The following is a 112,875-nucleotide window of genomic DNA, read 5'->3' as shown; positions in this document are numbered from 1 at the left end:
TCAGATTTGTATAAGAGACATGGATGGGGGGGTGTCTTCAGCCGTCGAGCCTTCCGCCGCCGCCTGCTTGACGTCGGCCATCGTCACCGTGCCGTCGGGACCGCTGGCGCGGATGCGGGACAGGTCCAGACCGAGCTTGCGCGCCATCGCGCGCACGGCGGGCATCGCGCGTGCGCCGCCGGCGCTGACCAGACGTTCGCTGCGGACCGTGTCGGAGACCTGCATGCTGCCGACCACGGTGCCGGCGTCCTGGGTTGCGGTGGCGGGTGAAGCAGGCCCGGCCGCGGTCGAAGCGGCGGCACCGTGGCGATGGCCGCTGTCGTGGCCTTCGCCGCGCTGCGGCAGGGCCGGGTCCGGCGCGAACACGGCCAGCATGCTGCCGGTGGCAACGATGTCGCCGGCGTTGCCGCCCAGCTTCAGCACCGTGCCGGAAACCGGCGACGGCACCTCGACCACGGCCTTGGCGGTTTCCATCGACACCAGCGGCGCATCGAGCAGGATGGTGTCGCCTTCACCGACGAACCACTCCACGATGGTCGCGTCGGGCAGGCCCTCGCCCAGGTCGGGCAGCAGGAAGGTCTTGGTGTCGCTCATCGAAAGCCTGGCCTCTGGTACGGCGGTCCCGCTGTGATGGGACCGCAGATGAATGATGGTGGATCAACTTGCCGCCAGCGTGCGCTTCGCTGCGGCGACGATCTTGTCCACGCTCGGCAGGTATTTCATTTCCAGCCGGAACAGCGGGATGTGGGTATCCGGCCCGGTGACGCGCTCGACCGGCGCCAGCAGGTCGTACATCGAGTGCTCGGCCAGGCGTGCGGCGATCTCGGCGCCGAATCCGGCGGTGCGCGGCGCTTCGTGCACGATCACGCAGCGACCGGTCCTGGCCACCGATTCGGCGATGGTGTCGAAATCCAGCGGCTTCAGCGTGGCCACGTCGATCACTTCGGCCTCGATGCCTTCAGCGGACAGCGCGTCGGCCGCCTCCAGACATTCCTTGACCTGCGCGCCCCAGGTCACCAGGGTCACGTCGTCGCCGTCGCGCAGCACGTAGCACACGTCCAGCGGCAGCGCCTCGCCGTCGTCGGGCACGGTTTCCTTGTACTGCCGGTAGATCCGCTTGGGTTCCATGTAGATCACCGGGTCCGGATCGCGGATGGCGGCCAGCAGCAGGCCGTAGGCGCGTTGCGGCGAAGACGGCATCACCACCCGCAGCCCTGGGATGTTGGTGAAGATCGCTTCGTTGGCTTCGGAATGGTGCTCGGGCGCGCGGATGCCGCCGCCCCACGGCACTCGCAGCACCATCGGGCAATGCAGGCGGCCACGGGTACGGTTGCGCATGCGCACGGCATGGCTGGCGATCTGGTCGAGCATCGGATAGACGAAGCCGTCGAACTGCGCTTCGGCCACCGGTTTCATGCCCTGGGTGGCCAGGCCGACGGCGAGTCCGGCGATGGTGGTCTCGTCCAGCGGTGTGTCCAGCACGCGCTGTTCGCCGAAGCGTTGCTGCAGGCCATTGGTGGCACGGAACACGCCGCCGTTGACGCCGACATCCTCGCCCAGCACCAGCACCGAATCGTCGTGCTGCAGCTCCCAGGCCAGGGCCTGGGTGATCGCCTCGATCAGGGTGATGGGGGGATCGGCGCTCATCGGCCGCGCTCCGAGGCGATGGCGGCCGCGCGCTGGGCCAGCAGATCGGTTGGCGGATCGGCGTACAGGTAATCGAACATCGCCTCGACCGGCTGCGGCGGTGTGGCCAGATAGGCGTCGACCTCGGCGGCGACCTGCGCGTCGCACTCCTGCAGCCAGGCGCGTTCCTCTTCCTCGCTCCACAGGTCCTGCACCTGCAGCCAGCGCCGCAGCCGCAGCAGTGGTTCGTGTTGCCAGGCGGCCTTGACCTCGGCGTCGTCGCGGTAGCGGCGGGCATCGTCGGCGGTGGTGTGGTCGGACAGGCGATAGGTGACGAATTCGATCACGCTGCCGCCTTCGCCGTTGCGCGCGCGTTCGCCGGCGATGCGCATCGCCTCCAGCACCGCCAGCAGGTCATTGCCGTCGGCCTGCAGGCAGTACAGGCCGCCGGCGATGCCTTTCTGCGCCAGCGTTTGCGCACCGGTCTGTGCGCTGCGCGGCAGCGAGATGGCCCAGCCGTTGTTGATCACGCACAGCACCAGCGGCAGCCGGTAGGCGCCGGCGGAATTGATCGCGGCGTAGAAATCGGCCTTCGACGATCCACCGTCGCCGCAGACGCCGACCGCGATCTGCGCTTGCCCGCGCAGCCTGAACGCCAGCGCGGCGCCGGCCGCGTGCAGGCACTGGGTGGCGATCGGCACGCTCCAGGCGTAATCCTGCCGGCAATCGGCGTAATCGTTGCCGCGTTCGTCGCCGCCCCAGTACAGCAGCACGTCGCGCGGGCGCACGCCGCGCATGAACTGCGCACCGTATTCGCGGTAGCTGGGGGCGAACACGTCGTCGGCCTGCATCGAGGCGCCGATGCCGACATGGGTGGCCTCGTGGCCCAGGCTGGAGGCATAGGTACCCAACTTGCCGGTGCGTTGCAGCGCGACCGCCTTGCCGTCGAAGGCGCGCACGAACAGCATGCGCTTGAACAGATCCTTCAGGTGTCGGGTGTCGCGTGCGGCTTCCGGCAGCGCATCGTCCAGCAGTCGGCCATCCGGGTCGAGGTACTGCAGGTACTGGATTTCGAAGCTTGCGGCAAGCGTCATGTCCTGTTCTGCGTGAATGTCATGCGCCGATGATAGCGGTTGCCGCGGGCAATGCCGTTGCGCGTCGCGGCAACGCTGCCGCATCCGGGGCTTGAGTCGACCCGGGCGCGGGTCCGATGCGATATTCTGCGCCGATGGCGATCGACAACAACGAACGTCCGCTCGAGGCGGGCATCCACACCGAACTGGCCGGCAGGACCACCTATGGTGGCTACCTGCAGCTGGACAAGCTGTTGTCGGCGCAGCAGCCGCTTTCGGAACCGCCGCATCACGACGAGATGCTGTTCATCGTCCAGCACCAGGTGTCGGAATTGTGGCTGAAGCTGCTGATTCATGAACTGTCGGCGGCGAACGTCCACATGCATCGCGACGAGGTCTGGCAGTGCCGCAAGGTGATCGCGCGCTGCAAGCAGGTGCTACGCCAGCTGATCGAGCAATGGGCGGTACTGGAGACCCTGACCCCGGCCGAATACATGCAGTTCCGCGATGGACTGGGGCCATCATCCGGCTTCCAGTCGCTGCAGTACCGTCGGGTCGAATTCCTGCTGGGCAACAAGAATGCGGCGATGCTGAAGGTGTTCGAATACGACCCGTCCGGGCAGGCGCTGCTGCGCGAGGCGCTGGAATCGCCCAGCCTGTACGAACAGTTCCTGCACTACCTGGCGCGCTTCGGCCATGCGGTTCCGGCACGGCACCTGCAGCGCGACTGGTCGCAGCCGCACGTGTTCGATCATGAGCTGGTGCCGGTGTTCGAGCGCATCTACGAGGACACCGACCGCTACTGGCGCGAGTATTCCTTGTGCGAGGATCTGGTCGACCTGGAAACCCAGTTCCAGTTGTGGCGCTTCCGCCACATGCGCACGGTGATGCGGATCATCGGCTTCAAGCGCGGCACCGGCGGCTCGTCTGGGGTGGGCTTCCTGAAGCAGGCGCTGGAGTTGACCTTCTTCCCCGAACTGTTCGACGTGCGCACGGCCATCGGCCCAGGCCGCTGACCGCGGGTGGACGCGGTGCCGCCGGCCTTGCAGTACGTCGCCGTGGCGTTGATGGTGGCGACACTGGCGCTGGCCGCACGGACCTTGCCCTGGCACAAGCTGCGCGGCGACGCCGAGGCGCAACGGGTGCTGGGCGTGGCGCTGGTCATGCTGGCGCTGTTGCGGCTGTTCAATACCCGGGCGCTGGACGATGTGAGATTGAACTTCGTCGGCGCGATGGTCGCCACCCTGATGTTCGGGCCGCAATTCGCGCTGTGGGTCCTGGCGGTGGTGTCGCTGCTGGCGGGCGTGTCCGGTGCGGCCTGGCTGGGTCCGGCGCCGGATTTCCTCGCCACCGCCGCGCTGCCGGTGCTGGCCGGGCATGCGTTTTCGCGTTTCGCCGAGCGCCGGCTGCCGCCCAACCTGTTCGTCTACGTGCTGGTGCAGGCCTTCCTCGGCGGCGCCTTGACCATCGCCGTGTGCAATCTGGCCAAGGCGGCGGTGATGGCCTGGCTGGGTTCGCGCGCGGTACCGGCCTACCTGCTGGCCACGCCGCTGATGATGTTCGGCGAGGCGTTCCTGTCCGGCGGCGCGATGGCGCTGGTGGTGGTGTACCGGCCGCAGTGGTGCAGCAGTTTCGACGATGCGCGCTACCTGCGCCCGCGTTGAACGCCCATCCGTGCCGGTTTGACGCCGCTGTCGGGCTGGGCCATTCTGCCGACCAGCCCGCGACCGCGGGCGCTTTCTTGAACGATTTCCGCGAGGTACATCAATGAGCGACGCCAATACGGCGGCAGGCAGTCCGATTCCGGAATTCAGGCAGGTCATGGGCCATCCGCGTCCGTTGTGGATGCTGTTCATGTCCGAATTCTGGGAACGCTTCGCGTTCTACGGCATTCGCTGGGCCATGGTGCTGTACATCGTCGCCCAGTTCCACGGTGGCGACGCGTCCGGCGAGAAGCCGGCCAGCGAGCTGTACGGTGCCTACCTGGCGCTGGTCTACGCCGGCGCGATCTTCGGCGGCTACGTGGCCGACAAGCTGATCGGTTACCAGCGCTCGATTCTGGTCGGTGCAATCTTCATGGCGGCTGGACTGTTCCTGCTGGCCTCGCCGACAGAGCTTGTATTCAAGCTGGGTCTGGCCACGATCATCGTCGGCAACGGCCTGTTCAAGCCGATCATCTCGACCATGGTCGGCAAGCTGTACCTGCACGGGGACGAGCGTCGCGATTCCGGCTTCACCATCTTCTACATGGGCATCAACATCGGTGCGATGATCGCTCCGGTCATTACCGGCTGGCTGGCGCGCAAGGTGTTCGGCACCAACGATGATCCGCATTACCAATGGGTGTTCATCTCCGCCGGCATCGGCATGGTACTGAGCCTGGTCTGGTTCTGGTTCGGCCGTAGCCAGCTGAAGGGCATCGGTTTGCCGGCAGAGGGGAAAGAAGGTCTGGGGCGTGTCGGCCTGGTCGCCCTGCTGGGCCTCGCAGTCGGCATTCCGCTGTTCTATTTCCTGCTGACGATCAACGCGAATGCGTTGCAGACCATCCTGATGGCGCTGTTCATCATTCCTGCGGTGATGCTGATCATCGAAGGCGTGCGCGAGGGTCATGTCGCCCGCGACAAGGTGTTCGCGATGCTGGTGATCTTCGTGTTCAACGTGCTGTTCTGGATGTTCTTCGAGCAGGCCGGCAGTTCGTTCACGTTCCTGGCGGACAAGATTGTCGATCGTGATTTCGGCAGCTGGACCTTCCCGCTGGAATGGTTCCAGTCGGTGAACTCGGTCGCGATCATTACCCTGGCGCCGGTGATGGCGTGGATGTGGGTGAGGATGGGAAAGGTGAATCCGTCAATTCCGCGCAAGTTCGGGCTGGGCCTGATCTTCAACGGACTGGCCTTCCTGCTGCTGATGGTCGCGCTGTCGAAGATGGTGGACGACGCCGGCAAGATCCCGTTCTGGACGCTGTTCATGGTCTACGTGATCCAGTCGGTCGGCGAGTTGTGCCTGTCGCCGATCGGATTGTCGATGACCACCAAGCTGGCGCCGCACAAGCTGAGCGGGCTGGCGATGGGCTGCTGGTTCCTGTCGATCGCCATCGGCAACAACCTGGCCGGCATCTTCGCCGGCAGGGTCAGCGGCGAAGGCGGCATGACTGTCGAGTCGGCGCATGCCGGCTACACCTTCGGCTTCTGGGCACTGGTCGGTTCGGGCGTGCTGCTGTTCGTGATCGCGCCGCTGATCAGCCGGTTGATGCATGGGGTGAAGTGAGTCGCCGGCGAATCCGGCAGCGCATGAAAAAGGCGGCCCGCGGGCCGCCTTTTTCCGTGCGCTGCCGACGCATGCCGCGCTTAGAGGTGCTTGAGCATCTCTTCCATGCCCTGTTTGCCCAGCTTGTCGATCAGCTTGTCGAGCAGCAGGCATTCTTCCTCGCTCAGCGGCGCCAGCAGATTGCGTTCGCAGGCCAGTACCATCGGCGCGACTTCGTCGTAGACCGAGCGCCCGGCTTCGGACAGGGTCAGCACCGAGCGGCGGCGGTCGTCGCCGTGGATTTCCCGCTGCACCAGGCCGCGCTCGAGCAGGCGCGCGACCGCGCGGCTGACCGCGACCTTGTCCATGGCGGTGCGCTCGGTGACCTCGCGCGCCGACAGTCCGGGGTAGCGGCCCAGCACCGCCATCACCCGCCATTCGGTGATGGCCAGGCCGAAGCGGCGGTGGTATTCGCTGGAAATGGCATAGCTGACCCGGTTGGACAGCACGCTGAGCCGGTAGGGCAGCAGCTTTTCCAGATCGAAGATCGTGGGCTGGCCGGAGGCGAAGGGGTTGGAGTCGGACATGATGCACCGCCGCTTGCAATTGGTTTCATTTGAAACTATAAAGGAGCCTACCATGCGCCGGGCTCGTGTCCCGGGCGAGGGGCAATTGTAGGAGATGGCCATGAGCGCAGAAACCGACCGCGGCATCCAGGTCGCCACATTCGACAATCCGATGGGCATCGACGGCTTTGAATTCGTCGAATTCGCCGCGCCCGCCGGGCAGGGGCAGATGCTCCACGACTACTTCCGCAAGCTCGGCTTCGTCCAGGTGGCGCGCCACCGGACGCGGCCGATCAGCACCTACCGGCAGGGCGACTGTACCTTCCTGATCAACGAGGATCCGGATTCGTTCGCCGCCGACTTCGCCGCCAAGCACGGCCCCAGCGCCTGCGGCTTCGCGATCCGGGTCAGCAAGCTGGCCGACTGGGCGCGCACGCAGGCGCTGAAGAACGGCGCCGAGCCGTTCGCGCCGCGCGAGGAGCTGAGCAAGGCGGTGGCCGCGCCGGTGATCCAGGGCATCGGCGGCTGCATGCTGTACATCGTCGACCGTTACGATGATCGCGGCACCATCCACGACCCGGACTACGAATGGCTGCCGGGCGTGGAGAAGATGCCGAAGGGTTTCGGCCTGACCTTCATCGACCACCTGACCCACAACCTGTACCACGGCAACATGGCCAAGTGGGCCGATTACTACGAGCGCCTGTTCAACTTCCGCGAGATCCGCTATTTCGACATCAAGGGCGCCAAGACCGGCCTGCTGTCGAAGGCGATGACCGCGCCGGACGGCATGGTACGCATCCCGCTGAACGAGTCGTCCGACCCGAAGTCGCAGATCAACGAATACCTGGACGCCTACCACGGCGAAGGCATCCAGCATGTGGCCTGCTTCACCGAGGACATCTACGACACGGTCGAAAGGATGCGCGCGGCCGGGGTCGAGTTCCTCGACACCCCTGACACCTATTTCGAGGTGATCGACCAGCGCATCCCCGAGCATGGCGAAGACGTGGCGCGGCTGGCGAAGAACAAGATCCTGATCGACGCCGACCCGGAAACGCACCAGCGCAAGCTGCTGCAGATATTCACCCAGAACGCGGTCGGGCCGATCTTCTTCGAGATCATCCAGCGCAAGGGCAACGAGGGTTTCGGCGAGGGCAACTTCCAGGCCCTGTTCGAAAGCATCGAGCGCGACCAGATGAAGCGCGGCGTGCTGTAGGCTGGGCCGACGCCTGTTTGCGGGAGGCAGCATGCAATCCAACGGTTACATGACCGGTTTCGGCAACGAGTTCGCCAGCGAGGCGCTTGCCGACACGCTTCCGGTCGGGCGCAACTCGCCGCAGCGGGTCGCCCACGGACTGTACGCCGAACAGCTGTCGGGGACCGCGTTCACCGCGCCGCGCGGGCACAACTTCCGCAGCTGGCTGTACCGGATTCGCCCGGCGGCCGTGCACGGAGCATTCACCCCGTTCGCGCAGCCGCGCTTTCACAACGATTTCGACGAAACTCCGGTCACGCCGGAGCAGTTGCGCTGGTCGCCGTTGCCGTTGCCACAGGCGCCGGCGGATTTCGTCGAGGGTATGTTCACGATGGCCGGCAATGGCTCGCCTGCGGCGCAGGTCGGGGTCGGCATTCACCTGTACGCCGCCGACCGCGACATGCGCGGCCGTTATTTCTACGACGCCGACGCCGAGCTGCTGATCGTGCCGCAGCAAGGGCGGCTGCGGATCGCCACCGAACTGGGCGTGCTGGAAGTGGAGCCGCAGCAGATCGCGGTGATTCCGCGTGGCGTGCGTTTTCGCGTCGAACTGCCGGACGGGCCTTCGCGCGGCTATGTCTGCGAGAACTTCGGCGCCTTGCTGCGTCTGCCCGACCTGGGGCCGATCGGCGCCAATGGCCTGGCCAACCCGCGCGATTTCGAGACCCCGTGCGCGGCCTACGAGGACATCGAGGGCGATTTCGAGTTGATCGCCAAGTTCCAGGGGCGGTTGTGGCGTGCCGACATTGGCCACTCGCCGCTGGACGTGGTCGGCTGGCATGGCAACTACGCGCCGTACCGCTACGATCTGCGCCGTTTCAACACGATCGGTTCGATCAGCTACGACCACCCGGATCCGTCGATCTTCCTGGTGTTGACCTCGCCCAGCGACACTCCCGGCGTGGGCAACATGGATTTCGTGATCTTCCCGCCGCGTTGGCTGGTGGCGCAGGACACCTTCCGGCCGCCGTGGTTCCACCGCAACATCGCCAGCGAGTTCATGGGCCTGATCCACGGTGCGTACGACGCCAAGGCCGAGGGCTTCGTGCCGGGCGGCGCTTCGCTGCACAATTGCATGACCGGTCACGGCCCGGATGCGGCGACGTTCGAGAAGGCGTCGTCCGCCGACCTGTCGAAGCCGGACGTGATCGTCGACAGCATGGCCTTCATGTTCGAGACCCGCGCGGTGATCCGGCCGGTCCGGCAGGCGCTGGAGGCGGCGCACCGGCAGCGCGACTACACCGGCTGCTGGGCCGGGCTGGAAAAACGCTTCTCGCCGCCGCGCTGAGCGCGGGATTGGCCGTCGCCGGGCGGCTGCGCATAGAATCGGTGCCTACGGGACGCCACGGGAGCCGCGCAGATGCTGGAAGCTTGGGGATTCTTCGCACTTGGACTGCTGCTGCTGGCATTGGGCGGCGACACCCTGGTCAAGGGCGCCTCGGGGCTGGCGCAGCGGCTGGGCGTATCGCCGTTCGTCGCCGGCCTGCTGCTGCTGGCCTTCGTCACTTCGCTGCCGGAACTGGCGGTCAACGCGCGCGCGGTCTGGGTCGGCGCGCAGGACATGGCGCTGGGCAATGCGATCGGCAGCAACATCGTCAACCTGGGCCTGACCCTGGGCGCGGCCGCGCTGGCTGCGCCGCTGCTGGTGCGGATGCGCCTGCTGGCGCCGATGCTGGTGCTGCTGGCGGTGGCGACACTGGCGCTGATCGGGTTCGGGCTGGACGGGGTGGTCGGCCGGGTCGAAGGCATCGCTCTGTTGCTGGGTTTCGTCGCCCTGCTGGGCTTCCTGCTGGCGCGCGCCTCGCGCGAGGGCGAGGCGGTGCGCGAAGGGGTGGAAGCCTATGCCGCGACCAAGCAGGCGCTGTGGCTGAATTTGCTGCGCTTCGTGCTGGCCTGCGCGCTGCTGTACTACGGCGCCGGCTTCGTCGTCGACAGCGCGCCGAGGATTGGTGCCGGGCTTGGCTGGACGCCGCTGCTGACCGGCCTGCTGCCGGTGGCGATCGGTACCGCGCTGCCGGAAGTGGCGGCCGCGGTGATGGCCGCGCGGCGCGGGCAGGGCGACATGGTGGTCGGCCACGTCATCGGCTCCAGCCTGTTCAACCTGCTGGTCGTGGTCGGCGGCATGGCGGCGTTCCGCCCGGTGCCGTTGCCGGCTTCGTTCGTGCGGCTGGAACTGCCGGCGGCGATTGCGTTCGCGCTGCTGTTGTATCCGCTGCTGAAGGGCGACTTGCGGATCAGCCGCGGCGAAGGCGCGGTCCTGTGCATCGCCTTTCTCGGCTGGGTGGCGCTGGAGCTGTTGCTGGCCGGCACCTGACCGCCGGCCGTCGTCAGCGGCTAGACTAGTCGCTCCCCACGCTTCCCCCGAATGCCGATGAAACCGACCGTTGTGCGTCTGCTGGCCCGTTTCGCAGTGCCGGTGGCCCTGCTGCTGCCAGGTGCGGCAAATGCGTCGGAACTGCAGGCCGGGCTGACCACGCACTGGGTCGGTTTCGCCGCGGTGGCGATCTTCTGTCTGGCCTACGCACTGGTCTTCGTCGAGGAGTTCACCCATCTGCGCAAGTCGCAGCCGGTGATGATGGCTGCCGGTGTGATCTGGGCCCTGCTGGCGGTGGTGGTGGGCCTGCGCGGCGACCACGAGCTGACCGAACGGGCGCTGTCGGGTTACGTACTGGAATACGCGGAACTGTTTCTGTTCCTGCTGTCGGCGATGACCTACGTCAACGCAATGAGCGAACGCAACGTGTTCAATGCGCTGCGCGGCTGGCTGTTGCGCCGCAAGCTGGGCTACCGCGCGCTGTTCTGGATCACCGGCGCGTTGGCGTTCGTACTGTCGCCGCTGATCGACAACCTGACCACGGCACTGGTGATGTGCGCGGTGCTGATGGCGGTCGCCGACGGCAACGCCCGCTTCATCGGGATCGGCTGCATCAACATCGTCGTCGCCGCCAATGCCGGCGGCGCGTTCAGCCCGTTCGGCGACATCACGACCCTGCTGGTCTGGCAGCGCGGGATCGTGCCATTCGCGACCTTCTTCGCGTTGCTGGTGCCGGCACTGATCAACTGGGGCGTTCCGGCGCTGCTGATGAGCTTCGCCCTGCCGTCCGGAAAGCCGGTCGGCAGCGAGGACGATTCGCGGATGAAGCGCGGCGCGTTGCCGATACTGGCGCTGTTCGGGTTCACCGTCAGCCTGGCGGTGTTCTTCCACGGCGTGCTCGACCTACCGCCGTTCCTCGGCATGATCACCGGCTTGTCTCTGCTCAAGCTGTATGGCTGGCACCTGCAGCGCACCGCCGAGCGCTACGAGATCGACGAATTCAACCGTCAGGGCAGCCCCGGCGATGTCGATGCCTTCGACAGCTACGAACAGGTGGCGCGTGCCGAATGGGACACCCTGCTGTTCTTCTTCGGGGTGATCATGTGCGTGGGCGCGCTGGGCTTCTGTGGCTATCTGGCGCTGTCCTCGGAGATGTTCTACGGCCATCTGGGCCCGACTGCGGCCAACGTGCTGGTCGGGCTAATCTCGGCGGTGCTCGACAACATCCCGATGATGGTGGCGGTGCTGCAGATGAATCCGCAGATGGACACCGGGCAGTGGTTACTGGTCACGTTCACCGCCGGCGTCGGCGGCAGCCTGCTGTCGATCGGTTCGGCCGCCGGTGTCGCCCTGATGGGGCAGGCGCATGGCAAGTACACCTTCTTCAGCCACCTGAAGTGGGCATGGGCGATCGCACTTGGCTATGCCGCCAGCATCGCGATGCACATGTGGATCAACGCGCGCTATTTTACCGGCTGACGCTGTGACAAGGGATTGGCGCAACCGCTAGAATCCGGGCATGTCCGACGAGAATACCGTTTCCCGCACCGTCCGCGAGTTGCCGGGACTGACACGCTCGGCGCTGAGCGAATTCTTTCGCCTGGAAGCCGCCGGCGGCATTCTGCTGATCGGCGCGGCGGCGCTGGCGTTGCTGTTCGCCAATTCCGGGCTGGAACCGGTCTACGACAGCTTCCGGCAGTTGCCGGTGGCGGTGGCGTTCGGCGAGTTCAAGATCGCCAAGCCGCTGCTGCTGTGGATCAACGACGGCTTGATGGCGATCTTCTTCCTGCTGGTCGCGCTGGAAATCAAGCGCGAAGCGTCCGGCGGGCAACTGTCCGAGCGCTCGCAACTGGTGCTGCCGCTGGCCTGCGCCTGCGCCGGCGTCGCGGTGCCGTCCGGGATCTTCTGGTGGATCAATCGCGGCGATCCCGGAGCGATTGCCGGCTGGGCGATCCCGGCGGCGACCGACATCGCCTTCGCACTCGGCATCCTGTCGCTGCTGGGCTCGCGGGTGCCGGTGGCGGCCAAGCTGCTGCTGTCGACCATCGCGGTGGTCGACGACCTGGCTGCGATCTCGATCATCGCGGTGTTCTACACTGAGGACCTGTCGGTGACGGCGCTGGTATGGGCAGGCGCGGCGATCACCGGCATGGTGCTGCTGAATCTGCGCGGGATCCGCGCGCTCACCCCGTACCTGCTGCTTGGTGTGCTGGTCTGGGTCTGCGTGCTGAAGTCGGGCGTGCACGCGACTCTGGCCGGGGTGGTGACCGGGCTGTTGATTCCGCACCGTGGCGAGGAAGACGGGCATCATTCGCCGCTGGAACGCCTGGAACACGCGCTGCATCCGTGGGTGGCCTACGCGATCCTGCCGGTGTTCGCCTTCGCCAATGCCGGGCTCGACCTGCGTGGCTTCGGCTTGTCCGACCTGCTGTCGCCGGTGCCGCTGGGCATCATGCTGGGCCTGTTGCTGGGCAAGCCGGTGGGCGTGATCGGCGCGGCGCTGCTGGTGCGGCTGGCCGGCGGCCGCTGGCCGGAAGGGCTGGACGGCCGCAGCATGACCGGGCTGGGCCTATTGTGCGGGATCGGCTTCACCATGAGCCTGTTCATCGCCAGCCTGGCCTATCCGGGCGCCGGCAACGGCCTGGCGCAATCGTCGGTACTCGGGGTGCTGGTTGGTTCGGTGGTGGCCGCGCTGTGCGGCTGGACATGGCTGCGCCTGACCCTGAAGGACGACGCCCCGTAGTGCGCCGGGCGCTGCTGTTCGGCGGCAGCGGGCAGATCGGGCGTTCGCTGCTGGCGCGTCTGCAGGCCGAGCGCTGGCAGGTCTGGGCGGCCAGTCGCCAGGCGCGCGAAGCATTGCCGGGAGTGACCTGGCTGCCGGGCGACCTCGGCGCGCCGGAAGCGATGGCGTACCTGCCGGCGGCGGTCGATGCGATCTTCAGCCTGGGGCCGCTGGACGGCTTCGCGCAGTGGTATGCGCGTGCCGGTGTCACGGCGCCACGGGTGATCGCCTTCGGTTCGACCAGCCTGCAGGTCAAGCAGGATTCGGCCGATGGCCACGAACGCGAACTGGCCGCGCGACTGCGGCAGGGCGAAGCGACCGTTTTCGCCACAGCGGGTTCGCGCGACGCGGCGGCGACGCTGCTGCGTCCGACCCTGGTCTATGGCGCCGGCCGCGACCAGACCCTGAGCCGGATCGCGGCGCTGGCCGCACGCAGCGGCGTATTCGTGCTGCCGCGCGGCGCCACCGGCCTGCGCCAGCCGGTGCATGTCGACGACCTGGCGGCGGCGGCGCTGGCCGTGGTCGATGCGCCGGCCAGCCACGGCCAAGCCTATGCCTTGCCCGGTGGCGAAACCCTGGCCTATCGCGAAATGGTAGCGCGCACGCTGGCCGCGCTGCGGCCGCCGGCGCGGCTGCTGGAGTTGCCGGCGCCGCTGTTCGGCGCGGCCGTGCGCGTTGCGCGCTGGAGCGGCAGGTTGCAGGGCTTGGGCGACGCGGCGGTCGCGCGGATGCGCCAGGATCTGGTGTTCGATGCAGGCCCGGCCTGGCGCGACTTCGGCTACGCGCCGCGCGCGTTCGCGCCTAGCGCGGAGATGCTGGGGCAGTAAGCACGCGTGGCGGTCGCCGGTTCAGTACTTCCACTCCATCTTGCGGAAGAACTTGGCCAGCACCCAGATCGGCCCGATCAGCAGATAGACGATGTCAGTGAAGAAGCTGGGCTTGCGGCCTTCGATCTTGTGGCCGATGAACTGCGCGATCCAGGCCACCACGAACACGCCGACTGCCAGCCACAACAGGTTGCCCAGGCCGATGCTGGCCTCCAGCAGCCGGCAGCTGCAGGCCATGGTGAAGAACACCACCAGCATGGCCAGGCCGATCGGCCGCGACAGCCGGTAATAGAACGCCCACGCGGCGAACATCGCCAGCGCGGCCCAGATGCCGCTGCGGAACCAGGTGCCGAACACAGGGATGCACCACAACAGAGCGACCACCGACCACAGGATGGCCGGCACCGCGACCACGTGGATGCGCTGGTTGATGTCGTTGCGGTGGTCGCCGGAGTAATGGGCGAACCAGCGGTCGATGGGGCGTTCGGCCGTCGCGTTCATTGATCCCTCCCGAGGATGCGCTCGGGTATGGAGGATAGCCTATCCGCGCGCGGCGGGCGGGCGCGTCTCAGCCCGGCGCGGCCGACCGCGAGAACAGCTGGATCACCAGCACGCCGGCCAGGATCAGGCCGATCCCGACCAGGGCCGGTCCGTCCAGCGGCTGCTTCATCACCACCCAGCCGATCAGGGTGACCAGCACGATGCCCGCCCCGCACCAGATGGCGTAGGCCACGCCGAGCGGCACGCTGCGCAGCACCAGCGCCAGCGCGTAGAAGGCGACCGCATAGCCGGCCACCGCGAGCAGCGAGGGACCGAGCCGGGTGAAACCGTCCGAACCTTTCAGCGCCGAGGTGGCGACGACTTCGGCGACGATGGCGATGGCCAGTGACAGGTAGGCGGCGCGCATGGCGGGCGCCTTCAATCGACGACGATGCCGGCCAGACGCTGCAGCGCCTCGGCGTATTTGGCGCGGGTGCGCTCGATCACCTCGGCCGGCAACGACGGCCCGGGGGCGGTCTTGCCCCAGTCCAGCATCTCCAGGTAGTCGCGCACGAACTGCTTGTCGTAGCTGGGCGGGCTGCTGCCGACCTGGTACTGGTCGGCGGGCCAGTAACGCGACGAGTCCGGGGTCAGCATCTCGTCCATCACGTACAGGCGGCCGTCGGCGTCGGTGCCGAATTCGAACTTGGTATCGGCCAGCAGGATGCCGCGTTCGGCGGCGAATTCGGCGGCGAAGCGGTAGATCCGCAGGGTGGCGTCGCGGACCTTCTCGGCCAGCTCGGCGCCGATCTTGCGGACCATGGTGTCGAAATCGATGTTCTCGTCGTGGTCGCCGACCGCGGCCTTGGTCGAGGGGGTGAAGATCGGTTCGGGCAGCTGCTCGGCCTGGCGCAGGCCGTCAGGCAGGCGGATGCCGCTGACGTGGCCGGTACGCTGGTAGTCCTTCCAGCCGCTGCCGATCAGGTAGCCGCGGGCGATCGCTTCCACCGGCACCGGCTTGAGCTTGCGGGTGACCACCGCGCGCCGCGCGTACAGCGCCGGATCGACCCCGTCCGGCAGCACGCTGGCCACGTCGATGCCGGTCAGGTGGTTGGGCATCAGCTGCGCGGTCCGGGCGAACCAGAAATTGGAGATCTGGCACAGCATCTCGCCCTTGCCGGGGATCGGGTCGGGCAGGACCACGTCGAACGCGCTCAGGCGATCAGTGGCGACCATCAGCAGGCAGTCGCCCGGCGCGTCGGCGGGCAGGCGCTCGCGGGGCAGGTCGAAGACGTCGCGCACCTTGCCGCGATGGATCAGCGACAGGCCGGGCAGGTCGGACTCGAGCAGGGTCGTGGGCATGGCGCCTCCTTTGGAACCGCCTAGTGTACGGCGCGCGCCGGCATGGGTGGCTTACACTTGCAGCAATGAAACGCTGGTATGGCAAATTGCTGGGGTTCGTGGCCGGCTGGCTGCTGCTGCGGCACCCGCTGGGCGGGCTGATCGGCCTGATTCTGGGCCATGCCTTCGACGAGGACTGGTTCCGCCTGAGCCGCGACGACCCCTACCGGGTGCTGGGCCTGGACCGCGACGCCAGCGACGCCGAGATCGACCAGGCCTACCGGCGGCTGATTTCGCAATACCACCCGGACAAGATGGCCGGGGCCGCGCCGGAGCTGCGCCGGCAGGCCGAAACCAAGGCCCGCGACATCAACGCCGCCTACGACCGCATCCGCACCCTGCGCAAACGCTGACCGCCATGTCCGATTGCATCATCGCCCCGTCCATCCTTTCCGCCGACTTCGCCCGCCTGGGCGAGGAAGTCGACAACGTGCTGGCCGCCGGTGCGGACTGGGTGCACTTCGACGTGATGGACAACCATTACGTGCCCAACCTGACCATCGGGCCGATGGTCTGCCAGGCCCTGCGCAAGCACGGTGTGACCGCACCGATCGACGTGCACCTGATGGTGTCGCCGGTGGATCGGATTGTCGGCGACTTCGTCGAGGCCGGCGCCAGTTTGATCAGCTTCCACCCCGAGGCCAGTGCGCACGTACACCGCAGCGTGCAACTGATCCGCGCCTCGGGCTGCAAGGCCGGACTGGTGCTGAATCCGGCCACCCCGGTCGATGTGCTGGACTGGGTGCTGCCGGAGCTGGACCTGGTGCTGCTGATGTCGGTCAACCCCGGATTCGGCGGCCAAGCCTTCATCCCTTCGGCGCTGGACAAACTGAGGGTGGTGCGGGAGAAGATCGATGCCAGCGGCAAGCCCATCCGGCTGGAAATCGACGGCGGGGTGAAGACCGACAACATCGGCGCCATTGCCGCCGCCGGGGCCGATACTTTCGTCGCCGGCTCGGCGATCTTCCGCGAACCGCGCACCCGCCAGGCTTATGCCGACACCATTGCCGCGATGCGTGCCGAGGTGGCTGCCGCACGCGGCTGATGGCAGCAGAAGGGCGATGGCCTGCGGCCACCGCCCTGGAAGAATTGGAGGCTGATCCTGCCTCCGCCCGTCGTCCCTGCTATGGCCTTCCATGCTGGGGTCTGATCGTGACGGCGCGATGACAGGCGGGAAATCCGCCGCGCTTCCGGGTAAAGTAGCGGCATGATCGGGCAGACGAACCCGCGTTCCCTTCCTGGCGCACGCCGCGCATGGCGATGGTGGCCCGTTGCCGACGTCCGCCACGCCCCCGATTCCCGGAAGGAACATCGTCTTGATCACGCAGCAGCAGTTCCAGCGCCACGCCGCTGAAGGTTTCACTCGCATCCCCGTCGTCCGCGAAGTGCTGTCCGACCTGGACACGCCGCTCTCGGTCTACCTGAAGCTCGCCGACGGTCCGCATACCTACCTGTTCGAGTCGGTCGAGGGCGGCGAGCGCTTCGGCCGCTATTCGATCATCGGCCTGCCGGCGCGACGGGTGTACAGCTTCCGCGGGCACACGCTGGAGGTCAGCGAGCTGGGCGAAGTGGTCGAAACCCGCGAAGTGGCCGATCCACTGGCCGAGGTCGAGGCGCTGCGCGCGCGGCATTCGGTGCCGCAACTGGAAGGGCTGCCCGGATTCACCGGCGGCCTGGTCGGCTGGTTCGGTTTCGAATGCATCGAATACATCGAGCCGCAGCTGGCGGCCGGCGCCAATCCCGACCAGCTGGGCACGCCGGACATCCTGCTGATGTTGTCCGAGGAACTGGCAGTCTTCGACAACCTGAAAGGGCGGCTGTACCTGATCGTGCACGCCGACCCCGCGCAGCCGCAGGCCTATGCGCGCGCCGTGCGCCGATTGGACGAGCTGAGCCATCGGCTGCGCCAGGGCGGTGCCGGCTATCCGCCAGTGCAGGTCTCCGATGCCATCGACGAGGACGATTTCCAGTCCTCGTTCACCCGCGAGCAGTACCACGACGTGGTGCGCAAGGCGCAGGAATACGTGCGCGCCGGCGACATCTTCCAGGTGGTGCCCAGCCAGCGGCTGCGGGTGCCGTTCCGGGCGCGGCCGATCGACGTGTATCGCGCGCTGCGTGCGCTGAATCCGTCGCCGTACATGTATTTCATCGACGTCGGCGGCACCCAGGTGGTGGGTTCGTCGCCGGAAATCCTGGCCCGGCTGCAGGACGGCGTGGTCACCGTGCGCCCGATCGCCGGCACCCGTCCGCGCGGCGCCACTCCGGAACAGGACCGCGCGCTGGAAGCCGAGCTGCTGGCCGATCCCAAGGAACGTGCCGAGCACGTGATGCTGATCGACCTGGGCCGCAACGACGTCGGCCGGGTGGCCGAGCCGGGCAGCGTGCAGGTCAGCGAGTCCTTCGTCATCGAGCGCTACAGCCACGTCATGCACATCGTCAGCGAGGTCACCGGCCGGCTGAAGCCGGGGCTGAGCTATGCCGACGTGCTGCGCGCGACCTTCCCAGCCGGCACCGTCAGCGGCGCGCCGAAGATCCGCGCGCTGGAGGTCATCCGCGAGCTGGAGCCGGTCAAGCGCAACGTCTATTCCGGCGCGGTCGGTTATATCGGCTGGAACGGCGACGCCGACACCGCCATCGCCATCCGTACCGCGGTCATCCAGGACGGTTACCTGTACGTGCAGGCCGGCGGCGGCGTGGTCTACGACTCCGACCCCGACCTGGAATGGCAGGAAACCATGAACAAGGGCCGCGCCCTGTTCCGCGCCGTGGCCGAGGCGGCGAAGGGGTTGTGATGGAGATGCCGAACGTGTCCAGCCCCCTCTCCCGCTTGCGGGAGTCGATGGCCCTCACCCCGACCCTCTCCTGTCAGCGGGAGAGGGGGAGTAAAGCAGCATGCTATTGATGATCGACAACTACGACAGCTTCACCTATAACCTGGTCCAGTACCTGCAATCGCTGGGGACCGAGGTGCAGGTGGTGCGCAACGATGCGATGACGGTGGACGAGATCGAGAAGCTCGCGCCGCAGCGAATCGTCGTCTCGCCCGGTCCGTGCACGCCCAATGAAGCCGGCGTTTCGCTGGAAGTGATCGAGCGGTTGGGTCGCAACACGCCGATCCTGGGCGTGTGCCTGGGCCACCAGAGCATCGGCCAGGCTTACGGTGGCAAGGTCGTACGCGCCGGGCGGATCATGCACGGCAAGACCTCGCCGATCCGGCACGAAGGCAAGGGCGTGTTCGCCGGCCTGCCGGACGGCTACGAAGCCACCCGCTACCACTCGCTGGTGGTCGAACGCGACGCGCTGCCCGAGGCGCTGGAAGTCACCGCCTGGACCGAGAACGACGACGGCAGCGTCGAGGAGATCATGGGCCTGCGCCATCGCGAGTATCCGGTGGAGGGCGTGCAGTTCCATCCCGAGTCGATCCTGACCCAGCACGGTCATGCGTTGCTGAAGAACTTTCTGGAGCGTTGAAGATGCCGACGACGTCGGACAGGCTGTTCGTGGTCATGCTGGGCGGTACCCACCCGCGGGCGAAGGTCGAGTTGCATGACGTGGCGTTCGCGGTCGGTGACACGCTGGAGTCGGTCTATCCGCAACTGCGCGAGCAATGGTTCGGCGAGCCGCGCGGCATGCATGTCGATTCGTGGATGGAGGTCGACGGCGTCGAGGGCTGGAAGGTGCGGCTGTCGGCCGAGCCGGCCGCCGAAGGCTCGCCGAAGCTGTTCTTCATCAACTTGGGCGGTTACGAGCCGGGCGCGTTCGGTGAGGCGCACAAGTACCTGCTGCTGGTCGCTGCCGATGCGGCCGAGGCCAAACGCAAGGGCAAGGCGCAGGCGGCAGCGGAGTGGATGCTGCCGCACAAGGACGCCTTGTACGAGGTCGACGACTGCATCCCGGTCGAGGCCGCCGGCGGGCGCCACCTGCGCCTGACGCAAGGGCCGCATGCCGGGATTGCGTACCATAGCGACTATCTGGTCGTCCCCTGATCCCCATCGGAAGCCCCATGTCGATTACCCCACAGGAAGCCCTGCAGCGCACCATCGAGCATCGCGAGATCTTCCACGACGAGATGGTCGCGCTGATGCGGCAGATCATGCGCGGCGACGTGTCGCCGACGATGACCGCGGCCATCCTGACCGGCCTGCGGGTCAAGAAAGAGACCGTCGGCGAGATCGCCGGTGCGGCCACGGTGATGCGCGAGTTCTCGCGCAAGGTCGAGGTCGCCGATCGCGCGCATCTGGTCGACATCGTCGGTACCGGCGGCGACGGTTCGCATACCTTCAACATTTCCACCTGCTCGATGTTCGTGGTCGCCGCGGCCGGTGCGCGGGTGGCCAAGCACGGCAACCGCAGCGTGTCGTCGAAGTCGGGCAGCGCCGACGCGCTGGAGGCGCTGGGCGCGGCGATCGAATTGCAGCCGCAGCAGGTGGCGCAATCGATCACCGACACCGGGATCGGTTTCATGTTCGCGCCGATCCACCATCCAGCGATGAAGGCGGTGGCACCGGTACGGCGCGAGATGGGCGTGCGCACCATCTTCAACATCCTCGGCCCGCTGACCAATCCGGCCGACGCACCCGGCATCCTGATGGGCGTGTTCCACCCGGACCTGGTCGGCATCCAGGCGCGCGTGCTGGAGGAACTCGGCGCGCAGCGCGCGCTGGTGGTGTGGGGGCGCGACGGCATGGACGAGATTTCGCTCGGCGCCGGCACCCTGGTCGGCGAGCTGCGCGACGGTCAGGTGCGCGAATACGAAATCCATCCGGAAGACTTCGGCATCGCCATGTCGGCCAGCCGCAACCTGCGCGTGATCGATCCGGCCGAGTCGAAGGCCATGCTGCTGGGGGTGCTGGACAACCGTCCCGGTCCGGCGCGCGACATCGTCGTGCTGAATGCCGGCGCGGCGCTGTACGTGGCCGGCGTGGCCGACGGCATCGGCGAGGGCATCGAGCGCGCGCGCGACGCCATCGCTTCCGGGAAGGCGATGCAGAAGCTGCACGAGTTCGTCGCGGCCACGCAGGCATTGGCGAAGGCGGCATGAGCGACATCCTGCAGAAGATCCTTGCCCGCAAGGCCGAGGAGATCGCCGATCGCCGCACGCGGGTGCCGCAGGCCGAGTTGGCCGCGCGTTCGCTCGACGCGTCGCCGGTCCGCGGCTTTGCCGATGCGTTGAATGCCGCTGTCGCCCGTGGCGAGCCGGCGGTGATCGCCGAGGTGAAGAAGGCCAGTCCGTCCAGGGGCGTGATTCGCCCGGATTTCCGCCCGGCTGAAATCGCGGTCAGCTATGAATTCGGAGGCGCGTCCTGTCTGTCGGTATTGACCGACATCGATTTCTTCCAGGGCAGCGACGCCTACCTGCAGCAGGCGCGCGAAGCCTGCACGCTGCCGGTGCTGCGAAAGGACTTCACCATCGACCCGTACCAGGTCCACGAGGCGCGCGCATTGGGCGCCGACTGCATCCTGCTGATCGTGGCCGCACTGGACGATGCGCAGCTGGTCGACTTGTCCGGCCTGGCGATGGAGCTGGGCATGGACGTGCTGGTGGAAGTGCACGACATTGACGAGCTGGAGCGCGCGCTACAGGTCCCGGTGCCGCTGGTCGGGATCAACAACCGCAACCTGCGTACCTTCGAGGTCTCGCTGCAGACCACGCTGGAAATGAAGGACGCGGTGCCGCGCGACCGCCTGCTGGTGACCGAAAGCGGCATCCTCACGCCGGCTGACGTGGCGACGATGCGCGCCGCCGGCGTGCACGCCTTTCTGGTCGGCGAAACCTTCATGCGTGCCGAGGAGCCGGGCGAGGCGCTGCGGCAGCTGTTCTTCGACGCATGAGCGCGACGCCTTCCGAGTCGCGCGCCGATGTGCCGCTGGTGGTGTTCGACTTCGACCACACCCTGTATGACGGCGACTCCGGCAGCCACCTGTTTGCCTGGCTGCTGAAGCGCAATCCGCTGCGCCTGCTCGCCGCGCTGCTGGCCACGCCGTTGCTGGGACCGATGGTGGCCTGGTTGCCGACCCGCCGTCGCGGCATTTCCGGTTACGTCTGGATCGCCACGCTGGGCTTGCACCGGGCGCGCGAGTTCGACCGCTGGATCGACCGCTACGTCCGCGAGCACGAGGCGCAGATCCGCGAACGCCTGTTGCCGCAGGCGCTGCAGGTGTTCGCCGGCCATCGCGTTGCTGGCGACCGGGTCGTCGTCGCCACCGGTGCGCCGCCGGAGCTGGCGCGGGCGATCCTGGCCTTCGTCGCCCATCAGGACGTGCCGGTGCTCGGCAGCCAGGTCGGGCCGCGTTTCGGCGCGATGATGGCCGTGCGCCACTGCCACAGCGAAGAGAAGATGCGCATGCTGCGCGAACAGGGCTATGGCGATATCGACATCGCGTATTCGGACTCCAGCGCCGACCTGCCGCTGCTGCAGGCGGCGCGCTCGCCGGTGGTGGTGAACCCGAAAGCCAAGAGCGTTGAAAAATTCCGCCGCGTATTGCCGCCCGGAACGCCGATCCTCAACTGGGGTTGCGAGGACCGCGCCGGTGAGCGCGTGCCGGCGTAGGGCGGAACCCGTTCAATCCCGTTCTGGTGCCTTCCAGGACTTGATCCAGTCCGCCAGGTCGTGTTCGGCGTAGTCGCGGAATTCGCCGGCGTCGTAGAAACGGCCGTAGCAGTACTTGCAGCTCTCGAACCAGATGTGCGGCTGTTGCGGATCGACCATCCGGATCAGGTCGCGTTCGCCCTCTCGCAGACCGGGCAGTGGATGCGGTCGATGCGGTTGTGGCGTTCGCCGGTGTCCTCGTCGCCGATGTCGACCTCCTCGGCATATTCGGCCAGCAGCACATGCTCGCGCATGTCGAACCACAGGCCGTGACAGCGGGTGCAGCGATCCGCGTGGGCGGCCAGGTGGCGGACTTCCTCCATGGCGCCGCGGCACTTCGGGCATTGCATCGTGCGGTCCTTGCGGGGACGGGTGGGAAAGATCGTAGCCGCAGGCGCTCAGAACAGCCAGGCCCGACCGATCTGGTACAGGCTGATCGCCATCACCAGCACCCCGACCACCTTCAGCACCACCCGTTCGGCCACGTGACGCACGAACCAGGCCGCCAGCGGAGCCGCGATCACGCCGCCGACCAGCAGGCCGAGCACGATTTCGATGTGCTGCAGACCGATGGTCATGAAGAAGGTCGCCGACACCACCAGGGTGACGACGAATTCGGCGGCATTGACCGTGCCGATGGTGGTGCGTGCCGTGCCGCCGCGGGCGAGCAGGGTGGAGGTGGCCAGCGGCCCCCAGCCGCCGCCGCCGGTGGCGTCGAGCAGGCCGGCGAAGAAGCCCAGCACCGGCACCCGTTTCACCTCCTGCTTCGGCACCAGCCGTCCTACCGAGCGCAGCAGGATCAGCACCGCCAGCACCAGCAGGTAGAGATAGATGAAAGGACGGATGGCTTCGCCCGGCAGGCGGGTCAGCACATAGGCGCCGATGGCGCCGCCGACCGCGCCGGAGACGGTCAGCCGCCAGAACAGCCGCGAGTCGATGTTGCGGAAATACGCATGCGAGGCGCCGGAGACGCCGGTGGTCACCACCTCGGCCGCGTGCACGCTGGCGCTGACCGCCGCCGGCGGCAGGCCCATGCTCAGCAGTACCGAGGAACAGATCAGGCCGAAGGCCATGCCCAAGGCGCCGTCGACCAGCTGCGCCGCCAGTCCGATCAGGATGAACCAGTAGAATTCATTGCCGAATTCCATCCGCAATTCCAGGGAGAGGGCTTTTCGTTTTACCGAAGGCGGCGCGGGCAGTTGTTAGCCCGGCGTTAGCGGCGATCCTCAGCGCGTGCCGTACAGGACCACGGTCTTGCCGCGTGCGTGCAGCTGCCCGTCAGCCTGCAGTTTCTTCAGCACACGCCCGGCCATTTCCCGCGAACAGCCGACCAGGCGCGCCAGCTCCTGTCGCGAGACGCGCAGCTGGGTGCCCTGCGGATGACTCATCGCCTCCGGCTCCTGGGCCAGGTCGTACAGGGTCCGCACGATGCGGTCGGTGACGTCCAGGAAAGCCAGCCGGCTGGCCTTGCGGCTGGTGTTGAGCAGACGCTTGGAGAGCTGGGTGCCGATGGCGTACAGCAGCTTCGGCGCGTCGTTGACCAGGACCCCGGTGAACAGCTGCTGGATGCGCTCGTAGCCGATCTCGGCCAGCTCGCACTGGGTGCGCGTGCGCAGGGTGACCTCGCGGCGGTCGGATTCGATGAACAACCCCATCTCGCCGACGAACTCGCCGAAACCGTAGTAGCCCAGCACCAGTTCGCGGTCCTCGTCCTCCTCGGCGATGATGCTGACCGATCCGCTGACCACGTAGTACAGCGTGCCGGCCGGATCGCCGGGACGGAACACGTCGGCCCGGGCCGGGTAGCGGCGGCGATGGCAGTGCGCGAGGAAGCGGTCGATGCAGCCGGCGTCGGGGGTGAGCGGGCTGTCGGCCGGGCGCGGAAGGGTGGGATGGCTTGCGAGCATGAACCGTATCGGGCGAGGGAATGCGGTCGAGCTTAGTCTGAATACGTGCCGAACGGCAAACACCGGCCAGCGGACATACCACTGTCGCGGCAATTGCCCCATAATCGCGCCCCTCGCGACTCACATCGCCACCCCACTCCCACGAGGGAACGACTGCCGTGGTCAAACCACTGCCGCGCCTGCGCCTGCAGGGCTTCAACAATCTCACCAAGGCCCTCAGCTTCAACATCTACGACGTGTGCTACGCCGTGTCCGAGGACGAGCGCCAGCGCTACATCGAGTACATCGACGAGGAATACAACGCCGACCGCCTGACCCAGATCCTGACCGACGTGGCGGAGATCATCGGCGCCAACATCCTCAACATCGCGCGCCAGGACTACGACCCGCAAGGCGCCTCGGTGACGATCCTGATTTCCGAGGAGCCGGTGATCGACAAGCGCCAGGCCGGCAAGGAGATCATCTCCGACGCCGTGGTCGCGCACATGGACAAGTCGCACATCACCGTGCACACCTATCCGGAAACCCATCCGGACAACGGCATCGCGACCTTCCGCGCCGACATCGACGTGGCCACCTGCGGGGTGATCTCGCCGCTGAAGGCATTGAACTACCTGATCGAGAGCCTGGAGTCCGACATCGTCATCATGGACTACCGGGTGCGCGGCTTCACCCGCGACATCAAGGGCAAGAAGCACTACATCGACCACAAGATCAATTCGATCCAGGATTTCCTGCACAAGAACATCAAGGCGCGCTACGAGATGCTCGACGTCAACGTGTACCAGGAGAACCTGTTCCACACCAAGATGCACATGAAGGACTTCGACCTGGACAACTACCTGTTCGAGGAGAAGGCGCGCAACCTGTCGTTCAAGGAACGGATGAAGATCGAAGCGCGGCTGAAGCGCGAGATCGAGGAGCTGTACCACGGCCGCAACCTGATGGATTGAGGCGGGGGGCGAGGAACGAGAAACGAGTGAAGAGAAGTGAGGAGTGAGTGGCAGCGGATCGTCGCGAGAGTATTCAGTCCCGCTCACTCCTCACTTCTCGCTCCTCTCCACTCGTTTCTCGTTCCTCTCCACTCGTTCCTACATCCGGTAGGCGACCGCCTTCATCAGCTTCGACGCGGTGGCCATCAGGGCCGGGATCGGCGGCGGCAGCACGCGCGCGCCGGCCTGTTCGGCATTGTCGGCGTGGCGGGCCTCGTCGTCCTTCATCACCCGCAGGATCTCGCGGCTGCGCAGGTCGGCTTCGGGCAGGGTCTGCAGGTGCTCGTCGAGATGGGCTTCGACCTGGCGCTCGGTCTCGACCACGAAGCCCAGGTTCCAGCCGTCGCCGCGCAGGCCGGCCAGCGCGCCGAGGGCGTAGCTGCCGGCGTACCACAGCGGGTTGAACAGGCTGGGGCGGCTGTCCAGCTCGCGCAGGCGGTCGGCGCACCAGGCCAGGTGGTCTGTTTCCTCCTGCGCGGCTTCCAGCAGGTGCTGCTTGGTTTCCGGCTCGCGGGCGACGGCGGCCTGGCCGAAATACAGGCCCTGGGCGCAGATCTCGCCGACGTGGTTGATCCGCATCAGGCCGGCGGCGTGGCGGCGGGCGGGGGCGTCCAGTTCCACGTCCGGGGTCTGCGCGGCCGGGTTGGGGCGTTGTGCGGGCGGGTTGCCGAACACGGTTTCCAGCGCCCGCTGGGCTTCGATCAACAGGACATCGGCGGGCTGCAGGCGGCGGGCGGTGGTCATGGTCGGACGGATGCGGGGGAGGACAGGGCTTATGGTCGCGCTTCCGGCGCCGTGCCGCCAGCGGCGGGGTGCAGGCTTGCCTGCGCTGGCTGCGACCCGTATAATCCCGTCTCTTTTTCGTTCCACAACGCGTGGCAAAGTTCCGCCGGGGCAAGCCCGCCGGAATCCGCCCGACCATGTATCCCTAGAGAACCCGAGTTCGCCATGTCCACTTTTACCGCCAAGAACGAGACCGTCCAGCGCGACTGGTATCTCGTCGACGCCGCCGGCAAGACGCTGGGTCGTCTGAGCACCGAGCTGGCCCGCCGCCTGCGCGGCAAGCACAAGCCCGTCTACACCCCGCACGTCGATACCGGCGACTACCTCGTGGTGGTCAACGCCGAGAAGATCGCCGTGACCGGCAACAAGCTGGCCGACAAGAAGTACCACCGCTTCACCGGCTACATCGGCAACCTGAAGACCGAGACCCTGGCCCAGGCGCTGGAGCGCCACCCGGAGCGCGTGATCGAGATCGCGGTCAAGGGCATGCTGCCGAAGGGCCCGCTGGGACGGCAGATGTACCGCAAGCTCAAGGTGTACAAGGGTTCCGAACATCCGCACGCTGCCCAGCAGCCGCAGCCGCTGGAGATCTGAGGCAATCATGGCTATCACGCAAAACTACGGCACCGGCCGTCGCAAGTCGTCCACCGCCCGCGTGTTCCTGCGCAAGGGCAGCGGCAACATCACCGTCAACGGCCGTCCGCTGGACGAGTTCTTCGGTCGCGAGACCGCGCGCATGATCGTGCGCCAGCCGCTCGAGCTGACCAAGAACACCGACACCTTCGACGTCGTCGCGACCACCATCGGTGGCGGCACCACCGGCCAGGCCGGCGCCATCCGCCTGGGCATCGCCCGCGCGCTGGTCGAATACGACGAGACGCTGAAGATCGAACTGCGCAAGGCCGGCTTCATGACCCGCGACGCCCGCGAGGTCGAGCGCAAGAAGGTCGGTCTGCACAAGGCCCGTCGCGCCACGCAGTTCTCCAAGCGCTGATTTCGCATTGGATTCCGGGTGGCGGTACAATCGCCATCCGGCTGTTGCAAGCGTTGTTCCACAGCCCCGTCGCCAAGCGGTAAGGCACCTGACTCTGACTCAGGCATTCGGAGGTTCGAATCCTTCCGGGGCTGCCAATTCGAGGACAAGGTCCGAACCTTGTCCGGCTCGACCCGCAAAAGCCCGCCACGCGCGGGTTTTTGCTTTTCCGGCCCGGTGCCGGCCACCTGCGGAGGCCCCATGGTCGCCAGTTTCGTTCCCCCCGCCAGTTCGCCGGCCGGTCTGGCCGGCGCCATGCGCGATCGCGGTTATGCGGTATTGCCGGCCGCGGGGCTGGCCGCGCTGGCCGGGGTGGAGGTGGCCGATTTCGAAGCCTGGCGCCCGTACTGGGACGAGTTGCTGCCCGACCCCTACCTGAAGGACGGCGGCCGCTACCGGCAGCGGCGGCACTCCTGCTTCGTGGTCGACGGCGATGTGGTCGCGCTGGCGCCGCACCGGGCGCACTGGCAGTCGCTGGACTACAACGCCCTGCACGGCGGCATGCAGCGCTGGTTCGAGCCGATCCGGCCGGCGCTGGTGGCGCAACCGGCCTGGACCGGGCTGCTAACGGCCCTGGGCGGAGTGTGCTCGGCGATCAAGGGCGCCCGGTCCTGGTACGTGGAAGCGCACCAGTTCCGGATCGACACCACCGACGGCATTGGCCGCCCGACGCCGGAAGGCGCGCACCGCGACGGGGTCGATTTCGTCGCGGTGATCCTGGTGGGCCGGCACGACATCAAGGGCGGGGAAACCCGGGTGTTCCAGGCCGACGGCCCGGACGGGCAGCGTTTCACCCTGCGGGAGCCGTGGTCGCTGATGCTGCTGGACGACGTCCGCATGATCCACGAATCGACCCCGATCCAGCCGCTGGGCGAGTACGGCTACCGCGATACCCTGGTGTTGACCTATCGCGGCGGCGGCTTCCAGGGCGACGAACCACAACGTCCGGATATTTAGTTACAATTGAAACAATAATCCGCAGCCGACAACCGGAGCCCTCGATGAAACTCGGATCCCTGAAACAAGGCGGCCGCGACGGCACCCTAGTGGTGGTGTCGCGCGACCTGTCCCGTGCGGTACGTGCCGACGGCATCGCGCCGACCCTGCAGCGCGCGCTGGAGGATTGGGATCAGGCCGCGCCACGGCTGCAGGCGCTGTCCGATGCGCTGAATGCCGGCACCGCCGAAGGCGCCTTCGCTGCGGATTTCGGCGCCTTCGCCGCGCCGCTGCCGCGTGCCTACGAATTCGTCGACGGCAGCGCCTACCTGCCGCATGTCGAACGCGTGCGCCGTGCGCGCGGTGCCGAGGTGCCGGAAAGCTTCTACACCGACCCGTTGATGTACCAGGCCACCAGCGCCAGCTTCTACGGCCCGCGTGATCCGGTGCGCGTGCCCAGCGAGGACTACGGCATCGATCTGGAAGCGGAGATCGTGGTGGTGACCGACGACGTGCCGATGGCGGCCGATGCGCAGGCGGCGGCCGGGCATATCCGTCTGGTCGGCCTGGTCAACGACGTCTCGCTGCGCAACCTGATCCCGGCCGAACTGGCCAAGGGCTTCGGTTTCCTGCAATCCAAGCCGCGCTCGGCGCTGTCGCCGGTGTTCGTGACCCCGGACGAGCTGGGCGCGGACTGGCGCGGCAACAAGCTGCACCTGCCGCTGGTCACCCACATCAACGGCGAGTGGTTCGGCGCGCCGGAGGCTGGCGAGGACATGCAGTTCGACTTCGCCCAGCTGGTCGCGCATGCGGCCAAGACCCGGCCGCTTTCGGCCGGAACCCTCGTTGGTTCGGGGACCATCGCCAATCAGGACACCGGTCGGGGCGCATCCTGCTTCGCCGAGAAGCGCACCGTGGAAGCGCTGGAGCACGGCACCCCGCGGACCCCGTTCATGAAGTATGGCGACGTGGTGAGGATCGAGATGCGGGACCGCGACGGCACCGACATCTTCGGCGCGATCGAGCAGCGGATCGCACCGCCGGTCGACTGACGCGCGGCGGGGGCGGTTCGGGACCGACGCTGCCGTCGCCGGCAGTCAAGGTCGGATGTCGAAAGTGGCGGCGGCGCGGCGACACGAGGAGACACGATGAACGAACCGCTCACCCTGCATTCCTACTGGCGTTCCAGCGCCGCCTATCGCGTGCGGATCGGCCTGAACCTGAAGGGCCTGGACTACGGCATTGCGCCCGTGCACCTGCTGCAGGACGGCGGCCGCCAGCACGATCCCGACTACGCGGCGATGAATCCGCAGCAGTTGGTACCCACCCTGCAGCACGGGCATCGCACCCTGCTGCAGTCGCTGGCGATCCTGGAATACCTCGACGAAGTGTTCCCGGCGCCGCCGCTGCTGCCGGCGACCGCGCGCGAGCGGGTGCGGGTGCGCGCGCTGGCGCAGCTGGTCGCCTGCGACATCCATCCGCTGAACAACCTGCGGGTGCTGCAGTACCTGCAGCGCGAGATCGGAATCGACGACACGGCCCGCGACGGCTGGGCCCGGCACTGGATGCAGAGCGGGCTGGCGGCGATGGAAGCGCTGCTGGTCGAGGATCCGGGGACCGGCGATTTCTGCCACGGACAGACGCCGGGCATGGCCGATTGCTGCCTGGTGCCGCAGCTGTACAACGCGCGCCGCTTCGGCATGGACCTGGTGTCGTGGCCGACCCTGGTGCGGATCGAGCAGGCTTGCCTGGCGTTGCCGGCCTTCGAGGCGGCGCGACCGGAAAACCAGCCCGACGCGCCGCCCGCCTGAGCCGGCGGCTCAGCCGAAACCGTGGGTGATGCCCGGCGCCGGGTTGGGTGAATACACGTCGGCGTAGGGGTCGTGGGCGCCCTGCGAGCCTTCGGACAGGCGGAACTTCAGCGCCAGGCCGTCGCGCGAGTCGGCCGCGCGCAGCGCCTCTTCCTGCTCGATCCTGCCTTCCTTGACCATCCGGAACAGGCACTGGTCGAAGGTCTCCATGCCTTCCTCCAGCGATTCCTCCATCGCCTGCTTGATCTCGTGGACCTGACCGCGGCGCAGCAGGTCGCGGATCATCGGCGTGTTGATCAGCACTTCGGCCGCCGGCAGGCGGCGGCCGTCCTTGCCCTTGACCAGTCGTTGCGAAACCACCGCGCGCAGGTTCAGGGCGATGTTCATCAGCACGTTCTTGTGCGCGGTTTCGGGGAAGAAGTTCAGGATGCGCTCGATCGCCTGGTCGGCGTTGTTGGAGTGCAGGGTGGCCAGGCACAGGTGACCGGTTTCGGCGAACGAGATCGCCGCCTCCATCGTGGTGGCGTCGAGGATCTCGCCGATCAGGATCACGTCAGGCGCTTCGCGCATGGCGTTCTTCAGCGCGTTGTGAAAGGCGTGGGTGTCCAGGCCGACCTCGCGCTGGTTGACGATCGACTGCTTGTGCTTGTGCAGGTATTCGATCGGATCCTCGATGGTGAGGATGTGCCCGGTGGTGTTGCTGTTGCGGTAGTCGATCATCGAGGCCAGCGAGGTCGACTTGCCCGAGCCGGTCGAGCCGACCAGCAGCACCAGCCCGCGCGGGGTCATGATGATGTCCTTCAGCACCTGCGGCAGGTTCAGCTCCTCGATGCTGGGGATCACGCTGCGGATCGCGCGCACCACCAGGCCGACTTCGCCGCGCTGCTTGAACACGTTGACCCGGAAGCGGCCGGCATCGGGCAGGGCCACGGCCATGTTCAGCTCCAGTTCGCGCTCGAACTGCGGGATCTGCCATTCCTCCATCAGCGAATAGGCGATCTTCTTGACCATGCCGGCCGGCAATCCGGTGCTGCCCAGCGGGTACAGCCGGCCCTCGATCTTGATGTAGACCGGCGCCCCGGTGGTCAGGAACATGTCCGAGGCGTTCTTTTCCGTCATCAGCTTCAGGAAATAGCCGATGTCCATACACGATACTCCCCACTGCGTTGATGCCCCGCGTTGCATGTCCGGGGCAGGCTTCCGACAATGATGCCGCTTCCCCGACACCATATGGCAATTCGATGCGCTTAAGCTTCTCACACTTCAACAGCATGGAGTACGCATTGGCCGCGCTGCTGGCGTGCCTGGCCGTGCTCGCGGTCACACCCGTGCGGGCGCAGACGGTTCCGGAGCTGCAGCAGGCCGAACAAGCGGTGGAGCGTGCCGGCCAGGCCGATGCCGACCAGTACGCGCCGGAATTGCTGGCCTCGGCGCGCCAGGCCCTGAGCCAGGCGCAGGCCGCCGCCGCCGGCAATCGCAGCCAGCGCCGCGCCGCGCCGATGATCGCCGCCCGCGCCGCCGCCGATGCCGATCTGGCGCACGCGCGCAGCGAAGCCGCCACGGTCGAAGCGCGTCTGGCGCAGCGTCGCGGGGAAATCGCCGAACTGCAGCGCAAGCTGGATTCGGGGGCGACGCCATGATCGTCGCGACCCTGCGCCGTGCCCTGCTGTGGCTGGCGGTCGTGGCCGCCATGCCGGCGATGGCGGCGGAAAACCCCGACGTGACCCGCCTGCAGCAGCGGCTGGCGAGCCTGTCCGCCGATCCGGCGCAGGCACAGCAGGCAGCCTACGAGCGCCTGCATGCACAACAGGCAGTGCAGGCGCTGGCCGAAGCGCGCCGCAGCGACCGCGACAATGCCCTGTACATCGCCGAACGGCGGGTGGAGATTGCCGAGGTCGCCGTCCGTACCGCGGAGATGCAGGCGGAACTGGAGGCATTGGAGCGCCGCCGCAGCGAATTGCTGGTCGAAGCCAGCCGGCGCGAAGCCGCGCGCGCACTGCAGGAGGCCGAGCGGCTGCGCATGCAGGCGCTGATCCAGAACGAGGAGATCGAACGCCTGCGCGCCGAGGCCGAAGCCGAGGGCCGGGCACGCGAGGCGGTCGAGAGCACCCTGACCACGGTGGCCGGGCAGCAGGCGGCCAAGCTCAGCGCCGCGCGCCGCAAGGAGGCCGAACTGGCGCGGCAGGAGGCCGAGCTGGTGTCCGGGCGCAAGCTGCCGGCCTCGAAGTTCGACGGCGGTGGCGAGGTCTTTACCCTGGGCGCCGAGGCCTTCGAGGGTAATGGTGCGCGATTGACCTCCCGGGGCGAGGCCGACGCCGCGGCGCTGGCCGCCTACCTGCAGGCCATGCCCAAGGCCAGGGCGCAGATCCTGGGCTATGGCGGTTCCGACCAGCGGCAGGCGCGCGCCAATGCGGTACGGGATGCGCTGGTGACGGCCGGCGTGGGCAAATCGCGGCTGAAGGCCAGCGGCAAGGGCAGTGCCAGCGGAAGCCGGATGGTGGAAGTGGTCGTCGCGCCCTGATTTATCGTTTGAATTCAATAGGTTGAACGAAGTCTTGTGGCTTTCCGGGGGGCTCCGGCCGCGTTGGGCTGGGCGGAAATTCCGTCGCCAAATCAGCGGCTTGGAAAGGGCCTTGCCGCCCTTCCGGCAAGGGAGTAGGGTCGAAGACCAAGCGCTCAGCCTGATCGCTTGACCCACTGGAGAGTCGGGACGATGACGCCAACGCCAGCAGTCCGGGAGCGTGTCCCCGGCGGCAAGGTCCGCCGCAGGACGCCGGGTGTCGATGTCCAGCCCCCTCCAGCCCACCAACGCCCCGAGCCCGCCAGGCCGGGGCGTTCGCATTTCCGCAACAGGAGGACCGACATGTTCGAAGGCCAACCGCAGTCCGAGATCGACGCACTGATCAAGTCCAACCCCGAATTCAAGCGGCTGTACCAGCGCCACAGCGAGCTGAACAAGAAAGTGACCGACGCCGAACTCGGCGTGCTGCCCATCGACGACACCACCCTGGGACAGATGAAGCGCGAAAAGCTCGCCGCCAAGGAGCGGCTGCTTCAGATCTACGACACCACCCTGCATTGACCTCCCCCCGAGGACTTCCCAAGCGGGAGGTGGCGGCCTTCCTCGTCGGTCGCCGCCTCCCGTCCCTCCCCGAAGCCCGCCCCAAGGCGGGCTTTCGCATTCGGGGTTGGCGGCCGGCAATGCGATAATCGCCGGCATTCGTATTCCTAGGTGATTGTCCCGGCATGAGTGTCCATTCTTCCGTCCTGGAACTGATCGGCCAGACCCCGGTCATCCGCGCCCGGCGCCTGGAGGCCGGACCCTGCGAGCTGTACCTGAAGCTGGAAAGCGCCAACCCCGGCGGCTCGATCAAGGACCGCATCGGGCTGTCGATGATCGAGGCGGCCGAGCGCCGCGGCGACCTGCAGCCGGGCGCCACCCTGGTCGAGGGTACCGCCGGCAATACCGGCATCGGCCTGGCTCTGGTCGCCCAGCAGAAGGGCTACAAGCTGATCCTGGTGGTTCCGGACAAGATGAGTCGGGAGAAGATCTTCAACCTGAAGGCGATGGGTGCCGAGGTGGTGCTGACCCGCTCGGACGTGGCCAAGGGCCATCCCGAGTACTACCAGGATCTGGCCGCGCGGATCGCCGAGGAGACGCCGGGGGCGTATTTCATCAACCAGTTCGGCAACCCGGACAACCCGGCCGCGCACGAGTTCGGCACCGGCCCGGAACTGCTGCGGCAGATGGCCGGTGTCGGCGGCGTGGACGCTATCGTGTTCGGCTGCGGCAGTTCCGGCACCATGACCGGACTGTCGCGCTGTCTGGCCGAGCACTCGCCGCAGACCGAGCTGGTGCTGGCCGATCCGGTCGGCTCGATCCTGGCCGAGTACATCAACGAAGGCACCCTGAGCGAGAAGTCCGGCAGCTGGCTGGTGGAAGGCATCGGCGAGGACTTCCTGCCGTCGATCTCCGACTTCAGCCGGGTCAAGAAGGCCTACGCGATCAGCGACGCCGAAAGCTTCCGCACCGCGCGCGAACTGCTGGCGAAGGAGGGCGTCCTCGGCGGTTCGTCCACCGGTACCCTGCTGGCGGCGGCGCTGAAGTATTGTCGCGAGCAGACTGTGCCGAAGAAGGTGCTGGTGCTGGTCCCCGATACCGGCAACAAGTACCTGTCCAAGATGTACAACGACTACTGGATGCTGGACAACGGCTTCATCGAGCGCCCGCACCATGGCGACCTGCGTGACCTGATCCTGCGCCCCTACACCCAGCGCGACACCGTGGTGGTCGGCCCCAACGACCTGCTGACCACCGCCTACCAGCGGATGAAACTGTACGACGTGTCGCAGCTGCCGGTGATGGAAGGCGAGACCCTGGTCGGGATCGTCGACGAGAGCGACGTGCTGCTGCACGTCTACGGCGACGAGGCGCGTTTCCGCGACCCGGTCTCCACCGCCATGGTCAGCAAGCTGGACCGGCTGGACGTCAAGTCGCCGGTCGAGGCGCTGCTGCCGGTGTTCGACCGCGGTCAGGTCGCCATCGTCATGGACGGTGAGGCCTTCCTCGGCCTGATCACCCGGATCGACCTGCTGAACTACCTGCGGCGGCGGGTGCAGTAAGCCGCGAAAATGCGTTCAGCCGACGCTGATAAAATCGGCCAATTGAATCAGGAAGTTTTCATGTCAGACGACGACGCAAACGGATCCGGTCCGGCCCGCAGGCTGGCCCCGGGCACCCTGGCCATCCATGCCGGGCAGGCGCCCGACCCGGCCACCGGCGCGGTCATGCCGCCGATCTACGCGACCTCGACCTATGCGCAGCGCAGTCCGGGCGTGCACCAGGGCTACGAATACTCGCGCACCCACAACCCGACCCGCTTCGCTTACGAGCGTTGCGTGGCCGCGCTGGAAGGCGGCAGCCGCGGATTCGCCTTCGCCTCCGGCATGGCCGCCACCGCGACCGTGCTGGAGCTGCTGGACTGCGGCAGCCATGTCGTGGCGATGGACGACCTCTACGGTGGTAGCTACCGCCTGTTCGAGCGTGTGCGCCGACGCAGCGCCGGCCTGGATTTCGCTTTCGTCGACCTGACCGACCTGGCCGCTTTCGAGGCCGCAATCACCCCGCAAACGCGCATGGTCTGGGTGGAAACCCCGACCAACCCGATGCTGAAAATCGTCGACATCGAAGCGGTCGCCGCCATCGCCCATCGGCATGGCCTGCTGGTCGTGGTCGACAACACCTTCGCCTCGCCGATGCTGCAGCAGCCGCTGGCGCTGGGCGCCGACATCGTGGTGCATTCGGCAACCAAATACCTCAATGGTCACTCCGACATGGTTGGCGGCATCGCCGTGGTCGGCGACAACGCGGAGCTGGCCGAGCAGATGGCCTTCCTGCAGAACTCGGCCGGCGCCGTGCAGGGACCGTTCGACAGCTTCCTTGCCCTGCGCGGTCTGAAGACCCTGCACCTGCGCATGAAGGCGCACTGCGAAAACGCACTGGCGCTGGCCGAATGGCTGCAGGATCAGCCGACCATCGAGAAAGTGATCTATCCGGGTCTGGAATCGCATCCGCAGCACGCATTGGCCGGCCGGCAGATGCAGGGCTATGGCGGCATCATCTCGATCGTGCTGAAAGGCGGATTCGACGCCGCGCGCACATTCTGCGAGAAACTCGAGATCTTCACCCTGGCCGAATCCCTCGGCGGCGTGGAAAGCCTGGTCAACCACCCCGCCGTCATGACCCACGCCTCCGTCCCCCCCGAACGCCGCCATCGCCTCGGCATTACCGACGGACTGGTGCGGCTGAGCGTGGGGGTGGAGGATGTTGGCGACCTGTGCTCCGACCTGGAGGGCACGCTGTCGTGACGATCGAGCAGAATATGACGATCTCGCATGCTGGTAGCAACAGTAGTTCGGGGATGTTCTGGCACGATCTTTGGCAAAGTCTGCGCAATCCGGAGTTCTGGGCGCTATCTAGCTGGTTGGATATTTTGGTGCGCGCACGCAAGTCGCGTCTGGGGGTGCTTTGGTTGATGACGCCGGCCTTGATCTATGTGTTCGGGCTTGGTTCTTTCTTTGCCAGCCTGTACGGCAGGGCGATCTCCGAATTCGCGGCGCATATCGCGCTTGGCGCGATGATTTTTCGCACCATTATGTCGACGGTGATTGGAAGTGCGAACATCTTCAATGCCAGCAGTTCGTTCATCATGGATGGCCGGGTGCGCATGACCGATTACCTGCTGGAGGCACTAGCGAAGTCGTGTTTCGATTTTTGTGCCTATCTGCCGATCACCACGGTGGCGCTTGTGCTATTCGGTCAGGTGTCATGGCTGGGCTTGGCGCTAGCCCCGGTGGCGGCATTTCTGATCTACGTGAATGCGCTTTGGATAAGTGTGGTGTTCTCGCTGGTGGGCGCGCGCTTCCCAGATTTCGGGCAATTGATCGGACAAGCGTCAATCTTCCTGTTTCTGCTGACGCCAATCATCTGGTACCCGGAATCGATACCGGTGGATAGCATCCGCGGTCATTTAATGCGCTTCAATCCTTTTTTCCACTACGTTTCGCTGTTCCGCAATCCGATCATGGGAGATCCGGTCGAACCGCTAACATTGTGGTTTATCGGGATAAGTACCGTCATAGGTCTCCTGTTGGCTGGTTTCCTCTATCGCCGTTATGCACGTTACGTACCCTTGTGGATATGACGGTATGAGTGTGCATATACGCGTTCGCAACCTGAGTTTGGAAGTTCCGGCCTATTTTCAGCGTGAGCACGAAGTCAAAGGGTGGGGGAGCCTGTTCCGCAACGCTGCGTTCAGTCCGCCGCAGCGCCGGCTGGTGAAGCTTCTGGACAGCGTATCGCTGGATATAGGCGAGGGTGATCGTTTGGCCATTCTCGGCCGCAACGGCGCCGGTAAAAGCACCTTGTTACGTGTTCTCAATGGTGTATATCGGCCCACCAATGGCTCTATCGAAATATTCGGAAGCTGCCAGGCGCTGTTAAACATGGCGCTGGGTTTCAACGGTTACGCTACTGTGCGGGAAAACATCATCCTGCGTGGTGTTGCGATGGGCATGAAATCCGCATTGCTGAAGGCGCAGATGGAAAGCATCCTGGAGTTTGCCGGGTTAGCCCACAAGGCCAATCATCTACTGCGTACGCTCTCGTCTGGGCAGCGTATGCGCCTGGGCTTTGCTATTTCCACTTCCGTACAGCATGACATTATGTTGATGGATGAATGGGTGGGCACCGGTGATGCCAATTTCATGGCCCAAGCCAAGGAGCGCATGCGCAGTCGTGTCGGCGGCAGCAAGGTCGTGGTCTTGGCTAGCCATAGCGTCGGCCTGTTGCGTGACATTTGCAACAAGGGCATTGTGCTGGAAGGTGGCAGGTTGATCCATGCGGGTGACATCGTGTCCTCACTACGTCGCTATCATGAATTACTTGCCGAGTTGCGTGAGAATCCTCATGCCGATGCCATGTTGGCAGAGGGAGGGGGCGGCAGTCAGGCTGAGACTGCCGCGCGCACATACGGGGTAGTCGAATCGGTCATCGCCCAAGGCGATGGTCGATTCCTGGTTAAAGGCTGGATGGTTGACACCGAGGGCGCCCTGCCAAAGGGCCTTGCCCTGCAGGTTGATGGCCAGCGTTATCTGGCCGAGAGCTACGAACGGGTCAGTCGTCCGGATGTGGTCGGCCATCTGGGCCTGAGCCAAGGCGAATGCGGCTTCCGTGCCGAGGTGATGGTGCCCGGAGCTTTGCGGATCTGGGATCTCGGCAAGGACTTCAGGGTGCTTGGCGGAGATCCGGATGGCATTGCCGGCACCAGTTTACGGCTGGCGGCGGGTGTGATGCATGAATTGCCGTAGCAGGTGCGGCAGACGCAATGATCTGCGATGAGGGCTAAGCGGTTTGTATTTAAGATGAGTATGAGAATCTGCCTGGAATATTTCAATACAAAGTGCGCAAGCTGTATTTGTGTATTCCGAGCAGCCTTCCGTAGAGTGGTTGTCAGCGGCATGGAGTCGGATGGTGCGTCAAAGTGGAGTTTCCGCTTGATGTTTTATCCGTCTGAATCGGTCGCGCCAAAGCATCATGCGAGGTAGCCCTGCCGAGCAGAAATACGCCCATTTCCTGGCAACAATGCGCGCCGTTCGGGATGGCGATACATAATCGGAAAACTTTTTTGACGGATATGGGAATCTATTTGCAGGTTTGGAAGGTGATTGGTCGGCTGGGTCTGCAGGAGATCCAGCTTGGACATTGGTTGGGACGAGATTGGCAGGTGCGACGGAGTGCTGTTGGTCAACGACAGCTGCTATCTGCTCAAGCCCTTGGATGAGGTGTTTTTCCAGGGTGGATAGGCGAGCCTGTGATTGGTGGGGGCTGCAGGCGACCAAGAGGATCGTGGCGACGCGGAGCCGACCTGCCAGCCAGTTCACTCGCCCCATCACGGTGCGCATGGACCTGCTAGATGCTTTTGAGCAGGAGTATTATTATGATTTCATGGTGAGTTCGTATTTTCTGTGCTATCGAAAGCCGGTAATCGACGATGCAGACGACGCGTTGCGTGAACACTTGGCTTTCGTGGGGTGCACGCTCGACTTCGTCGGCAATCTAGAGGCCAAGATTGACATTCCGCTCCTGTCCAGGCTCGCCGAGACGTTCCCCGATTGCCGACTGGTGCTTGTTGGCTCGACTCATGCGAACCCGGAAGTGAAATCGTTGCTGCGCTATCCGAACGTCCGCATGCCCGGAGTGGTGCCTTACGATAGGCTTGGTGCCTGGCTGTCGGGTTTCGACGTGGGTCTTATTCCGCACCGGCGAATGGAATTGACCCGTCATATGAACCCACTCAAGGCGTACGTTTACTTGGCCAATGGCGTGCCCGTGGTCGTAACCGCAGTACCCAACATCGAGCCGGTGCCGGGCTTGTTGACCTTGGCGACCGATACGGAGACTTCCATCGCGGCAGTATCGGATTGCCTTGCCGACGGTCGACCGCCACGCGAACGGTTTGAAGCGTTTTCCAAGACTCATGGCTGGGCAACCCGTCTCGGCCCACATCTGGATGCGATCGGGCTTGGCACAGCGGAGAAGGAACAGGCATGAATCCTTCCGCGGACGACATTGCCATGGTCGTGGACAGCGGCCTCTTCGATCTTGACTGGTACCTGCGTAGACACCCGGGCGTGTCGACGATCGAAGATGCTATCGCCCACTACCTGAGCGCTGGCGCCAGCGCTGACCTGGATCCCGGGCCTGAATTCAGCAGTAACCATTATCTGTCGGTCAACCCTGATGTCGCAGCTGCCGACATGAACCCGCTGCTTCACTACCTGCAGTTTGGGCGCGTCGAAGGCAGGCGGCGCTACCGGATCGACGCGCCGCCGCCGCATGCGGTCCCGGCTCCATTTGAAAAAGAGCGAGCCATGATCGCCGATACGGCATTGTTCGATGCCGACTACTACCTCGCGACGTACGACGACGTGCGGTCGGTTGGCATGGAGCCGTTGCAGCACTATCTCGAATACGGTGCTGGCGAAGGGCGCCTGCCGAATCCCTATTTCGATACTCGTTATTACCAGTCTGTGCACATGTCACCGGGCGATGACACCAACCCCCTGGTCCACTACCTGGCTTCACCGTTGAGGAGCGATTTCGACACCTCCGCGCGTTTTGATGGGCACTACTATCGGGCGCGTTACGTGGATGCCGCGGCTTCCCCGCTGGCGCCGCTAGACCATTTCCTGCGTTACGGGCTGATGCTCGGGCGGCGAACGATGCTGCCGTCTCCGGGTGCGCTTGGCGAGGCGTCCGTCACCGATTTGCGCAGGGTCCACTGCACGGTGATCGTCCCGGTACACAATGCCGTAGAAGCCGTTGCCGAATGCCTGGACGCGTTGCTGGAACATACACATTTCGGCGAACAGGACAGCCTGCTGGTGATCGATGATGCCAGCACCGACCCCGGCATTGCGCAATTGTTGCAACGACTGGAAGGATGCTTGGGTATCCGGGTCGAGCGCCACGCGCAGAACCTAGGCTACACGCGAACGGTGAACTGCGGCCTAGTGCTGGCAAGCCGTGACGACGTCGTCCTGCTCAACAGCGACACGGTGGTTGGACCGCACTGGTTGCGCCGGCTCAAGGCAACCGCTACAGCCCACGAGCGTATTGGCACGGTAACGGCAGTGTCCAACGCGGCTGGTGAATTCTCCGTGCCTGCACCCGGCAATCGTCCGCCATCCGGGATGATCGATGGCGATGCGCTGGCTCGCGCCGTTGAGGATACAGCGGCCCAGCCATTCGAGGTTCCGACCGGCAACGGTTTCTGCCTGTATATGCGGCGTGCAATGCTCGATGCCGTCGGTGGTTTCGACGAGATCGCATTCCCGGAGGGCTATGGCGAGGAAAACGATCTGTGCATGCGGGCTGCTGCCGCTGGCTGGACGCATTGGGTGGAGCCGACAGTCTACGTACGGCACCGGCGCTCGGCTTCGTTCAGTGAGCGTCGGGACGCCTTGGCCGGGGTCGGTTTCAGGCGCGTGTGCGAACGCCATCCGCACTACGAAGCGGCGATTCGCGCGATCAGTGTATCACCGGGTTTCATCGAGGCGCGTTACCGGATCGGGCGTCAGTTCCAGCGTCTGGCCTCCGGCGGATACCATCCGAAACCGCGCATCCTGTACGTGATATCGACGCGCATAGGAGGGACGCCGCAGACCAACGCCGACCTGATGCGCGCCGTTGCGGGCCGATTCGACGCCTATGCATTGGCCAGCGACGGCCACAGGCTGGAGCTGCTGCGTGCAGGTGAGAACGGCTATGAACTGATCGAACGCATCACGCTGTCCGAGCCGTTGCGTTTCGCCAGTCACGTGAGCCTAGAGTACGACCAGGCCGTGTGCGCATTGCTGTTGCGGCTTGGGATCGATCTGATGCATGTTCGGCATCTGGTCTGGCACGGGCTTGGCTTGGTTGAAACGGCACGTAGCCTAGGTATCCCTGTCGTAATGTCGTTCCATGATTACTACTGTGTTTGCCCGAGCGTGCATTTGCTGGACAATGATGCGGTTTTCCATGCGTCTGGGGTGCCTGGTCACGCGCCCAACCCGTTGTGGCATCACGACCCGACGCTATTGCCCATGACCCCTGCCGGTTTGGCGCATTGGCAGCGCCGCATGCAGCAGGTGTTGGCCGGAGTGTCGGCGTTCGTCACGACGTCGCCAACCGCGCGCCGGCTGATCTGCGAGGCGCTGCCCGGGGTCGCCGCCCGAGCTGACAACTTTCACATCATTCCTCATGGCCGGGATTTCGAACGGTTCCTGCCGGGGCCGGAGCCGGTACAGGCTCGGCTTGGCAGGCCGCTTCGTGTGCTCTTGCCTGGCAACCTGTCGGTCCACAAGGGCATTGAGTTGGTTCATGGTCTCAAGGCTCTGGATGTGGAGGGGCGTATCGAATTGCATGTGCTGGGAAACAGCCCGTCAGCACTTGAAGATTTGGTAATCGAACATGGGGCCTATGATCGCGGGGAATTTGCTGATCGGGTCGAGGCCATCGCTCCCGACTTGGCCGCGGTTCTTTCTATCTGGCCCGAGACGTACTGTCATACGCTGACCGAGTGCTGGGCCGCTGGCTTGCCGGTGGTCGGTATCGACATCGGTGCGGTCGGGGAGCGGATACGTGAACAGGGTGGGGGGTGGTTGCTGGAATTTCCCACCGACCCGGTGGCGCTATATGGGTTGCTGATCCGCCTGTCCGACGAACCAGGCGATCGTGCCGAGCGCATCGCGGAAGTCGGTCGTTGGCAGGCTGGCCCCGGCCGTAATGGCAGCACCGTGGCGATGGCTGCCCAATATCAGGCGATCTATCGGAACTGCCTGGAAGCCATCGCGCATGCCCAGCCGGCGGGGTCGATCCTGCAGCAGGCGCAGACTTGTTCATATAATCAAGGCCATCAGCGATACGGTGATACCTCCTGAGCGAGCGAACAAAGGCAATCTGTTGAACCAGGTCGAAGCGAAAATCGGCAACACCAAACGGCTACCCATGACTGCGTGGCTGGATGTCCTGCGCGTCGTACTGCCTCCTGAGGGGGTGATGCTCGTTGGCGCGGGCGCGGGCAAAGGTTCCTGGGTGCGATGGCTGCAAAGTCGGGGTGTCGCCTCTGCCGGTGTGGCAGTGCACCTTGTTGAAGGCGACGAACACCAGTATCGGAACTTGCGGCGCAACTTTGACGCTGATGGCGGCTGGACTTCCTGGCGTGATGTGGTGGCTCCAGCGGCGGGAACTGCAACCTTCCATCGTGTCAGCAACCCGGCCGAAAGCGGATTACTGCCGGCCCAGAGCCTGCAAAAACTGTGGCCGCATCTGGGTGCCGAGCAGGACGCCCTTATCGAAGACGCCACCACCCTGGACGCCCTGTACGCCGAGGCCGGGGGGCAGATCAACTGGCTAGTGTTGGATTGCCTGCCTGCCGCTGCCTTGCTGCAAGGCGGCGCGAAACTGTTGCCGCAACTGGACGTGGCTTTGGTGCGCGTGGCCAGCGATCTGTCCCCCGAACTGCTGGCCGATCAACAGGCGGTGGACCAGGTGCTGCATGCGGTCGGCCTGCGCTGCATACACGGTCAGGCCGAGCGCCACCCTGCCTTGGCGCATGTTTTGTATGTCCGAGATACTGCCCATCGGCTGAAGGCCGCCGAGCAGGCTTATCAGGCGGCGAGCGAGTCGGCCAGGCAGGCGGCGGATCAGGCGAAGCAGGCATCCGAGCAGGCGCAGAAGGCGTTGCAGGAGCAGTTGCGGCAAGCGCAAGAGCAGCTCAAGTCAGCGCAGGAGGCGTGGGCAAAGGAAAAGGCGGACCTGATGGAGGCACATCAGGAGGCGAGCAGGTCGGCCAGGCAGGCGGAAGATCAGGCGAAGCAGGTATCCGAACAGGCGCAGAAGGCGCTGCGGGAGCAGTTGCAGCAAGCTCAGTCCAAGCAGTTGGAGGCTTGCCAGCAAAGCATCAATGACGTGGAAAAGCAGTTGCGTGCCAGTTTCGACAAAAGCCTGGCGAACAGCGTCAAGCAGATCGAAGACTTCATCTCCATCCAGAACTATCTAAGCAACGGCGACAGTCTTTCGAATTTCCACGGTTGGCCTATCAGTCCGGATATTGGCCTCTTTCTCATCGAACACATCCGCGAGCGCCGGCACGATCTCATCATCGAGTTCGGCAGCGGTACCTCCACGGCCTTGTTTGCCAGGACCTTGAAGATTAGCCGACCGGAGGCATTGCCCAGGGCGGCCAAGGCCAGCAAGGGCGTGAAGTCGCTGCCGGTGCGCGCCCCCCGTCCTGTGTGCACTTTTGAGCACGACAAGCTCTATCTGAACAAGACCAAGGCCATGCTCGAAACCCAGGGCCTGCTTGAATGGGTGGCGTTGAACCACGCACCGCTGGTGGATTGGCAGGACGACACGGGGCACTATCTGCACTACGACTGCGATGCCACGCTTGCCACGCTTGCCAAGCAGTTGGGCGCGCCGCCCAAGCGCGTGCTGGTGCTGGTGGACGGCCCGCCTGGCTCAACCTGCCCCAATGCCCGCTATCCGGCGGTTCCGCTGGTGTTCAAATACTTTGCGCGGCACGAAGTGGACGTGGTGCTGGATGACGCCAGCCGCCCCGAGGAAAAAGCCGTCATCGAACTCTGGCGCACATACTGGAAGAAGCGCTCGATCCGCGCGATCGCGACAAGCAAGCCCAGCGAGAAGGGCCTGTACTGGGCGCGCAACTACGACTGACCTGGCGATGGCGATTTCGTGCGACAAGCTACCCGTTAACGCGAATGGTCCGATGCGACACCGCACGGTCGGGGAGGCATATAGAATACAGAGCCTTATGGATTATAGGCGCGATCCGCCTGTATGGTTGCCGGCCAATCCCCTGTTCCGACGGCCTATGCTCGGAACCTGTAGTCAAGACATTCAGCATGGATGGAATCTGGGTGGCTAAGGGGGAATTCAGCGAGGCAAGCCTGAACCTCCCCAATTCCGAGAGCGTTCGAGGCGGCTCGCCCCGGCAAACCGGGAAGCGGAGAAGAACGTTGCCGGCTCAAGGAGTCATCTTGGCGCCGGGCGAAGCAAGACTCAAGACAATTTGGAATGGGCACACGCAGACATGGAAATTTCTTACAGCAGCATTCGGCTCGCTATTGTCGGCCTCGGTTACGTCGGATTGCCGTTGGCCGTCGAGTTCGGGAAAAAACGGCCTGTCATCGGCTTCGATATCAATGCCGCGCGTATCCGGGCCCTGCAAGCTGGGCACGATCACACCCTGGAAGTAGACGACGCCGAACTGGCCCGTGCCGGACGGTTGCGCTATACCACGCAACCCGAAGACTTGGCCCAGGCCAACGTGTTCATCGTCACCGTGCCAACGCCGATCGACGACTATAAACAGCCCGACTTGACACCGCTGGTCAAGGCCAGCGAAACGATCGGCGCGGTACTCAAGCGCGGCGACATCGTCGTCTACGAATCCACCGTCTATCCCGGCGCGACCGAAGAAGACTGCGTCCCGGTGCTGGAGCGCGTATCTGGCCTGAGATTCAACCGGGACTTCTTCGTTGGCTACAGCCCCGAACGCATTAACCCCGGCGACAAAAACCGAGGCGTCAGCACCATTAAGAAGGTAACTTCTGGTTCTACTCCCGAAGTCGCTGACGTGGTGGACGCTCTCTATCGCGAAATCGTCGTCGCTGGCACGCACAAGGCCCCCAGTATCCGCGTGGCCGAAGCATCCAAGGTCATCGAGAATACCCAGCGTGGTCTCAATATAGCACTCATCAACGAACTAGCGCTGGTGTTCAACAAGATGGGTATCGATACCCAAGCGGTGCTGGAAGCGGCGGGAACAAAGTGGAACTTCCTGCCCTTCCGTCCGGGTCTGGTGGGCGGACATTGCATTGGGGTCGATCCGTATTACCTGATCCACAAGGCGCAAGCTATCGGCCTGCACCCCGAGATCATGCTGGCTGGTTGCCGCCTGAACGATGCAATGGGGGCTTATGTCGCCTCGCAACTCGTCAAGACCATGACCAAGCGGCGCATCCATGTACAAGGGGCGCGCGTATTGATGCTGGGCCTGACCTTCAAGGAAAACTGCCCGGACCTGCGGAACACAAAGGTGGCTGACATTATCGACGAGCTGCGTCAATACGACGTGGACGTGGATATCTACGATCCATGGGCGGATCCCGAAGAGGCGAAGCACGAATACGGGTACTCGCTGATCGGCCAGCCGGAGGCCGGCGCGTACGACGGCATCGTGCTGGCCGTGGCCCACGACAAGTTCACGGCCATGGGCGCGGCGGACATCCGCAAGTTGGGCAAGCCGGAGCATGTGCTGTACGACCTGAAGCATGTGCTGCCGTTGGAAGCAGCGGATATTCGACTGTGAGCGCTATCGGATTGGTCGAAATCGGACTTCGTTATGAATGAACATTCAAGAGGAATGGAGATTCCAGAAATCCCTCCATATGTTTCCAAACATGACGACGGGACATACACGATTTACAGCGGATTGCCGGAGTTCGGCTATGAGTTGCTTTCGGCTATCCCGTTGGCTTGGCATTTGCATCAAAAAGGCCTGTTGCGGCGCAGCGTGTCTGGCTATGACACCAAGGCATTGTATTGGTTCTCGCCTCAGCATGATGAGATGGATGAGCCGCGCAGCTATGGAAATGTAAAGAAACTACAGCAGGCCGGATTCCCGAACGCCGATATCCATCGTCGGCAGCTCGACTGGAATCTGTTTGCGTCAACTCCGTACAGAGAACATTATCAGTCCAGTGCCATTGGGTTTGCAAAACCAACGCTGATCATTTCCAACCGTATCAATTCGGAGTGGAATGGAGATCCGATCAATTTTCTTGATGCTGAAACATTAAATCGCATCTTCGCCCTGTTGCGCGAGAAGTATCAGATCGTCTATCTGGAGACTTCGCACTTCAGCGAAAAATATGAGGATCATGCGGCGTTCGAGCAATCTCCTGATCGAATGCAGGGCCTCGATTTGTCGGGAATAATTACATTCGCCGAATTATTAAAGCGGAATCCTGATAAATCCATCAACGAACTTCAGTGCAAGCTGTACGCCGGCTGTGAGAAGTTCATCAGTTCCAACGGCGGCCTTGGTATATTGGCGTCCTATTTTGGTGGGGAGAACATTGTTTTTTCCAAAAAATGCCATGAGCTGAATCCGGATATCAATTCTTTTTATGGCTGGTACCCATGCTTGTCCGGCGCAACGGTTTCCGTGGCCCGCTCCGAGTCCGAATTGCTGGATCTCGTTCGTGATAAATGGGTCGATGACCTGCCGCTGTTCAATATTTTGATCCGAACCAGCGGTCGCCCGAACTATTTTCACGATTGCATCGCATCGATAATGGATCAGGATTACAAGAACACTAACATTGTTGTTGGTTTCGATGATCCGGAATCTGAAGATTACATCGCCAAATTGCCGTGCCTCAGGATTCCATTGCGAAAATGGGATGGAGAGGTTCCAGAGAAACCTGATGGCGACCAGTATGGAATCTGGTTTCCATTCAACGAATATTTCAATTCTCTGCTGCCATTCGCCAGGCAGGGCTATGTACTGTATCTGGATGATGATGATTGTTTTGTCGACCGTTCTGCATTGACTAAGCTGGCCGCCGTCATCAAGCAGCAGCAGGCTGATGCCGTGTTTTGGCGGGTACAGTTCCCGAACCGACTGGTGCCGGGTGAAAAAAATTGGCTCAAGAAAAAGCCCGTCTGCCGCGACATTTCAACGATTGGCTATTCGCATTCCGTGGCGATTCGTCCGTCTTGGGGGCCTTGGAAACGGGGCGATTTCCGGGTTGCCGATTTCATACATCAAGCATCAGCAAACCCCGTCTGGTTTGATGAAGTATTGACCGGGCTGCAACGGATTGTCGAAGACGGGTATGGCAGGCGGGACGATAAGCCGACGGTTGATTTGTCGGCCGACCCGTCTGTTACGGTTGTGATACCTGCTTTCAAGGCAAAACTATATTTGGAAGGGTGTCTGGATTCAATCTTGGCGCAACGGCTGGATGTTCCATCGCTGCAGGTTCTGGTGGGAATTGATGCTTGTCGAGAGACCTCATTGATGGCGAAGAAACTTTCTGTCAAATATGGAGCGACTGTTCAGTTCTGGAACTCCATAGAGAACGTGGGTCCATACATAATTAAAAATTCATTGCTGAAAAAAATTCCTAGACGAGATGGGCTTGTCTTGACCTTTGATTGCGATGATTTGATGCCAAGGGGATTAGTGAGGGACTGCTTAAATAGGTATTTTGACCATAAGAATAAGGACCGGCGTGTCTGCGGGATAAGGTTCAATCTGGTTGACTTTACAGAGGTTCCATTTTTCGATGCTGGAAATAGCAAGCCGAAGATCGAGTTCACTGAGATAGTGAAGAGCATTCTTGATGCTGGTTGTGAATCTTTCTATGGTAAATTCGGGAAAGAATTGGCTGCATATCATTCTATGGATTATCGTTTTGATCCTAATTCTCGGGCGCTGAAGGAGGTCTGTAGGCCAGCTCATGGCATTGTTTTAATTGAAATGGGAGCGTTTGAGGCTGTGGGTGCTTATAACGAACAGCGTGTCGGGATGGATAGTGACCTGATCAACAGGTTGAAAATGACCGGCCGTCAGGTGGTGAGCGATCCGGCCGCTAATTGGTTTATTCGGCGTGTTAGTGGTGAGAATCTAACCGCATCTCCCGATACTGGGTTTGACTCGGAGTATCGGAAAAAGATTGTGCGGGAGAGCAAGAAGCGTCTGGCGGCAGGGATGCTCAAGGCGAACTGGCACACCGTTGAACTTGTTCCAGTTCTGTGATCGGTAGTTTCAGTCGATTTGATACGGGATTCTAAAAGGTTCAGCTGCTCGGTGTTGAACGTTGGAAAGCGATTTCCCAGATGTGTGCTGAGCTTGTTCTTGGTCCAGTAAATACCGCGACTTGGCGGTTCTCCCGAGTTGAAGTGCTTGACGCAGTGGGCAAGTACGGCCACGAGAACTTGGCAATCGACGTGGCCGGTTCGATCTGCTCGCCGCAGGCGATCGAAATTCTGTCGCAGTTAATCATCCTGCGGGATGCACCCCGGGCGCTGTGTTTGGACAGCGGCATGGAGCTTGTGACCCGTGCCTGCTGCGCTGGGCCACCGGCGTGGGGCTGGCATGGCATTGATCGACACTGTGGGCAAGCCGCGGCAGAACGGCGCTACCGAGAGCTTCAATGGTAAGTTCTACGACGAATGCTTGTCGGTGGAGTGGTTTCGCAACCGTACCGAGGCACGGATCGAGATCGGGCAGTGGTGGTAGGTCACAGCACTACAATCAGATCCGGCCCCATTCAAGCCTAGGCGACCTGAAGCCATTCTCTAGGAATGAGTGGCTCGAACAATTAGTCAAGTTTTTTGAGTGAGTCGGGCGCGGATTTTCGGCGTTGCTGATGGATTACGGATTGTCCGCCGGTTGATGAGATTCGTCGTTGTTGATGTTGTATTATCTCGCGCTCAAGGCAAGTCTGGTCAGTAAGTTAGAATATGAATAAGATCGTCATTGTCGGCCATCCGGCATCTGGGTATGGGAGCGTGTTGTCCCTGCTGCAAGAATACGGTATGGCCACGGCGTTGCCGTCGCAACGCGAGGGCCTGTTGCCCCAGGCCATTACCGCCATCTTGTGCAAGGCGCACAAGGTGGCGCCGATTGAGAGTGTGACGGATGAAGAGGATTTTTCCCAGATCGAAGCCGCCCCCGTGTGGCAAGGCATGGCGTTGGATTTGATGCTCGGCAACCTGGAGCAACCCCTCTGGGGCTGGGCCGACCCACAGGCCATTTACGCACTGGACTATTGGGAAGGGTTGGATCCGCAACTCACCTTTGTGCTGGTCTATGACGACCCTCATCGCGTGCTGATGGATGCGGCCCGCGGGCGGGGGGAGGGAGGTGAGATGCTCCCATCAGGGCAGGATCTTCACCGCCTGCTGGACAATTGGGTTGCTTATAACGGGGCACTACTGCGCTTCCATCTGCGTCACGCGGGGCGCAGCTTGCTGGTTCATGCCCGGCAGGTACAGCGGGCCACGGATCGCTATGTGAAGGAACTGCAGCCCTTGCTGGATACGCCCCTATCGCCCTCCCCGAGTGTGGCGGCATTGGCTGGCCCATCGGGCGACAATCTGTCGTTCTCGCCAATGCCGTTGCAGCAAGAGCTGAGCTCAGCCTTTCACGACACGAGCGTCGAGCCGCAGCAAGCAGCTGCTCTGTTGCGGGCCGATCCGACAGAGCGTTATCTCATTGACGATGTACTCGGCCACCATCCCGCTGTCATGCAGCTCTACGCCGAACTTCAATCCGCCGCCAACCTGCCGCTGGACGCGCCGCCGCGCGAGGCACAGGGCGCGGCGGCTGCGGCTTGGGAGGCCCTACTGCGTCAACGTAGCTTCGTTTCCCAGGTGATGTTGCGTTTGCATGGCGAAGTTCGCCGGGTAGGCGATGAGTTTTCCCGGAGCCAACTCGCTCTGCAAGATGAAAAAGCAGTGAATGCCAATGCGCTGGCGCGACTGCAAGAACAGAGCGTGTCGCAGTATGAGAAGCTCCGCAGTGCTGGTGAGGAAAACGAGCTTTTGCTGACCCAGCTGCATCAGGTCCAGGAGGAGCTGGAGCGGTACTATCTGCGTCTGATGGAGTCGGATCGTGAAGTGGATGCGTTGAAATTTCAGCTGGGATCGGTGCAAGCCGAATTGCGGGCCAGTATCGAGCGTGGGCCAGACTTGTCGATTGTCCGCAGCCGTGCCCTACTGTCGATTCTGGTTCGAAGGCTGGTCTGGAGGATGGTGCCGAAGTCCATCCTTAAGCGTAGGGCCAAGATCAGGGCAGGACTTGTGCAGGAGCATGAACTCGCTGAGATCCGGGGAAGCCAATGGTTCGATGCCGATTGGTATCTGGCGATGCACGAGGACGTCAGACAGGCTGGCAAGGATGCGGCCGAGCATTACCATGTCCATGGCTGGAGGGAAGGGCGGATGCCCGGACCGGGATTTGATCCGGCATACTACTTGGCTACCTATCCCGACGTCCGCCAGGCTGATATCGATCCACTCCTGCATTTCATCCGGTACGGCGCCAGTGAGGGTAGGCAGCCAACCGGAACCTGACGCAGCAACTCCGCGGACCGTCATTCCGATGCAAACGCGGCTTGTTTGCGCGAAATGCTTATTTCCCGTTCGACTACTCTCACCATAAAATTACAGCGCCATGGCCCAATACCAGTCTTTCCCGGATGCAGCCGGGGCTTCCCACACACTTGACAAGCTCAAGGCGCTGCTTCTGCCTGATCTGGAGGGCCGCGACTTCCTGGACGTAGGCTGCAACGAGGGGTTCTTTTGCGGGTTTGCCAAGTCTCAGGGTGCGCAACGAGTGGTGGGTGTCGACTACAGCCGCCTTTTCATCGAGCGTGCCCGCCAGCGCTTTCCCGATTGCGAGTTTCATAACCGGAGTTGGGACCAATTGCCTGCAGGCCCGTTTGACGTGATCCTGCTGGCTTCCGCCCTGCATTACGCTGAGGACCAGGCGGAACTGATTGGGCGTCTGGTGAACCTGCTGGCAGTCAATGGTGTGCTGGTGTTGGAACTTGGCATTGCTTCCTCCGACAAGAGCGAATGGGTCAAGGTGGAGCGCGGCATCGACGAGCGCTACTTTCCGACCATGCCGAAGCTGCGTGAGATATTGCGGGGGTATGCTTGGAAATGGATGGGACCCAGTATTGCCCAGGCCGGCGACCCGGTGCGCCGGCATGTGATCCATGTAAGCCGTCGTCGGCCGCTGGCCTACCTTTTGATGCAACCCCCTGGATATGGAAAGTCCAGTATCGCCGCTTCGTTGTTCGAGCCGGCAAATGTCCTGATAGTTTCTGGTGACCAGAAAGCGTCGCTTGTCGCCCAGGGCAGGTTGGATGCATCGCCAGCATTGTACGAAGCCTTGTCCCGCAACTACTCTCCATTCACGCTGGACCAGGCGATTCAGCAGGTCTTCGACCAGGGGCTGGGCGATGAGCTGGTTCGTTTGTGGGCGAGTGAGGCCGATGGCAAGGATTTTGCGGTAGATGGATATGTGCCGGCTCAGTATCACGCTGACGTCGAGCGTATATTGTCGGAATCGGGCTATCTGCCCGTGCAGATATGCTGGGAGCGATACGGGCCGAGTCCCTTGCCTGGCGAGGAGCTGGCGAAACGGGCCGAAGCATTCTATCTCTCGCTTGGCGATGTTCTGCCGGATCCTGTTGTTGGTGAGGACAGCCGATATGCGGCGGTGGGATTCGTTGATGAGTTGAAGCTTACCGGCAACACGTTGCGGATCCGTGGCTGGGCGGTGGATGGCAATGGTTCGCTGCCGCAACAACTGACGGTAAAGGCAGGCACGAAGTCCTGCCTGGTGGACAGGTTCGAGAAGCAGTTGCGGCCCGATGTGCAGAAAAGCATGTCCACCAGTCACGCCCTGCTTGGCTTCGTGGCTGATCTGTCACTGGATCCGGAAGATGTGGATGACGGTATTCTCGATGGTTTTGAGGTTCTGCCAGCTCATGAAGGCGTAGCACAAGGTTATCCGTTGAGCATTGCCAAGACGGTTGGGGAGTTATTGGCATCCGGCGACATCGAGCGTCTGCGGGGTTGAGCGGGAGAATGGATGCAGACAGGAGACCGGCTGGTTGGTATGCCATCGATGTAGGCCTGAATGCGCCGGTGAAAGACGGTCGTCTTGTCATCAAGCCGGATTACGACAGCGGGGACGGAGCCCCGAGCAACGAGTCTATCGTCGTTCAAGTGGACACCGGGGGAGTGAAGCGTCTGCAACTGGTCTTCCCGTTGCGTAGCCCGGCCTTAAATATCGAGTTCGAGGTTGATGATGATGACGGCGTGCTGAGTGACGCGCTGTCTGGTTTCGATCCCCGGCCCATCAGTAAATGGAAGGCTGCCTGGCAGGTGTTGGCGGGCCGACCGGGCCGATTTTCCGCCGCCGGTATCGTCGGTGCGTTGCGTGCCTGCTGGAATCTGGTGCACGCGGCCGTTGTTTCGCGCATGTCCGGCATCAAGGATGGCGTGTGGCGGCACTATCTTGACGCCAATGGGATAATAGACCGTCAGGAGTTGCATTCGAAACTGCAACTGCGCCGAAGCGTTCTGGGACCAGCCATGATGACATGGCTGGTCCCGGTATCGCAGTTGGAGCGCATTGTATCGGAACTGGGCGGCAACTCATGGAAGTGCACGGGCAACGACCCGCAATTTCTAGTGATGGGCAGCACATTCCGGCTGCCTGCAGGTTGGTACTGGTTCGAATGTCGTTTGCTGGACGACAGGCGCCGGATCATTGCCCCGTGCCTTTTCCCGGATTACGGCAGTGGCCACATCCAGGCGGACGCCATCGAGTTGCCTACGCCTGACCAGACCGGTTGGATTCGCGGGTTGGTACTGTTGGCGCATGATGTGCAGTCACTCCGCTTCGACCCAACTACAAACTGTACGGAATTCAGTCTGCAGGATTGCCGCTTGCTGAGGATATCGAGACTGCGTGCATTGTGGGATTTGCTGCGCAGTGAATCGGAGGGTGACGAGACCGATTGGAAAGAAATCCGTAAAGCATTTGTGGATTTCCTTTATACAGTAAGAGCGTCCGGACTTCAGGCGGCGGTACAGCAACGGCATGACCGCTTAAGGGCACGCTACGTACCGGGTCGGCTTGATTACCGGCGTTGGGTTTCGAGTTACGACACTGTGCACGGTGATGACCTGGACAGGCTGCAGAAGCGTGCCGCAGGCATGGGAAACGGACCACTGATCTCGGTCCTGCTTCCGGTATACGAGACGCCGGAGAGGTGGTTGCGGCAATGCCTGGATAGCGTATTGCGGCAGACGTACCGGAACTGGGAGTTGTGCATTGCCGACGATGCGTCCTCTTCGAGGCACGTGCGCAAGGTACTGGACGAATACGCGGCGAAGGATGACCGGATCCGCGTAGTGTACCGCGACAAGAACGGGCACATCGCGGAAAGTTCCAATACTTCGCTGCAGATGGCCCAAGGCGAATTCGTTGCCCTTCTGGATCATGACGACGAATTGCAGGTGCACGCGTTGGCAAGCGTCGCCGAGGTGATTGTCAATGATCCAAGTGTCCGATTCATCTATTCGGACGAGGACAAGATAAACGAATTGGGGGAAAGGTTTCATCCCAACTTCAAACCGGACTGGAATCCTGACCTTCTGCTGTCACAGAACTACTTGTGCCATCTGGCGGTGATCGACACTGCACTTGCGCGGGAGGCTGGTGGATTTCGCAAGGGCTATGAGGGCAGCCAGGATCATGACCTTTTCCTGCGCTGCACTTCGTTTTTGCATGCGGAACAGATTGCACATATCCCGAAGATTCTTTACCACTGGCGTGCCATAGAAGGTTCTACGGCGCTGCACCGGGACGAGAAGGATTATGCGGCAGACGCAGGCCTGAAAGCGGTGCACGATCACATGCGCAAGGCGTGCCCGGGCGCAGCGGTTGAGGGGTTGCCACATGGACATTATCGCGTGGTATGGCCGCTGCCGTCTCCACAACCTAAAGTGAATATCGTTATTCCCACCCGCGACAGGGCAGGCCTGCTTGAGACATGCATTGAAAGCCTATTGTCGAAAACGAAGTATTCGAACTTCGAGGTCGTAGTCGTCGACAATGGGTCGGAAGAGCCAGATGCACTGCAATATCTGGCTAAACTGGCAACGTACCCCAAGGTGCGCGTGTTGTCTTATCCGTATCCATTCAACTTTTCCGCCATCAATAATTTCGCGGTTCGACACTGTGATGGCGAATTGCTGTGCTTAATGAACAACGATATTGAGGTGGTTAAACAGGACTGGTTGAGCGAGATGGCTGCTCACGCATTGCGTCCAGAGATTGGTGCAGTTGGTGCGATGTTGTACTACCCTGATGGCAACATTCAGCATGCCGGCGTGATATTGGGGGTGGGCGGAGTTGCCAACCACGCGTATTGCCACTCTCCCAAGGGTTACCCTGGGCATGGCGCCCGTGCACTCGTAGCGCAAAATTTATCCGCAGTGACTGCGGCTTGCTTGGTCATCCGCCGTAGTGTTTATGAGTCTGTCGGCGGGTTGGATGAACGCCTGAAAGTCGCATTCAACGATGTTGACTTTTGCTTGCGGGTTGGTGAGGCTGGATATCGAAATCTCTGGACCCCGTTCGCGGAACTCGTACATCACGAGTCGGCAACTCGTGGGGCTGATGAAAGCGAAGATCGCCTGGCGCGCTTCCACTCCGAAGTAAGGTTCATGCAAGAGCGCTGGAAAGATGTCCTTGAGCATGACCCTGCTTACAACCCGAATCTGGCCCTCACGGGTTGGGGGGAGGACTTGGCATTCCCTCCCAGGACTGCCTGACGCAGGATTTATCTCCCATCAATTCGGTTTTGACAATGCCTGTTTCGTATTGGTGTAAGTGAACCATCGGCCTGTTCAGCGGCAAGTTGTACACGGCAAGGGTCCAAGTCATTTTTGTCTAGAACCAGTTTAGCCTTGAATCCGGACCTCATGGCGGGCGGCGAATGCAGGGCGTTGGCAACATCCGGACGGGAGAGGCCTGTTGGAATGGTCCCGATCGACTGTCCATCCAGGAGTATCCAGATGCGCACGGCGGGGGTTTTCCGGCTGGCATCGATGCCCCATCCACGAACTTCGATATTCCCGCTTTTGATATTGAAGCTGTCCACATGGCCAGCTGGGGCATTAAGGATCGTTGGCCGTGAGGAACTGGCAGGGGGGAATGCTGGAATGTGTATTTCCATGATGGCGGGCTCGGTGAACTTCGCTGACTGTGAGAAGGTGAGTCGTGGCGGAGAAATGGCAATCAGGTACGAAGCAGTCAAGCAGTAGCCTACGAACAGGCTACGAACAATCGCATTATTTCTCCATGCCTGGAAGGCCAGGACGAAAAATCCAGGCAATGCATAGTTGTAATAGCGGGGTTGCAATGCGGCGAACACTCCATGCAGCTGGTATCCGCGAAACACGACAATGAAATGGACGAGCATGGTAGCCAACATCGCTACCAGGAAAGCGACTGCCGTTGCATATCCGTACCATGCCGTGGGCGACGATCGTGCCTGTCGTCGGTGATGCGGGAAACTGATAGATGCGAGAAACGCCAGTGTTGCAAGTATCAGCATGGCATAAAATACGTGCGTGTCATGCTTATCGAACACGATCAGGGACTGGTGCGAGGCGATCATGGGAAGACGTGCCCACATCTGTCTGAAGGATTCGGCGGCGGATTCAGTCAGTCCCACTGGGCTGTCAGGTGGTCCCAGCTCGGTATAAAGTTCGGCGCTTTTCGGAAAGGCACTCCCATGGTGTATTACCGTAGGAATGAAGTAGGTGCCTGCAATGACGATCACCATCATGGTGGGGGCAATTGCATGGATCCACTCTTTGCGAGACCTGTAGGAATATAGGTGGAAGCCAAGGAGAATGCCGAGAAATATCAACAGGAACAATCCGGCCGTCGCTTTTGTTAAGAGCGCCATTGCAAGCCCTGCTGCGGCTATCCAGAATGCCGCTCGGGAGTTTTTCCTAAGAAGGCTAGCACCGAAGCCTGAAATGGCCACGGAAAGATAGCCAAGGTTGTCATTGTTGATGCTGCCAGCAAGGTAGGGGAACATGGGAATTGCCATGGTTCCAGCAACCATGGCGACAAGTGTGGTGGAATTCAGCCCGAGGTTTTTCCCGGCCAGGATCCAGAGGCCCATGCCGAGCGAAAACAGGGTGGCGCTGAATAGCCTGTAGGGAAGCGGGTTCTCGGACGGGGCGTCCCAGCCAAGCGTCTTGCCGGCCAATGCGGAAGCGGTGTAGTAAAGCGGCGGGTGGCCCAGGTAGTTTCCGCGGCTTCGGCTAGGCAGTATCGTGGCGTTGGCGTAGTCGGGTATCAGGCCTTTGCCTGTGTAGATGTCGTCTATATAGCTGATATGTGCCCATTCATCGGGTGGAGCCCCGACGGGAGTGGTGTCGGCCTGTATCCAGGCACTGGAAAAAGTGTATATGGCAAGCGCAAGCGCCAATAGAAATTCCGGTCGGAATAGCGATGACAAGGCCTGTCGTAAGGGGAATCCCGATGCTGGTTCGGGCTCACCGTGCATAGGGCGAACCTTGATGATGTTCGATTTTCTGTATTCGCCAGTTGATCTTTTCCAGAAGCTTGCGATTAGTCGAAATCAGTTCCGAGATCAGTCCCAGCATCCACATCATCCCCCCCAGTACGATGCAAAGCGAGGCTAGGATCAGGGATTGGATGTGCCCGTCCCCGGAGCCTGACAGGAAGAAGTACAGGAAGCGGAAGGCCAGCAGTCCACCTGTTGAGGTCATGAGTAGTCCTGACCAGAAAAAAACATGCAGCGGCCTGTAAATCAATACCACCCGTATTATCGTCGTCAGCGAACGACGAACATAGCTGAAAATGCTCTTGACAAGTCGTGATGGGCGCAAATCTTCATTGGTGCGGATCGGTACCGAAATGACCCTGAGATTGCTCAGGCCCGCCTGGATGATCGTTTCAAGTGTGTAGGTATATGCATTGAATACATTCAGGCGCATGGCAGTTTCCCGGGAAACTGCACGAAATCCGCTTGGTGCATCTTTTACATCGGTTTTGCTGGCTATGCGTACGGCCCAGCTTCCAAGGCGTTGCAATTTTTTTTTCAGCCAGGAGAAGTGCTCCGTGCTGTCGATAGGCCGCTCGCCAATAACCATGTCGGCTTCACCGCTCAGGATTGGGGCCGTCAATTTCGGGATATCTTCGGCCCTATATTGGTTGTCTGCATCCGTATTGACGATGACATCGGCATTCAGGCGCAAGCAAGCATCAACTCCAGTCATGAAGGCCGTGGCCAAGCCGCGGTTCGCCGGGTGGCGGACAATGTGGTGAACGCCCAAGGACTTGGCGACCAGTGCCGTATCGTCGGTCGAGCCATCATCTATAACCAACCACTCAACTTCATCAAACCCATTGATTTTATTAGGTAATTCCGAGATCGTGGTGGCCAGGGTGGCGGCTTCATTGAGGCAGGGAATCTGTACGATGAGCTTCATGGGGCATGGTCTTGGTGGGCTAAGGGATGATACCGGTTCCCGCTGGTGCCGGCAGGATCATGCGAATGAAGCCCTTCGGGCAACCCGTGAGTGGGTTCACATCTTCAAGACATGCTTGTTGTCTAATATTGGGAGGCTCCTCCTCAGAAGCCGCAGGGGGCGCTTGGCTGCATTTGGTGCCGAGTTGCGCATATGCTTGAAGTTCCTTGTTCATAAAACGTAAATGCACGGAGGTCCACGTGCGGTTTTCCTTACTTGCAGGTCTTGTCCCAGTCGTGTTGCTTCTCTCTTGCACTACGGGGGGAGAGGATGGTCGTGATTCGAAATGGCATCCAGTTGACAGGGGAGGGGCGGTCGCGGTTACGCAAAGCCCAGGTGCTTTGTCGCATACTCCTGTGATGGAAGAGCGGAGGCGCGTGTTCGCCAACCTGCCAGATCGAGGACAACTGCTGTCATTCGGAGATGGGGTGCGCCAGCAGGGGGCATACAAGCTCTACCCGGTGAAAGTGAGTGAGGAACATGCATTCCGTGCCGTTGCTACCGGGCGGATGTCAATCCCGAAACCGGATGGCAGTGCGCTTGAACTGCAGTATGAGCGACATGAGGAAAGCCCAGATGGGAATTGGTCATGGATAGGACGCGTTATCGATGGTGACCAAGCTCAAGAGGCCATCATTACTTTTGGCGAGAATGCAGTATTTGGATCGATTCCCCAAGGAAATGGCCCAGCGCTCAGACTGGTAACGCAAGATGGTCTGGCTTATGTCGCGCAGCCGGATGCCACAAAGCTGAAAAGCGCGCGCCTTGCAGCGACGGATATTGCCATGCCAGGCGGCTTGGATATCGACGCGGCAGCATACTCGCTTGTAGAGCAGGCTGAGGGCAAGGTGAACGCGTCGAGCTCGGAGGATGTTCAAGGTCAGCAGGCCAGTGCGTCTCTTGCGAGACAAGATATGGCTTCATCTTCGAGTAGGGTTTCAAGTGCGGCTGATTCCAGTTCTGCCGTGACAATCGATCTGGTCGCAGGTTATTCGAATGGCATCGTGTCACGGGTGGGCAGCCAGTCTGCGGCCGTGACCTTGCTCAACAATCTGGTTTCAATTTCAAATCAGGCGCTGAGTAACAGCAACGTCGATGCCAGAATCCGGTTGGTGCACTCGGTGGCGGTAGCCTATGCCGACAACACCAGCAACTCGGTGGCATTGGAGGAGCTGACAGGAAGCGATGGCGCCAGTCCGATCTCGGTACCTACATCATTACAGGCATTGCGAGAGGCCCGGGAGGAATATGGCGCGGATCTCGTGACTCTGGTTCGGCAGCTGAAGCAGGAGCAGGAGGGATGTGGTATTGCATGGCTCCTTGGTGCAGATCAGGAGGAGATAGTCCCTGCCATTGATGCGTCATTCGGGTATTCCGTTGTCAGTGATGGGGAGTACACAAGTGGAGGTAGTACTTACTACTGCGACGACATCTCTCTGATTCATGAAATGGCTCACAATATGGGCTCTGCTCATGATGAGTCGAATGCACTGGATGATGGCGGGGAACTAGTCTACGGGCGGTATCCATACTCGTTTGGGTACAAGACAAGTCCTGCTGGAGGTAATTTCTATACGGTCATGGCGTATGGCGACAATAACCAGACGCTGTACCGCTATTTTTCGAACCCGGATGTATCTGCGTGTGGGGGAGTGGCTTGCGGGATTAGCGACCATGCAGATAATGCCAGGAGCTTGAGGCAGACAGTTTCCATCATTGCATCCTTCAGAGCGACCAAGGTCGATGAGGGAGGGGACGCTGGCGACGATGGAGAGTGGCTCGCATATGCGGGGGATTTGGATGCGGACGGAGATGAAGATCTTTTGTTCAATAATGCGGGCTTGAATGAAGTCAATTTCTGGAAGCTGCAGGGTTTGGCGGTAGCCGGGACGGGTTCAGCCAAGGAGACCAATGAAGATGATGCATTGGGTGCCGTCGGTGATTTCAACGGAGATGGAAAGCTGGATACGGTGTGGTCCACCCCCGAAGGCGATTTGTGGATGTGGCTGGGCAATGGCAGCGATCTGGCCGCCAGCAGCATAAAGCTTGCTGTAGGGCTTGGCGCTGGCTGGAAGATGGCTGGTGCGGGAGACATCAATGGTGACGGCAAGGACGATCTGCTGTTCACAAACCCAGTGGCATACCGTTATACCTATTGGATTATGAATGGAGCGACGATCATAAGTCGCCGTGCATCTGTGCCCGCAGGGAAGAATGGCGACACGCTGGTTGCGCATGGGGATTTCAACGGAGACGGAAATCTGGATTTGCTTTGGCAAACTCCTAAGCGCGAGTTGTGGATGTGGATGGGGAATGGTTCCCATCCGTATGCTTCATATAAGAAGATTGCAACACTTGGGGCTGGTTGGGGGATTGAGCATGCCGGTGATGTTGATGGGGATGGGAAAGACGATCTCGTATTCATTAACCCATCACCTAATCGGTATACCTACTGGATCATGGATGGGCCAAATGTTTCTAGGCAGTCTGCGGTCATAAGATTGAATGCAGGCGATGAATTGATGGCTGGGGGGGACTTCAGCGGCGATGACAAGCTGGATCTGCTCTGGAAAACAACAAAGGGTGACATGTGGGTGTGGTTGGGTAATGGAAATGCACTGTCGTCGAGCTACAGAAAGATAGGCAATGTTTCTTCGTTGTAGGTTCGCCCATAGCAGCGCCACTGGCAATGGATTCAATCGGAAGATTTGATTTTCTTTTCATAGAGCCAGGCGATGGAAAAGGCAGCTCCATCCCCAATGGTTGTTGCAAGACGAAAGAAGAGCGCGGAGGTAGTGGCAACATCTTTTCCTGCCATAGGCCCAAGGGCAAGTACAATAACTGCCTCTCTGACTCCCAGTCCGGCAGGCGCTCCAGGAGCAATAAATCCCGCCAGCCATGCGACCGCATAGGTTCCGACTGCCCAGACGAGCTGGATCTGGTTTGATGCCGGCAAGCTTTCGGCTATCAGCCACAGTGCTGAACCTCCCAGGACGAAGGAGCCGAGATAAAGGGCTATGCAGGCCAGCATGCGACGAAGGTTCTGAATATTCCCGAGGGCGCTGAGTCCAGACACGCCTGCGAATTTCCGTAGGCCTCTTCGTACTCGCCGCGATCCGGCATATGCAAACAGCGCGACGGCTGAAAGCGTCAGCCCGGTGATCGTCGCCAGCCTCGCGCTTTGTTCAAGGTGTTCCTCATACTGTCGAATCAGGGTAGTGAGTGGCTCCAGGACCAGGAGCGCGGCAAGCAGTGCCGCAATGAGCAGTGCCAGCATGTCGATAGCCGCGGTAGCCACGGTGGTCGCAGGCGGTATTCCGGCGCGATTGGCGAGAACCACTCTTCCGATATGGTGTGCCACATTGCCTGGTGCAAATTTGGCAATCTGCGACTGCATGATGATCCTGGTGGACTTGCCCAAGGATATGTGAGTCGAAGCCATCCTCAATGCAAGTTGCCAGCTTTTCCCGCTGGTGGCATAGGTCGAGAGATAGAGTGCCATTGAGCCAAGGAACGCAACTGTGAAGGCAGGCGTTCCAGGAAATTCCCGAATCGTTTTCCAGTAGGCGACGACCTGGCTGGAAAAAAAGTAGAGGCAAAGCAGCGTCGCTGCGAGCCCCAGCCATTTCCCTGCAGTTTTCATCGGTTCGTGCGTGATAGCAGGAAAACGTAAGTTGGAAGGATCGGATAGAGCGGAACTGTCACGGGCCACAGCCGGGATGCGGCGCGTCCCAGCCTCTTGCTACTGCTTTCCTGGGCAAGCAGCAATTGCAGTGCGTCGAAAGAAACATCCCACCATGCTAGGCCAGCCTTCTTGAACATTCGCCTCAAGGCCAACGGGCCCAGAGGTTCGCAGTCGTAGTGCTGGGTGTTGCGGAAGGCGTGCAGGTAGCGATCGGACCATGGATGCGGCAGCCAGCTGAGCAAGGGGAGTCGATAGTGTGCTTCATAGAGACTCCAGCGGTTTGGCACGGCCAAATACGCAATGCCTTGGCGGTCCAGTACACGGCGGATTTCTCGCAAGTGGGAAATCTGCGCGCCACGATCTCCGACATGTTCAAGCACGTGATTGCTGATGACAATGTCGAGAGTTTCCTGTTCGAATGGGAGAATCGTACTTTGAACCTTTTGGAATGCAAATGAAGGTGGGGCGACGAGATTGTCCGTGGTGTCAACGGCGTGGACCTTCCCATGCGGGATCACGGTTGAAAAGTACGAGGCGATCATCCCCGAACCCGTCCCGATTTCCAGCAAGTTACGGCAATCGATTATGCGCTGTCGACCCAAGATTTGTTCGATTTTCCTGGCCTTCCTCCATCTGGAGGGCATATCCAAGATGGCGTGCGGATGGCGTGGCAGCGGCGAGTGTTTCATGACTTCTGTGCTGTGCCACAAAAATCGATGATGTCTTGGGACATACTTGACCAGCTGTTTTCTTCCACAAACCTCTCGATGTGCGGCCTGCATGCAAGAGCATCTGCGCGGCTGATGCGGCTAATGCTATTCGCCAAGGCAGATGCCGAACCTGGCGGCACCAGCCATCCAGTTTGGTTATCTATCACGACATCTTTCAGTCCGCCAACGGAAGAGGCCAGAATCGGCTTTCCATAATGAAAAGCCAAGGATGCAACGCCACTTCCGGTTGCGCTCAGGTAAGGGAGTACGACGATATCCGCTCGGTCAAAGTATTCAGCAGACTCTGTATCGCTTGCGTAGCCCAAGCATAGGTCTACACTTGGAATAAGCTGGCAAAGAGATTGCAGTTCATGTGGATCTGACCAGGATTCGCCCGCGATTGTAAGATGAATTTCGGAGTCTTGAAGCCGGTCCAGTGCGGAGATCAGGATCTCCAGGCCCTTGTATGGGCGGATGAAACCAAAAAATAGGATTTCAAGTTTTCCGCGCTTGGGCAGGATCCCAGTTGGTTCCGGGAATTGGCCGTATATCGGATGTGGCCGCTGTAGGACGGGCTTGTCCGGCCAGCGATACTCGAGTTGTTTGCGTTGCTCTTCGGAGTGAACGATATAGCCGTCTGCCAGCGCCAACACTTGCCAAGACAGCCACGCTCTAAGCTTGCTTGCCCCATGATCGGCGAGGTTATGGCATAGGAAAACGCAACTAATGCCTTGTTTGCTCAGGCGCTTTGCCAGCAGTGCGAAGGGCATGGCCCAGACGATGGTCCACCAGCTGATTATCGTGACCTTGCAGCCATCCATGGCAATCCTATCGGCGGCGCGCAGCCAACTGACAGGCGAAAATATATCTAGACAATAGTTTGCTTGTTGGTCTTTCTGGTCTTCCTGACCTGGCTCTAAGTCGCTCTTGCCTGGATATATCCAATTAGGGTACTGCCGTTTAAATGAGATCAGCGTCAGTGCGCAGGAGTTGCGTAATGCGTGTGCAAGTTGAGTTGTGTATTGGGAAATGCCGCCACGGTAGGGTTTGATGGGCCCTACTAGAGCTAGTTTCACGGTTGGAATATCCCTGCTTGGCATTGGGCAGGTATCAAAGTAAGGCTTCCATTTCCGGCAGCAGTGCAAACAGATCACCAACGAGTCCGATATCGGCGACCTCGAAGATCGGGGCGTCGGGGTCCTTGTTGATCGCCACGATGGTGCCGGCGTCCTTGATGCCGGTCAGGTGCTGGATCGCGCCGGAGATGCCGACGGCGATGTACAGCTCGGGGGCGATGATCTTGCCGGTCTGGCCGACCTGCAGGTCGCTGGGAACGTAGCCGGCGTCGACCGCGGCGCGCGAGGCACCGACGGCAGCGCCGAGTTTGTCGGCCAGGGCGTAGATGATCTTGAAGTTCTCTTCCGAGCCGACGCCGCGGCCGCCGGAGACCACGCGCTTGGCGCTCTGCAGGTCGGGGCGGTCGGACTTGGCCGCGGACAAGCCGAGGTGGCGGGTATGGGTGGGCAGGGTCGCCGAGGGGCTGACCGCTTCGACCGTGGCGCTGCCGCCCTGGGCCGCTTCCGGCCACGAGGCGGTGCGCACGGTGGCGACCACGGTCTGTCCGGCTGGGGCCTCGACCGTGATGATGGCGTTGCCGGCATAGATGGGCCGGGTGAAGGTGGTCTGGCCCTCCACCGTCATCACGTCCGAGACCTGGCTGACGCCGAGCAGGGCGGCCACGACCGGGACCAGGTCCTTGCCGAAGGTGGTCGAGGGGCCGAAGACATGGGTATAGCCGGCGGCCAGCTCGGCGATCTGCGGGCCCAGCACCTGGGCTACGGCCTGGGCGTTGGCCGGATGGGCCACGGCCAGCACCTTCGACACGCCGGCGATGCCGGCGGCCTGGGCGGCCACGGCCGACGGATCGTCGGCCAGCACGACCACGTCGATCGCCTCGGGCTGCAGGGCGGCCGCGGCGCTGACGGTCTTGGAGGTGGAGGCGTTGAGCTTGCCGTCCAGATGTTCGGCGATGACAAGTACCTTGGCCATTACAACAACCCCTTCTGCTTGAGTGCGGCGACCAGTTCGGCCGCATCCTTCACCATCACGCCCTTGCTGCGCTTGGCCGGCGGGGCGTAGGCCGTGGTCTTGAGGGCATCGCCAGACTCCACGCCCAGGTCCGCCAGTTGCAGCGTCTCCAGTGGCTTGCTCTTGGCCTTCATGATGTCGGGCAGCTTGATGAAGCGCGGCTCGTTCAGGCGCAAGTCGGTGGTGACCACCGCCGGCAGGTCGACTTCCAGCGTCTCCAGGCCGGCGTCGACTTCGCGGGTCACCGTGGCCTTGCCGTCGGCGATCTCGAGCTTGCTGGCGAAGGTCGCCTGCGGGCGGCTCCACAGCGTGGCCAGCATCTGCCCGGTCTGGTTGGCGTCGTCGTCGATGGCCTGCTTGCCCAGGATCACCAGGTCCGGCGACTCCTTTTCGACCAGCTTGAGCAGGGTGCGGGCGGCGGTCAGCGGCTGGATGGGCTGGTCGGTGACCACGTGGAGGGCGCGGTTGGCGCCCATGGCCAGACCGTTGCGCAGGTGGGCCTGGGCGTCGGCCGGGGCGATGGTGGCGACCACGACCTCGGTGGCGATGCCCTTGTCGCGCAGGCGCAGGGCCTCTTCCAGCGCGATCTCGTCGAAGGGGTTGGGCGAGAGCTTGACGCCCTCGGTGACCACGCCGGAACCGTCCGGCTTGACCTGGATGCGGACGTTGTAGTCCACCACCCGCTTGTAGGCGACCAGAATCTTCATTCTGCGAGGGGTTCCTGTATGGGGACGTCAGTGATGCCCGCATCGATGCGGGCCGGATTCCGATTTTAGCCGGCTGCTGGTGCCCGTGCGAGTCCGTATGGCGCTGCGGCCAGGGTTTCGGCCAGCTGACGGGCGAAGCGGTCGGCACTGCCGGGGGCCTGGTGGAAGAACAGCGAGGGCTCGGTCAATTCCAGTTCCAGCAGGCAGGGCCGGCCATCCGGACCCGGCAGCAGGTCGACCCGGGCGTAGGTCAAGGGTGTGTCCAGGTGCAGGCAACGGGCGGTGGTTTCCAGAATTCGCTCGGCCAGCTGGCGCTGTTCCGGACTGGCTTCGGTGGTCCGGATATCGCCCAGCGCCATCGGCGCCTGTCGGGCGCCACCGCCGTCCGGGGTCAGTTGCGCCCCCTTGCGGATGGCGTGGCTGAACTCGCCGCTGAAATACAGCAGCGCGGTTTCACCGGAGGTATCGACCCCGGCCAGATAGGGTTGCAGCATCGCGCTGCGATCCTGTTCCAGCAGCCGGGCCAGATGGTTGCCGGCGGCGAAATTCTGGTGGCGCGCGTAGCGGAGGGTGTCGCGTGCGCCGGCGCTGATCGCGGGCTTGATGACGAATTCGTCGGCGTCCAGTCCGGCCAGGAAGTCCGTCAAGGCCTGCATCGGCTCCTCGTCGGGCTCGACGAAACGGGTCCGGACGACCGGGAGCCCGGCGGCGGCCAGGTCGGCCAGGTAGTGCTTGTCGGTGTTCCAGCGCACCACGGTGGACGGGTTGAGCAGTCGCGTCGAGCGCTCCACCCGCGCGCACCAGGCCAGGAATTCGGGCAGGCGCTCGGTGTAATCCCACGGCGAGCGCAGCAGCGCGGCATCGAAGCGCGCCCAGTTCACCGTGGCATCGTCCCAGGCCAGCGCGCGGGCATGCAGCCCGGCATCGGCGCAGGCGTCCAGGAGCGGAATCAGGTCGTCGTCATGGCCGGTCGCGGCCACGGCGGTCACCAAGGCAATACAGTTCATGGCTACAGTGTACGGTCGTGCGGTTTTGCATGGCAGTCATTGCCCATTGCCCGAAAGTACCGGTGGCGGGACGGAGACAGCTGGGTAGAATGCGGCTCTCCCTCCGACGATCCGGATGCCGCACATGACACCGAATCCCGCCGCTGTTCCGCCATCAGGCACGGGCAGGCAGAAACTGTATCCCGACGCCGATGCCGCCCTGGCCGGCATCGTGGCCGACAACCAGACGCTGGCCGTTGGCGGTTTCGGTCTGTGCGGCATCCCCGAGGCGCTGATCGCCGCCCTGCGCGACAGCGGCGTCAGCGGCCTGACCGCGATCTCCAACAACGCTGGCGTGGACGGCTTCGGCCTCGGTCAGCTGCTGGAGACGCGGCAGATCCGCAAGATGATTTCGTCCTACGTCGGCGAGAACAAGGAGTTCGAGCGCCAGTTCCTGTCCGGCGAGCTGGAGCTGGAGTTCAATCCCCAGGGGACCCTGGCCGAGCGCCTGCGCGCCGGCGGGGCCGGGATTCCGGCGTTCTATACCCGCACCGGCTACGGCACCGTGGTTGCCGAGGGCAAGGAAACGCGCCAGTTCGGCGAGCACTGGTACGTGATGGAGACCGCGCTGATCGCCGACGTGTCCCTGGTCAAGGCTTGGAAGGCCGACAGGGCCGGCAACCTGGTGTTCCGCAAGACCGCGCGCAACTTCAACCCCGCCTGCGCGATGGCCGGCAAGGTCTGCGTGGCCGAAGTCGAGGAACTGGTGGAGATCGGGCAGATCGATCCGGATCAGGTCCACCTGCCCGGCATCTACGTCGACCGCATCGTGGTCAACGCGACGCCGGAGAAGCGCATCGAGAACCGTACCGTTCGCCCGGAGGACAAATAATGGCCTGGACCCGCGACGAGATGGCCCAGCGCGCCGCCCGCGAACTCAGCGATGGCGCCTATGTGAATCTGGGCATCGGCCTGCCGACCCTGGTGGCCAACTACATTCCCGAGGGCATGGACGTATGGCTGCAGTCCGAGAACGGCCTGCTGGGCATCGGCCCGTTCCCGACCGAGGCCGAGGTCGACGCCGATTTGATCAATGCCGGCAAGCAGACGGTGACGGCGCGGCCGGGCGCCAGCTACTTCGGCAGCCACGACTCCTTCGCGATGATCCGCGGCGGACACATCGATCTGGCGGTGCTGGGGGCGATGCAGGTCACCGACACCGGCGATCTGGCCAACTGGATGGTGCCGGGCAAGATGGTCAAGGGCATGGGCGGGGCGATGGATCTGGTCGCCGGGGTCAAGCGCATCGTGGTGCTGATGGAGCACGTGGCGAAGGACGGAAGCCACAAGATCCTGCCCGAATGCACGTTGCCGCTGACCGGGGTCGGGGTGGTTGACCGCATCATCACCGACCTGGCCGTGTTCGACGTGACCGCCGAGGGGCTGGTGCTGCGGGAAATGGCCGACGGGGTCAGCGAGCAGGAGCTGAAGGACAAGACCGGGGTGTCGTTCGTGGTAGTGGCGTGACTTGCACAGGAATGTTTGTATCGCAATGACTGCATGACCATAGGAACGGCGCAAGCCGCGATGGGGTTTCGGTAGAAATTGTGACTGGCTTTAAGCGGGTGCGCACGCCTCCCAGCGTGGTTCGCGCCGTTTCTACGGTCTGGCGGCGAGCGGGGTGTCGATCCGTTTGATGTCTCGTATGTGCATGCCGGCCGTGGCAATGGTCGCATTGATCAGGCGTTCGACGGCGTGTGCCATGGTACCGTCCAGCTGTCCGGACTCGTCCTCGAACTCCCAGTCTTCGATGTGGACGTCCAGTAGTGGGCGCAGCGCCCTAAGTCGCAGCCAGTACATACTGCCGGCGATGAATTCGGCATCAGCTGCCAAGTCGATGCCGATGCGGTTCATCAGATGGTGGACATTGGCCGCGTTGGCGCCCCAGAAGTAGCTCAAAGGCTGCAGTTGTCCCTCGGGGGCGACCAGGCCCAGCTCCGGATCGGTACTAAAGGCGTCCAGAATGGCATGCGCGCGTCCTGGCTGCAGCAGGCTGCTGATCAGTTCCCTGCGCCAAGTATCGCCATCTTTTCGGTGGGGGGATTTTTTGGTGTGTAGTTTCAGCACGATGTCGGTGCCCTCGTCGAGCAGACGATAAGCCACACGCAGGAATGGCAGGATATCGCGCCCGCGGTTTTCCATGGCTTCGGTCTCGGCATCGACACCCAGTTCCGCGAGCTTCGCCATCACTTCGGCTTTGCGTTCGTGCGAGGTGGTGACGACCAGCCGCCAGTCGATGCCGCTCTGCTGCAAAGCTTGATGGATTTCTTCCAGTAGCTCCGGATACCAGACATGCACAACGGCGCAAGGGCGCGGATCGGCGGAAACCGGCGGGTTTGCATGCAGCGCCTGCCGGGTGGCTTCAAGCCAGGCGTGACCAAGACGCGCGTCCGGTTCCAGTACCGCGCCTTCGGCCCACTCGTTCCAAGCATTTATGAAGACAAGGCGCTGCGCTTCTGGCACGGCGGCCAAACGCTTGTGAACGGTGTCATGCAGCCAATCCCGGTAGCCATACGGGGAGGCGTGTTGATAGATGCGACCTGCCCCCGGACGACGGGGCTCATTATCCCAGCCGCAATTCACACCCGGAAATAATGAGTAGTCCGGCATGGATTTCTCGCGCATTTCATTGGCCAGCGCGCGCCAATCCAGCACTTGTCCTTTGAACTCCGGATTCAACAATGCCTGTTTGGAGGTTATGTCGGGTGGAGTGCTGAGGTTTGGAGGGAACTCGACGGCGGAATCGAAACCGATGTTCGCCGGAGTCGGGCGTTCGAAGGATTGAACGTAAGCCAGGTGAATTTCGCCAACGCCATTGTCTAGACACCATTTCCGCCAACGACTGGCGGTAGCCTTGGCATCAGGCAGCAGTCCGGGACGGTACAACAACAACAGAGGCCTGCCCTCCATGCGCAGATAGCGAGGGTCGCGCAGATAGTCCGCGATGTGGGCAATGAAGGCGATATCGTCATCGGGATTGTGTTGCTGGTCGATCAGGATATCGCTGGAGCGGCCATCCCAGCTGCGGGTCCATTTCTCGTTGGCCCAGCACAGGCAAATCGGGAAGTCCAGCGATGCATCCTCCAGCCACTGCCTGGCGGGCATTTCCAGCAGCGTCTTGCCGCCGAACCAGTAGAAGTACATGCAGAAGGCGCCGATGCCGTATTTCCGTGCAAGACACATCTGTTCGCGCAGGACATCCGGGATTCGCAGGTCGTAGTAGCCGAGATCGGCAGGCAGGCGAGGCTGCGCATGGCCTTCGAACTGTGGCAATGCACGAGTCACGTTGCGCCATTCGGTGAAACTTTTTCCCCACCACTCGTCGTTTTCCGGGATGGGGTGGAACTGTGGCAAGTAGAATGCCACCAAGGTGGCCGGTATCGTGTCAGGCAAGCTGCCGGGTGTGTGGCCGATGTAACCCAATGCGGGTTCGTCCGAGCGGATCCTGGGACGATGCTGCTGCGTGCCATGATCCGGCAAGATGCCAGCCGCCGGAGGGGGAACGAGTCCCGAAAATCGTTCGAGGAATGATTGTCTCAGCTGGTCACGGCGGGCTTCGGAGACGGGAAGCAGTCTGAAACCGAAGCGCAGCAGGTAGAACAACGACGACGTCAGTCGTGTCCGGATCGTAGTCTTCATCGCGACATGATCGGGGATTGACGGGTAACGGTCCAGATTTCAGGCGGATGCCGGATGCGGTGCCATTGACGGGTACTGGGGCATGTGATTCAGGAGTCCAGTTGCTGGGTCAGAATCCAGCCAGTCAAGGCGTTGGTCAGCGAGGTCAGCGAGGTTTCGAAGGCAGCCGTGACCTGCGCGGGTTCCGTACCTGCGGACGGCGCTGCTTGCAGGAACGTCTGTGACGCCACCACGTGCTGGTCGCGGGAGTTCAGCAGCTTGGCGTTGATCTCGATGACGGCGCTGGGGACGGCCTGGCCGGCGTAGTCGGCTTCGAAGCGGCGGATGTCCATGACCAGTTTGTAGTCGGCGCGGATGCCGGTATCCAGGCGGGCTACGGCGGGCATGCGCCCGGAGTCCTCCAGGGCCCGCAGCACGGCGTTCTCGACCAGGTCGGTGGCCGGCTGCGCCCAGCTGACGCCGCGGTAGACCTGCAGCTCGTCGGGCGTCGGGCGAACCAGTATCCGTGGACTGTCGATCATCCGCGCCGCGGTCGGGCGGGCAATGGCCAGCGACCAGTCTACCTGCGGCCAGGCAGGGTCCGGCGCGACCCTCACGTCCGGCGCGTACAGGGTGATGGCGCTGCTAGGCGGACCACCACTGAGGATCGAACAGCCGCCAAGCGCGGCCATCAGCAAGCCGCTGGCGACAGCCCGAAAGAGGGTGCGCCTCGATGCCGGCGTCTGCCTCGAGCGACCGCTGGCGAAAACAGGATGCGGGGTTCGCTGGCTCACGGTTCGAACTCCTTGGGCGCGTCGCGGCCCAGCAGGTAGCGGGTCGGATTGGTTTCCAGCCGGTCGCTGATCTGGCGCAGGTCGCGGACCAGGCCGCGCAGTTCGCCCAGGGTCGGCCCGAGCTGGGCCAGGCCGTCGTTGGCGAAGGAATTGATGGCGGCGCGGTTCTCGCCGAGGATGGCATCGGCGTTGTCCGCGGCCGAATCCAGCTTGGCCAGCGTGCTGTCCAGGCGGTTGACCAGTTGCGGCAACTGCTGCACCAGGTTCTGGTCGAGCCGCTCGAGGGTGCCGTTGGTGCTGGCAAGCGTAGTGTCCAGTTTTTGCGCCGCCTGGCGCGCGCTGACGATCAGTTCCTGCAGGTCGTCCTTCTGCGCGGCGATGGAACTGCTGATCTCGTCGAGGTTCTTCAGCGTATCGCCGATGCTGTTGACGTTCTCCTCGCTGAACACCAGGTCGAGGCGATCGACCAGACGGTTGGCGGTATCGGTGATGTTCTGCAGCGCCGAGGGCGTGGTCTTGATGATCGGTGCGTCGCGGTTGTCCACCGCGCGCAGCCACGCCGCCTGCGGCGAACCGCCGCTGAGCTGGATGATGGTCGGTCCGGTCAGGCTGGTGATGGCCAGTTTGGCGCGGGTATCGACCTTGACCGGGGTGCGGGCGTCGATGCGCAACCGGGCCACGACCTTGCGCGGGTCGTCCGGCGCCAGGGTGAGCCCGGTGATGGAGCCAACCGAGATGCCGTTGTACTGCACCGGGCTGCCGGTCGACAGCCCGGTCACGGCCTCGTTGAAGACCACCTCGTATTCCTGCCAGGTGCGTTCGGAGGAGTATTTGGCGGCCCACAACCCGAACAGCAGCAGCGCGGCCGCCACGATCAGGGTGAAGGCGCCGATCAGGACGTAGTTGGCCTTGGTTTCCATGGTCTCGGCACTATCCGGTAGTGGAGAAGGATACTTCGGTATCGCGGCGCGCGGCGCGCGCGCGTGGGCCGTGGAAATATTCGCGGATCCACGGGTGGTCCATGCGTTCGATCTCGTTCAGCGGCGCGTTGGCGATCACCTTGCGATCGGCGAGCACGGCCACGCGGTCGCAGATGGCATACAGCGTGTCCAGGTCGTGGGTGATCAGGAACACGGTCAGACCCAGCGCATCGCGCAAGGTCCGGGTCAGATGATCGAAGGCCGAAGCGCCGATCGGGTCCAGTCCGGCGGTCGGTTCGTCCAGGAACAGCAGCGGCGGATCCAGCGCCAGTGCGCGCGCCAACCCGGCGCGCTTGCGCATGCCGCCAGACAGTTGCGCCGGCAGCTTGTCCAGCGCGTCGGCCGGCAATCCGGCCAGCTTGATCTTCAGCAGCGCCAGTTCGTAGCGCCAGCTGTCGGGCAGGTCCGGGTGGTGCTCCTTCAGCGGAACCTCGACGTTTTCGCCGACGCTGAGCGAGGAAAACAGCGCGCCATCCTGGAACAGCACGCCGGTATTGCGTTCGATCTGGCGGCGGATGTCCGGATCGGACGATCGCGCATCCACGCCCATGACCGAAATTTCTCCGGCATTCGGATGGCGCAGTCCCAGGATCGAACGCATCAGCACCGATTTGCCGGTCCCGGAGCCGCCGACCACGCCGAGGATCTCGCCCGGATACACATCCAGGTCCAGGCCATCGTGCACGACCTGTTCGCCGAAGCGGTTGACCAGGCCGCGGACGCGGATGATCGGATCTGCGGATGAGATGTCGGAAACGATCATCCGTTCACCAGTCCATGTGCATGAACCACAACGCGGCCAGTGCGTCGAGGATGATGACCAGGGAAATGGTCTGGACCACGCTGGAGGTGGTGCGTTCGCCGACCGATTGCGCGGTGCCCTTCACCTGCAACCCTTCCAGGCAACCGATCAGGCCGATGACCAGGGCGAACACCGGCGCCTTGGACAGGCCGACCAGGAAGTGCCGCACCTCGATCGTTTCGTGCATTCGCGCGATGTACATCTGCGGCGGGATGTCCAGGTCGAAGGCGCCGACGGTGACGCCGCCGGCCAGGCCGGCCATCATCGCGATGAAGGTCAGCAGCGGCAGCATCACCAGCAGGGCCAGCAGGCGCGGGATCACCAGCAGGTCGATCGGGTCCAGGCCGAGCGTCTGGATGGCGTCGATCTCCTCGCGCGATTTCATCGCGCCGATCTGCGCAGTGAAGGCGCTGGCGGTGCGGCCGGCCAGCACGATGGCGGTCAGCAGCACGGCGAATTCGCGCAGGAAGGCGATGCTGACCAGTTCGACCACGTAGATCTCCGCGCCGAAGTCGCGCAAGATGGTCGAGCCGAGGAAGGCGATCACCGCGCCGACCAGATACGACAGCAACGCCACCAGCGGCATTGCGTCCAGCCCGACCTGCTCCATGTGGTGGACGGTGGCGGTCAGCCGCAGCCGCCGCGGTTCGCGCAGGATGCGCAGCAGCTTGACCAGATTCTCGCCAAGGAAGCCGAGCAACAGGCGGATCTCCTGGCCGTTCTCGTACATGCGCCGGCCCAGGCGGTCCAGCGCGGCCAGGAAGCCGTAGTCGCGGCGCGACTTGGGGCGTTCGTCGCCGACGTCGTCGATGACCCCGACCAGGGCCTGGTGGTCGCGGCGGAAGCTCAGGTTCTCCAGCGGCAGGCCGCGGCGCTTGGCGAAGCGAAGCAATTGCAGCACGCCGGCCGAATCGACCCGGTCGATTCCGGTGGCATCCACGCGGACGACCTGCTCGGGCAGTCTTTTCAGGATATCGGCCAGCGAGACGGCGTTGGCCAGCGTCCACGTGCCCGACAGCCTGACCCGGGCCGGGTCGGCTTGGTCGACATGGCATTGCGGGCGGGCGCGGTCGATCGTCATATCGCTTGGCGGCCAGAATACAGGCTATGCCGACAAACGGCGATCAACGCCGCCTAGAATATGCCGATGCCGCCTTCCGAATCCGACGCCACCTACGCCCAGCGCATTGCCTTCGTCTGCGAGATCGCCGCGCGCCTGCATACCTACGGCACCACGGCGCAACGGCTGGAGGGCGCGGTGGAGGTGCTGTCGCGTCGCCTGGGGCTGGATTGCGAGCCGTGGTCGAATCCGACCGGGGTGATCCTGAGCTTCAGCGACCCGGCCCGGCCGCTGGGCCTGAGCGATACCACACGGGTCATCCGTCTGGCGCCCGGCGAGAATGATCTATACAAGCTGGGCGAGGCGGACCGGATCGCCGAAGCGGTGGCCGTTGGCGAGATGAGCGTGGCCGAAGGGCACACTGCCCTGCGCGCGCTGGACCGGCCGCACAGCCGGCGCTGGCGTCTGGTCCAGCTCGGCGCCTTCGCGCTGGCGTCCGCCGCGGTTGCCGGCTTGTGGCGGTTGCCGTGGCTGGATATCGCCACCGCGTCATTGATCGGTCTGGTGATCGGCCTGTTCGCGCAGATCACCGAACGGCGGCCGCAGCTGAAGGAAGCCAGCGACGCGATTTCCGCGCTGCTGGCCGGCCTGCTGGCCGTGCTGGTGGCGTATTTCGTCGCGCCGTTGAATCTCAACACCGTGGTCATCGCCTCCCTGGTCGTGCTGCTGCCGGGCCTGACGCTGACCAATGCGGTGAACGAACTGACCAGCCAGCATCTGGTGTCGGGCACCGCGCGCTTCGCCGGTGCGATCACGACCATGCTCAAACTCACCGTCGGCACCCTGATCGCGCTGCAACTGGCGCATTGGCTCGGGCTGGAACCGGCGGTCCGTGCCAGCCGTCCGCAACCGGGCTGGGTGGAGTGGGTGGCGCTGGCGGCCGCAGCCTATGCCTTTGCCCTGCTGTTCCGCGCGCATCGGCGGGACATTCCATGGGTGATGGCCGCGGCCATCGCCGGCTACCTGATCTCGCGCTTTGTCGGCCTGACGCTGGGTAGCCCGGTCGGGATCTTCGTTTCGGCGCTGGCCCTGACCGCCGCCGGCAACTTGTTCGCGAGGAAGCTCGGCCGTCCCGGCGCGATCATCCGCGTGCCCGGCATCATCATGCTGGTGCCGGGCAGCATCAGCCTGCGTGGGCTGATGAACCTGACCCAGCAGATCGATGGCGGGGCAGTCGAGGCGCCGTTGCTGACGGTGCTGTACGTGGTGATGGCGCTGGTGGCGGGTCTGCTGTTCGGCAACCTGCTGGTGCCGGCGCGGAAATTCCTGTAGCGGGCAGCCGTAGATTCCCTTCGCCGTCGCGGCCGGTAACAACGGCTGCATGTTCGGTCACGGCATGTTTGGTCACGGGGGCGAGGAAACGAAAATGCCGGCGCAAGCGCCGGCATTTTCATGAAAACGGGATCGACGCTTACTTGCGCTTGATCAGGAAATCTTCCTTCTTCTTGCCCTTGGCGGTCAGCGCGGCCATCCAGCGCGGCTGCTTGCCGCGTCCGGTCCAGGTTTCCTTCGGATTGGCAGGGTTGCGGTATTTCGGCGCGACCTTGCCGAGCTTGCGCGGTTTCTTGGTCGTCGCGGCCTTTCTGGCGGCGCGCGCGGGAGCCTTGCCTGCGGAGCCGAATACCTCGGCGACGGTATAGCCTTCCTTCTTCAGGAAAGCATTGATCTGCTTGCGGATGGTGCCGACCGGACGGCGCTTGGCCAGCTTGGTCTGCTGCTTCTTGGCTTGCGAAATCAGCGTGGTCAGTTCTTTGGCCGACAGGCCGTTCAAATCGATGGACATCAATATCTCCGAATCATGGATGGATGACGCCATTCCATGGCGCGCATAACCAATGATAATCGCGAATTAATGCGATGGGAAATCCGGCGATTAACGTGAGAAACGGATAATCGGGAAAATCCGGGGCGAATTGCCCCGATCCCGCTCAACCGCACAGTTTTTCCAGCAGTGCGTCATGCGCGAGATTTTTGGCTTCGACAGCGTTGCGGGCGCGATATTCGTAGCTGCCGGCGGCCAGGCCGCGCTCGGAAACCACCACCCGGTGCGGGATGCCGATCAACTCGATGTCAGCGAACATCGCGCCGGGGCGCAGGCCGCGATCGTCGAGCACGGCGTCGATGCCGGCGTCGAGCAATTCCTGCAGCAGGGCTTCGGCGGCGGCGGCTACTTGCGCATCCTTCTTCGGATTGATGACGCACACTGCCACCGTCCACGGCGCCATCGGCTCGGGCCAGACGATGCCGTTGTCGTCGTGGTTCTGCTCGATCGCCGCGGCGACGATGCGCGATACGCCGATTCCATAGCAGCCCATGGTCGGCACCAGCGATTTACCGTTCTCGTCGAGCACGCTGAACTGCATCGCCTCGCTGTACTTGCGGCCAAGCTGGAATACGTGACCGACCTCGATGCCGCGAGCGAGGCGGAGTTCGCCGCCGTCCTCGGCGCGATCGCCGGCGACCACGTTGCGGATGTCGGCGACGACCTCGGGTTCGGGCAGGTCGCGCCCCCAGTTGACCCCGGCGATGTGGAAACCGGCCGCGTTGGCACCGACGACGAAGTCGGCCATCGCTGCGACCTCGCGGTCGGCGACGATGCGGACGGGCTTCTTCGCGCCGATCGGGCCGAGGAAGCCGGGTTCGCAGCCTAGGTGCTCGAGGATTTCGGCTTCGCTGGCCATGCGGTAGCCGGCCAAGCCCGGGACCTTGGCCAGCTTGATCTCGTTGACGGCGTGGTCGCCGCGCACCAGCGCCAGCACGAAACCGTCGTCGGTCATCACCGCGACCGATTTCGCCGTGCGTTGCAGCGGGATGCCGAGCAGGGCGGCGACGTCCTCGCAGGTTTTCTGCGTGGGCGTTTCGACCTCGCGCATTGCTTCGGCGGCGGCCGGGCGCGGGTCAGGCGCGGCGGCGCGGGCGGCCTCGACGTTGGCGGCATAGTCCGAGCCGGTGGAGAAGGCGAGGGCGTCCTCGCCTGATTCGGCCAGCACGTGGAATTCCTGCGAGGCGTCGCCGCCGATCGCGCCGCTGTCGGCCTGCACCGCGCGGAACTGCAGGCCGAGGCGGGTGAAGATGCGCGTGTAGGCAGCCTGCATGTTGCGGTATTCGAGCTCCAGGTCCTCGTCGGCGACATGGAAGGAATAGGCATCCTTCATCACGAATTCGCGTGCGCGCATCACCCCGAAGCGCGGGCGGATCTCGTCGCGGAACTTGGTGTTGATCTGGTAGAAATTGACCGGCAGCTGCTTGTAGCTGGACAGCTCCTGGCGGGCGAAATCGGTGACTGCCTCTTCGGCGGTCGGGCTGTAGCAGAACTGCTGGTCCTTGCGGTCGGTGATCTTCAGCAACTGGCCGCCGAATTTTTCCCAGCGTGCGGTTTCTTCCCACAGTTCGCGCGGCTGGATCGTCGGCATAACCATCTCGATCGCGCCGGCGCGGTCCATTTCCTCGCGGACCACGGTTTCCACCTTGCGCAGCACGCGCAGGCCCAGCGGCGACCAGGCGTACAGGCCGGCGGCCAGCTTGCGGATCATGCCGGCGCGCAGCATCAGCCGGTGGCTGACCAGTTCGGCATCGGCCGGTGTTTCCTTGGTGGTGTGCAGATGGAATCGCGACAGGCGCATGGCGTGGGATCGAACGGCGGAAAGTCGCCATTTTGCCATGTGCCGGCAACCCGGGCCTGCTTCAGTTGCCGCGAACCTCGATCCCGCGCTCGGGATCGCGCGCGATGCGCTCGTAGGGACGTCCTTGCGGCGGTTGGTCGGTGATCTGCAGGGTGCCGGCGTCGTCGCGCCAGCGGTACAGCGCGGGGACCGCATCGCGCGCCTGTTCGGCAGCGGCCTGTTCGGCGCGCTGCTGCCTGGCTTTCGATTGCCCGGGCGCGTCCCGGGAAACCCACCAGGCTGCCACGGCGCCCAGCAGCAGTCCTGCAAGGACGGCCCAGGCCAGGCGCATCGGCTATTTGGCCGGGGCGGAGGTGCAGTAGGCCTTGACCGCGGCCTCGGCCAGTGCCTTCTGGTTGCCGCGTTCGGCGTCGGTCAGGATCTTGTCCGGCTTGCCGTCGCCATCGGTGTCCTGCTGCACCGGTGACGAACTGCTCAACGCCTGCAGGTTGAAGCGGGCCTGCTTGCATTGCGGACTCTCGTCCGGCTTTTCCTCGTCCTGGGCCTCGGCCACGGCGCTGCCACGGGTATCGATGCGGCGTTCCTTGGGGCGTTGCCCCGGCGGCGGGCTGTCGGAATAGTGGGTCACGCCACTGGAATCCTTCCACTGGTAGACCTTGGTGGACTGGGCCGCCAGCGGCGTCGCGACGAGCACGGTCGCCAGCAGAACGGACAGGCTGAACAGGGTACGCATGGCGGGTTCCATGGCTTGCTGGGCCCATGATTGCAGCATCGTCCGGCCGTGCTGGCAAGGGCGCGGCTTAAGCTAAACTGAGTCCAATGGACCAGAACCCGCCCCCGCCGCGCTCCCGTGGCATCTATCTGTTACCCAACCTGTTCACCACGGCGGGCCTGTTTGCGGGCTTCTACGCCATCATTGCCGCCGCCAACTCACAATTCGTGCACGCGGCGGTGGCGGTCTTCATCGCCGGACTGGCCGACGGCATCGACGGCCGGGTGGCGCGCCTGACAGGCACCAGCAGCGAGTTCGGCGTGCAGTACGACTCGCTGGCCGACCTGGTCAGCTTCGGCATGGCGCCGGCGTTGGTGATGTACCACTGGTCGTTGTCGGCGCTGAAGTTCGACGGCAGCGTGATGGGCCGGGTCGGTTGGGCGGTGGCCTTCCTGTACGCCGCCTGCGCGGCGCTGCGGCTGGCGCGCTTCAATACTCAGGTCGGGGTGGTCGACAAACGCTGGTTCATCGGTCTGGCCAGCCCGGCCTCGGCCGGGCTGATGATGTCCTTCGTGCTGGCTTTCGCTGACGGCAAGCTGGGCTGGAGCGGCGAGGAACTGCGTTACGTCGCGCTGGCAGTGACCCTGGTGTCGGGTCTGCTGATGGTTAGCCGGATCCGCTACTGGAGCTTCAAGGGTGCCGGTGGCGGGCCGAAGGCCGACCGGGTGCCGTTCGTGGTCCTGCTGTTGGTGCCGATCGTGCTGGCGATGCTGGTGGTGGACCCGCCACGCGTATTGTTCGTGGTCGGGGTGGTGTATGCCCTGTCCGGACCGGCGATGTGGTTGTGGCAGCGTCTGCGCAGGCCGGCGGAGCGCGCCGGGTGAGCGAGGCGATGCCGCCGCTGTGGACGGCCGAGCAGCATGGCTGGCTGGAAGCGCTGGGGCACAAGGTCTGGATCGCCGGGTCGCTGCCGGCAGCAGCGCAACAGGCGCCGGTGACCGAGGCGCACGCCGAGACGACGACCCGTGTCCGCGAAACCGCACCGCCGCCGCGTCGGGCGCCTGTGCCGCCGCCTGCCACGGACACGCCGCCGGCGAGCAACGGCTTCGGCCGCCGCCTACCGACGCGGGTGCCCGATCGCCTGCATTTCGCCCTGATCCGGGCCTCGGGCTGCAATCCTTCCGCGCCGGGCATGGCCGAGGTCATCGCCCAGTGGCCGCCTTCAGCCGAACTACGCGGCAATCCCGCTGCCAAGCGCGCGTTGTGGCCGCGGCTGCGCGCCTTGCGCAAGGTGGCCGGCACACCATGAGCGCGGTACGCAGTGCTGCGCGCGAGCCGGTATTGCGGCCAATGGGCGAATCCGACCTGGACGAGGTGATGGCCGTCGAGCAGCGCGCCTATCCGTTCCCGTGGACGCGCGGCATCTTCCGCGACTGCCTGCTGGCCGGCTATCCGGGCTGGACCCTGCGCGAGAACGGCCTGCTGATCGGCTACGGGCTGATCAGCCTGGCGGCCGGCGAGGCGCATATCCTCAACTTGTGCGTGGCGCCCGAGCGCCAGGGTCGCGGCTTGGGCCGCAAGCTGCTGCACGCGCTGCTGCAGCAGGCGCGCGAGCGCGAGGCCGAGCGGGTGTTCCTGGAGGTGCGGCCGTCGAATCCGCCGGCCATCGCCCTGTACCACGCCGAGGGCTTCAACGAGATCGGCCGGCGACCGCGCTACTACCCGGCCGAGCATGGTCGCGAGGATGCCATCGTGATGGCGATCGAACTGGTGCACGGCGAGATCGAGCGCATGCCGCCGCTTTGATGCACGTCGCCGCGCCCGCTTTCTCGAAGGAGAGGCAGGCACGATGGCGAATCAGCCCAGGCGCAGGCGCTGCGCCTGCAAGGCGTCCAGTTGGGTGCTCCAGTCGACTAGGCGCTGACGTTCCTGCTCGACCACCGCCGCCGGCACCTTGTCGGTGAATTTCGACAGCTTGGTTTCGCTCTTGAGCTTCTCGCCGGCGACCCGGGCGATCTCCTTGTCCAGGCGTGCGCGCTCGGCATCCAGATCGACCAGGCCTTCCAACGGCACCAGCAGCTTCAACTCGCCGACCACGGCGGTGGCACTGGCGGGCGCGTCGGCGCCGCCGTCCAGCCATTCGATGTTTTCCAGCTTCAGCAGGAAGCGCAACGGCGCGGCGAAACGTTCGACACGGCTGCGGTCCTCGGGGCTGCCGTCCTGCAGCAGCAGGCGGATGGTCTTGGCGGGCGACACGTTCAACTCGCTGCGCACCCGACGCAAGGCGCTGACCATGGCCTTGAGCCATTCGACACCGGCTTCGGCGCCGGCATGGTCCTGGCCGGCGAAGTCGTCCGGCTGCGGATAGCGCTGCAGCGAAATGCTGTTGCCGGCGATGCCCAGCTTCGGCGCGACCTGCCGCCAAAGCTCCTCGGTGACGAACGGCACCAGCGGGTGCAGCAGCCGCAGCAATGATTCGAGTACGTGCAGCAGGGTGTGGCGGGTCGAATCGGCCGCCGCCGCATCGTCGCCGTTCAGCGCCGGCTTGGCCAATTCGACGAACCAGTCGCAGAACTCGTTCCAGGCGAATTCGTACAGCGCCTGCGTCAGCAGGTCGAAACGGTAGGCGGCGAAGTGTTCCTGCGCCGCGGCGACCGTACGCGCCAGGCGGGCCAGGATCCACTTCTCGGCATCGGTGACCGGCCATGCCGGTGTGCCCCCATCCGCCCTGCGGGCACCTTCCCCCGCTTGCGGGGGAAGAGTTGGAAGCACGAAGCCTTCGGTGTTCATCAGCACGAAGCGGCTGGCGTTCCACAGCTTGTTGCAGAAGTTCTTGTAGCCTTCGGCGCGGCCGAGGTCGAACTTGATGTCGCGGCCGGGACCGGCCAGTGCAGCCATGGTGAAGCGCAGCGCGTCGGCGCCGTGGGCGGCGATGCCGTCGGGAAATTCCTTGCGCGTGGCCTTTTCGATTTTCTCGGCCATCTTCGGCTGCATCAGCCCGGCGGTGCGCTTGGCGACCAGCGCGTCCAGCGCGATGCCGTCAATGATGTCCAGCGGGTCGAGGATGTTGCCCTTGGACTTGGACATCTTCTGCCCGTCCTTGTCGCGGACCAAGCCGGTGATGTAGACGTCGCGGAACGGCACCTGGCCGGTCAGCCTGTCGGTCATCATCACCATGCGCGCGACCCAGAAGAAGATGATGTCGAAGCCGGTGACCAGCACGCTGGAGGGCAGGTAGTCGTCGTAGCCGCGCGCGGCCATCGCCGCTTCGTCCGGCCAGCCCAGGGTGCTGAACGGCCACAGCGCCGAGGAGAACCAGGTCTCCAGCACGTCGTTGTCACGATCATCTTCGGAAAGTTCGCCTGTGTAGCCTTGAGCCTTTGCGTTTGCGCGGGCTTCTTCGATGCTCCTGCCGACATAGGGCACACCATCACTGCCAAACCACGCCGGAATGCGGTGGCCCCACCACAGCTGGCGGCTGATGCACCAGTCCTGGATGTTCTCCATCCAGTGGCGATAGGTGTTGATCCAGTTCGGCGGCACGAATTTCACTTCGCCCGACTCGACCAGCTGCATGCCGCGCTGACCCAGCGCGTCCATCTTCACGAACCACTGGTCGGTCAGGTAGGGCTCGATCACCTGGCCGGTGCGGTCGCCGCGCGGCACCTGCAGCTTGTGCGGCTTGGCTTCGACCAGTAGATCGGCCGCTTCCAGATCGGCCAGTACGGCCTTGCGTGCGTCGTAGCGGTCCAGACCGCGATACTTTTCCGGTGCATCGTCGTTGATCGCGGCGATATCGGTGAACAGATTGATAATCGGTAGGCCGTGGCGCTGGCCGACCGCGTAGTCGTTGAAGTCGTGCGCGGGGGTGACCTTGACCACGCCGGTGCCGAAGTCGCGGTCGACGTAGTCGTCGACGATCAGCGGAATGCGGCGTCCGCTGAGCGGCAGTTCGACCGATGCGCCATGCAGCGCGGCATAGCGCGCATCGTCCGGGTGCACCATCACCGCGGTGTCGCCGAGCATCGTTTCCGGGCGGGTGGTGGCCACCACCAGGTAGTCGCGGGTTTCGCGCAGGGTCTCGTTGCCGTCGGTGTCGGTTTCGACGTGTTCGTAGCTGGCGCCGTCGGCCAGCGGATAGCGGATCGACCACAGGAAGCCGTCTTCTTCCTCGCTGACCACTTCCAGGTCGGAGATCGCGGTCTTCAGCACCGGATCCCAGTTGACCAGGCGCTGGCCGCGGTAGATCAGCCCTTCTTCGTGCAGGCGCACGAAGGCCTCGACGACCGCCCGCGACGGGCCTTCGTCCATGGTGAACACCTTGCGCGACCAGTCGCCGGAGGTGCCCAGCCGGCGCATCTGCCGTTCGATGGTGTCGCCGGATTGCTGCTTCCACTCCCAGACCTTGGCCACGAAGCCCTCGCGGCCCAGCGAGTCGCGGGTGTCGGTGGAACCGGCCAGCTTCAGGTTGCGGGTGACCACCATTTCGGTGGCGATGCCGGCGTGGTCGCTGCCGACCTGCCACAACGTGCGGTAGCCATGCATGCGGTGGTAGCGGATCAGCGCGTCCTGCAGGGTGTGCTGGAAGGCATGGCCCATGTGCAGAGTGCCGGTGACGTTCGGTGGCGGCAGCAGGATGCTGTAAGCCGGGCCGTCGCCGTGCGGTGCGAACATGCCGCCGCTTTCCCATTCGGCGTACAGGCGGGATTCGAAGGCGCCAGGTTCGTAGCTGGAGGCGAGTTGATCGGTCATCGTCGTATTCGGGAGAAATGACCCTTCCCCCGCAGGCAGGGGAGAGGGGAGATGGCTACATGTCGTATTTGTTCAGTTCCAGTCCCAGCGCCTTGTACTGCTTCCAGCGCTCGCGCAACGGTTCGCGCGCAGCCGGGTCGGCGGGGACCACTTCCAGTATCCGTTCACAGGCGCCCAGCCAGGCGTCGTCGCGCAGATTGATGACCAGTGCCCGCGACGGCGCATCGAACTCCGGCGCGGCGATCAGCACCGGGGTCAGGTCATCGTCCTCGTCGGTGCCGGCGATCTGGTGCGGCACGTAGGCCTCTTCGTCGAAGGCCCATAGCAGTTCGTCCAGTGCTTCGGCCTGGGCGGCGTCGCGCGCCAGCACCAGGGTCCACTGGTTGGCTTCGTAGGCCTTGCGCGCCAGTTCGCAGACCAGCCGCAGCGGCTCTTCCAGAAAGCGCGGCTTGGCGATCAGGTAGAAGTCGGCGCGGGGCATAGAAGGCAGGGGCGAGTGGGGAGGAGTGAGAAGCGAGTGGGAGCAGTGCTTTGCTCACTCCTCACCTCACTGCGCTCACTTCTCGACGCGGTCCAGCAGCCACTGGCTCAACAGGCCGACCGGTCGGCCGGTAGCCATGCCGTTCTTGCCCTGGCCGTTGGCGACGCCGGCGATGTCCAGATGCGCCCAGCGCTGATCCTCGGCGAAGCGCGACAGGAAGCAGCCGGCGGTGATGGCGCCGGCCCAGCGGCCGCCGATGTTGTAGACGTCGGCGAAGGTCGAGCTGAGCAGGGTCTGGTATTCGTCCCACAGCGGCAGGCGCCAGGCGCGGTCGAACACGTGCTCGCCGGCGGCCAGCAGTTCGCCGGCCAGGTCGTCGTGCTTGCTCATCAGGCCGGTGGCGTAGTGGCCCAGGGCGACGATGCAGGCGCCGGTCAGGGTGGCCACGTCGATCAGGGCCTTGGGCTGGAAGCGTTCGGCGTAGGTCAGTGCGTCGCACAGGATCAGCCGGCCCTCGGCATCGGTGTTGCCGACCTCGATGGTCTTGCCGGACATGCTGGTGATCACGTCGGAGGGGCGGTAGGCGTTGCCGTCGATGGCGTTTTCCACCGCCGGCACGATCGCGATCAGGTTGATTGGCAGCTTCATCCGCACCGCGGCGACGAAGGTGCCCAGCACGGTGGCGCCGCCGCACATGTCGTACTTCATTTCCTCGATGCCGCCCTGAGTCTTCAGGTTGACGCCGCCGGTGTCGAAGGTGATGCCCTTGCCGACCAGCACGTAGGGCTTGCCGCTGTCGCCGGCGTCCTTCAGGCCGCTCCACTTCAGCACCACCAGGTGCGGGCGGTTGGCCGAACCGCGGGCCACGGCCAGCAGCGAACCCATGCCCAGCGCTTCCATCTGTGCCTCGTCGAGGATCTCGGCCTCGGCGCCGTTGGCTTCGGCGAAGCTGCGCGACTGTTCGGCGATGTAGGCCGGGTTGCAGATGTTCGGCGGCAGGTTGCCCAAGTCGCGGGCGAACTTGACGCCGTCGGCGATGGCTTCGCCCTGGGCCAGCGCGGTCGCGTCGTCGCCGGCGATGGCCAGGCGGGTCAGGCCGGGTTCGTCGGCCTTTTTCTTGCCCAGGGTGGCGGTGTAGCGGTAGCTGGCATGGTCGGCGGCGGCCACGGCTTGGCGGATGTTCCAGGCGGCGTCGCGTCCCTTCACCTGCAGTTCGGCGAGGGTGAACAGCGCCGAGGCCGCCGGGCCGGACTTCAGCGCGCGGACCGCGTCAGCCACCGACTTGAGGTATTGCGGCACGCCGAACTTGGCCGGTTCGCCCAGCCCGATCACCAGCACGCGCGCCGCGGCGACGCCGGGCAGGTCGTGCAGCAGGGTGGTCCTGCCGGTCTTGCCGTCGATGTCGCCGCGCTCCAGCAGGGCCGACAGGCGACCGCCGCTGGCGTCGTCGAGGGCGCGACCGGCGGCGGTCAGGCTCTTGTCGGCGAACGCGCCGATGACGATGCAGTCGAAGCCGGCGGCAGCCGGGGCGTCTTGGTTCAGCACGAATTCCAGGGTCATTGCGCAGATTTCCGAGTCATAGGGTGGCCAGATACGTACAATCGCCTCTTCCCGGCACCTGCCTTCCTGGCGACGCGAAGGCGGATCCCAGGCGGGCGGAACGTTCCGGCGACCTGCGAAAAGAACCTGAAATTATAAGACAAGACCCATGTCGAGGCTGGATCGCCACCTGTTGCGGGATTTCACCCAGAGCTTCCTGGCCACCTTGATGGTGCTGCTGGTGGTCAGCCTGGGCGGGGTGATGGCCGACCTGCTGGGCAAGATCGCCGAAGGCCGCATCCCGGCCACCCTGATGCTGTCCCAGCTGGGGCTGCAGCTGCTCAACTACCTGCCGCTGATCCTGCCGATGGCGCTGATGCTGGGGCTGATGCTGGCCTTCGCCCGCATGTACCGCGATTCGGAGATGCCGGTGCTGGCCTCGGTCGGGGTCGGGCCGGGGCGGTTGCTGCGGCCGTTGCTGGCGGTGGTGCTGCCGGTGGTGGTGGTGGTCGGGCTGCTGTCGCTGTGGCTGGGCCCGTGGGCGCAGCGGACCGGGCAGGAGATGATCGCCAACGCCAACAAGAGCCTGGTGGTCGCGGGTTTCGACGCCGGCAAGTTCACCACCCTGCCCAACGGCAGCGTGATCTACGTGGGCGGGATCTCCGGGGAAGGCACCCACATCGAACGGGTGTTCGTGCAGCGGCAGACTGAGGACCGGCTGGACGTGGTCACCGCACAGGGCGGCGACATGTTCTTCGAAGGCGATACCGACCGCTACCTGCGGTTGAACAAGGGTTTCCGGGTCGAAGGCCCGCTGGACGACGGCCTGGACTACCGGCTGATGCGTTTCGCCCAGAACGAACTGGCGTTGCCGGATCGCGAGGACGTGCGCGATGCCACCGACCCGGAAATGCTGCCGACACCGGCATTGCTGGGCGATCCGCGCCCGGAAGCCAATGCCCAGCTGCATGCGCGCATCACTCCGCCGCTGCTGGCGCTGGCCTTCGCACTGCTGGCGCTGCCGTTGGCGCGCAGCCTGCCGCGGCAAGGGCGCTATGGCCGGATCATGCTGGGATTCATGGGCTATCTGGTCGGCACGCTGCTGATGATCAACGGTACCCAGGCGCTGGCCGACGGCAAGTTGCCGCCCGCGGCCGGCCTGTGGTGGCTGAGCCTGCCGCTGCTGGCGCTGGCGGTGTGGTGGTATGCGCATGACGGCCGGTTGTCGCGACCGCGCGGCAAGGCGGCGACATGATCCGCCTGCGCCCAAACCTTCATGATCTGTACGTCGGCCGGGTGGTGCTGGGCACCGTGCTGCTGGTCTGGGCAGTGCTGCTGGGTCTGGATGTCATGCTTGGTCTGGCCGACCAGGCCGAGGACATCGGCCAGGGCGGTTACAGCTTCGGCCACGCGGTGGCCTGGGTGGCCTACACGGTGCCGCGCCGCGCCTACATACTGTTTCCGACCGCGGCGGTGATCGGTGCCCTGATGGGGCTGGGGCAGATGGCCGCCAGTTCCGAACTGACCGCCTTGCGCGCGCTGGGCCTGTCGCGCAAGCGATTGAGCGTGTCGGTGGCGGTGGCGCTGGCCCTGCTGACCGGGCTGATGGTGGTGAGCATGGAAACGGTCGGCGTATGGGGCCAGCAGCAGGCCATCGCGCTGAAGGCCACCGCGCGCAGCGGCGATGTGGCAGTGGCCCGCTATTCCGGCCTGTGGGCGCGCGAAGGCAACGTGTTCCTGAACGCGCAGAATGGCGAAGAGCGCCTGGACGACGGCAAGCAGTGGCTGCAGTTGCGCGACGTGCGCCTGTACGAAGTGGCCGACGACGGCCGCCTGCAGTCGATCGCCCACGCCGCCACCGCCGACCACATCGACGGCAACTGGCGCTTGAACGACGTGGTCCGCACGACCTTCCACGAGCGTTCGGCCAGCCGCGAGCGGATCGACAGCGAGCGCTGGGAGTCGAAACTGGACGTGGCCTCGCTGGCGGCGGGGCTGACCAATCCGCGCTACATGAGCGCCCGCGATCTGGCGCGCAGCATCGACTACCGCAAGCGCAACGAGCTGGATGCGCGCGAATACGAAGACAACTACTGGAGCCGCTGGTTCTATCCGCTGAATGTGCTGGCGTTGTGCCTGGCGGCGATTCCGTTCGCCTTCGGCAACCTGCGCAGCGGCGGACTGGGCAAGCGGCTGTTCCTGGGCATCGTGTTCGCGCTGGCCTTCTGGGTGCTGCAGTTGCAGTTCAGCCGGCTGGCGGCGGCATTCAAGTTCGACTTCCGCATCGCCTATGCGCTGCCGCCGATCCTGATGCTGTCGATCTCGGCCTGGCTGTTCCGGCGGCGCAGCAGTTGACCGGAATGAAGAAGTCTTGCTTGCTGTTTTTGGCGTTGCTCGCTGGCGCTGTGCATGCGCACGAAGACCGGATTCTTACCCTGCAACCGGACGGCAATATCCCGGAGATCCCTGCCTCGTTTGGTTCCGTCTTTTTAAGCATCTCGGGTCTTGACGGCAGTGCACCTAGTGTTCGATTTCATGCCGGCATGCACGTGAACGATCTTCCGACGTGCGCAGCCCGATACATTCGTTCGAAGTCGAAGAGTGATGTGCAGATTACAGGGTCCTGGCATCACGACGAATCAAGCCTGCCGTATTACATCTATATCCAATTCCGTGATCCTGGATATACCCAGGACAAGTCATTCAATTCGAGTGTGAACATGCTGTTCAATCTTCGGACGGCAGAGCTTATGGAATTCAAACGGTTTGAGGCGAGCCGTTCTGGCAAGAGTGGTCGATCCTTTGATATCAAGCTCCCTGAAAACTGCAAAATCCAAGAGCATTCGCCATAACCCACGTGGTATTCGAGTCAATGTTGGTGATGTGGGATATATGACTGCACGGCGATGTGTTGGAGAAGTGGTGGTTAGGAAGTCCTCTTCGGTACCCGGATCAGGCGTGTCCCGCTGAAACGGTCGTGCCACGTCAAACGATCGCGATCCAGCCACGCCCACCAGAATCCGATCCCGGCCAGCAGCAGCGACAGGGTGGCGACCGCGTAGCGCAGCCACAGTGATTTGAGGCTGGCCGTGCCGCCGTCGACCGACCTGACCGCGAGCCGCCACGGACGCATGCCCAGCGTCTGTCCACCGCGCCGCCAGCTGAGCGTGGCGTACACGCCGGCCACGCCCCAGCAGCTCAGCCACAGCAGCCATTGCAGGGCACTGAAGGGGGCGATGTTTTCGCGATCGGCGTGGTGGCCTAGAAAGGTGAAACCCAGGGTGAAGGCCAGCGAGACCAGCATCCACAGGGCCAGTACCGGCCACAGGTCGTACAGCAGCGCCAGCAGGCGCCAGCCGATCAGGGCGCGGGGCCGTTGCGCGGGCGGGGCAGCGTTTTCCATCGCGAAAGGATAGCCGCTGGAGCATGCACTAAGCTTGCCGGATGAGCGCCCGCAGTCCCGCCGACCGTCGCCAGCAGATGATGCGCCTGCCCGAGTTGGGCGACGCCGACGCGCGCCAGATCGAGGCGTTCCTCGATGCCTTCTGGGCCGAGAACGGCCTGTCGCCAGCTACCCTGGCCAGCTACCGGCGCGACCTGGAAGGCGTCGCGCGCTGGCGCAATGGTCAAGACGGCGGCCTGGCCGGCGCCGACCGCGCGGCGCTGTTCGAATACCTGCGCTGGCGCACCGAACAGGGCTACTCGCCGCGCAGCACGGCGCGGCTGCTGTCGGTACTGCGTGCGTATTACGGCTGGTGCGTTCGCCGTGGCGCACGTGGCGACGATCCGACCGCGCTGCTGGAGCCGCCGAAGTTGCCGCGTTCGCTGCCCAAGGCGCTGTCGGAGAGCCAGATCGAGGCGCTGTTGGCCGCGCCGGACACGGACACTCCGCTGGGCCTGCGCGATCGGGCGATGCTCGAACTGATGTACGCCGCCGGCCTGCGCGTCAGCGAACTGGTCAACCTGCCGTCCACGGCCGTCAACCTGCGCCAGGGCGTGCTGCGGGTCACCGGCAAGGGCAGCAAGGAGCGGCTGGTGCCGCTGGGCGAGGAATCGCAGCACTGGTTGCAGCGTTACCTGGAGCAGTCACGGCCACAGCTGCTGGGCAAGCGGCCTGCCGAGTCGCTGTTCGTCGGTGTCGATGGCCAGGCGCCGAGCCGACAGCAGTTCTGGGTGCTGGTCAAGCGCCATGCCGGCGCGGTCGGGATCGACCCGGCCAGGGTCAGTCCGCACGGCCTGCGCCACAGCTTCGCCACCCATCTGCTGAACCACGGCGCCGATCTGCGCGCGCTGCAGATGCTGTTGGGCCACAGCTCGCTGTCGACCACCCAGATCTACACCCTGGTCGCCCGCGAACAACTGCGGCACCTGCACGCCAAACACCACCCGAGGGGGTGAGCCCAAGCTGCTTGCGCGGCATGCCGCGCGGCTTGGGCGAACGCCCGGCGCGCTGCGCCGGGCCGGGAGAGTTGTCGCAAGTTGCGTCATTGCGAGGCGAAGAGGCGAGAATCTTTCGCCAACGCATGCGGCATGCCGCGATCATGGCGAACGCCCGGCCATGGATGGCCGGGCCGGACGATTCGTGCGAATCTGAATCGCCACCGCTGGGCGGAAGCCGGTCTTCAGCCGGTCTGTGCGAGAATTCCCGTCTTCCAAGGACTCCAGAACCGCCGCCCGCAAGGGTGGCCGCATTCCGATGAATTCCATGCTTCGCGCGATCCTTGCTGCCCTGGTGGGCGGCCTCAGCCTTTCCGCTTGCGCCCAGGCGCCGCAATCCGCCGCCGCTACGGCGGTGACCGCAGCGGCATCGCCGGCGGATGCCGCTGCCGCGGAGAAGAACGCGCGCGAGGCCCTGAAGGCCATCAATCCGGAGCTGGAAGTCGATTACGTCGGTCCGGCGCCGTTCGCCGGCTTCCGCGAGGTCGTCGTCACCGGCCAGCTGGTCTACGTCAGCGACGACGGCAATTACCTGATGCAGGGCAGCGTGCTGGACGTGGCCAACCGGATGGACGCGGCCCAGGCCAGCGTGGGCCTGGCCAACTACCGCAAGCAGCTGATCGACAGCATTCCGCACGGCGAGCGGATCGTGTTCGCGCCGCCGAACCCGGTCTACACGATCAGCGTGTTCACCGACGTCGAATGCGGCTACTGCCGCAAGCTGCACGAGCAGATCGCCGACTACAACAAGCAGGGCATCGCGGTGGAATACCTGGCCTACCCGCGCATGGGTCTGGGCAGTGAGGACCACAAGAAGATGATCGCGGTGTGGTGCGCGGCCGACCCGAAGCTTGCCATGACCGAGGCCAAGGCCGGGCACAAGCTCGCGACTGGTGGCAAGGAATGCACCAATCCGGTGAGCAAGGAGTACGACATCGGCCAGCGTGTCGGCGTCAACGGCACGCCGGCCATCTTCAACGCCGAAGGCTACCAAGTGGGTGGCTACCTGCCGCCGGAGCAGTTGCGCGCCGCGCTGGACAAGCTGGCGGCGGGACGGGACGCGCCGGCGGGGGCCAGATAAGCCTGCATACGGGCCGCGATCCGATCCTTGGGCGAAGGCGCGGCTGCGGCTGCGCAGTTGCGGGCGCAAAACCCCTACAATAAGCAGCCTTTCCCTGCGGTCTGCCCCACGGTTCCGGACATGATCGTCCTCGAAGGCCAGCCGGCCTTGTCGCCCTTCCGCCGCGAGCGGATCGAAAACACGCTGCAATCCCGCCTTGCCGGCGTCCGCATTCGCGGCGCGTGGCATGTGTACTTCATCGACCCCGAACCCGGCACGACGCCCGACGAAGCCGCCTTGCGCCGCATTCTGCAGGCCGCCGACGCGCCGGCCGCGCTGTCCGACGGCGCGGTGTCGCGCTTCGTGGTGCCGCGGCTGGGCACGCTGTCGCCGTGGGCCAGCAAGGCCACCGAACTGCTGCGCGGCGCCGGATTGCCGATCCGCCGCGTCGAACGCGGTACCCGGATCGATCTGGAAGGCTGGGACGACGGCTCGACGGCGCTGGCGCGCGCGTTGCATGATCCGATGACGCAATCGCTGCTGTCCGCCCGCGAGCAGGCCGACGCGCTGTTCCGCACGCCGCAACGCGGTGCGCTGGAGCGCATCCCGCTGGACGCACTGGAAGCCGCCAATGCGCGGCTGGGCCTGGCGCTGGCGGCCGACGAGATCGACTACCTGCGCCAGCGTTACGGCGAGCTGGGCCGCGATCCGGCCGACGTCGAGCTGATGATGTTCGCGCAGGCCAATTCCGAGCATTGCCGGCACAAGATATTCAACGCCAGCTGGACGCTGGACGGCAAGGACCAGCCGCATTCGCTGTTCCGCATGATCAAGCATACCCACGCGAAGACGCCGCAGCACACGCTGAGCGCCTACAGCGATAACGCGGCCGTGCTGGAAGGCTATCCGGCGGCACGCTTCCGCCCCGATTCCGATGGCGTGTACCGCAGCGAACCGGTACGGGAGTCGGCGTTCTGCATCAAGGTGGAGACGCACAACCATCCGACCGCGATCGCGCCGTTCCCCGGCGCGTCGACTGGCGCCGGCGGCGAGATCCGCGACGAAGGCGCCACCGGCCGTGGCGGCAAGCCGAAGGCCGGCCTGTGCGGATTCTCGGTGTCGCACCTGCGCATTCCGACCCTGCCGCAGCCGTGGGAGGCGCCGCGTGCGTTGAACCCACGCATGGCCCCGGCGCTGGAGATCATGCTGGACGGTCCGCTGGGCGCGGCGGCGTTCAACAACGAATTCGGCCGGCCCAACCTGCTCGGCTATTTTCGCAGTTTCGAACTGGATGCGGGCAGCAATCTGGCGCGCGCCTACGACAAGCCGATCATGCTGGCCGGCGGGCTCGGCGCGATCGACCGCGTGCAGGTGGAGAAGCGCCGGTTGTCCGACGGCGACGCGGTGATCGTGCTCGGTGGCCCGGCCATGCTGATCGGTCTGGGCGGCGGCGCGGCCAGTTCGGTGGCTTCCGGCGACAGCGCCGAGGATCTGGATTTCGCCAGCGTGCAGCGCGACAACCCGGAGATGGAGCGGCGCTGTCAGGAAGTGATCGACCGCTGCGTGGCGCTGGGCGAGGACAACCCGATCCTGTGGTTCCACGATGTCGGCGCCGGCGGCCTGTCCAATGCCATTCCCGAACTGCTGCACGATTCCGGCGTCGGCGGGGTGATCGATCTGGACCAGGTGCCCAGCGACGATCCCTCGCTGTCGCCGATGCAGCTGTGGTGCAACGAGTCGCAGGAACGCTACGTGCTGGGCGTGCCGCAGGTGCGACTGGCCGAATTCCGCGCCCTGTGCGAGCGCGAACGCTGCCCGTGCGCAGTGGTCGGCACGGCCACCGCGGAGGAGCGGCTGGTGGTCGGGTATGGTGCGCGCGTCGGCGCCATTCCCGCAGACGCCGCGATCGACCTGCCGATGGATGTGCTGTTCGGCAAACCGCCGAAGATGCATCGCGACACCCGTCACCCGGCACCGCCGGCCTGGCCCGAACTCGGCACCGACGGCATCGACCTGCATGCAGCCGGCCTGCGCGTGCTGGCGCACCCGACGGTGGCGGCCAAGCAGTTCCTGATCACCATCGGCGACCGCAGCGTCGGTGGCCTGAGCGCGCGCGACCAGCTGGTCGGTCCGTGGCAGATGCCGGTGGCCGATTGCGCGATCACCCTGTCCGGTTTCGACGGCGTCGCCGGCGAAGCGATGGCGATCGGCGAGCGTACCCCGCTGGCTCTGCTGGATGCGGCGGCGGCGGCGCGGATGGCGGTCGGCGAAGCGATCACCAACCTGTGCGCGGCGCCGGTAGCGTCGCTGGAGCGGGTCAAGCTGTCGGCCAACTGGATGGCGGCCGCCGGCCACGACGGCGAGGACGCGCTGCTGTTCGATGCGGTCAGGGCGGTCGGCATGGAACTGTGCCCGCAGATCGACCTCAGCATCCCGGTCGGCAAGGATTCGTTGTCGATGCAGGCGCAGTGGCAGGCCGACGGTGCGGCGCGCAAGTCGGTGTCGCCGGTGTCGCTGGTGGTCAGCGCCTTCGCTCCGGTCGAGGACGTGCGCACGCAGCTGACCCCGCTGCTGTCGCGCGAGGACGACAGCGAGCTGTGGTTGATTGGCCTGGGCGCGGGCAAGAAGCGGTTGGGCGGTTCGGTGCTGGCACAGGTGTATCCGGATCAAGGCGGCGACGCGCTGCCGGCGTTCGCCGGCGAGGTGCCCGATCTCGACGATCCGCAGCGCCTGCGCGCGTTCTTCGAACTGATCCGCGATGCCCGCAAGGCCGGTCTGCTGCTGGCCTATCACGATCGCAGCGACGGCGGTGCCTTCGCCGCCCTGTGCGAGATGGCCTTCGCCTCTCATCTGGGCCTGGAGATCAATCTGGACGGCTGGGGCGACGACCCGTTCCGCACCTTGTTCGCCGAGGAGCTGGGCGCGGTGGTGCAGATCGCCGACGAGGACCGCGCCGCGTTTGCCGACCTGGTCGAGCGACATGCGTTGACCGAGTGCGCGCAGCGCATCGCGCGCCCGACCACGGCGGCGCGTGTGAACGTGTCGCAGCAGGGCAGGACGCTGGCCGAATGGCGCTGGGAGGAACTGTTCGACGCCTGGTGGTCGGTCACCCATGCCATGCAGAAGCTGCGCGACAATCCCGAATCGGCCGACCAGGAGTTTGCCGCCACGCGCGAGTTCTCCGCGCCGGGACTGAAGCCGAAGCTGTCGTTCGACCCGGACGAGGACATCGCCGCGCCCTATCTGCATCTGCCGGCGAAACCGCGGGTGGCGATCCTGCGCGAGCAAGGCGTCAACGGCCAGATCGAGATGGCGCAGGCCTTCACCCGCGCCGGATTCGAGGCGGTCGACGTGCACATGAGCGACCTGATCGCCGGACGCATCGCGCTGGACGGCTTCCGCGGCCTGGCCGCCTGCGGTGGTTTCAGCTACGGCGACGTGCTTGGCGCGGGCCGCGGCTGGGCGACCTCGATCCTGGAGCGCGCCGCGTTGCGCGATGCCTTCGCCGCCTTCTTCGCCCGCCAGGACACGTTTTCGCTCGGCGTGTGCAATGGTTGCCAGATGATGAGTCAGCTGCGCGAGATCATCCCCGGTGCGACGCACTGGCCGGGTTTCCGCCGTAACCGCAGCGAGCAGTTCGAGGCGCGGCTGTCGCTGCTGGAAGTCGCCGAATCGCCGTCGCTGCTGCTCCGAGGGATGGCGGGTTCGCGCATTCCGGTGGCGGTGGCGCACGGCGAGGGGCGGGCCGAATTCGATGCCGGGCAGGACGCCGGTGCGGCGGTGGTCGCGTTGCGCTACCTGGGCAACGACGGCGAGCCGGCCCGCGACTATCCGGCCAATCCGAACGGGTCGCACGCCAGCATCGCCGGCCTGTGCAGCGACGACGGCCGCGCCACCATCCTGATGCCGCACCCCGAGCGCACCCTGGTTGCGGCCAATTTCAGCTGGCATCCGGACGAGTGGGGCGACGATTCGCCATGGTTGCGGATGTTCCGCAATGCACGACTCTGGTGCGGATGATTTCGCGCGCGACGCGTAGTCATCCTTGTGAAGGGCGAATGAAGCCGTTGCGATCGCAACGGCTTTTTTCATCACATGTCGATTTGACCGATTGCGTTCACCGAATCCGGTAGCCGATTGTTTTCATTCCACAAGCCGACATGCGTTTGTCTGACGACATTCACCATTCGCATGCGTTCGACTGACATGTATGACGCAACGCTTCTTGACGTTGCATTTTGCTCCGGTTAAGAGTTGTTTCAAGACGCACGATGCGCTGCTGTTCGCCATCACGGCAAGGATGAATGTGATGTTCGAATCACAAATTCTTGCAGCCCGCTTATTCGTGACGCTCGAAAAACCTCAGGGGGATCGCATGGCAGCGACTTGGCCGTGCGGTGGGTTCTTTTGTCCAAAACCTGCCCAACTTTTGAGGAGTACGACGTCGATGAATCGGATTTATCGCAAGGTCTGGAACAAGTCCCTGGGTCTGTGGACCGTGGCTTCCGAACTGGCCAGTGGCGACAGTTGCGGGCAGGTCGCCACCCGGCAACAGGTCATCGACGGCCGTCGCGGCAGTCTGCTGTCGCTGTCCATTGCCATGGCGTGTGCAATCGCGGTCGGCATTCCGCTGTCGGCGTCGGCGCAGTCGGTCGAAGTCGGTGGCAACGAGAACTGCATCGTGCTCGGCGGCAGCATCCTCGACCAGTGCGTGGTCGACGGCAACGCCGTTGCCTCCGGCGCCAACGCGGTCGCGATCGGCGCGCACAGCGCCGCCTCGGGCGATCAGAGCGTGGCGGTGGGTCAGAACGCGACGGCGGTGGAAGTGGGCTCGAGCGCGTTTGGCGAAGGAGCGCAGGCCGAAGGGGCGTATGCGACGGCGACCGGCGCCGAGTCGGTGGCGGTGGGCCTGCAGGCCACGGCGAACGGGTTCCGTGCCGAGGCCACGGGCGATGCGTCGACGGCGGTGGGTGGTTACAGCCTGGCCAGCGGGTTCGGCGACTCGGCGTTCGGCTACGGGGCCTCGGCCACCGGCGGAACGGACACGGCGCTGGGCTTTGGTGCAGCGGCCAGCGGCGGCGACGCGACGGCGCTGGGCTCGAACGCGATTGCCAGCGGCTACAACAGCGTGGCGGTGGGCGGTGCGTTCTTCGGGTTCATCCCGACCGAGGCCTCGGGTGATTACAGCGTGGCGGTCGGTGGCGGCGCCTGGGCGCCGGGGACCAACGCCACGGCGGTGGGCAACTTCGCCACGGCGTTCGGCGAGAACAGTCTGGCGCTGGGCGGCGATGCGACGGCCGAGGCCGATGGCAGCGTGGCGCTGGGCCAGGGCTCGTACGCGGACCGCGAGAACACGGTGTCGGTGGGCGATGTGGGCAGCGAGCGCCAGATCACCAACGTGGCGGCGGGCACGGAGGACACCGATGCGGTGAACGTGTCGCAGCTGAACGAGGTGGCGGCGGTGGCGGAGAACACGGACAAGTACTTCCAGGCCTCGGGCAGCGCGGACAGCGATGCGGGGGCGTACGTGGAAGGCGACAACGCGACGGCGGCAGGTGAGGCGACCAACGCGATCGGCGCCGGCGCATCGGCGTACGGCAGCGGCGCCAACGCACTGGCCGACAACGCCACCGCGGTGGGGTTCAATGCGCTGGCAGTCGGGCAGAACAGCGCGGCCTTCGGCAACAATGCGCAGGCACTCGGCCCGGCGGCGGTGGCGGTCGGTGGCGCGGCGGTTGACGACAACGGCGACCCGCTGATCGTCGATGCCGGCGGCAATCCGATCGACACTGGCGCCACCAGCGCCGGCGTCGGTGGAACCGCGGTCGGCGCCAGCGCCAATGCAGACGGTTTTGCGGCCTCGGCTTTCGGCGTCGGCGCCTATGCCGGCGGCGCGCAATCTTCGGCCTTCGGCGCGGTCGCTAATGCCATCGGCGACTACAGCACGGCGATCGGCACGCAGAGCGTGGCCAGTGGCAGCAGCAGCGTGGCGGTGGGTGGACCGGCCGATCTGATTCCGGGGTTCGGCTTCTTCGTCTCCACCCAGGCCAGCGGCGAGAGCGCTTCTGCCTTCGGTGCGGGCGCCATCGCCACCGGCGACTACAGCACGGCCAGCGGCGCGCTCAGCGAAGCGGACGGTATCGAAAGCACGGCACTGGGTTACTTCGCCTATGCGCCCGCCGACGCTGCCAGCGCATTGGGCGCCGAGTCCTGGGCCAGTGGCGACTACAGCACGGCAGTCGGCTTCTACAGCACCAGCTTCGGAGCCGACAGCGTGGCATTGGGCGCCTACGCCACGGCCGAGGCCGACAACAGCGTCGCGATCGGCGCTGGCTCGTATGCGGATCGCGCCGACACGGTGTCGGTAGGCGATGTGGGCAGCGAGCGCCAGATCACGAACGTGGCGGCGGGCACGGAGGACACCGATGCGGTGAACGTGTCGCAGCTGAACGAGGTGGCGGCGGTGGCGGAGAACACCGACAAGTACTTCCAGGCCGACGGCAGCGGCAACGACGGGGCGGAAGCCAGCGGCAGTCGTGCGGTCGCTTCCGGTTCGTCGGCCACGGCCAGTGGCAACCGCAGTACCGCGATGGGCGCTGCCAGCCTGGCCGCGGGCAATGGTGCCACCGCGATCGGCGCCGACAGCCAGGCACGCGGCAGCAATAGCGTGGCGCTGGGCCGCAGCGCGTCGGCGACGACCAACAACGGCGTGGCGATCGGCAACACGGCCTATGTCACCGGCAACAACGGGGTGGCGATCGGCCTCAATGCCGGCGCCTCGGGCGCGCATGCGCTGGCGATGGGCAACAACGCCGTGGCCAGCGGTCGCGATTCGGTCGCGTTCGGCCGCACCGCCAACGCCAGTGGGCGCGATTCGATGGCGATGGGCGTCGGTGCGCAATCGATGGCGGCCAACAGCGTGGCCCTGGGCGCCAATTCGTATGCCGATCGCGCCAACACGGTCTCGGTGGGCGACGTGGGCAGCGAGCGCCAGATCGTCAACGTGGCGGCGGCCACGCGCGATACCGATGCGGTGAACCTCGCCCAGCTGAATGCCGTCGCCGACAGTGTCGGCGGGCTAACCGACAGTGCTGTCATGTACGACGGCAGCGACAAGGACAGTATCACCTTGGGCGGTAGCGAGGGCACCACGATCGGCAATCTGGCGGCCGGTGCGGTCGCCGCAAGCAGTACCGATGCAGTGAACGGCGGCCAGTTGTATGCCGCCCTCGACAGCACCGCGGCGGCACTCGGCGGTGGCGCCGGGATTACCGCCTTCGGCACCCTGTCGCCGCCGACCTACGTAATCCAGGGCGCCAGCTACGTCAGCGTGGGCGATGCGCTGACCGCGCTGGACACCTCGGTCACCGACCTCGACCAGCGCCTGAGCGCCATCGAGGGCACTTCCGCATCGACGAGCTCGTCGCGAACGACAGCAGCCAATACGACCCGCAGCAGCGAGGCGACGGCCGCTACGGCCGAAGCAGATGCGGATCCGGCGGGCGGTTCCCCGCAGGGCGCGGTCGCTGCAGCCGGCGCTGCACCGCAGGTGGCCGCAGCCGCCGATACGGTGAGCGCCAGCACCTTGGAAGAGGCCAGGGCCTACGCCGACAACACCGCGACCGAAACCCTGACCGCGGCCCGCGCCTACACCGATGCCCGGGTGAACGCCTGGGAAGACAGTCTGGCCAGCTTCCAGGGCGAGGTGGATCGTCGCTTCAGCGAGCAGGATCGCCGCATCGATCGCCAGGGCGCGATGGGCGCGGCCATGCTGAACATGGCGACCAGCGCCGCCGGCATCCGCACGCAGAACCGGCTGGGCGTCGGCATCGGCTTCCAGGGCGGTGAAAGCGCGTTGTCGGTCGGCTTCCAGCGTGCGATCAGCGATCGCGCGACGGTGACCATTGGTGGCGCGTTCAGCGGCGACGACTCGTCGGTCGGTATCGGCGCCGGCTTCGGCTGGTAACGGCATCAACAGCCATGTCCGTGCGGCAACACTGCGCGGGCATGGCTGCGGATTTGATGGTGGCGCGCATGCAAACCCTTGCGTCATCGGTACGGGATGCGACGCGGTGCGTCGTGGTTGCAGGCCGGGTGCAGCACAGGCTTCGGGTCACGGGGCCGGAAGGGACCGGTTGGGTTCAGGAAGACATCCACTTTTCAGCGAGGAACTATTGATGAAAATGCTTCGTAACAGTGTGTTGGCCACCGTGGTCATCGGCGTGCTTTCGGCCACGCCGGCATTCGCGGCCAAACCGACGTTTACCCGCGCCGACCCACCCCGGGTCAACCTTGGCGGCATCGAAGGCAACCAGATGTTCGGCCGCTTCATCGTGACCTATCGCGATGGCAGCACCAGCAAGAACAACCGGACCGCGATCACCCGCAACAGCAATACTGCGCTGACCCGTGCCGGTCTGGCCGGCCGCACCAATCCGGCGAGCGCCAGCTACATGCGCAAGCTGGCCACCGGTTCCGACCTGATCCGCCTGTCGCGCAAGCTGGACCGGGCCGAAGCCGAAGCCTTCATGCGCCAGATCGCCGCCGATCCCAACGTGGCCAGCGTGTCGCTGGACGTGCTGCGTCGTCCGGTCCGCGACATCCAGGCACCAGCCGCGCTGAAGCCGATGACTTTCGATCCCAGCGACACCTATTACGGCAACTACCAGTGGCACCTGAAGGCGCCCGATGGCGCGACCACGGCGGAAGGCAATGCCAACGATGGCGGCTCCAACGTCAACAATGCCTGGGATCTGGCCGATGGCAATGGCATTGTCATCGCCGTGCTCGATACCGGCATTACCTCGCATGTCGATATCGACACCTCACTGGCCGATGCCGGCTACGATTTCATCACCGACAGCTTCGTTTCCGGCCGGGCAACGGATGGTCGCGTGCCGGGCGGCTGGGATCTGGGCGACTGGACGACCGAGGAGCCCTGGCTGAGCGAGTGTACCGATGCATTCAATCCGCCGAGCGAGAGTTCCTGGCACGGCACCCATGTGGCCAGCACCGCCGGCGCCGAGCTGACCGACAATGCGCTGGGCATGGCCGGCATCGCCTACAACGCCAAGATCCTGCCAGTGCGCGTGCTCGGCCATTGCGGCGGTTACGACAGCGACATCAATGACGCCATCGTCTGGTCGGCGGGCGGGCACGTGGACGGCGTGCCGGACAATGCCAACCCGGCGCAGGTCATCAACCTGAGCCTGGGCGGCGGCGGCAGCTGTCCTGCCAGCGATCCGCAGGCGCAGGCCATCGCCATGGCCAACTCGCTGGGTGCGGTGGTCGTGGTTTCGGCCGGCAACAGCGGCGCCGACGCGGCCAATTATTCGCCGGCCAGCTGTCCGGGCGCGGTCACCGTTGCGTCTACCGGCATCACCAGTCGGCGTGCCTATTATTCGAACTATGGCGCCACGGTGGAGATCGCCGCGCCGGGCGGCGGCATCTACGCCAATGACGGCAGTTCCGGCACGGTGATCAACGATGGCTTCGTCTGGCAGGCGCTCAACAGCGGCACGACCACGCCGGTTGAGAATGCGACCGGCTACAGCGGTTATGCCGGCACTTCGCAGGCTGCGCCGCATGTCAGCGGCGTGGTCGCGTTGATGCAGGGCGCTCGTCTCGATGCCGGCCTGCCGCTGCTGACCCCGGATGAGGTGCTGAGCATCCTGCAGAGCACCGCGCATGCGCCGAGCGTGACTCCGCCGTCCAACCGTGCGATCGGTGCCGGTATCGTCGATGCCGCGGCAGCGGTGACAAAGGCGATCGAGCCACCGTGCACCGAGGATTGCGGCCCGACCGCCATCCCGCTGACCAACAAGGTAGTGGTGTCCGGCCTCAGCGGTGCGGCCGGTAGCGAGGCGCTGTACAGCTTCGATGCCGCGGCCGGGGCCAAGCTGACCATCATGACCTACGGCGGCAGTGGCGACGTGTCGGTCTATGTCGCCCTGGATCGTGAGCCGACCACCAGCGACTACGACGCCAAGTCGACCCGCCGAGGCAACAGCGAGACGGTCCGCGTCAACCGTCCCACAGCAGGCACCTACTACATCAAGCTGGTCGGTGCCGGCGCCTACAGCGGTGTCAGCCTGGTCGCACGCCAGTAATCGTCAGGACGCATCGTCTGGACTCCGGCTTCTCCGCCGGAGTCCAGATGCTGGCCGATCAACCGTGCCGCAGTCGCAACCGGCAAGCTGTTAAAGTCGGGATTCCCTCCCGGAGCAGTCCGTGAACGCGGCCATCCCCAACGTACAGACCGAATCCGATGTGGCCGAACAGATCGTGGCTGCATTGCTGGCCAAGGGGCGGCTGAAAGAGGCCGATCTGGCCCGCGTCCGGCGCCTGCAGGACGAAGCCGGTGGCGATCCCTTGTCGCTGCTGTCGCGTCTGGGTCTGGTGTCCGAACGCGACCACGCCGAGGCCTGTGCCGAGGTGCTCGGCCTGCCGCTGCGCAGCCTGCGCGAGATGCCGGAACTGCCGCCCGATACCGAAGATGGCGCCGGTTTGCCTGCGTTGTCGGCGCGCTTCATGCGCCAGTTCCACCTGTGCGTGACCGGCCGCGATGGCGACGCCGTCGACGTCTGGATGGCCGATCCGCACGACGGCTACGCCCTCGACGCCCTGCGCATGGCCAGCGGCTGCACGCTGCGCCCAGCGGTGGGCCTGCGTTCGGAAATCGACGACCTGATCGAACGCTGGTACGGGCAGGGCCGCAGCGCGATGGGCGCCATCATCGAGAGCGCCGACGGCGAAATCGCCGGCGTCGACAGCGACGACGTCGAACACCTGCGCGACCTGGCCTCCGAAGCGCCGGTCATCCGCCTGGTCAACCTGATCATCCAGCGTGCGGTCGAGCAGCGCGCGTCCGACATCCACATCGAGCCGTTCGAGAACCGACTGAAGGTGCGCTATCGCATCGACGGCGTGCTGGAAGAAGGCGAAAGTCCGCCGGCCAATCTGACCGCGGCGGTGATCAGCCGGATCAAGATCATGGCGCGCTTGAACATCGCCGAACGCCGGCTGCCGCAGGACGGCCGCATCCAGTTGCGGGTGCAGGGTCGCGAGCTGGACCTGCGCGTGTCCAGCATGCCCACCGCGCACGGCGAAAGCGTGGTCATGCGCCTGCTGGACCGCGAAACCGTGGTGTTCGACTTCCGCAAGCTCGGCTTCACCGACGCATTGCTGCCGCAGTTCCGCAAGGTGCTGGAGCAGCCGCACGGCATCCTGCTGGTCACCGGCCCCACTGGCTCGGGCAAGACCACCACGCTGTACACCGCGCTGGGCAAGCTCAACACGCCGGGGGTGAAGATCATCACCGTCGAGGACCCGGTCGAATACCAGATCGAAGGCATCAACCAGATCCAGGTCAAGCCGCAGATCGGACTGGATTTCGCCAGCGCCCTGCGCAGCATCGTGCGCCAGGACCCGGACATCATCATGATCGGCGAAATGCGCGACCTGGAAACTGCGCGCATCGCCATCCAGTCCGCGCTGACCGGCCACCTGGTGCTGTCCACGCTGCACACCAACAACGCCGCCGGCGGCATCACCCGCATGCTGGACATGGGAGTGGAAGATTACCTGCTGACTTCCACCGTCAACGGCATCCTCGCGCAGCGGCTGGTGCGGCGGCTGGAACCGGTCCATGCCGAAAAATACCCGGCCTCGCCCGAGGAGATCGACAAGTTCGGCCTGCGCCGGCTGCAACCGCAGGGCGAGATATTCCTGTATCGGCCCAAACCTTCGCCGCTATCGGCCACCGGCTATCTGGGCCGCACCACCATCATGGAATTCCTGGTGATGGGCGACGAACTGCGCCGCGCGGTGATGCGCCACGCCGGCATGGGCGAAATCGAAGCCCTGGCCCGCCAATCCGGCATGCGCACCATGTACGAAGACGGCATCGCCAAGGCCCTGGCCGGCGAGACCACCATCGAGGAAGTGCTTAGGGTGACTGAAAATTCCGAATAGAATAAAAATCACATTTAATCGCGAAAAATAACTTTACATCCATACCTCGAACTGGTAATTAAGTATGGTTCAAGAATAATTAGATAATAAATTTATTTATATTTTTATTGCAGTAGTGTAGAGAATAGTAGCAAGGAAAATACTTCTTTAGGCCGCATTAGTCATATCAAACGCCTAGTGCTTGACTGACAAAGTTTGATGATGGATTGGAGTATATGCATGTATATTTTTAAATACACGAATCCGTTTCACTCCAACCTTCGATTACTACATAAGTATGTGTTTGGGGTGATTATTTTTTCGATTTCGATATTATCTTTTGCTCAAACTCCGAGCTATGGAGTTCATGAGAAAGCAATAGAAAGACTTAGTGAGGCGAGGACTGTCGCGCCCATCAAGGTCGACGGAATGTTTGGTGACAGATTGAGTCTTTATAACGGAAGCGTCGAATTTAATGCGGTAGATATTTCCATTCCCGGAAACTCGTCCTTGCCTGTGGAGTTGCGCAGAAACTTCTCTGTCGTTGATAGGAGAGAGACTACGAGTGTCACTTGGTTCGATCATTTTGGCGGTTTCTCAGAATGGGACTTGGATATCCCCTACCTGTCTGGGACATTTGCAGCATCTACGGGATGGCAGGTTAGTGGATCTTCTCCAAATTCCAGATGCAGCGTTACTAATGCGCCGCCATCGCAAACATATTTTGCTTCTTATCAATACTGGAACGGCTATCAGCTTCATTTGCCGGGGCAGGGTGACAGGACAATGTTGAAGAAAGTCTCTGATTCTCCATTGCCGTCTCCCACGAGCGGAGGCCCATATCCTTGGATTACAAAAGATTTTTGGCAGATCGGGTGCAAATCTTCAACGAGTAATGGCTATCCGGGAGAGGCATTTATTGCAGTATCTCCGAATGGAGTCAAATACACGCTTGATCATGTGATAAGCATTACAAATTCATCTTCCAAAACGTACACGGGTAGCGTTCAAAGGGTTCTTTCCAGAGTTTCCGTATATTTTGTTGCGACCAAAATCGAAGACAGATATGGAAATTGGGTAAGCTTCTCCTGGTCCGGCAACAGGTTGACTGGAATAGCATCGAATGATGGCCGGCAGATAACGATTTCATATGACTCTAGTAATCGAATTGTTTCAGCGGCCTCTTCTATTGGAGTGTGGACATATGGATACCTAAATGGGCGCTTGTCTTCTGTAACTTTTCCGGATGGTAGCAAATGGACTTATGCGGCCACTGGAAAGTTAAATATTATGGGAGCTGAGGGACTTCCATTTGACGACTTTGATAACAACTGTCCGGAGAATCTGGATGGGGTTGGAGGTGTATTTGCCTACACGGTAACGCACCCATCTGGCGCACAAGGGTATTTTTCATTTGTAGGGATGCGACACCATAGAAGCAATACCCCGAAATATTGTGAAAAACCCAGCTCTCAATATGAGTATTTGCTGATTCCAAATTATTCCGACAATTTCACATTAGTTAGCAAAACTGTCAGTGGTCCAGGGGTGTCCAATTTGACTTGGTCCTATTCCTATGGAGATGGTGCTCCAGATACGTTTGCAAACGACTGCACATTTCCTGGGCCACTATGTCCCCAGACGAAGTTTCAGATTGTGAATGGCCCGGATGGAAAATGGGAAAGATATGAATATGGAATAGTATATGGAGTTAATGAAGGTCAGTTGCTAAAAAGTGAAGTTGGAGCTGGGCCAAGTAATATACTTGAGATTCGATCAAACACATACATTTCGAATTCTTCGGCAAGTGCGCAGGTTTTTCCAGAGCGAATCGGAAATGAGGTTAGATCATATGCCGATTCGTTCGCTAGTTCAAAGCTGCGGCCAGTATTAAACGCACGGACGAATATTCAAGGAATGGATTTAATGTGGAGCGTGGACTCATGCGGTGCGCAATACTGTTTTGATGTTTTTTCAAGGCCAACCAAGATTACAAAATCCAGTTCGCCATCCCCATAAGTTTGATATGCGACGTGCACAACCCATTCGGGCTTGAACATTAGGTGGTGTAATGAGAAGGATAGATCTTCTGGCAGCTCTAATGCTTATGGCCATATCTTCTATGGCATATGCGCAAACCTATACCCGCACTGAGACCATCACCTACTACGACAACACGTCCAAGTGGGTGCTGGGTCAGACGCAGAAGGTCATGTGCGTAGCCTCGATCCCCGCGAATACTGCCTGCGATGGCGGGTCCGATTCGGTGATGTCCGAGACGACCTTTACTGCTAATGCGCAGCCGGCCACGGTCAAGGAGTTCGGCAAGCTCAAACAGACCTTGACCTACAACGCCGATGGCACGGTAGCGACGGTCAAGGATGGCAACAACCGGACCACCACGCTCAGCAACTGGTACCGGGGCATTCCACGGGCAATCGGCTATCCGGACAGCACCAGCGAGTCTGCCGTGGTCAATGCACAGGGGTGGATCACCTCCACGACCGACGAGAACGGCTACGCTACCAACTACACCTACGACACCATGGGGCGCCTGGCCAGTATCGCCTATCCTACCGGGGACAGCGTTGCCTGGAACACCACCACGCTATCGTTCGTGCGGGTAACCGGCACCGAGTACGGAATCCCTGCCGGTCACTGGCGGCAGACAGTGTCCACCGGCAATGCCCGCAAGATCACCTACTACGATGCCTTGTGGCGCCCACTGGTGACGCGTGAATACGACACTGGCAACGAAACGGCGACCAAACGCTTCCAGCGATTTACCTATGACCACGAGGGGAGGGCGACATTTGCCTCCTATCCAGGGACAACGGACGCACTGAGCACGGGCACTTGGACGGACTACGATGCCCTGGGGCGAGTGACTTCGGTCTCGCAGGACTCCGAACAGGGACTGTTGACTACGCTGACGCAGTACCAGACCGGCTTCAAGACCAAGGTCACGAACCCGAAGGGCAACCAGACCACGACCAGCTTCATGGTGTACGACCAGCCCAGCTACGACTGGCCGGTGGCCATTACGCACCCTGCCGGGGCCTATACGCACATCAGCCGGGATGCATACGGCAAGACGACCAAGATACGCCGCAGCAACAGCAGCAGTCCGACCGGTGGCAGCTTGGCCGTCAATCGGACCTATACCTACAACAGTTATCAGGAACTGTGTCGTTCGGTCGAGCCGGAAACCGGCGCGACGCTGATGGGCTATGACGCTGCTGGCAATCTGAAGTGGAGCGCTGCGGGCTTGTCCAGCAGCCAAGCCTGCGAGACCAACGGTACCAGCACCAATGTGGCCCACCGACGTGTCGACCGCACCTACGACGCCCGCAACCGTCTGCTGACCCTCAGCTTTCCGGATGGCAAGGGTGACCAGACTTGGACCTATACCCCCGATGGGTTGCCAGCGACCGTTTCCGCTTCAAATCCGAATGTTGCCAACCCGTCCGTAACCGAGTACACGTACAACCGCCGTCGGCTTATGACCCAGGAACGGTTGAGTCATCAGGGCAATGGCAGTTACTGGGGCATCTGGTATGTCTATGACTCCAACGGACATCTGAGCAGTCTGACTTATCCCAGTAGCCTATCCGTTGGCTACTCACCGAATGCACTGGGTCAGCCGACCCGGGCCGGCAGCTACGCCACCGGCGTCAGCTATTACCCGAATGGGGCGATCAAGCAGTTCACCTATGGCAACGGCATCGTGCACGCGATGACCCAGAACGCGCGGCAGCTTCCCGCCCGCAGTACGGACTGTACGGTGGCGGGCGCGGATTGCCTCAGTGGCAACAAGCGTCTGGATTTTGTCTATGACTACGACTCCAATGGAAACGTAGCCAAGATTCAGAGCTACGACAACGCGTGGAGGACAAGGACGATGACCTATGACGGATTGGATCGACTGACCCAGACCGTTTCGCCATCGCAGATGTTCGGCACGGCCAGCTACACCTATGACGTGCTGGACAATCTGACCCGGGTGAACGTGAGTGGGGGCGCTGCGGCACGCGATCACTACTACTGTTACGACGGTACGACACGACGCCTATCGAACATCAAGACCGGTAGTTGCAGCGGCTCGACGGTGATCGGGCTGGAATACGACGTACAGGGCAATCTGTCCAACAAGAGCGGGCAGATCTACAGTTTCGACTATGGCAACCGTCTGCGCAGCGCTACTGGCAAGGAGTGGTATGCCTACGATGGGCATGGGCGCCGGATCTACAGTTGCTCACCAACGGCATGCGGCTCGCAGATGTACGGGTTCCAAGGCCAATTGCTATACATGAACGATAGCCGAAACGGCAAGCGGACGGACCATATCTATTTGGGCGGTAGCCTGGTGGCATTGAGGGAGCGACCGGTTAGCGGCAGTACGGTCACGGTGAAGTACCAGCATACCGATGCGCTGGGCAGTGCCACGGTAATGACCGATGTCAACAAGAACTTCGTGGAAAAGACGGATTACGAGCCGTACGGGAAGGTGTTGAACCGGGGGCTGCGAGATGATCCGGGGTATACGGGGCACATGGAGGATGCGGCTACCGGCTTAAATTATATGCAGCAGCGCTACTACGACCCGATGATCGGCAGGTTCCTGTCCGTTGATCCGGTCACCGCTTACAGCAATGGCGATATGCGGTTCTTCAACCGTTACGCCTACGCATTCAACAATCCGTATCGGTTCACCGATCCAGATGGGCGTTGTCCGGTATGCGTTCCGCTCGCCATTGTAGGAAGGCTTGCTGCCGGCGCTGCCCTTGGTGCTGTTGTGAACACAGGGGTTCAAATGGCAATGGGAGAGGGAACATTGAGACAGCGCTTTGACAATGTGGATGGTCGACAGGTCGCTGTCGCTGCTGGCGCTGGTGCGCTTAGTGGAGGTGTAAGTGCAATTGCCGATACTGCAAAGACTGTTGGAGGGGCTTTGCTGGCAAATGTGGTGGGAAATGCAGGAGTTGGTGCACTTGCAACACAGGTTAGCGCTCAGGTCGATGGTAAGACGGCTTCTGCATCTGAGGTGCTAAAGGGGGCGGCTTTGAGTGGCGGAACGGCTGGACTTGGGGCAGGAGTTGCTGCAGCGCCTGGCGCTATTGCAAAGACTGCGAGCGCCGGCATGTCGCAAACTCAGCGTACTGCAACTGCAAATCTACTCGGCGGAATTAAAAATGCTACTCCAGGATTCAAATACTCAAACCCAGTCCAAACCGGTGCTAACGCAGCTGGTGCAGCGGTAAGTGCGTCTGGCGATTTGAAGCCATTGATTGAAAAGAAGCAGCCATGAGAAGTGCAGGAATGAAAATTGTGAGAGGGGTGCTGATTTACTACGCGCAAGTAGCGGTGTTTGTTGTGGCGAGCTATGGTTTGATACGCCTGTTGTACGGGCGCACTGAACTTTCATTCCTTGAATGGGCGCTGATACTTTTTATTGCATTTACCCTTATCTATTTGCCGATCTTGGTTCGGGATTGTTGGAGAATGCGCAAAGCCAAGGCATAGCAAGCGTAGGGCGGGTCACAACCTGCGGTAATCCCCCCGCAGATTAGCTGGCGCCAGAAGTGGAATTTTCTCGTAATCTGACCTGAGGAGGTTCCATGAAGAAGCACGCCTAGGTTGGGGTGAGCCTGCGAACCCCAACATGAGCAAGTGTGTTCCTGGCTGGCGACAATGCCGGTTTGTTCGGCGCTTCAGAACCCGCGCTGGCTGATGCGATAGCGGTAGTCGTGATCCCACGCCATGCGCTGGAAGGTCTGGAGGGCATGGGCGACGAATGTATCGGTATGGCTGCCGCCGTGTTGCCGCAGCCACGCGCCCCCGGCCGCCTGCGCCTCGGCATAGGCCTCATCCCCGCCGGTGAACTCCCGCTGCGCCACTTCTTCGCCATCGCGCAGCATCACCAGCCGCCAACCGATGACCCGGGGCGGCAACGGCGCCAGCGGCTCTCCATGCAGCGTCAACCAGACGTCCTCCACCATCCGCATGACCGGATCGTCCTCGCACTCTTCACGGATCGGCTCGATGGTGTAGGTGTTGGCCATGTCAGTGTCTCCGTGCTTTGAAAATTCCATCTTGAGATAGAAGCATGAATTGGAGCGGTGCCGATTCGGCCGCTCGCCAAGGCGCTGCAGGCTGGTGTAGCGTGCATGTTCCGGCCTGCATAGGCCGGATTCGCCTCACAATCACCGGGTTTTTACCGCCAACCGTCTAACCTGATTCGACGTATGCCCCTGTACCGTTACAAAGCCCTTGACCCGCACGGCGAGTTGCTCGACGGCCAGATGGAGGCCGCCAGCGATGGCGAGGTGGCCGCGCGTCTGCAGGAACAGGGGCATCTGCCGGTGGAAACCCGGCTGGCCGGCGAGGTCGGCGGCGGGCGCTCGCTGCGCAGCCTGTTGCGGCCGCGGCCGTTTGCGGGGCAGCGGTTGACCCAATTCACCCAGCAACTGGCGACCCTGTTGGGCGCCGGGCAGCCGCTGGACCGTGCTCTGTCGATCCTGTTGGATCTGCCCGAGGACGACAAATCGAAGCGGACCATCGGCGAGATCCGCGAAGCGGTACGCGGCGGTGCTTCGCTGTCGAGCGCGCTGGAACGCCAGCACGGCACGTTCGGCCGCCTGTACGTGAACATGGTGCGTGCCGGCGAATCCGGCGGCAGCTTGCACGAAACCCTGCAACGGCTCGGCGACTACCTGGAACGCAGCCAGGCGCTGAAGGGGCGGGTGGTCAACGCGCTGGTGTACCCGGCGATCCTGGTGGTGGTGGTAGGCCTGTCGCTGGTGTTCCTGCTGGGTTACGTGGTGCCGCAATTCGCTTCGATGTACGAAAGCCTGGACGTGGCGCTGCCGTGGTTCACTCGCGGCATCCTGGCGCTGGGCATGCTGGTGCGCGACTGGTGGTGGTTGCTGGCGGCGCTGCTGATCGTCGGGCTGTTGTGGCTGGACCGTCGCCGTCGTGATCCGGCGTTCCGCGCCCGGTTGGACGAATGGCTGCTGCGGCGCAAGCTGGTCGGTCCGTTGCTGGCCAGGCTGGAAACCGCGCGGTTGGCGCGCACGCTGGGCACGCTGTTGCGCAACGGCGTGCCGCTGTTGTCCGCGCTGGGCATCGCCCGCAACGTGCTGGGCAACCTGGCGTTGTCGGCCGACGTGGCCGCGGCCACCGACGAGGTCAGGAACGGGCGCGGGTTGGCGACGGCGCTGGGCCGGGGTGGGCGCTTTCCGCGGCTGGCGCTGCAGATGATCCAGGTCGGCGAGGAATCCGGCGCGCTGGACACGATGCTGATGAAGACCGCCGAAACCTTCGAACAGGACACCGCGCAGATGCTGGACCGGTTGCTGGCCGCGCTGGTGCCGGCGATCACGCTGCTGCTGGCCGCGGTGGTCGGCATCGTGATCGTGGCGGTGCTGGTGCCGCTGTACGATCTGACTTCGGCCATCAACTGAACATGCGACACGCAGAACATACAGGGAGTCACGCCATGCATCCGCCTATCCACAGACACGTTCGCCGCCCCGTTCCCCGCATCGGCCGGGCGTGGCAGCGCGGTTTCAGCCTGCTGGAGATCATCATCGTGCTGGTGCTGATCGGCGGCATCCTGCTGCTGGTCGGCAGCCGGGTGATGGGCGGTGCCGACAGCGGTCGCGCACGACTAGCGCAATCGCAACTGGAAACGCTGGCTGGCAAGGTGGAAACCTATCAGCTCGACACCGGGCGGCTGCCGGAACGGCTGCAGGACCTGGTGACGGCGCCGTCCAGCGTCGGCGGCTGGCTGGGGCCCTACGCCAAGGCCACCGACCTGCAGGATCCGTGGAAGAACCCGATCGAATACCGCGTGCCCGGCGATGGCCGCCGCTTTGATCTGATCAGCCTGGGCGCGGACGGCCAGCCCGGTGGCGAGAGTTACAACGCGGATATCCGCAACCAGTGACCGGCTGCGATTGAGGTCGGTTGGCCAAGCATGACGAAGCGGCGCGCGCGCGGATTCACCTTGCTGGAAATCCTGCTGGTGCTGGGGCTGATCGCCGTGGCCGGCACGCTGGCGGCGTTGGCTTTCAGCGGCGGGTTGCAGGGCATGCAGTTGCGCAGCGAGGCGCGGCAGGTCGCCGCACAGTTGCGGCATACCCGCGCGCAGGCGATTGCCAGCGGGCAGCCGCAGCGGTTCGTCATCGATCCGATGCGCCACCAGTGGCAGGCGCCGGGGGAACGCAGCGGCAGGATTTCCGCGTCGCTGGCGGTCGGCTTCTACGGTGCGCGCGAGGCGCAGCCGCATGCGGGCGCCGGTGGCGTGCTGTTCTTTCCCGATGGTGCCTCCACCGGCGGTCGCGTTCGGCTGCAGGCCGGGCGCTCGGCCATCGACATCGACATCGGCTGGTTGACCGGCGAAGTGAAGATGGCGCGGGTGGATGCGGAGGCCGCGCGGTGAGTCGCGCCTCCGCGAGTGCCGTCTCCGTCAGGCGCCGCGCGCGCGGCTTCACCCTGATCGAAGTCATCATCGCCTTCGCCCTGCTGGCGCTGGCGCTGACCCTGCTGCTGGGTACGCTGTCCTCGGCCGCGCGCCAGGTCGGCGACAGCGATGGCGCCAGCCATGCCAGCCTGTACGCGCAGTCGCTGTTCGACAGTTTCGGGGTTGGCGAGCCGCTGCGCCCCGGCCGCAGCGATGGCGAGCTGGACGACGGGCGTTATCGCTGGACCCTGCAGGTGCAGCCATACGTCGATCCGCAGGCCGGCGATCCTGCCTTGCGCAACCCGTCGGCGCCGCGGCTGCTGCAGCTGGACCTGCAAATGCGCTGGGGCGATGCACCGCGCCAGCAGGCGCACTGGCGCACGTTGCGGCTGGTGCCGGCCGAGATCGACAGCGCGGGCACGCTGCCATGACGATGCGCGCGCGCGGCTTCACCCTGATCGAGGTGCTGCTGGCCACCGCCCTGCTGGCGGCCGGGCTGGCGCTGGCCTTCGCCACCTTGCGCTCGGCCACGCAACTGGTCGAGCGCGGCGAACGGATCGCGGCCGGCAACGAGCGCATGCGCGCCGCACAGGGGTTCCTGCGTGCGCGGCTCGCTGCGGCGCAGCCGATCACCTTCCATACCGACCCGGCCACGCGACTGGCTTGGCGTTTCGTCGGCGAGCCCCGACGCATGCGCTTCGTGTCCGATCTGCCCGATTATCTGGGCCGCGGCGGTCCCTACCTGCATGACCTGAGCGCCGATGACGACGGCCGGCTGCTGGCGTCGTTCGCGATGGTGCAATCCGGCGAGCAGGTACAGGAAGCATCGCCGCGCGCGCCGGAGCCGCTGGCCGAAGGATTGCGCCAGGTGCGTTTCCAGTACCGGGGTCTGGACAGGAATGGACAGCTGGGCGAATGGGAGGATCAGTGGCGGGCGGGGGAACTGCTGCCGGTGCAGGTGCGGATCGATGTCGAAACCGCCGATGGCAAGCGCTGGCCGCCGCAGGTGATCACGTTGGCGCTGGGCGATGGCAGTCAGGCAGGCCTGGACGGCACCGGAGCGTCGCCATGAAGTCGCGCGGTGCGGCCCTGGTGCTGGTGCTGTGGCTGGTGGCGATGCTGACCGCGCTGATCGGCGGTTTCGCGCTGTCGGCGCGGGTCGAGGCCTTGCAGGGCAAGCTGTTGCGCGACGGCGTGGCTGGCGAGGAGATCGCCCGCGCCGGCATCGAATACGCGCTGGTGCGGCTGGTCGACGAACAGCCGAAGACACGCTGGTTGCCCGATGGTCGTGCCTATGCCTGGCATTTCGCCGACGCCGAGTTGCGGATCCGGATCGTCGACGAAACCGGCAAGGTCGATCTGAACCAGGCCGATGTCGGCCTGCTGTCGGCGTTGATGCAGGTGCTGGGCAGCGAGCCGGCGCAGGCCGAGGCGGTGGCCGCGGCCATCGTCGACTGGCGCGACGAGGACAGCCTGACCCAGCCGGTCGGCGGCGCCGAAGACCCCGACTATGCCGCCGCCGGCCTGCCTTACGGCGCCAAGGACGCGCCGTTCGAGACCGTGGCCGAGGTCGAGCAGGTGCTGGGGATGACCCCGGAACTGTTCGCGCGGATGCAGCCCTTCCTGACCCTGCACGCCGGTCGCGTCATGCCCGATCCGAATCTGGCGCCGGAACCGGTATTGCGGGCGCTGGGGCTGGACCCGGCCGAATATGAAGCACGCCGGCAGGCCGCGGACATCGACCCGGCGATGCAGCAATTCATCGGCGCCGGCAGCGGAACCTATAGTATCGAGAGCCGCGCGCGCTTGGCGGACGGACGCACGACCGTGCTGCGGCGGGTCGTGCGTGCCGGCAGCGGGCCGATTCCCGCTTCCGCTTACGTGACCCTGCGCCAGGACTCCGGTTTCGATCCCCGATGAACGCCTCCGCCGACAACATCCCGAGCCCTTCCGCCGGACCCTCGCTGGCCGGACGGTTGCGCGAGTACGCGGCGCTGGGTCGCAGGTTCCTGTCCTGGTGGCGCGACAACCTGGTGGCCTGGCTGCCCCGGCGCTGGCAGGCGCTGCTGGGGCTGGCGCCGGACCGGCTGCTGCTGCGGGTCGAAAACGGAGAATTGTCGATCCGCCGCGAACAGGGCGACGGCACAACCGACCGGATCGCGTTGCCGCTGCCGCCGGAGCCGCAGGCGCTGCGCGCCGTGCTGGACCATCCGCGCCTGACCGGGCTGCCACGCTGGCTGGTCTTGCCGGCCGCGGACGTGTTGCGCCGACACCTGCGCCTGCCGCAGGCGGCCGCCGAACGCCTGCGCGACGTGACCGGCTTCGAGATCGATCGGCAGACGCCATTCGCGGCGGCCGATGTGTGCCACGACGCCCGCGTGCTGCAGCGTCGTGCCGACCGGCAACTGGACGCGGAGCTGGTGGTGGCGTTGCGGGCAACGGTGAAACACGCCGTGGATGCGCTGGGCGAGGCTGGCGCCTCGCTGGCCGGGATCGACGTGGTCGAGGCCGATGGCGTGCTGCTCGGGGTCAACCTGCTGGACCCGGCGGCCCGCAGCCATGGCGTGCATCGTGCGCGGCGCTGGAACCTGGCGCTGGCCGCCATCGCAGCCATCGCCCTGATCGCCGCGGCGTGGCAGATGCTGGACAATCGCCGCGCCGCGGCGCGCGAGTATTCGGCGCGGGTCGAGGCTTACGCGGAACGTGCGCGGCAGGTTGCCGGCCAGCGGCAGCAACTGGCCGATCTGGTCGAAGGCACCGTCTTCCTTGACCAGGCTCGGGCCGGGCGGCCGACCACGGTCGAAGTACTGGACGAACTGAGCCGACGGCTGCCAGACGACACCTGGTTGGAGAAAGTGTCGATCGAAGGCGATCGGCTGCTGCTGATCGGCTACAGCCGCGAGGCCTCGGCGCTGGTCGGCAAGCTGGACGGCTCGGCGCTATGGAAGTCGGCCGCGCTGACCGGCGCCGTGCAGCCCGACCCGCGCAGCGGCCGCGACCGCTTCAGCCTGACCGCGCAACTGGTCGCGCCGGCCGCCCCGGCGACGCAGGACGGAGGCGCCGATGGCGGTCGCTGAACGCATCTCCGGGATCGGTCGCGACCGCTGGCTGGCGCTGGGGCTGCTGCTGGCGGCGCTGGCCCTGGTCTATCTGCTGTTCGTCCACCCTTGGTGGACGCGACCGATGCTGGAGGCCGATGCGCAGGTGGAACAGGCGCGCCAGCGCGAGTTGCGCGTGCGCATGCAACTGCTGCAGGCGCCGGAGATCGAGCAGCGACTGGCCGAGGCGCGCACGCAATCGGCGACCCACCCCGGCTTCCTGCCCGAGGCCACCGTGGAGCAGGCCACGGCCGGCCTGGTCAAGCGGCTGGAAACGGTGGTGGCCGACGCCAGCCCCGGCAACCGCAGTTGCGCGATCAGCAACCGTTCGCCGTTGAATG

The 112,875-nt window shown here is 63.8% G+C and carries 100 protein-coding genes, 1 tRNA gene and 2 pseudogenes (1 of these 103 running past the window's edge); 67 read left to right on the top strand and 36 right to left on the bottom strand.

Features of this window, described 5'->3' with window-relative positions:
- Positions 1 to 21: 21 nt before the first annotated feature.
- The 3 genes and pseudogenes from CSC70_RS12960 to pdhA all read right to left on the bottom strand — a co-directional run.
- Positions 22 to 594: pseudogene (locus CSC70_RS12960) on the bottom strand (biotin/lipoyl-containing protein); the annotation flags it as partial.
- Positions 595 to 657: 63 nt separating this feature from the next.
- Entirely contained in the window at positions 658 to 1,647 is a 990-nt protein-coding gene (locus tag CSC70_RS12955) for an alpha-ketoacid dehydrogenase subunit beta (protein WP_162457054.1), read from the bottom strand.
- Positions 1,644 to 2,720: a pyruvate dehydrogenase (acetyl-transferring) E1 component subunit alpha gene (gene pdhA, locus CSC70_RS12950; protein WP_162457053.1), complete on the bottom strand. Its 1,077-nt coding sequence runs from the start codon at positions 2,718 to 2,720 to the stop codon at positions 1,644 to 1,646. Before pdhA ends, CSC70_RS12955 begins: the two co-directional genes overlap by 4 nt.
- Positions 2,721 to 2,854: 134 nt before the next feature.
- Between pdhA and CSC70_RS12945 the strand changes: the two genes are divergently transcribed.
- The 3 genes from CSC70_RS12945 (at position 2,855) to CSC70_RS12935 (ending at position 5,966) form a co-directional block, all read left to right on the top strand.
- Complete coding sequence (locus CSC70_RS12945) at positions 2,855 to 3,715, top strand: tryptophan 2,3-dioxygenase (RefSeq protein WP_162457052.1); 861 nt, start codon at positions 2,855 to 2,857, stop codon at positions 3,713 to 3,715.
- A 15-nt stretch (positions 3,716 to 3,730) separates the two neighbouring features.
- A complete protein-coding gene (locus CSC70_RS12940; protein ID WP_211369492.1) occupies positions 3,731 to 4,363 on the top strand; it encodes an energy-coupling factor ABC transporter permease in 633 nt (210 codons plus the stop codon).
- Between the two features lie 103 nt (positions 4,364 to 4,466).
- Positions 4,467 to 5,966, top strand: a complete 1,500-nt coding sequence (locus CSC70_RS12935; protein WP_162457050.1) for a peptide MFS transporter — start codon at positions 4,467 to 4,469, stop codon at positions 5,964 to 5,966.
- Positions 5,967 to 6,046: 80 nt separating this feature from the next.
- Here the strand turns inward: CSC70_RS12935 and CSC70_RS12930 are convergent, their stop codons facing one another.
- Complete coding sequence (locus CSC70_RS12930) at positions 6,047 to 6,532, bottom strand: MarR family winged helix-turn-helix transcriptional regulator (RefSeq protein ID WP_162457049.1); 486 nt, start codon at positions 6,530 to 6,532, stop codon at positions 6,047 to 6,049.
- 100 nt (positions 6,533 to 6,632) lie between these two features.
- Here CSC70_RS12930 and hppD point away from each other — a divergent pair, with 100 nt between their 5' ends.
- The 6 genes from hppD (at position 6,633) to CSC70_RS12900 (ending at position 13,692) form a co-directional block, all read left to right on the top strand.
- Positions 6,633 to 7,730: a 4-hydroxyphenylpyruvate dioxygenase gene (gene hppD / locus CSC70_RS12925; RefSeq protein ID WP_162457048.1), complete on the top strand. Its 1,098-nt coding sequence runs from the start codon at positions 6,633 to 6,635 to the stop codon at positions 7,728 to 7,730.
- 31 nt (positions 7,731 to 7,761) lie between these two features.
- On the top strand, positions 7,762 to 9,057 hold the full coding sequence (gene hmgA, locus CSC70_RS12920) for a homogentisate 1,2-dioxygenase (protein WP_162457047.1): 1,296 nt from the start codon (positions 7,762 to 7,764) through the stop codon (positions 9,055 to 9,057).
- Between the two features lie 72 nt (positions 9,058 to 9,129).
- A complete protein-coding gene (locus tag CSC70_RS12915; protein ID WP_162457046.1) occupies positions 9,130 to 10,083 on the top strand; it encodes a calcium/sodium antiporter in 954 nt (317 codons plus the stop codon).
- Positions 10,084 to 10,140: 57 nt separating this feature from the next.
- Entirely contained in the window at positions 10,141 to 11,562 is a 1,422-nt protein-coding gene (nhaD, locus tag CSC70_RS12910) for a sodium:proton antiporter NhaD (protein WP_211369491.1), read from the top strand.
- Positions 11,563 to 11,602: 40 nt separating this feature from the next.
- Entirely contained in the window at positions 11,603 to 12,826 is a 1,224-nt protein-coding gene (nhaA, locus tag CSC70_RS12905; RefSeq protein ID WP_162457045.1) for a Na+/H+ antiporter NhaA, read from the top strand.
- Positions 12,826 to 13,692 carry an NAD-dependent epimerase/dehydratase family protein gene (locus CSC70_RS12900; RefSeq protein ID WP_343038782.1) on the top strand — a complete coding sequence of 289 codons (867 nt, stop codon included), beginning with the start codon at positions 12,826 to 12,828 and terminating at the stop codon, positions 13,690 to 13,692. The genes nhaA and CSC70_RS12900 overlap by 1 nt, the downstream gene beginning before the upstream one ends.
- Positions 13,693 to 13,713: 21 nt before the next feature.
- On the opposite strand, the gene CSC70_RS12895 is transcribed toward CSC70_RS12900, so the two are convergent.
- The 3 genes from CSC70_RS12895 to CSC70_RS12885 all read right to left on the bottom strand — a co-directional run bounded on the left by CSC70_RS12895 (position 13,714) and on the right by CSC70_RS12885 (position 15,534).
- A complete protein-coding gene (locus CSC70_RS12895) occupies positions 13,714 to 14,193 on the bottom strand; it encodes an Mpo1 family 2-hydroxy fatty acid dioxygenase (RefSeq protein ID WP_162457043.1) in 480 nt (159 codons plus the stop codon).
- 67 nt (positions 14,194 to 14,260) lie between these two features.
- Positions 14,261 to 14,599, bottom strand: coding sequence for a DMT family transporter (locus tag CSC70_RS12890; RefSeq protein WP_162457042.1), 339 nt, complete (start codon positions 14,597 to 14,599; stop codon positions 14,261 to 14,263).
- An 11-nt stretch (positions 14,600 to 14,610) separates the two neighbouring features.
- Entirely contained in the window at positions 14,611 to 15,534 is a 924-nt protein-coding gene (locus CSC70_RS12885) for a phosphoribosylaminoimidazolesuccinocarboxamide synthase (protein WP_162457041.1), read from the bottom strand.
- A gap of 65 nt (positions 15,535 to 15,599) precedes the next feature.
- On the opposite strand from CSC70_RS12885, the gene CSC70_RS12880 reads away from it, so the two are divergent.
- The 8 genes from CSC70_RS12880 to CSC70_RS12845 all read left to right on the top strand — a co-directional run bounded on the left by CSC70_RS12880 (position 15,600) and on the right by CSC70_RS12845 (position 22,124).
- Positions 15,600 to 15,926, top strand: a complete 327-nt coding sequence (locus CSC70_RS12880; protein WP_162457040.1) for a J domain-containing protein — start codon at positions 15,600 to 15,602, stop codon at positions 15,924 to 15,926.
- Between the two features lie 5 nt (positions 15,927 to 15,931).
- Positions 15,932 to 16,618 (top strand): ribulose-phosphate 3-epimerase, encoded by a 687-nt coding sequence (gene rpe, locus CSC70_RS12875; RefSeq protein WP_162457039.1) that lies wholly within the window; start codon positions 15,932 to 15,934, stop codon positions 16,616 to 16,618.
- A gap of 271 nt (positions 16,619 to 16,889) precedes the next feature.
- On the top strand, positions 16,890 to 18,365 hold the full coding sequence (trpE, locus tag CSC70_RS12870) for an anthranilate synthase component I (RefSeq protein ID WP_162457038.1): 1,476 nt from the start codon (positions 16,890 to 16,892) through the stop codon (positions 18,363 to 18,365).
- A gap of 100 nt (positions 18,366 to 18,465) precedes the next feature.
- Complete coding sequence (locus tag CSC70_RS12865) at positions 18,466 to 19,044, top strand: anthranilate synthase component II (protein ID WP_162457037.1); 579 nt, start codon at positions 18,466 to 18,468, stop codon at positions 19,042 to 19,044.
- Positions 19,045 to 19,046: 2 nt separating this feature from the next.
- Positions 19,047 to 19,559 carry a DUF1543 domain-containing protein gene (locus CSC70_RS12860; RefSeq protein ID WP_162457036.1) on the top strand — a complete coding sequence of 171 codons (513 nt, stop codon included), beginning with the start codon at positions 19,047 to 19,049 and terminating at the stop codon, positions 19,557 to 19,559.
- 17 nt (positions 19,560 to 19,576) lie between these two features.
- Positions 19,577 to 20,614 carry an anthranilate phosphoribosyltransferase gene (gene trpD / locus CSC70_RS12855; RefSeq protein WP_162457035.1) on the top strand — a complete coding sequence of 346 codons (1,038 nt, stop codon included), beginning with the start codon at positions 19,577 to 19,579 and terminating at the stop codon, positions 20,612 to 20,614.
- Positions 20,611 to 21,405 (top strand): indole-3-glycerol phosphate synthase TrpC, encoded by a 795-nt coding sequence (gene trpC / locus CSC70_RS12850; protein ID WP_162457034.1) that lies wholly within the window; start codon positions 20,611 to 20,613, stop codon positions 21,403 to 21,405. Before trpD ends, trpC begins: the two co-directional genes overlap by 4 nt.
- The gene (locus CSC70_RS12845; protein WP_162457033.1) at positions 21,402 to 22,124 is read left to right on the top strand and encodes a haloacid dehalogenase-like hydrolase; all 723 of its coding nucleotides are present in this window, start codon (positions 21,402 to 21,404) and stop codon (positions 22,122 to 22,124) included. The genes trpC and CSC70_RS12845 overlap by 4 nt, the downstream gene beginning before the upstream one ends.
- Positions 22,125 to 22,136: 12 nt before the next feature.
- On the opposite strand, the gene CSC70_RS14610 is transcribed toward CSC70_RS12845, so the two are convergent.
- The 4 genes from CSC70_RS14610 to crp form a co-directional block, all read right to left on the bottom strand.
- Positions 22,137 to 22,283 carry a hypothetical protein gene (locus tag CSC70_RS14610; protein ID WP_211369490.1) on the bottom strand — a complete coding sequence of 49 codons (147 nt, stop codon included), beginning with the start codon at positions 22,281 to 22,283 and terminating at the stop codon, positions 22,137 to 22,139.
- Between the two features lie 5 nt (positions 22,284 to 22,288).
- Positions 22,289 to 22,513 (bottom strand): TFIIB-type zinc ribbon-containing protein, encoded by a 225-nt coding sequence (locus tag CSC70_RS14605; RefSeq protein WP_211369489.1) that lies wholly within the window; start codon positions 22,511 to 22,513, stop codon positions 22,289 to 22,291.
- Between the two features lie 48 nt (positions 22,514 to 22,561).
- Positions 22,562 to 23,311 carry a sulfite exporter TauE/SafE family protein gene (locus CSC70_RS12835; protein ID WP_162457032.1) on the bottom strand — a complete coding sequence of 250 codons (750 nt, stop codon included), beginning with the start codon at positions 23,309 to 23,311 and terminating at the stop codon, positions 22,562 to 22,564.
- Positions 23,312 to 23,389: 78 nt separating this feature from the next.
- Complete coding sequence (crp, locus tag CSC70_RS12830) at positions 23,390 to 24,070, bottom strand: cAMP-activated global transcriptional regulator CRP (RefSeq protein ID WP_162457031.1); 681 nt, start codon at positions 24,068 to 24,070, stop codon at positions 23,390 to 23,392.
- A gap of 158 nt (positions 24,071 to 24,228) precedes the next feature.
- Here crp and speD point away from each other — a divergent pair, with 158 nt between their 5' ends.
- Entirely contained in the window at positions 24,229 to 25,023 is a 795-nt protein-coding gene (gene speD, locus CSC70_RS12825) for an adenosylmethionine decarboxylase (protein ID WP_162457030.1), read from the top strand.
- Positions 25,024 to 25,161: 138 nt separating this feature from the next.
- On the opposite strand, the gene coq7 is transcribed toward speD, so the two are convergent.
- Positions 25,162 to 25,806, bottom strand: a complete 645-nt coding sequence (coq7, locus tag CSC70_RS12820; RefSeq protein WP_162457029.1) for a 2-polyprenyl-3-methyl-6-methoxy-1,4-benzoquinone monooxygenase — start codon at positions 25,804 to 25,806, stop codon at positions 25,162 to 25,164.
- A gap of 204 nt (positions 25,807 to 26,010) precedes the next feature.
- On the opposite strand from coq7, the gene rplM reads away from it, so the two are divergent.
- The 6 genes from rplM (at position 26,011) to maiA (ending at position 29,625) form a co-directional block, all read left to right on the top strand.
- Positions 26,011 to 26,439: a 50S ribosomal protein L13 gene (gene rplM, locus CSC70_RS12815; protein WP_162457028.1), complete on the top strand. Its 429-nt coding sequence runs from the start codon at positions 26,011 to 26,013 to the stop codon at positions 26,437 to 26,439.
- 7 nt (positions 26,440 to 26,446) lie between these two features.
- Positions 26,447 to 26,839, top strand: coding sequence for a 30S ribosomal protein S9 (gene rpsI / locus CSC70_RS12810; RefSeq protein ID WP_162457027.1), 393 nt, complete (start codon positions 26,447 to 26,449; stop codon positions 26,837 to 26,839).
- A gap of 62 nt (positions 26,840 to 26,901) precedes the next feature.
- Positions 26,902 to 26,976, top strand: a tRNA-Gln gene (locus CSC70_RS12805).
- 103 nt (positions 26,977 to 27,079) lie between these two features.
- A complete protein-coding gene (locus CSC70_RS12800; RefSeq protein WP_162457026.1) occupies positions 27,080 to 27,835 on the top strand; it encodes a 2OG-Fe dioxygenase family protein in 756 nt (251 codons plus the stop codon).
- A gap of 44 nt (positions 27,836 to 27,879) precedes the next feature.
- Positions 27,880 to 28,866 (top strand): fumarylacetoacetate hydrolase family protein, encoded by a 987-nt coding sequence (locus CSC70_RS12795; RefSeq protein ID WP_162457025.1) that lies wholly within the window; start codon positions 27,880 to 27,882, stop codon positions 28,864 to 28,866.
- A 96-nt stretch (positions 28,867 to 28,962) separates the two neighbouring features.
- A complete protein-coding gene (gene maiA, locus CSC70_RS12790) occupies positions 28,963 to 29,625 on the top strand; it encodes a maleylacetoacetate isomerase (RefSeq protein ID WP_162457024.1) in 663 nt (220 codons plus the stop codon).
- 9 nt (positions 29,626 to 29,634) lie between these two features.
- Here maiA and CSC70_RS12785 read toward each other — a convergent pair whose 3' ends face one another.
- Positions 29,635 to 30,771, bottom strand: a complete 1,137-nt coding sequence (locus CSC70_RS12785; protein WP_162457023.1) for a PilT/PilU family type 4a pilus ATPase — start codon at positions 30,769 to 30,771, stop codon at positions 29,635 to 29,637.
- Between the two features lie 95 nt (positions 30,772 to 30,866).
- Between CSC70_RS12785 and CSC70_RS12780 the strand changes: the two genes are divergently transcribed.
- The 7 genes from CSC70_RS12780 (at position 30,867) to CSC70_RS12750 (ending at position 37,494) form a co-directional block, all read left to right on the top strand.
- Positions 30,867 to 31,265 carry a DUF4398 domain-containing protein gene (locus CSC70_RS12780; RefSeq protein WP_162457022.1) on the top strand — a complete coding sequence of 133 codons (399 nt, stop codon included), beginning with the start codon at positions 30,867 to 30,869 and terminating at the stop codon, positions 31,263 to 31,265.
- Positions 31,262 to 32,146, top strand: coding sequence for an OmpA family protein (locus CSC70_RS12775; RefSeq protein ID WP_162457021.1), 885 nt, complete (start codon positions 31,262 to 31,264; stop codon positions 32,144 to 32,146). The genes CSC70_RS12780 and CSC70_RS12775 overlap by 4 nt, the downstream gene beginning before the upstream one ends.
- Positions 32,147 to 32,488: 342 nt before the next feature.
- On the top strand, positions 32,489 to 32,707 hold the full coding sequence (locus CSC70_RS12770) for an HP1242/YdcH family protein (RefSeq protein WP_162457020.1): 219 nt from the start codon (positions 32,489 to 32,491) through the stop codon (positions 32,705 to 32,707).
- A gap of 164 nt (positions 32,708 to 32,871) precedes the next feature.
- On the top strand, positions 32,872 to 34,248 hold the full coding sequence (locus CSC70_RS12765; protein WP_162457019.1) for a pyridoxal-phosphate dependent enzyme: 1,377 nt from the start codon (positions 32,872 to 32,874) through the stop codon (positions 34,246 to 34,248).
- Between the two features lie 60 nt (positions 34,249 to 34,308).
- The gene (locus tag CSC70_RS12760; RefSeq protein WP_162457018.1) at positions 34,309 to 35,493 is read left to right on the top strand and encodes a cystathionine gamma-synthase; all 1,185 of its coding nucleotides are present in this window, start codon (positions 34,309 to 34,311) and stop codon (positions 35,491 to 35,493) included.
- Complete coding sequence (locus CSC70_RS12755) at positions 35,490 to 36,329, top strand: ABC transporter permease (protein WP_162457017.1); 840 nt, start codon at positions 35,490 to 35,492, stop codon at positions 36,327 to 36,329. Before CSC70_RS12760 ends, CSC70_RS12755 begins: the two co-directional genes overlap by 4 nt.
- Before the next feature lie 4 nt (positions 36,330 to 36,333).
- Positions 36,334 to 37,494, top strand: a complete 1,161-nt coding sequence (locus CSC70_RS12750; RefSeq protein ID WP_162457016.1) for an ABC transporter ATP-binding protein — start codon at positions 36,334 to 36,336, stop codon at positions 37,492 to 37,494.
- Positions 37,495 to 37,718: 224 nt separating this feature from the next.
- On the opposite strand, the gene CSC70_RS12745 is transcribed toward CSC70_RS12750, so the two are convergent.
- Positions 37,719 to 37,889: a hypothetical protein gene (locus CSC70_RS12745; RefSeq protein ID WP_162457015.1), complete on the bottom strand. Its 171-nt coding sequence runs from the start codon at positions 37,887 to 37,889 to the stop codon at positions 37,719 to 37,721.
- Between the two features lie 197 nt (positions 37,890 to 38,086).
- Here CSC70_RS12745 and CSC70_RS12740 point away from each other — a divergent pair, with 197 nt between their 5' ends.
- The 9 genes and pseudogenes from CSC70_RS12740 (at position 38,087) to CSC70_RS12700 (ending at position 54,127) form a co-directional block, all read left to right on the top strand.
- Positions 38,087 to 38,737, top strand: a complete 651-nt coding sequence (locus tag CSC70_RS12740) for a glycosyltransferase (RefSeq protein ID WP_211369488.1) — start codon at positions 38,087 to 38,089, stop codon at positions 38,735 to 38,737.
- On the top strand, positions 38,734 to 41,610 hold the full coding sequence (locus CSC70_RS12735) for a glycosyltransferase (protein WP_162457013.1): 2,877 nt from the start codon (positions 38,734 to 38,736) through the stop codon (positions 41,608 to 41,610). Before CSC70_RS12740 ends, CSC70_RS12735 begins: the two co-directional genes overlap by 4 nt.
- 22 nt (positions 41,611 to 41,632) lie before the next feature.
- Positions 41,633 to 43,408 (top strand): hypothetical protein, encoded by a 1,776-nt coding sequence (locus CSC70_RS12730; protein ID WP_162457012.1) that lies wholly within the window; start codon positions 41,633 to 41,635, stop codon positions 43,406 to 43,408.
- Positions 43,409 to 43,784: 376 nt separating this feature from the next.
- Positions 43,785 to 45,065, top strand: coding sequence for a Vi polysaccharide biosynthesis UDP-N-acetylglucosamine C-6 dehydrogenase TviB (gene tviB / locus CSC70_RS12725; protein WP_162457011.1), 1,281 nt, complete (start codon positions 43,785 to 43,787; stop codon positions 45,063 to 45,065).
- Positions 45,066 to 45,098: 33 nt separating this feature from the next.
- Entirely contained in the window at positions 45,099 to 47,522 is a 2,424-nt protein-coding gene (locus tag CSC70_RS12720; protein ID WP_162457010.1) for a glycosyltransferase family A protein, read from the top strand.
- Between the two features lie 135 nt (positions 47,523 to 47,657).
- Positions 47,658 to 48,108, top strand: a pseudogene (locus tag CSC70_RS14910) (integrase core domain-containing protein); the annotation flags it as partial.
- Positions 48,109 to 48,229: 121 nt separating this feature from the next.
- Positions 48,230 to 49,843 carry a hypothetical protein gene (locus tag CSC70_RS12710; RefSeq protein ID WP_162457008.1) on the top strand — a complete coding sequence of 538 codons (1,614 nt, stop codon included), beginning with the start codon at positions 48,230 to 48,232 and terminating at the stop codon, positions 49,841 to 49,843.
- A gap of 100 nt (positions 49,844 to 49,943) precedes the next feature.
- Positions 49,944 to 51,359, top strand: coding sequence for a class I SAM-dependent methyltransferase (locus CSC70_RS12705; RefSeq protein ID WP_162457007.1), 1,416 nt, complete (start codon positions 49,944 to 49,946; stop codon positions 51,357 to 51,359).
- An 8-nt stretch (positions 51,360 to 51,367) separates the two neighbouring features.
- Positions 51,368 to 54,127: a glycosyltransferase family 2 protein gene (locus CSC70_RS12700; RefSeq protein ID WP_162457006.1), complete on the top strand. Its 2,760-nt coding sequence runs from the start codon at positions 51,368 to 51,370 to the stop codon at positions 54,125 to 54,127.
- A gap of 8 nt (positions 54,128 to 54,135) precedes the next feature.
- On the opposite strand, the gene CSC70_RS12695 is transcribed toward CSC70_RS12700, so the two are convergent.
- Both CSC70_RS12695 and CSC70_RS12690 read right to left on the bottom strand, forming a co-directional pair.
- Positions 54,136 to 55,800 carry a hypothetical protein gene (locus CSC70_RS12695; protein WP_162457005.1) on the bottom strand — a complete coding sequence of 555 codons (1,665 nt, stop codon included), beginning with the start codon at positions 55,798 to 55,800 and terminating at the stop codon, positions 54,136 to 54,138.
- 67 nt (positions 55,801 to 55,867) lie between these two features.
- Entirely contained in the window at positions 55,868 to 56,827 is a 960-nt protein-coding gene (locus CSC70_RS12690; protein ID WP_162457004.1) for a glycosyltransferase family 2 protein, read from the bottom strand.
- Between the two features lie 416 nt (positions 56,828 to 57,243).
- Here CSC70_RS12690 and CSC70_RS12685 point away from each other — a divergent pair, with 416 nt between their 5' ends.
- Positions 57,244 to 59,529 carry a reprolysin-like metallopeptidase gene (locus CSC70_RS12685; protein ID WP_162457003.1) on the top strand — a complete coding sequence of 762 codons (2,286 nt, stop codon included), beginning with the start codon at positions 57,244 to 57,246 and terminating at the stop codon, positions 59,527 to 59,529.
- 32 nt (positions 59,530 to 59,561) lie between these two features.
- Here CSC70_RS12685 and CSC70_RS12680 read toward each other — a convergent pair whose 3' ends face one another.
- From CSC70_RS12680 to CSC70_RS12655, 6 genes are all read right to left on the bottom strand, one after another.
- Positions 59,562 to 60,509 (bottom strand): lysylphosphatidylglycerol synthase transmembrane domain-containing protein, encoded by a 948-nt coding sequence (locus tag CSC70_RS12680; protein ID WP_162457002.1) that lies wholly within the window; start codon positions 60,507 to 60,509, stop codon positions 59,562 to 59,564.
- On the bottom strand, positions 60,506 to 61,240 hold the full coding sequence (locus tag CSC70_RS12675) for a class I SAM-dependent methyltransferase (RefSeq protein ID WP_246189429.1): 735 nt from the start codon (positions 61,238 to 61,240) through the stop codon (positions 60,506 to 60,508). The genes CSC70_RS12680 and CSC70_RS12675 overlap by 4 nt, the downstream gene beginning before the upstream one ends.
- Complete coding sequence (locus tag CSC70_RS12670) at positions 61,237 to 62,337, bottom strand: glycosyltransferase family 4 protein (RefSeq protein WP_162457001.1); 1,101 nt, start codon at positions 62,335 to 62,337, stop codon at positions 61,237 to 61,239. The genes CSC70_RS12675 and CSC70_RS12670 overlap by 4 nt, the downstream gene beginning before the upstream one ends.
- A 34-nt stretch (positions 62,338 to 62,371) precedes the next feature.
- Entirely contained in the window at positions 62,372 to 63,310 is a 939-nt protein-coding gene (locus CSC70_RS12665; RefSeq protein WP_162457000.1) for an electron transfer flavoprotein subunit alpha/FixB family protein, read from the bottom strand.
- Positions 63,310 to 64,056: an electron transfer flavoprotein subunit beta/FixA family protein gene (locus CSC70_RS12660; protein ID WP_162456999.1), complete on the bottom strand. Its 747-nt coding sequence runs from the start codon at positions 64,054 to 64,056 to the stop codon at positions 63,310 to 63,312. Before CSC70_RS12660 ends, CSC70_RS12665 begins: the two co-directional genes overlap by 1 nt.
- A gap of 65 nt (positions 64,057 to 64,121) precedes the next feature.
- The gene (locus CSC70_RS12655) at positions 64,122 to 65,063 is read right to left on the bottom strand and encodes an ATP-grasp domain-containing protein (RefSeq protein WP_211369487.1); all 942 of its coding nucleotides are present in this window, start codon (positions 65,061 to 65,063) and stop codon (positions 64,122 to 64,124) included.
- Between the two features lie 124 nt (positions 65,064 to 65,187).
- Between CSC70_RS12655 and CSC70_RS12650 the strand changes: the two genes are divergently transcribed.
- Together CSC70_RS12650 and CSC70_RS12645 are read left to right on the top strand one after the other, a co-directional pair.
- Positions 65,188 to 65,934, top strand: coding sequence for a CoA transferase subunit A (locus CSC70_RS12650; RefSeq protein WP_162456998.1), 747 nt, complete (start codon positions 65,188 to 65,190; stop codon positions 65,932 to 65,934).
- Positions 65,934 to 66,569, top strand: a complete 636-nt coding sequence (locus CSC70_RS12645) for a CoA transferase subunit B (protein WP_162456997.1) — start codon at positions 65,934 to 65,936, stop codon at positions 66,567 to 66,569. Before CSC70_RS12650 ends, CSC70_RS12645 begins: the two co-directional genes overlap by 1 nt.
- Before the next feature lie 132 nt (positions 66,570 to 66,701).
- On the opposite strand, the gene CSC70_RS12640 is transcribed toward CSC70_RS12645, so the two are convergent.
- The 5 genes from CSC70_RS12640 to CSC70_RS12620 all read right to left on the bottom strand — a co-directional run bounded on the left by CSC70_RS12640 (position 66,702) and on the right by CSC70_RS12620 (position 72,377).
- On the bottom strand, positions 66,702 to 68,741 hold the full coding sequence (locus tag CSC70_RS12640) for a glycoside hydrolase family 99-like domain-containing protein (protein ID WP_162456996.1): 2,040 nt from the start codon (positions 68,739 to 68,741) through the stop codon (positions 66,702 to 66,704).
- Between the two features lie 89 nt (positions 68,742 to 68,830).
- Complete coding sequence (locus tag CSC70_RS12635; protein ID WP_162457068.1) at positions 68,831 to 69,412, bottom strand: ABC-type transport auxiliary lipoprotein family protein; 582 nt, start codon at positions 69,410 to 69,412, stop codon at positions 68,831 to 68,833.
- 98 nt (positions 69,413 to 69,510) lie between these two features.
- On the bottom strand, positions 69,511 to 70,434 hold the full coding sequence (locus tag CSC70_RS12630) for an MlaD family protein (protein ID WP_162456995.1): 924 nt from the start codon (positions 70,432 to 70,434) through the stop codon (positions 69,511 to 69,513).
- A 10-nt stretch (positions 70,435 to 70,444) separates the two neighbouring features.
- Positions 70,445 to 71,257 (bottom strand): ABC transporter ATP-binding protein, encoded by an 813-nt coding sequence (locus CSC70_RS12625; protein ID WP_162456994.1) that lies wholly within the window; start codon positions 71,255 to 71,257, stop codon positions 70,445 to 70,447.
- Between the two features lie 4 nt (positions 71,258 to 71,261).
- Positions 71,262 to 72,377 (bottom strand): ABC transporter permease, encoded by a 1,116-nt coding sequence (locus tag CSC70_RS12620; RefSeq protein WP_162456993.1) that lies wholly within the window; start codon positions 72,375 to 72,377, stop codon positions 71,262 to 71,264.
- Between the two features lie 60 nt (positions 72,378 to 72,437).
- On the opposite strand from CSC70_RS12620, the gene CSC70_RS12615 reads away from it, so the two are divergent.
- Positions 72,438 to 73,688, top strand: a complete 1,251-nt coding sequence (locus CSC70_RS12615) for a threonine/serine exporter family protein (protein WP_162456992.1) — start codon at positions 72,438 to 72,440, stop codon at positions 73,686 to 73,688.
- A 139-nt stretch (positions 73,689 to 73,827) separates the two neighbouring features.
- Here the strand turns inward: CSC70_RS12615 and CSC70_RS12610 are convergent, their stop codons facing one another.
- The 4 genes from CSC70_RS12610 to CSC70_RS12595 form a co-directional block, all read right to left on the bottom strand.
- On the bottom strand, positions 73,828 to 74,199 hold the full coding sequence (locus CSC70_RS12610; RefSeq protein WP_162456991.1) for an H-NS histone family protein: 372 nt from the start codon (positions 74,197 to 74,199) through the stop codon (positions 73,828 to 73,830).
- A gap of 145 nt (positions 74,200 to 74,344) precedes the next feature.
- On the bottom strand, positions 74,345 to 76,039 hold the full coding sequence (locus CSC70_RS12605; protein WP_162456990.1) for a proline--tRNA ligase: 1,695 nt from the start codon (positions 76,037 to 76,039) through the stop codon (positions 74,345 to 74,347).
- Between the two features lie 61 nt (positions 76,040 to 76,100).
- Positions 76,101 to 76,370 (bottom strand): DUF4124 domain-containing protein, encoded by a 270-nt coding sequence (locus CSC70_RS12600; RefSeq protein ID WP_162456989.1) that lies wholly within the window; start codon positions 76,368 to 76,370, stop codon positions 76,101 to 76,103.
- Positions 76,371 to 76,373: 3 nt separating this feature from the next.
- Positions 76,374 to 76,772 (bottom strand): DUF4124 domain-containing protein, encoded by a 399-nt coding sequence (locus CSC70_RS12595; RefSeq protein WP_162456988.1) that lies wholly within the window; start codon positions 76,770 to 76,772, stop codon positions 76,374 to 76,376.
- Between the two features lie 86 nt (positions 76,773 to 76,858).
- On the opposite strand from CSC70_RS12595, the gene pssA reads away from it, so the two are divergent.
- Genes pssA through rimI form a run of 3 tightly spaced genes read left to right on the top strand, consistent with a single transcriptional unit; the run spans position 76,859 to position 78,557 of the window.
- A complete protein-coding gene (gene pssA / locus CSC70_RS12590; RefSeq protein ID WP_162456987.1) occupies positions 76,859 to 77,635 on the top strand; it encodes a CDP-diacylglycerol--serine O-phosphatidyltransferase in 777 nt (258 codons plus the stop codon).
- The gene (locus CSC70_RS12585; RefSeq protein WP_425501584.1) at positions 77,632 to 78,060 is read left to right on the top strand and encodes a hypothetical protein; all 429 of its coding nucleotides are present in this window, start codon (positions 77,632 to 77,634) and stop codon (positions 78,058 to 78,060) included. The genes pssA and CSC70_RS12585 overlap by 4 nt, the downstream gene beginning before the upstream one ends.
- Entirely contained in the window at positions 78,057 to 78,557 is a 501-nt protein-coding gene (gene rimI / locus CSC70_RS12580; protein ID WP_162456986.1) for a ribosomal protein S18-alanine N-acetyltransferase, read from the top strand. The genes CSC70_RS12585 and rimI overlap by 4 nt, the downstream gene beginning before the upstream one ends.
- 51 nt (positions 78,558 to 78,608) lie before the next feature.
- Here the strand turns inward: rimI and CSC70_RS12575 are convergent, their stop codons facing one another.
- The 3 genes from CSC70_RS12575 to CSC70_RS12565 all read right to left on the bottom strand — a co-directional run bounded on the left by CSC70_RS12575 (position 78,609) and on the right by CSC70_RS12565 (position 83,544).
- Complete coding sequence (locus tag CSC70_RS12575) at positions 78,609 to 81,425, bottom strand: valine--tRNA ligase (RefSeq protein ID WP_425501585.1); 2,817 nt, start codon at positions 81,423 to 81,425, stop codon at positions 78,609 to 78,611.
- A 133-nt stretch (positions 81,426 to 81,558) separates the two neighbouring features.
- A complete protein-coding gene (locus CSC70_RS12570; protein WP_162456984.1) occupies positions 81,559 to 81,984 on the bottom strand; it encodes a DNA polymerase III subunit chi in 426 nt (141 codons plus the stop codon).
- 75 nt (positions 81,985 to 82,059) lie between these two features.
- A complete protein-coding gene (locus CSC70_RS12565) occupies positions 82,060 to 83,544 on the bottom strand; it encodes a leucyl aminopeptidase (RefSeq protein ID WP_162456983.1) in 1,485 nt (494 codons plus the stop codon).
- 148 nt (positions 83,545 to 83,692) lie between these two features.
- On the opposite strand from CSC70_RS12565, the gene lptF reads away from it, so the two are divergent.
- From lptF to CSC70_RS12550, 3 genes are read left to right on the top strand one after another with little or no spacing between them, the layout of a single operon-like run.
- Positions 83,693 to 84,778, top strand: coding sequence for an LPS export ABC transporter permease LptF (gene lptF, locus CSC70_RS12560; protein ID WP_162456982.1), 1,086 nt, complete (start codon positions 83,693 to 83,695; stop codon positions 84,776 to 84,778).
- Positions 84,775 to 85,878 (top strand): LPS export ABC transporter permease LptG, encoded by a 1,104-nt coding sequence (gene lptG, locus CSC70_RS12555; RefSeq protein ID WP_211369486.1) that lies wholly within the window; start codon positions 84,775 to 84,777, stop codon positions 85,876 to 85,878. The genes lptF and lptG overlap by 4 nt, the downstream gene beginning before the upstream one ends.
- A 5-nt stretch (positions 85,879 to 85,883) precedes the next feature.
- Entirely contained in the window at positions 85,884 to 86,375 is a 492-nt protein-coding gene (locus tag CSC70_RS12550; RefSeq protein ID WP_162456981.1) for a hypothetical protein, read from the top strand.
- A 74-nt stretch (positions 86,376 to 86,449) separates the two neighbouring features.
- On the opposite strand, the gene CSC70_RS12545 is transcribed toward CSC70_RS12550, so the two are convergent.
- The gene (locus tag CSC70_RS12545) at positions 86,450 to 86,926 is read right to left on the bottom strand and encodes an RDD family protein (RefSeq protein WP_162456980.1); all 477 of its coding nucleotides are present in this window, start codon (positions 86,924 to 86,926) and stop codon (positions 86,450 to 86,452) included.
- 41 nt (positions 86,927 to 86,967) lie between these two features.
- Between CSC70_RS12545 and xerD the strand changes: the two genes are divergently transcribed.
- The 9 genes from xerD to CSC70_RS12500 all read left to right on the top strand — a co-directional run bounded on the left by xerD (position 86,968) and on the right by CSC70_RS12500 (position 106,495).
- On the top strand, positions 86,968 to 87,921 hold the full coding sequence (gene xerD / locus CSC70_RS12540) for a site-specific tyrosine recombinase XerD (protein ID WP_162456979.1): 954 nt from the start codon (positions 86,968 to 86,970) through the stop codon (positions 87,919 to 87,921).
- A gap of 307 nt (positions 87,922 to 88,228) precedes the next feature.
- The gene (locus tag CSC70_RS12535) at positions 88,229 to 89,041 is read left to right on the top strand and encodes a DsbC family protein (RefSeq protein WP_162456978.1); all 813 of its coding nucleotides are present in this window, start codon (positions 88,229 to 88,231) and stop codon (positions 89,039 to 89,041) included.
- A gap of 120 nt (positions 89,042 to 89,161) precedes the next feature.
- On the top strand, positions 89,162 to 93,040 hold the full coding sequence (gene purL / locus CSC70_RS12530) for a phosphoribosylformylglycinamidine synthase (protein WP_162456977.1): 3,879 nt from the start codon (positions 89,162 to 89,164) through the stop codon (positions 93,038 to 93,040).
- 427 nt (positions 93,041 to 93,467) lie between these two features.
- Positions 93,468 to 96,986 (top strand): ESPR-type extended signal peptide-containing protein, encoded by a 3,519-nt coding sequence (locus CSC70_RS12525; RefSeq protein ID WP_162456976.1) that lies wholly within the window; start codon positions 93,468 to 93,470, stop codon positions 96,984 to 96,986.
- A gap of 211 nt (positions 96,987 to 97,197) precedes the next feature.
- Entirely contained in the window at positions 97,198 to 99,129 is a 1,932-nt protein-coding gene (locus CSC70_RS12520) for a S8 family peptidase (protein WP_162456975.1), read from the top strand.
- 121 nt (positions 99,130 to 99,250) lie between these two features.
- Positions 99,251 to 100,993 carry a type II secretion system ATPase GspE gene (gene gspE / locus CSC70_RS12515; protein ID WP_162456974.1) on the top strand — a complete coding sequence of 581 codons (1,743 nt, stop codon included), beginning with the start codon at positions 99,251 to 99,253 and terminating at the stop codon, positions 100,991 to 100,993.
- A 219-nt stretch (positions 100,994 to 101,212) separates the two neighbouring features.
- Entirely contained in the window at positions 101,213 to 102,991 is a 1,779-nt protein-coding gene (locus tag CSC70_RS12510) for a hypothetical protein (protein WP_162456973.1), read from the top strand.
- Between the two features lie 250 nt (positions 102,992 to 103,241).
- Positions 103,242 to 106,280, top strand: coding sequence for an RHS repeat-associated core domain-containing protein (locus CSC70_RS12505; RefSeq protein ID WP_211369485.1), 3,039 nt, complete (start codon positions 103,242 to 103,244; stop codon positions 106,278 to 106,280).
- 11 nt (positions 106,281 to 106,291) lie between these two features.
- On the top strand, positions 106,292 to 106,495 hold the full coding sequence (locus CSC70_RS12500) for a hypothetical protein (RefSeq protein WP_162456971.1): 204 nt from the start codon (positions 106,292 to 106,294) through the stop codon (positions 106,493 to 106,495).
- A 188-nt stretch (positions 106,496 to 106,683) separates the two neighbouring features.
- On the opposite strand, the gene CSC70_RS12495 is transcribed toward CSC70_RS12500, so the two are convergent.
- Entirely contained in the window at positions 106,684 to 107,034 is a 351-nt protein-coding gene (locus tag CSC70_RS12495; protein WP_162456970.1) for a hypothetical protein, read from the bottom strand.
- A 183-nt stretch (positions 107,035 to 107,217) separates the two neighbouring features.
- Between CSC70_RS12495 and xpsF the strand changes: the two genes are divergently transcribed.
- The 8 genes in view from xpsF to gspM are tightly spaced (at most 35 nt apart) and all read left to right on the top strand, a layout consistent with a single transcriptional unit that may run on beyond the window.
- Positions 107,218 to 108,435, top strand: coding sequence for a type II secretion system protein XpsF (gene xpsF / locus CSC70_RS12490; RefSeq protein WP_162456969.1), 1,218 nt, complete (start codon positions 107,218 to 107,220; stop codon positions 108,433 to 108,435).
- Between the two features lie 35 nt (positions 108,436 to 108,470).
- Positions 108,471 to 108,920 carry a type II secretion system major pseudopilin GspG gene (gene gspG, locus CSC70_RS12485; protein WP_162456968.1) on the top strand — a complete coding sequence of 150 codons (450 nt, stop codon included), beginning with the start codon at positions 108,471 to 108,473 and terminating at the stop codon, positions 108,918 to 108,920.
- 30 nt (positions 108,921 to 108,950) lie between these two features.
- A complete protein-coding gene (xpsH, locus tag CSC70_RS12480) occupies positions 108,951 to 109,415 on the top strand; it encodes a type II secretion system protein XpsH (RefSeq protein WP_162456967.1) in 465 nt (154 codons plus the stop codon).
- Positions 109,412 to 109,867 carry a type II secretion system protein XpsI gene (gene xpsI, locus CSC70_RS12475; RefSeq protein ID WP_162456966.1) on the top strand — a complete coding sequence of 152 codons (456 nt, stop codon included), beginning with the start codon at positions 109,412 to 109,414 and terminating at the stop codon, positions 109,865 to 109,867. Before xpsH ends, xpsI begins: the two co-directional genes overlap by 4 nt.
- Complete coding sequence (locus tag CSC70_RS12470; RefSeq protein ID WP_162456965.1) at positions 109,864 to 110,508, top strand: prepilin-type N-terminal cleavage/methylation domain-containing protein; 645 nt, start codon at positions 109,864 to 109,866, stop codon at positions 110,506 to 110,508. The genes xpsI and CSC70_RS12470 overlap by 4 nt, the downstream gene beginning before the upstream one ends.
- Entirely contained in the window at positions 110,505 to 111,356 is an 852-nt protein-coding gene (locus tag CSC70_RS12465) for a type II secretion system minor pseudopilin (protein WP_162456964.1), read from the top strand. The genes CSC70_RS12470 and CSC70_RS12465 overlap by 4 nt, the downstream gene beginning before the upstream one ends.
- Positions 111,353 to 112,513 carry a PilN domain-containing protein gene (locus CSC70_RS12460; protein WP_162456963.1) on the top strand — a complete coding sequence of 387 codons (1,161 nt, stop codon included), beginning with the start codon at positions 111,353 to 111,355 and terminating at the stop codon, positions 112,511 to 112,513. The genes CSC70_RS12465 and CSC70_RS12460 overlap by 4 nt, the downstream gene beginning before the upstream one ends.
- Positions 112,500 to 112,875 carry the 5' portion of a type II secretion system protein GspM gene (gene gspM, locus CSC70_RS12455; RefSeq protein WP_162456962.1) on the top strand. 278 nt of this gene lie beyond the right edge of the window, so the window shows 376 of its 654 coding nt (coding positions 1–376); its start codon is at positions 112,500 to 112,502; its stop codon lies off the right edge, out of view. The genes CSC70_RS12460 and gspM overlap by 14 nt, the downstream gene beginning before the upstream one ends.

The organism is Pseudoxanthomonas kalamensis DSM 18571, from assembly GCF_010211745.1.
Classification (GTDB): Bacteria; Pseudomonadota; Gammaproteobacteria; order Xanthomonadales; family Xanthomonadaceae; genus Pseudoxanthomonas_A; species Pseudoxanthomonas_A kalamensis.
This window is presented reverse-complemented; position numbering and strand designations above follow the sequence as displayed.

What these genes read in the sequence shown, in the direction of transcription:
- CSC70_RS12955 (WP_162457054.1), bottom strand. Translation starts at nt 1,647, where the DNA reads ATGAGCGCCGATCCCCCCATCACCCTGATCGAGGCGATCACCCAGGCC.
- pdhA (WP_162457053.1), bottom strand. Translation starts at nt 2,720, where the DNA reads ATGACGCTTGCCGCAAGCTTCGAAATCCAGTACCTGCAGTACCTCGAC.
- CSC70_RS12945 (WP_162457052.1), top strand. Translation starts at nt 2,855, where the DNA reads ATGGCGATCGACAACAACGAACGTCCGCTCGAGGCGGGCATCCACACC.
- CSC70_RS12935 (WP_162457050.1), top strand. Translation starts at nt 4,467, where the DNA reads ATGAGCGACGCCAATACGGCGGCAGGCAGTCCGATTCCGGAATTCAGG.
- CSC70_RS12930 (WP_162457049.1), bottom strand. Translation starts at nt 6,532, where the DNA reads ATGTCCGACTCCAACCCCTTCGCCTCCGGCCAGCCCACGATCTTCGAT.
- hppD (WP_162457048.1), top strand. Translation starts at nt 6,633, where the DNA reads ATGAGCGCAGAAACCGACCGCGGCATCCAGGTCGCCACATTCGACAAT.
- hmgA (WP_162457047.1), top strand. Translation starts at nt 7,762, where the DNA reads ATGCAATCCAACGGTTACATGACCGGTTTCGGCAACGAGTTCGCCAGC.
- CSC70_RS12915 (WP_162457046.1), top strand. Translation starts at nt 9,130, where the DNA reads ATGCTGGAAGCTTGGGGATTCTTCGCACTTGGACTGCTGCTGCTGGCA.
- nhaD (WP_211369491.1), top strand. Translation starts at nt 10,141, where the DNA reads ATGAAACCGACCGTTGTGCGTCTGCTGGCCCGTTTCGCAGTGCCGGTG.
- nhaA (WP_162457045.1), top strand. Translation starts at nt 11,603, where the DNA reads ATGTCCGACGAGAATACCGTTTCCCGCACCGTCCGCGAGTTGCCGGGA.
- CSC70_RS12895 (WP_162457043.1), bottom strand. Translation starts at nt 14,193, where the DNA reads ATGAACGCGACGGCCGAACGCCCCATCGACCGCTGGTTCGCCCATTAC.
- CSC70_RS12890 (WP_162457042.1), bottom strand. Translation starts at nt 14,599, where the DNA reads ATGCGCGCCGCCTACCTGTCACTGGCCATCGCCATCGTCGCCGAAGTC.
- CSC70_RS12885 (WP_162457041.1), bottom strand. Translation starts at nt 15,534, where the DNA reads ATGCCCACGACCCTGCTCGAGTCCGACCTGCCCGGCCTGTCGCTGATC.
- CSC70_RS12880 (WP_162457040.1), top strand. Translation starts at nt 15,600, where the DNA reads ATGAAACGCTGGTATGGCAAATTGCTGGGGTTCGTGGCCGGCTGGCTG.
- rpe (WP_162457039.1), top strand. Translation starts at nt 15,932, where the DNA reads ATGTCCGATTGCATCATCGCCCCGTCCATCCTTTCCGCCGACTTCGCC.
- CSC70_RS12865 (WP_162457037.1), top strand. Translation starts at nt 18,466, where the DNA reads ATGCTATTGATGATCGACAACTACGACAGCTTCACCTATAACCTGGTC.
- CSC70_RS12860 (WP_162457036.1), top strand. Translation starts at nt 19,047, where the DNA reads ATGCCGACGACGTCGGACAGGCTGTTCGTGGTCATGCTGGGCGGTACC.
- trpD (WP_162457035.1), top strand. Translation starts at nt 19,577, where the DNA reads ATGTCGATTACCCCACAGGAAGCCCTGCAGCGCACCATCGAGCATCGC.
- trpC (WP_162457034.1), top strand. Translation starts at nt 20,611, where the DNA reads ATGAGCGACATCCTGCAGAAGATCCTTGCCCGCAAGGCCGAGGAGATC.
- CSC70_RS12845 (WP_162457033.1), top strand. Translation starts at nt 21,402, where the DNA reads ATGAGCGCGACGCCTTCCGAGTCGCGCGCCGATGTGCCGCTGGTGGTG.
- CSC70_RS14610 (WP_211369490.1), bottom strand. Translation starts at nt 22,283, where the DNA reads ATGGTCGATCCGCAACAGCCGCACATCTGGTTCGAGAGCTGCAAGTAC.
- CSC70_RS14605 (WP_211369489.1), bottom strand. Translation starts at nt 22,513, where the DNA reads ATGCAATGCCCGAAGTGCCGCGGCGCCATGGAGGAAGTCCGCCACCTG.
- CSC70_RS12835 (WP_162457032.1), bottom strand. Translation starts at nt 23,311, where the DNA reads ATGGAATTCGGCAATGAATTCTACTGGTTCATCCTGATCGGACTGGCG.
- crp (WP_162457031.1), bottom strand. Translation starts at nt 24,070, where the DNA reads ATGCTCGCAAGCCATCCCACCCTTCCGCGCCCGGCCGACAGCCCGCTC.
- coq7 (WP_162457029.1), bottom strand. Translation starts at nt 25,806, where the DNA reads ATGACCACCGCCCGCCGCCTGCAGCCCGCCGATGTCCTGTTGATCGAA.
- rplM (WP_162457028.1), top strand. Translation starts at nt 26,011, where the DNA reads ATGTCCACTTTTACCGCCAAGAACGAGACCGTCCAGCGCGACTGGTAT.
- rpsI (WP_162457027.1), top strand. Translation starts at nt 26,447, where the DNA reads ATGGCTATCACGCAAAACTACGGCACCGGCCGTCGCAAGTCGTCCACC.
- CSC70_RS12800 (WP_162457026.1), top strand. Translation starts at nt 27,080, where the DNA reads ATGGTCGCCAGTTTCGTTCCCCCCGCCAGTTCGCCGGCCGGTCTGGCC.
- CSC70_RS12795 (WP_162457025.1), top strand. Translation starts at nt 27,880, where the DNA reads ATGAAACTCGGATCCCTGAAACAAGGCGGCCGCGACGGCACCCTAGTG.
- maiA (WP_162457024.1), top strand. Translation starts at nt 28,963, where the DNA reads ATGAACGAACCGCTCACCCTGCATTCCTACTGGCGTTCCAGCGCCGCC.
- CSC70_RS12785 (WP_162457023.1), bottom strand. Translation starts at nt 30,771, where the DNA reads ATGGACATCGGCTATTTCCTGAAGCTGATGACGGAAAAGAACGCCTCG.
- CSC70_RS12780 (WP_162457022.1), top strand. Translation starts at nt 30,867, where the DNA reads ATGCGCTTAAGCTTCTCACACTTCAACAGCATGGAGTACGCATTGGCC.
- CSC70_RS12775 (WP_162457021.1), top strand. Translation starts at nt 31,262, where the DNA reads ATGATCGTCGCGACCCTGCGCCGTGCCCTGCTGTGGCTGGCGGTCGTG.
- CSC70_RS12770 (WP_162457020.1), top strand. Translation starts at nt 32,489, where the DNA reads ATGTTCGAAGGCCAACCGCAGTCCGAGATCGACGCACTGATCAAGTCC.
- CSC70_RS12765 (WP_162457019.1), top strand. Translation starts at nt 32,872, where the DNA reads ATGAGTGTCCATTCTTCCGTCCTGGAACTGATCGGCCAGACCCCGGTC.
- CSC70_RS12760 (WP_162457018.1), top strand. Translation starts at nt 34,309, where the DNA reads ATGTCAGACGACGACGCAAACGGATCCGGTCCGGCCCGCAGGCTGGCC.
- CSC70_RS12750 (WP_162457016.1), top strand. Translation starts at nt 36,334, where the DNA reads ATGAGTGTGCATATACGCGTTCGCAACCTGAGTTTGGAAGTTCCGGCC.
- CSC70_RS12745 (WP_162457015.1), bottom strand. Translation starts at nt 37,889, where the DNA reads ATGTCCAAGCTGGATCTCCTGCAGACCCAGCCGACCAATCACCTTCCA.
- CSC70_RS12740 (WP_211369488.1), top strand. Translation starts at nt 38,087, where the DNA reads ATGGACCTGCTAGATGCTTTTGAGCAGGAGTATTATTATGATTTCATG.
- CSC70_RS12735 (WP_162457013.1), top strand. Translation starts at nt 38,734, where the DNA reads ATGAATCCTTCCGCGGACGACATTGCCATGGTCGTGGACAGCGGCCTC.
- tviB (WP_162457011.1), top strand. Translation starts at nt 43,785, where the DNA reads ATGGAAATTTCTTACAGCAGCATTCGGCTCGCTATTGTCGGCCTCGGT.
- CSC70_RS12720 (WP_162457010.1), top strand. Translation starts at nt 45,099, where the DNA reads ATGAATGAACATTCAAGAGGAATGGAGATTCCAGAAATCCCTCCATAT.
- CSC70_RS12710 (WP_162457008.1), top strand. Translation starts at nt 48,230, where the DNA reads ATGAATAAGATCGTCATTGTCGGCCATCCGGCATCTGGGTATGGGAGC.
- CSC70_RS12705 (WP_162457007.1), top strand. Translation starts at nt 49,944, where the DNA reads ATGGCCCAATACCAGTCTTTCCCGGATGCAGCCGGGGCTTCCCACACA.
- CSC70_RS12700 (WP_162457006.1), top strand. Translation starts at nt 51,368, where the DNA reads ATGGATGCAGACAGGAGACCGGCTGGTTGGTATGCCATCGATGTAGGC.
- CSC70_RS12690 (WP_162457004.1), bottom strand. Translation starts at nt 56,827, where the DNA reads ATGAAGCTCATCGTACAGATTCCCTGCCTCAATGAAGCCGCCACCCTG.
- CSC70_RS12680 (WP_162457002.1), bottom strand. Translation starts at nt 60,509, where the DNA reads ATGAAAACTGCAGGGAAATGGCTGGGGCTCGCAGCGACGCTGCTTTGC.
- CSC70_RS12675 (WP_246189429.1), bottom strand. Translation starts at nt 61,240, where the DNA reads ATGAAACACTCGCCGCTGCCACGCCATCCGCACGCCATCTTGGATATG.
- CSC70_RS12665 (WP_162457000.1), bottom strand. Translation starts at nt 63,310, where the DNA reads ATGGCCAAGGTACTTGTCATCGCCGAACATCTGGACGGCAAGCTCAAC.
- CSC70_RS12660 (WP_162456999.1), bottom strand. Translation starts at nt 64,056, where the DNA reads ATGAAGATTCTGGTCGCCTACAAGCGGGTGGTGGACTACAACGTCCGC.
- CSC70_RS12655 (WP_211369487.1), bottom strand. Translation starts at nt 65,063, where the DNA reads ATGAACTGTATTGCCTTGGTGACCGCCGTGGCCGCGACCGGCCATGAC.
- CSC70_RS12650 (WP_162456998.1), top strand. Translation starts at nt 65,188, where the DNA reads ATGACACCGAATCCCGCCGCTGTTCCGCCATCAGGCACGGGCAGGCAG.
- CSC70_RS12645 (WP_162456997.1), top strand. Translation starts at nt 65,934, where the DNA reads ATGGCCTGGACCCGCGACGAGATGGCCCAGCGCGCCGCCCGCGAACTC.
- CSC70_RS12640 (WP_162456996.1), bottom strand. Translation starts at nt 68,741, where the DNA reads ATGAAGACTACGATCCGGACACGACTGACGTCGTCGTTGTTCTACCTG.
- CSC70_RS12635 (WP_162457068.1), bottom strand. Translation starts at nt 69,412, where the DNA reads ATGGCCGCGCTTGGCGGCTGTTCGATCCTCAGTGGTGGTCCGCCTAGC.
- CSC70_RS12630 (WP_162456995.1), bottom strand. Translation starts at nt 70,434, where the DNA reads ATGGAAACCAAGGCCAACTACGTCCTGATCGGCGCCTTCACCCTGATC.
- CSC70_RS12625 (WP_162456994.1), bottom strand. Translation starts at nt 71,257, where the DNA reads ATGATCGTTTCCGACATCTCATCCGCAGATCCGATCATCCGCGTCCGC.
- CSC70_RS12620 (WP_162456993.1), bottom strand. Translation starts at nt 72,377, where the DNA reads ATGACGATCGACCGCGCCCGCCCGCAATGCCATGTCGACCAAGCCGAC.
- CSC70_RS12615 (WP_162456992.1), top strand. Translation starts at nt 72,438, where the DNA reads ATGCCGATGCCGCCTTCCGAATCCGACGCCACCTACGCCCAGCGCATT.
- CSC70_RS12610 (WP_162456991.1), bottom strand. Translation starts at nt 74,199, where the DNA reads ATGTCCATCGATTTGAACGGCCTGTCGGCCAAAGAACTGACCACGCTG.
- CSC70_RS12605 (WP_162456990.1), bottom strand. Translation starts at nt 76,039, where the DNA reads ATGCGCCTGTCGCGATTCCATCTGCACACCACCAAGGAAACACCGGCC.
- CSC70_RS12600 (WP_162456989.1), bottom strand. Translation starts at nt 76,370, where the DNA reads ATGCGCCTGGCCTGGGCCGTCCTTGCAGGACTGCTGCTGGGCGCCGTG.
- CSC70_RS12595 (WP_162456988.1), bottom strand. Translation starts at nt 76,772, where the DNA reads ATGCGTACCCTGTTCAGCCTGTCCGTTCTGCTGGCGACCGTGCTCGTC.
- pssA (WP_162456987.1), top strand. Translation starts at nt 76,859, where the DNA reads ATGGACCAGAACCCGCCCCCGCCGCGCTCCCGTGGCATCTATCTGTTA.
- rimI (WP_162456986.1), top strand. Translation starts at nt 78,057, where the DNA reads ATGAGCGCGGTACGCAGTGCTGCGCGCGAGCCGGTATTGCGGCCAATG.
- CSC70_RS12575 (WP_425501585.1), bottom strand. Translation starts at nt 81,425, where the DNA reads ATGTTCGCACCGCACGGCGACGGCCCGGCTTACAGCATCCTGCTGCCG.
- CSC70_RS12570 (WP_162456984.1), bottom strand. Translation starts at nt 81,984, where the DNA reads ATGCCCCGCGCCGACTTCTACCTGATCGCCAAGCCGCGCTTTCTGGAA.
- CSC70_RS12565 (WP_162456983.1), bottom strand. Translation starts at nt 83,544, where the DNA reads ATGACCCTGGAATTCGTGCTGAACCAAGACGCCCCGGCTGCCGCCGGC.
- lptF (WP_162456982.1), top strand. Translation starts at nt 83,693, where the DNA reads ATGTCGAGGCTGGATCGCCACCTGTTGCGGGATTTCACCCAGAGCTTC.
- lptG (WP_211369486.1), top strand. Translation starts at nt 84,775, where the DNA reads ATGATCCGCCTGCGCCCAAACCTTCATGATCTGTACGTCGGCCGGGTG.
- CSC70_RS12550 (WP_162456981.1), top strand. Translation starts at nt 85,884, where the DNA reads ATGAAGAAGTCTTGCTTGCTGTTTTTGGCGTTGCTCGCTGGCGCTGTG.
- CSC70_RS12545 (WP_162456980.1), bottom strand. Translation starts at nt 86,926, where the DNA reads ATGGAAAACGCTGCCCCGCCCGCGCAACGGCCCCGCGCCCTGATCGGC.
- xerD (WP_162456979.1), top strand. Translation starts at nt 86,968, where the DNA reads ATGAGCGCCCGCAGTCCCGCCGACCGTCGCCAGCAGATGATGCGCCTG.
- CSC70_RS12535 (WP_162456978.1), top strand. Translation starts at nt 88,229, where the DNA reads ATGCTTCGCGCGATCCTTGCTGCCCTGGTGGGCGGCCTCAGCCTTTCC.
- purL (WP_162456977.1), top strand. Translation starts at nt 89,162, where the DNA reads ATGATCGTCCTCGAAGGCCAGCCGGCCTTGTCGCCCTTCCGCCGCGAG.
- CSC70_RS12525 (WP_162456976.1), top strand. Translation starts at nt 93,468, where the DNA reads ATGAATCGGATTTATCGCAAGGTCTGGAACAAGTCCCTGGGTCTGTGG.
- CSC70_RS12520 (WP_162456975.1), top strand. Translation starts at nt 97,198, where the DNA reads ATGAAAATGCTTCGTAACAGTGTGTTGGCCACCGTGGTCATCGGCGTG.
- CSC70_RS12510 (WP_162456973.1), top strand. Translation starts at nt 101,213, where the DNA reads ATGTATATTTTTAAATACACGAATCCGTTTCACTCCAACCTTCGATTA.
- CSC70_RS12505 (WP_211369485.1), top strand. Translation starts at nt 103,242, where the DNA reads ATGTCCGAGACGACCTTTACTGCTAATGCGCAGCCGGCCACGGTCAAG.
- CSC70_RS12500 (WP_162456971.1), top strand. Translation starts at nt 106,292, where the DNA reads ATGAAAATTGTGAGAGGGGTGCTGATTTACTACGCGCAAGTAGCGGTG.
- CSC70_RS12495 (WP_162456970.1), bottom strand. Translation starts at nt 107,034, where the DNA reads ATGGCCAACACCTACACCATCGAGCCGATCCGTGAAGAGTGCGAGGAC.
- xpsF (WP_162456969.1), top strand. Translation starts at nt 107,218, where the DNA reads ATGCCCCTGTACCGTTACAAAGCCCTTGACCCGCACGGCGAGTTGCTC.
- gspG (WP_162456968.1), top strand. Translation starts at nt 108,471, where the DNA reads ATGCATCCGCCTATCCACAGACACGTTCGCCGCCCCGTTCCCCGCATC.
- xpsH (WP_162456967.1), top strand. Translation starts at nt 108,951, where the DNA reads ATGACGAAGCGGCGCGCGCGCGGATTCACCTTGCTGGAAATCCTGCTG.
- CSC70_RS12470 (WP_162456965.1), top strand. Translation starts at nt 109,864, where the DNA reads ATGACGATGCGCGCGCGCGGCTTCACCCTGATCGAGGTGCTGCTGGCC.
- CSC70_RS12465 (WP_162456964.1), top strand. Translation starts at nt 110,505, where the DNA reads ATGAAGTCGCGCGGTGCGGCCCTGGTGCTGGTGCTGTGGCTGGTGGCG.
- CSC70_RS12460 (WP_162456963.1), top strand. Translation starts at nt 111,353, where the DNA reads ATGAACGCCTCCGCCGACAACATCCCGAGCCCTTCCGCCGGACCCTCG.